Consider the following 115,343-nt stretch of genomic DNA (forward strand, 5'->3'; position numbering starts at 1 on the left):
GGCTGTTCCCTGCTCCAGGACGCCCGCCAGCTCGGCCATAAGATCGAAGTCCAGGTGAGCTGCGGCGAACTGCGGGTCCGGGGCCAGCCGGAGCTCGGAACCCGCCAGAAAATAAAGGCCGGCTTCAAGCACGGCTTTAGAAAAGGTCTCATGAGACCGCTTATCAAAGCTGATATCCGACTCGCGCAGCGTTGCTTCCGCCAACTCCGGATCGAGTTCCGGGTAGATCAGCCCCAGCCTGGCGATCGTTTCGGCACGGGTGGCACCGTTGGCAGCGGCAGCCCGAGCAATGTCTCCGTATGCGGCCATGAACTCTTCTGCCATCGCTTTGGCCTCAGACTGCCGCATTTCCAGGCGCTTCTGCCGGGATTCAGCCGCAAGGTTGCCGCCAACCTTGCTCACAATCTGACGGACCCGTTCCCGGGTGACGCCGTAATCCTGCCCGATGGCATCCAGGGTTTCGCCATGAATATAGCGGGAGACCATAAGTGCATTACGTTCTTCCGGTGTCAGCTTGGGAACCGCGGCGGAAGCTGTCTGGGTCATTTCTTCTCCTCATAGGTGTTCAAAGACCGGGCAAAAGAGCTGGGCTGCCTGCTCACGCCGCCAACGCCATGGATGAACGGCGGATGTCGGCGGCAGCATCCTCACGCACCTGCTGCGTGAGACGCAGTACCTCCTCAGGGGTTAGCAGCGCCTCGCGGGTGCGACGGGCGAGAACCGCCAGCCGGTCCGCGGCTGTGTTGTGCGGGTCGCCATCGTGCCCGCGCACCCAACTGAAGGTGACGGCAGTGAACCGGGTGTAGTGGAGGATGCGGGAAACTTCCTCGCGGCAGAAGCGGTTGGACGACGGTGGTTCAAACCCCGGCTCGGTCAACATTCGCAGGGCCAGCTGGCTGTCCGAACGGATCGTAACGTCGGAGCTTCCCTGCAGTGAGGCCGCATAGGCGCCCCGGGCGGCCTGCAATCCATAGCGGATGGAGCGCAGTTCGCCTTCGAGGATGTTTGTTCCCTCGGAGGCCTTCTGCCCCAGGACCAATCGGGAGTCGGAGCCAAAATCGATTACCCAGCCATGCCCGAGCCAAGCGGAGTGTTTGCCGCGGGAAGAATCCGTGGTGATGGTGCACCGGGCGTGGAAGGACTGGATAGACAGCCGGATCGCCTCATCCAGGGCGACAATGGCCGCCGCGGGAGGAAAGCTGCAACTGGCGGTGACGCCGGTTGTCCGCAGGCCCTCGGCTGCGCTCTCGTCATCGCAGTACACGAGCTCTTCGGAACTGTCCTGGTGACGCACGACGGCGGCGCGAACGTCAGCGAAGAGGTTGCCTTTGCCCGGCCCGGCCGCAGCCGGCTCCATTGAACCGGATTCCGCGGCCAGCAGCCGCGAGCCCTCAGTCTTCGTTACGGCCCAGAAAAAGCGGCCGTGTTTCGGGCTGACCCGCACTGAGACTCCGCTGCGCAGCGTCAGCAGCTGCTTAGCTGACGCCAAACGGCGGGCGGGTGGTGCCGGTACGGGAAAGGACAAGGCCGCCTCCTGGCGTCGTGGTGGACCATGGAACCTCGTGTGCATCGAGACACATGGGGGTGATGGAAACGACACTAGGGTGCGGCACTGACATTCCCGCAATCAGAGCAACTATGCATTTTTTGTAACTCTTAAACATTTTTGCAACTGCTAAGAATTTTTTGTAACTCGACAAAAAGGCGGAATTGTGCATCGCGAACATGTCCATGCCAAAGCATGATTCACCCGCGGGTGGGCAGTATAGTCGGTTAGGCGCGCCGGGGGAGGCGCCGAAGACACACTGAGGAAGTGCAATGGCGTTATCCAACCGGGAGTTCATCGGACGAACCCTGGAAATCCTGTCCAAGGCTCTGGAACCCTATATCGATCGGGCGATGGCGGAACTATCGCCGGGGATCGACTGGCCGATGCTGCTGGCCCGCAAGGATGAACTGGCGGGCAGGGGACTCAAGACCTACAAGGCCAGCGACGTGCAGACGCAGCTGCGCGTCCTGACCGAACGGCTGGGCAACCTCGGCTACCCGTTTGCTCTTCCGCCCGAAGCCGGCGCCTATGCCAGCGAACTGCGCCAGGTCCGCAACCTCTGGGCGCACAATGAACCCTTCACCGACGACGATGTCGTCCGCGCCATTGACACGGCGGTCCGGCTTCTGCGCTGGATGCGGCTCGACAAGCAGGTAGCCGAGGCCACCGAGCTGCTGCAGGGCTTCCGCTCCAGGCCGCCCGCGGGAACACGTCCGCAGGAAAAACCGGCCACAGCCACGACCGATGCTCCGGAGCCACAGCAGGAAGCAGCCGAGGTACCCCTGCCAACTCCGGTCCCTCAACCGGCGATCCCCGCTCCGAACCCGGCACCTGAGGAACCTAAGGAACCCGAGGAATCCTTCGAGGCCTCCGCCGAGGTCGCCATCACGCTCGAGACCGCCTCCGAGCTCAGCTACGCCATGTCCTACAACGGCAGCCAGGTCATCGACCGGCTCGTCGTCACCAACCCCGGGGCTGAACTGCGCGGCGCGGTGCTCACCCTCCGCGTCAGCGCGGAAGCCGGCGTCGTCTCCCGGACCAGCGAGCATTTCCTTGACATTCCCGCCGGTGCCTCCGTCACGCTGTCCAACCCCAACCTCCAAGTCGACCCGGCGACCATGCTCCAGGTTGAAGACCGGCAGCAGGGAACGGTCCTGGCCGAGCTGCGGGTGGAAAACGACGTCGTGGCGTCCGCCAGCCAGGACATCGAACTGCTGGGCGCCCAGCATTGGAAACTGCGCCGCGGACTGCTGGCCATGGAATCACTGGCCGCTTTCGTGCAGCCCAATCACCCGGAAATAGCCACGCTCTGTGCGGAGGCCTCGGACCTGCTCAAACAGGACACCGGCAACGGCGCCCTCAACGGCTACCAGTCCGGACCCGAACGCGCCGACGCCATCGCCTGGGCGATCTTCCGGGCCGTGCAGAAACGGCAAATCCGCTACAGCGAACCCGCCCCCGCCTGGGGCCAGCACGCCCAGCGGATCCGCACTCCCGAGCAGGTGCTCAACGGCAAGTTCGGCACCTGCATGGACACCACCGTCATCCTCGCGGCCGCCCTGGAGTTCGCCGGCCTGCAGGCCAACCTGTGGCTGATGAGCGGGCACATTTTCCTCGGCTACTGGCGCGATGAACGCAACTTCCAAACCCCGGCTTTGGAGGAAGCGTCCCTGCTGGTCAACGCCGTGGACATGGGCGACATCCGGCTCCTCGAATCCACCCTCGCCACCGATTCCGCAACGCATACAGCTCAGGAGGTGCACGACGCCGCCTACGTCAAGTACCTGACCGGAGAGATGGAGGACGTTTGCGGCGTCGTCGACATTTACGGAGCCCGCAGTGCCGGAATCCGTCCCATTCCCGCACGGATCAAGACCGCCGACGGAAAGATCGAGGTGCACGAATACACCCCGGCTGCCCGCACCGCCCCCGTCGCCGCCCCGGCAACCGGCCGACGCTCCGCTGAACGCACCGCTACCAAGGGCGTGCCGCCGCGGATCAGCCAGTGGAAAAACTCCCTGCTGGATTTGAGCCTGCGCAACCGCCTGATCAACTTCACCACCACCGCCCGGTTCCCGCTTGCGGTTCCGGAGGGCCGGCTCGGCGAGTTTGAAGACATGATCAGCGCCGGCACCCGGATCAGGCTGACAGCGTCCGACGCCGTCGCCGCCATGCAGCGCGAACGCGGCATCCGTTACGGCCGCGACCTGCCGCAGGAACAGCTCGCCGAACTCCTGGTCAAGCACCGCGCCGTGTTCGCCGACGTCACCGAAGCCGGCTACCAGAGCCGGATGCGGAACCTCGCCTACAAGGCACGCACGCTTGTGGAGGAAACCGGCGCCAACAACCTCTACCTCGCCCTCGGATCTCTGGTCTGGAGCTTGGACGGCAAGGAGCTCCGCTCACCGCTGGTCCTGGTTCCGGTCCTTCTGTCGCCGACGTCGAAACAGGGGCCCTACGAACTGGTCCTGGATGAGGCCGGCGGCTCCACCCCGAACTACTGCCTGCTGGAGAAGTTGCGTATGGAGCACGGGCTGGACATACCCGAGCTTGCCGAACCGGAGGAAGACGACTCCGGCATCGACCTGGACGCAGCCCTCGGTGCCGTCCGCGCAGCCATCCAGAAGAAGGGACTGCCCTTCCGGGTGGAACCGACGGTTGACCTCTCCATCCTCCAGTTCGCCAAGTTCCGGCTCTGGAAAGACCTGGACGAGCACTGGGAAGAACTCTCGCAGAACCCGCTGGTCAAACACCTGATCCACACCCCCACCGAGCCCTTCCCGGAATCGGTCACCGCGGACACGGAGCAGAACCTCGACGAACTCGCCGCCCGGGTTCCCATCCCGGCGGACTCGTCCCAGCTGCACGCCATCGCGGAAGCCGTCGCCGGCAAAACCTTCGTCCTCGAAGGACCTCCTGGCACCGGAAAATCTCAGACCATCACCAACCTGCTGACCCGCGCCGTCGCCGACGGAAAGCGCGTGCTGTTCGTCGCCGAGAAGCGTGCTGCCCTGGAAGTCGTGCAGAAGCGGCTCAATGACGTCGGCATGGGCGTCTTCGCTCTGGACCTGCATGACAAGGGCAGCAAACCGGTGGCAGTGCGCGAGCAAATCAAGCGCGCCTTGGACCACACGGCAGATCCCGACCGGCAGGGCCTGGAGGCAGCGGTCAGTGAGCTGACCAAGGCACGGCGGGGATTGGTCCGCTACGCCTCGCGGCTGCACGAGGAAAACGACGCCGAGCTCTCCTTCTACACGGCGCGGACCAAGGAGCTTGCCGTCGGCGCGGAAAGTCAGCCGCTGGCCATCCCCGCCTCCTTCGTGGAAAAGACCAGCCTGGACCAGCTCCAGCAGCTGCGCAGTGTGCTGGCCGAGCTCCCTGACGTTGCAGATCCTGCTGCGCCGGGCAAAAACACGCCGTGGGGTTTCATCAATGAGGCACTGGACCCCACAAGAGTCCAGAAGGTCATGCAGTCTGCCCGCGCGTTCCAAAGCGCACTGGACTGCTGCGCTCCCGATGCCGAGCTCATGAAGGTGCTGATGGCAGCACGCACCCCGGAGGACCTGGCCAAGGTGCATGGGATCCTGCAGGCAGGAAACTTGGACCTGGAACTGCTGGACGAGGTCGGTACGAAACACTGGAGGTCCGCTGTAGGAGGGTTGGACGGACAGGTCACCGCGTTCCTCAGCGCGGCCCATCCCGGCCTGGACAAGGTGGCGCCGGAGGCCATCGACCTGCCCCTGGCCGACATCCATGCTCAGGCCGTGGCAGCCGCAGAATCGGGATTCTTCGGACGGAAGAAACGCCTCACCGCCGTCCTCAACCAGCTCACGGACGTCATCCGTCCGGACACAGTGGTCAAACCAAAGGAAGTCCCGGCACTGACCGAGGCGTTGCTGCAGGTTCAGACCGCTGCCCGCGGGCTGGCCGAGGAAGCGGGCTCGGTGCCCGGTGTCGATCTGCCGGACTCTTGGAACCCGCTGACGGAAGCCGGCCAGCAGATGCTGAAGAACTCCGTGCAATGGTTGGCCTGGGCGGCGTCCCTCGTTTCCGTTCCAAAAGCGGCGAAGAAGAAGACCTTTGTGGCTGCCCTCCGGGAGTATGTCGAGAGCCGCCCGTCCGCTACGTCCGCGGTGCGGACTGCCGTGGGTGAGCTGGCCTTGGCCGCTCCGGAACTGCTGAAGACCGCCGGCGTCAGTGCGGCACAGCTGGAACAGTGGTTGGACGGGCAAACCCTGCTGGAGCGTTGGAACCAGACCGGCGGCCGGCGGGACCTTGGACGCGACGGGCTGCCCTCGCTGCGCCGCTGGATCGACTTCCTCGGGGCGCTGGAACCCCTCGCTGCCGCTGGCCTGTCTGCGGCACGCAAGGAGCTCAAATCCGGAACAATCGCGGCCGACGACGCCGTCACCGCGTTCGAGCGCGGCCTCGCCCTCGCGGCCCAGAAGGAGCGCTCCGCGGCCACCGGCCTGGAGACTTTCGAGCCGCGCAGCCACGAAAAAATGATCGACCGCTTCATCACCCGCTCCGCGGCTATCCGCGAACAGCTCAAGGTAGCGGTACCGGCCGAGGTACTCGCGCAGCGCAGCTTCAACCCGCGGTCCGAATCCGGGCAAATGGGCAAGCTCCAGCGCCAGTTGAGCTCCAAACGGGGGATGAAGGTCCGCCCGCTGATGGAAAACTTCGGCGAGCTGATTACCCGGATAACGCCGTGTGTGCTGGTCAGCCCGGACTCCGTTGCCAGGTTCTTCCCGGCCCGCAGTGACCTCTTTGACCTGGTGGTCTTTGACGAAGCGTCACAGATTCGGGTGGCCGACGCCGTGGGTGCCATGGGCCGCGGACGCTCCGTCGTCGTCGTCGGCGACAGCAAGCAGATGCCGCCCACCTCCTTTGCCGAAGCCAGCCTGGACAAAGACGACGACGAGGACGTCACCGGAGACGCGGTGGCTGACGAGGAGTCGATCCTCTCCGAATGCGTGGTGGCCCGGGTGCCGCGGCAGTGGCTGACCTGGCACTACCGCAGCCAGGACGAATCGCTAATCGCGTTCAGCAACCAGCAGTACTACGACAGCAAGCTCTCCTCTTTCCCCGCACCGGTGCACGGGGATGCCAGCGCGGAGGCCGACGGCTACGGAGTGAACTTCATCCGGGTGGACGGACATTTCAACCGCTCCGGCAAGGGCAAGCTGCTGCGCACCAATCCGGTGGAGGCCGAGGCCGTGGTGGCGGAAATCCGCAGCCGGTTCCGTGCCTCGCCCAAGGTGTATCCGTCCGTGGGTGTGGTGACCTTCAACCTGCAACAGCGCGCGTACATCGAAGCGCTGCTGCGTGATTCCGACGATCCGCGGATTGCCGAGGCACTGGACGCTCCGGACGGGCTCTTCGTGAAGAACCTCGAAAACGTCCAGGGTGACGAGCGGGACAGCATCCTGTTCTCCACCGGTTTCTCCAAGAATGAGAAGGGCTACCTGCCGCTGAACTTCGGGCCGCTGAACCGCAGCGGCGGTGAACGCCGGCTGAACGTGGCCGTGACCCGTGCCCGCCGGCAGGTGGTGGTGTTCTCCAGCTTCGATCCGTCCGACCTGCGCGCCGAGGAGACCTCGTCGCTTGGAATCAAGCATCTGCGCAGCTATCTGGATCTGGCCGCGCAGGGCACCGGGGCGCTGCCGTCCGACGGGCGGCGCAAGCCGGCCGTGGACCGGCACCGCGAACAGATTGCCGACGCGCTGCGGGAACGGGGGCTGGTGGTCGCCACCGATGTCGGGCTCTCGGACTTCAAGGTGGACCTGAGCATTGCACTGCCGGAGGATCCGCAGCGGCCGCTGATGGCGGTGCTGCTCGATACTCCGGTGTGGGCGTCACGCGGGACCGTGGGGGACCGGGACGGACTGCCCACCGACGTGCTGTCACGGATGCTGCGCTGGCCGTCGGTGCAGCGGGTGTGGCTGCCGGAATGGCTGACGGATTCAGCCGCGGTGGGGGACCGGTTGGAGAAGGAAATCCGGCGGGAGGATTTGCTGGCGGAGCTAGAGGTCGTGGAGCCTGAGCCGGTGGCGGTTTTCAAGACGGCTGCTTCGAAGCAGGGTCGGGGGAGTGGCTCGGACGGTGGCAGCTCGCAGCCGGCTGAGCCGGCTCAGGTGCGTCGAGCGCCGGCGGTATCGCCGGTCCCGGCGCCGGTTGCAGTGCCGTCGAACGCGTTGCCCTACATTCCATGGTCGGTCCGGTGGACGGGCGGGATCGAATACCTGGACAAGTTGGCGTCCTCTTCCCGGGTTCGTGACACGGTCCGGCAGGTCTTGGACAAGATCGTGGAGGCGGAAGGTCCAATCCACACGGCCCGGCTGGCGAAGCTGGTCTGCGCCGAGTTCGACCTGAACAAGGTCAGCGGCTCGCGGGCGGCCTCGGTGGTGAAACTGGTTGACCGCAAGAAGTTTCACGTCGATCGTGACGGGTTCGTCTGGCCGACCTCGCTCGATCCCGCAACCTGGCTGGGCTACCGGGAGAACGACGAGTCGGAGGTCCGCAAGATTGAACACGTCAGTCTTGTGGAGATTGGCAATGCCATGGTCGATCTGTGCCGCGATGCCGCCGGTCTGGAGCCGGAGGAACTGAAGAAGCAGACCATCCGGGTGTTCGGCGGCAAGCGGGTCACCGCCGGTATTGGCCAGCGGCTTGAGGCTGCCCTGAGCACGGCGCTGGATGCTGGGAAGCTAGGTTTGGGCGGGAACGGTCTGGTTCTTACAAATGGTACTGAACAGCCCGCAGACTAGCGTTCCATCCACATGCAGAAATGAGCCGGAGAACTTCAGAAGTCCTTGCGATGCCGTGGAAAGGAAAGGGTTCTGTTTGCGGGCAAGGAACGAGTTGAAGGGTTGTTATAGTTAGCATCAGTCTTCGCATCTCTCAGATTCGAATTTCTGCTAACGGACTTCAGTCTGGGCCCAGACAGACTTATATAGGGCAGCGGTTACAAAAGCAGGTAGCGAGATAGGCGGGGGACTTCTCATGCAAATAAATGGCAGCACCGATGAACGCATCATATCGATGGCTCAAAAGGGCAACAGCGTGAGGGACATTGCCGACGCCGTCGATGTGAGCCGTGGGGCGGTGGGCTTTTTCCTTGATAATCTCGGGTCCCAGCGACGGAATGTTCTTGGGTTCGATGCTTATGAGCAGGAGTTGCGACAAAAGGGATATCACCCGAGTGTCGTTGTTGCGATGCTGGGTCCCCGCCAGTCGAACATCGGCAACCACAACGGCCGCGCACCCGCAATACCGCCCGCTGCTGTCTTGGCTAGAGCAGCGCACAAACCCAGTACACCTCATCCTGAAACTCCGGTAGGAACTAGTCTCGACACGAACACACTGACGTCCTACCGAAACATTATGCGGCTGACGCATGAAGGCCATGGCATACGCCAGATCGTGTCCGACCTCGGGGTATCGGTTGCCGACGTCAGTGCTGCCCACCGCGCAGAGGCGCTAGGTTTGCTCGATGCTGGGGCAACGGAATCGACTCCGGTAACGGACACCGACGTGCCGCCAAATCCCCCACGTCCTGTGGTCCCCGCCCCGTTGCCCGTGGCATTCGCTGACAACGCCGGCGTCACGGATCCTCCTCAGACCGTTGCTCCTGCTGTCCCTCCGGTCCTGCCCATGCGTTTGGAAACCAGCCTGGCAGGAAACGATAACGAGTCCGGGACAAGCGCTCCTGAACATGCACCACTTGGCGACGCTCGTCCCCGCCTTAATTCCCCGCAAAGCGCGGACGCCCTTGCAGCGGCTGGGAAGTCCATTGAAGAAATTCAGCGCCAGCTCAACAAGCCGCGGGGCATAATAGAAACCCATTTCTCGGAGCTTGGCTTTCGGTATAGGCGCCAGTCGCTGCCAAGTTCGATCAGGGTTCTACACCGACGCGGTTGGCATGCAAGCGTCATCGCTGCTGCCCTGCATACGACCGTCGGAATGGTGGCCTCGATGACGCAGCAGCGCCCCACCTCTCATGTTTCCGGGACACCGGCTGCTTCGATCCCTGAAATTAAGCCGCCGGTTGGGTTAGGCCGGCAAAGTCAGCCTCAATCACCATCCGTGAACCTCCCCATCCAGGGCCAGTCCAAATCCGCCGAGGGCCGGCCATCCATTCGTGAGCAAGCCTGGAAATTAATGCGGCAGGGACGGACAAACAGAGAAATCATGACACGGCTCGGTCTCGATTACAGCGACGTCTACCATCATCGCCAAAAATTCAATTCACAACCGGCCGGAACGGTGTCTGCACGCGAGTCGGGTATGCCAGTACGACAAGTCTTAAAATCAACACAAGGCACAGAAACTTTCAGAGCCGCCGTGCCACGAGCAGGAGTGTCGTCCCAAGAGAAGCAGCAGCTCGTCCCAAAGCCGGCGCCGCCGAGCCTCCCCAGCGCAAAGAAGGCGGAGACATCAATCCCTGTCCGTCAACCCGATATCCAACATGGCGAACGATTAGATGCCAACCAAGCCCGTCACGAATGGATTCGGCAGCTTGGTGGGATCGGAACGATGACTCGGTGGGAAATTGCGCAAAAGACCTTAACTGATATGGAAGAGGTCGGTGCAGTACTTCGGCAAGCCGGACTCTACGTGCCGCCGTCCAACGCAGTGCGCAGCGAGTTGACCATGATCGTCCAGCTGGCGGATGAAGGAAGATCTTTTGACGAAGTTATTGCACTACTGGGCCTACCGAAAGCCCGAGTGCACAAAATGCTTAGGGAGGCTCTCATCTCCAATTTTCCGGGTAAAGACTCAATCCGCGTCATGCTCGGTCGGTAATAAGGCGAAGACCGAGGACTCTCGTGTGGTGCATCCGTTTCTAGGTCACCCCTGCTAGTCCGGTTAAGGCCCCGATAGTTCAAATTTGTAGCCTGCAACATGTCAAACCATGCTGTTTAATCATTAAGGAATATCTGTGTACGAACTGCGCGAATACCAGAGTAAGGCTGTGAGCGAGGTGCTCACATGCATTGCGGCAGCGCACGTGGACTACGAGCAGAACTTGGCGCAGACTGCCATCGCTTTGGTTGCTCCAACCGGTGCGGGTAAGACTGTCATGGCCGGCGCTGTCATCGACACCCTACTCACGGGCGAAGACAGAGAACATATTATTTTATGGGTAACCGATAATCCGTCACTTAACCGACAAAGCGCCAATTCAATTAGGGCTTCGACCTCGGGACAGTTTCCCATCACTGTCCTTTCGGGGAACGGTGAGGATCCGGAAACTGGCAAACCCTTTGATCAGAACTCATTTGACCAGGGTGTCCTTTACATGATCAACACTCAGGCTGCTTCTTCTTCAGCCGGCCTGAGTGTTACGCAGCGCGGGGGGAGACGGACTGGCCGGACTTTCACAATTCAGGAAACTATTGCCAACACCATCAACAAATATGGCAGCCGCTTCATAATCATGATCGATGAGGCCCACCGTGGGGTCGAGCGAGTCGAAACCACAGAGACTGTCATCGGGAGCTTCATTCGAGACGCCCCAGTAGTCCTGGGCATATCAGCCACAGAGCGCCGGTTCACCGAGTGGATGGCACGGATCGACAGGCATCTGAAGAGGGTGGTTGTCCCGCTAACAGACGTTCGCGCAGCCGGAATTATCAAATCGAACCTGATTGTCAGCGACACCGTGGATGGAAAGCATGCACACATGACGTTGCTGCGCAACGCGGTGCGTCAAACACTGACGTTTGACGAAAGCTGGGAGCGCTACTGTTCTTCCCAGGGGCTGCGGCGCATATATCCGCTTCTGGTCGTGCAGGTAGAGGATTCTGGCTCTGATCCCGAAACCCAGACACTGTTCCAGTTTGAGCTCGAACAAATGATCCGCACAGTCATGGAAGAATGGCCGGAGCTTAGTGACCAGGCATTCGTGCACACGTTCGCCGAGCGGAAACCCTTGGTAATTGAGGGGTTACGTGGCGGCAGTCGCGTCGTGCAATACATGCTGCCGGACCATATCGACAGGAATGACACGGTCCGGGTCGTCTTCGCTAAAACTGCAATCTCAACCGGCTGGGACTGTCCCCGTGCAGAGGTGCTGGTGTCTTTCCGGAGCGCCAAGGATGAAAGCTACATCACACAGCTCATCGGGCGGATGATCCGCCAACCGCTGGGAGTCCGTGTTGAAGACGACGAGTCACTGAACTCCACTTATTGCACGCTTCCTAACTTTGATCAGCAAGCTGTACGACGTATCACCAAAAGACTGATTGATGAAGATGGAATCGCTCTTGATGTTGTAAACGCAGTGCCGATCACCTACCGCCGATCTGACCTTCCTGATGCGGTATTTGAGGCCCTTAAACTTGTTCCAAGTTACGTTGTTCCGACTGGAGCCACAGCATCCAAGGTTTCACTTCTGCGTAGATTTGCCTTCGCGTTGGAGCGCGATGCGCTGGATAAATCTGCCCCGGATCACGTTAAGGATGAAATTATCCGGCAGTTGGACGCTATCCGCGAGCTGCGTGCCAGACAGTTCATACGCGCTATGAATTGGGTCCGACAACTCGAAGGTCAGCAGGGGTCCATCACCATCCTTCAGACCACCATTCCAATGGACGATGACTCGGAAGCAGTGGACCTCAGTGAAGATGTAGTTCAAATTGACGATGCCGATGCCACGTCGAACCTGCTCGCCGACTCCGCCATTTCTTCAGACGTTCACTCTTTGTATCACTCGCACCTCCAACGCTCTGCGTCTATCCCTGTGGGAGACGCCAACAGAATTCTGAAGGCCTTCGACTACCCGCAGCTGGATACCGTCGGCGTTCTCGAGGACGTAGCAGAGCGGCTTCTGTTCGCGTGGAAGCAAGCCTACGAAGACGAGCTCGAAGCAAGGGTCTATGAGGTGGACGAGAAGTACAACGTTTACCGGGAGGTAACTGGCCGCGTCAACGATCCCATACTGAATTACGCGTCGGTAGTTCCAACAGTGATTCAAGAAAACATTGGTGCTGACCTGATGGAGGCGGGGCAGAAATTCCTCGGTGACGGGGATCCCGTTCTTATACGTAGGTGGGTTCTCGACCAGAAGGATTATTGGCACCATCGGCACTTGTATACCGCGGATGAAAAGCCGGGGCAGTACCTAACCAGACTGAGTTCTGTGCGCCAGATGATCTTAAGGGGTGAACTCGGTCGAGCCGGCATTACCGGCTGGTACAACAATCCCAAACGTGGCGCCAGAGCCATTACTGTCCCGTGGACGACCCCGCAGGGGGAGTGGGGCGAGATGCACCCCGACTTTGTGTTCCTCAGCGAAGACGACGGCGAGGTCGCCATAGGTCTGGCAGACGCTGTCACCGGTAGCGCCGACGAGATACTGCAGAAGCTCCGCTGGTGGCTATGGTATGCCGATCGTCACTACCCAGAACTCGGCTTCGTCCGGCTGGTGATTCAGGGAAGGGATTCTGGAAATGAGGTCCTGCATATTGACCTTATGGATGATGATGTGCGGGAGGTCCTGCGCAGGGAGCTAGCGCGAGATAACTCCGCGATTGAGGCGCTTTTCCGCGCTCACGGCGGTATCTACACCTTGTAAGGAACGTTCGTCCGGTTGGAGCTCGGAAATGGGTGCATCAGAAATGTCGCTCCCACCGGATAGGCTCATCGATGGATGCACCTCGAGGGGAGGCTGCACACGACGTGAGGGCTGGCCGGCGCATTGCTGAACATTCATGGGGGAGAGTCAGAGTCTCTGGCGGAAGGTCTTTACGAGCTACTGCATACCAAGGAACTAGCAGAGCGGATCACTACGCAGCCGGGCCTGCAGGCGGCATTTGAAACGGTGTCGGATGATCTCTCACCGAATGTTCTGGCCACCTACATTGCCAGCCAGGCGCGGCAAGCCCTGGCCGCGGCTGCGCCAGCAAACCGGGTGGCGCTGGCCAACAGCATCCTGAGCGATCTGCAGGGCGCGGCCCTGATCCAGGCCGGCCCGCAGCAGTTGACCTCGCTTTTCTCGCCCGAGGGGATGGCTGCCCGCCAGGTTTTCCGGCCGTCTACGTCTTTCAGCCGAGCGGCTTTGCTGACGAACGGCAAGGATGATCCCAGTCTTGCCTCCGAGCTTAACGCCGAGCTGGCATCCGCTGACCGGGTGGACATGCTGTGCGCCTTTATCCGCTGGAGCGGGCTGCGGTTGCTGGGCAAGTCCCTGGAAAGGCTCAGGGAGCGCGGAGTTCCGCTGCGGGTGCTCACCACCACCTACATGGGTGCCACCGAGCGGCGTGCCATTGATGAACTGGTCCGCACCTACGGCGCAGAAGTGCGCATCAACTACGAAACACAGGCCACCCGCCTCCATGCCAAGGCCTGGCTGTTCCGCCGGAATACCGGTTTCGATACGGCGTACGTCGGCAGCTCAAACCTCAGCCTCCCGGCCCTGCTCGAAGGTCTGGAATGGAACGTGAAGCTTTCCGCCGTGGGAACTCCCGAGCTGCTGCAGAAGTTCGAAGTGACCTTTGACAGCTACTGGGAGCAGCCGGAGTTCCAGCCTTACGACCCGGACCGCGACGGCGACAAACTCGACGCTGCCCTCGCCCGAAATGGTGGTAAAAAGACCTCCATTCCGCAGGGTTCCACCGGCCTGGAAGTTAAGCCGCACCCGTACCAGCAGGGCATGCTCGAGGAACTGGAGGCGGCCCGGGAGGTCCACGGCTACGACCGAAATCTGCTGGTCGCCGCCACCGGCACCGGAAAGACAGTCATCGCCGCCCTGGATTACAAACGGTTCTGCGACGCAGCCGGACGCAAGCTGACATTGCTGTTCGTAGCGCACCGGCAGGAAATACTGGCCCAGTCACAGTCCACGTACCGCAACGTGATGCAGGACGGCAACTTCGGCGAGCTCTTCGTCGGCAAGCACAAACCGTCCGAATGGAAACAAGTGTTTGCCAGCGTGCAGTCTCTTGCTGCCAAGGGCCTGGAATCGCTCGCACCCAACCATTTCGACGTCGTCGTCATTGACGAGTTCCACCACGCCGAAGCACCGACTTATCGCCGGATTATGGAATGGTTTAAGCCGAAAGATCTGCTCGGGCTCACAGCCACGCCGGAACGGGGAGACGGCGTCAACGTCGCTGATCAGTTCTTTGAAGGCCGGGTGGCCAGCGAACTCCGGCTGTGGGATGCACTGGAAGCCAACCTGCTGGTTCCGTTTCACTACTTTGGAGTGGCAGACGACGTCGACCTCACCCAACTGGAATGGAAGCGCGGCAACTACGACATCGCCCAGCTGAGCAATGTCTATACCGGCAATGATGCACGGGCGGCGAAGATCATCGCTGAAACCCGGCGCACGGTCACCAGCGTTGAGGACATGAGGGCGCTGGGATTCTGCGTTTCCGTAGAGCACGCCAAATACATGGCCGACGTCTTCAACAAGGCAGGGATCCCCTCCACAGTGGTGTCGGGGGAAACCCCGGAAGAGGAACGCAAAGCGGCACTGAGCGGGCTGCGGAAGGGGGAGTTGAACTGCATCTTCGCCGTGGACGTCTTCAACGAGGGCCTTGACCTGCCCGAAGTCGACACCATTCTGATGCTCCGGCCCACTCAAAGCTCCACCATCTTTCTGCAGCAGTTGGGCCGCGGCCTTCGCCGGGCCAAAGACAAAGCCGTGCTCACCGTCCTGGACTTCATCGGTCAGCAGCGGCGCGAGTTCCGGTTTGACAACAAACTGCACGCCATCACCGGACTTCGGCGAAAGGGACTGAAAGAAGCAGTGGAGAAGGGATTCCCCTTCCTGCCCTCGGGGTCCCAAATCGTGCTGGACCGGGTGTCCCAGCAGATCATCACGGACAGCCTCCGACACCAGTTGCGGAGCAATCGGCCGCAGCTGATCGCCGACATACGTTTCCATAAGGAAAATAACCTGGCCAACTTCCTGCAGAAGTCCGGCAGCGAACTGGAAGACGTCTACCGAAAAACCGGGGAATCCTGGACTTCCTTGATTCGTGCTGCGGGATTGGCCGAAGCCGGGTCCGGTCCGGCGCCTCTGCTGGGCGGGGACGAACAGCGGTCGGTCGCGGAGGAGACCCTGCTGCTGCGCCGCATGACCACGCTCCTCTGTGTCGATGATCCCGAACGCGCCAAGGCGTACACCCTGCTGGTGTCCGCTGCTGCTCCGCGGTACGAGGAGTTGGGATTCCGTGAGCAGACACTTGCCCGGATGTTGTTTTTTGCGCTGTGGCCCGAGGGCGGGAACTTCACCTCGTACGACGCAGGCTTTGATTTCCTGCGGAGCTTCCCGGCCGTCTGTGCCGAGATCCGCCAGCTGGTTGCTCTCGGTGTCGAACGGACGCGTTATTCGCCCAAGGGGCTAGGCCGTGGGCTGGCGCATGTGCCCCTGTACTCGCACGCGACCTACAGGAGGGAAGAAGTGCTGGCTGCGCTGGGCTACTTGGCGCTGGATGGGCGGAAGGCCCGGCACCGGGAAGGTGTGGCTTGGTGTGAGGACACCCGAACCGACGCGTTCTTCGTGACGGTGGAGAAGGACGCCAAAGACCGGGCGGCCAGCATTATGTACAAGGACTATGCGATGAGCCCGGATGTGTTCCATTGGGAATCCCAGAACAGCACCTCCCCGACGAGCCCGGTGGGCCAGCGTTATCTGGACCATAAGGCTGCCGGTACGCAGATCCTGCTGTTCACGCGTGCGCGTGAAAACGATGAGTCGGGTCTGACGATGCCGTACGTTTGCCTGGGGCAACTGGACTACATGAACCACAGCGGGTCAAAGCCGATTGCGATCACCTGGAAACTGCAGCGGTCGATGCCGGCTGACGTATACACAGAGGCCAGTGCGGCGGTTCGTTAAAGCCCATTACTGTGCAGATGAGGTAACGCGGGCTTCAATGCATAGGCCGGTGGATCCCTGTTCAGTCCAGGGCCGGAATGAGGGACGGGATCCGCCATGCAAAATAATGTTCTCGTTAGGATGGAAATCGTGTGATTGCTAAATTCCTTCCACTAGCAGTGTCCGTTACTGAGTTATTTGTCGGGAATGCGCGGTCGACCAATGGCCAGCTTTGATGAACTGAACCACAGTCTATTTTAGGGAGAAGATAGAACCTCTCCGACATAATCCAGAGAGGCACACCCTTGTTCTCCTTTTACTCCAAGAAGGCTGTCGAGTATGGGAGCGGTAGGTGCCTGATTGTCGGGAGGCCGACGGTCTTGTGTTCATCTGTCTTATCCAAGCTTTTATAACGGGCACCCCGTATCCGCGCGTCCCTTACGGTTGGTCAGCGAAGTCCACTAAGGTAATCAACAGGCAGCCCTGGCAGCGTAGGAAAACCACTAATATCGCTCAGAAGCCACAGCAGCCTGACAATCGGGAGAGTAATGCAGGTCTTGTACGTCATGAATTCTGGTCTTCAACCTTGCCACTCAGATGGGCATCCACACGCGGTAGTTTGGGATTAGGAGTCAGCACATGCGTGAAAACTTGTCGACACTTGCTGCGGTCCTACGCAGATTTTTGGAGCGTGAACTCCCCTCCCTCGGGCCAGATTGGTGGAACCAGGGTGTCCTTGCGAAACTGACGTATCAACAACGCGCGTTGGTTGATGAGAACGGTTGGTCAAGCTTGACGGAGCTCGACGCGGCCGCCGTCCTCCGCGTCGCTGACCAGAATTGGGACCTGTTCCGACGAAAAAACTTGGTCAAATGGGACGACCGTAACTGGTTGAAGGAAGCCTCCAGCGTTCGAAACCGCTGGGCCCATGATGCCCCCGGGCGCGAGCCAAGCCCCCATCTTGCATACCGGGACCTCGACACGTTGTCCCTCCTCGCCCATGCTCTTGATCCAGGAAGTCCTGAGGCCGAGCAACTGGCCGAGGCTCGGTCGACAGCATTGGCTGGGCTCGCCCCTGCGTCACGTTCCCTGGCCTTCAGTGGCACAGCTGCTCCGATAACAATCGCTCCTTCAGGGCTGGTGCCAGGAACCATGGTTCGGGTGAAGGCGCGACCGGAACTGACGGGCGCGATCATGCACGTCGATGACTCGGGATCCCAGCTCAGATTGAAGGTGTTCCACGGGCAGATGACCCAGATCTACTTTGAATCGCAAGTTGAAATCGTCGAGACAAAGTCGGCTGAGCACCTCGGGGCCGATGAACTTAAAACACGGATTACTGCCGCACACGTTCTCCATCCTTCTGTGAACAGGCTTTACTCGCTCAACACTGGCCGCATCGAATACGAGCCCTATCAATACCGACCCGTCATGAAGATGATTGCTGCCGATCGTCCGCGCCTTCTGATCGCAGACGACGTCGGGGTTGGTAAGACGATCGAAGCGGGCCTGATCATCAAGGAACTGCAAGCACGCCAGCAACTCGACTCGATTTTGGTCATCTGCCCCAAGCCGCTGGTCGTGGAAAACAAGTGGCGAAACGAGATGAAGCGGTTCGACGAGGACTTCGCGCACCTTGACGCCTCGATGTTGCGTCATTGCATCGATGAGGTCCGGGCTGAGGGGCGTTGGCCCACACGGTACCGGAAGGCCATACTCCCCTACTCGTTGCTCAACGAGAAACTCCTCCTCGGCGACGATACGGGGCGCAGGCCCCGGCCAGGCCTGACCTCACTCCTGCCTCCGGTCAAGTTCGACCTAGTCATCGTTGACGAGGCGCATCACGTTCGGAATAGCGAGACGTGGGGCCACCGCGTCGTCAAACATCTGCTAGATTCCGCAGAAGCGGCCGTGCTCATCTCTGCGACGCCGATCCAGACAGGCAGCGAAGATCTCCGTACCCTCCTGCGCCTACTACGGCCCGACACGTTCGTAGACAACCAGACATTTGACCTGATGCGCGAGCCGAACGCGTACCTCGCCAACGTCGAGAGCGCGGTCAGGTTGGCGGGGGACACTTGGCAGACCACAGCGCTGGAAGCCCTCACGGAGGCGCTTCAGACATCTTGGGGTAGCCGCGTCCTGCGCGCAGACCCTCGAACGCAGGAAATCCGAGACCTTCTCGGCCAAAACCACGTAACGGACCATGACCGCGTCAAGGCCCTGCGACTAGCGCAGTCAATGAATACGTTTTCCGGTCTCATCAACCGCACGCGCCGCCGAGACATCGGCTCCTTCACGACACGCAAGTCTGAAACCTTCGAGGTCGACTTCACACCGGATCAGGCAGAATTGTATGGGGAATTACTTGACCTTGCCGGCCGCATCGCAACCAGCAAAGGGCATGGCCAGTCCCTCGACTTCGTGCTTTCGACCCTGCAGCGGCAGGCTGCGAGTTGTCTTAATGGATTGGCACCCTTTATCGAGGATCTCCTCCAGCGCAAGCTTACCCACGAGGAGCTGAGCGAGGCCGACGTCGAGGCGGACGAGTTAGACGCATCCCTTTTGGAGTCATTCGTGGCCGAGATTAGAGAGATTGCCACCAGCGCCGCGGCACTGACGGAGGACCCAAAGCTTGAGCGGCTCATGAGCTACGTTGATGAGAAACAACAGTTGTCCAACAACAAACTTTTGGTCTTCAGCACGTTCCGACACACCCTCCGCTATCTCCACTCCCGTCTGGTGTCGGCAGGCGCCCGGGTCGGGCTCGTACATGGCGGAATTTCCGACGATGATCGACGCGATCTTCGGGCTCGATTCGCGAAGGATAAGCGCGAGCCGGATGCCATTGACGTCCTGCTGTCATCCGAGGTCGGCACTGAAGGGCTGGACTACCAATTCTGTGACGCGCTGGTGAACTACGATCTTCCGTGGAACCCGATGCGTATTGAGCAGCGGATTGGCCGCATTGATCGCCGGGGGCAGCAGAGCGAGTCCGTCTCAATCAAAAACCTAATCGTCAGTGGCACCGTCGATGCAGCCATCTTCGAGCGATGCCTCATGCGGATTGGTGTCTTCCAGCGGGCCCTCGGTGGCAGCGAAGCGATCCTTGGCGAGCTGACAAGGGAGATTCGGAAGATTGGCGAAGACCTTACGCTCACAGAGCCGGAGCGGGAGGTCCGGCTGCAGCAGCTCGCGGACAATAGGATCGGCCGGATTCAGGAGCAGGAGCAGCTTGAGGAGCGAGAGAGTGCCCTCTTCGGCCTCCCGTTGAAAAAGCTCGATGCCGAGGGCGTCGAGCAGGCGGCCAGCCCATGGCTCGCACCCAGCCAATTGGCCCGCCTAGTACAGCGCTACCTACTTGACTGCGGTTACGAACGAGCAGACTCATTGTTCGAGCGCCCTGTCGCACTGATCCGGCCAAGCAAGGACGTCCGCTCAACCCTTTACGCCGACGCCCAAGCGACCGCACCCGAAAGCGGTTCGCTGTGGCAGCGCTGGTTGAGTCGCGGGACAGGGCAATCACGAAGGCTCACCTTCGATCCAGGCTTGGCCGACAGCAACGACGTCGAACTCCTCTCGCCAGTCCATGAGTTGGTACGTGCGGCCGCAAAACACCAAGAGGGTTTTTCGGCCGAAGCTAAGGTGGCTTTGCAGGTCCAATCAAAGACCGTTCCTGCAGGTCTCTATCCACTTGCCGTCCACGCCTGGACCTATCTGGGTTCCCGCGACGACTTCGAGGTGGCTGTGGCAACGACCGATTCGGCGCTCTCCGAGGAGATGAGTCGCCTTCTAATCGAGGCGTCTGACTCGTCAGCATCAGTTGAATCGCATGCCGCCGGCGAGGTCGATGAGCGGCATTACATGGCGTGGACGGATTCCAGGACCGCGCACATCGATCGGACCCGGGGGCACGTCGAGAACCAACTGGCATCGCTCACTACGACCCACCATGCCCGAGTCCAACTCCTCGAGGACCAGATTGGCAAGGCGTCCCACGAGAACATACGTCGTATGCGTGAATCAGAACTACGCTCGCTCGAGGATGATTATGGAACACGCATCAAGAAGCTTAAAATGACCATCCAACGCAGTGACGTCACGACTACACTCCTTTGCTCAGGAATTGTCGAGGTCGTTGGTGGCGACTGAAATCACGTTCGATAGCATCGCGGCTTCCGGACGCGCGATTGTGGAGGCGCACAAAGGGAAGAAAGGTTTCGACGAGGGCATCCGCCGACTGCTGTCGGAGTTGTACCCAGACAACGCGCACTTCATTTACGAACTGCTTCAAAATGCTGAGGATGCAAGGGCAACCGTCGTCGAATTCGAGTTGCACGACAGCGATCTTGAGGTGCGCCACAACGGGGCACGAGTATTCTCGCTCAAAGACATTGACTCGATCACGAATATTGGCGACTCCACGAAGCAGGACGACCCTACGCAAATTGGCAAGTTCGGGGTGGGATTCAAGGCTGTCTACTCTTACACAAGTCGCCCCGAAATTAGGTCGGGAACGCACGCTTTCGCCATTGAGGAACTTTTTATAAATGAACGTATTGCTGGCGAAGCTCGGATGGGTTGGACCAGTTTCCGGTTTCCGTTCAACCGACAGGAGAAGCCAGCACGCGTTGCCGTCGAGGAAATCAGTCGTGGGCTCGTAGAGCTTGACGAGAAAACTCTGCTCTTCCTTAACTACATCGGCACTGTAACGTACACGCTTCCTGATGGAACCCTTGGAATCATCGAACGGCGGGATCTCGACGGCCAAGCCATCACCATCGAAAAGTCGGAAGGTGACGTTATCGTCGAGTCCCACTGGTTGCGCCTTATCGGCCCAGCAAGTATCGAACACGACGGCTCCCATCCACTCTCGGTAGCAGCGGCATTCCGCCTCAAGATGAGCGAGCAGGTAAAGCCGAAGCGTGGAAAGCAGAAGGATGGGGGGAATGCTCCCGCCGACCTAACGCGATCCATCGTTCCCCTCGATCAAGGCGACGTATCAATCTACTTTCCGGCCATAAAGGAGTCCTCCGGCTTCAAGTTCCACATTCATGCCCCCTTTGCCTCGACCGTGGCCCGAGACAGCGTCCGCGCTGACCCGGGCAACGTTCAGCTCATCGAGGATATCGGAGCGTTGATCGTCGATGCGCTACCCCGGTTGCGTGATGAGGGCCTCATCGATGACAACTTCCTTGCGACCCTTCCCAACCACGACGATCCCATTGCCTATCCGTACAGCCTTCTCCGGAACGCAACCACGCACGCATTTAATGAACTCGAGATTACTCCGATGCGCGGTGGTGGGTACGCACCTGCAAGATCTATGGTGTCCAGTCCTGGTGAGTTTAGGAACTGGCTGGCGGAGGGTGACCTGCCCTTCCTGTTAGGGATGGCTGGGATCGAAGGTGGGGAGGCTCCGCACTGGATACGCGACCGTGACGGCCGGCCCGGCCGGTTCCTTGCAGGGCTCGACACAATCGAGTTTGCTTGGCCCGAATTAGGGGCTGCCCTACGCGAATGCCGCGACGTCGGCGATGCTGATAGTTCCCACCTGCGGGGATGGGTCGACTGGCTCGCGGCTAAAAGCGACAGTTCGATTGTCAACCTCTACCAATTGCTCGGCCGAGGATACTCCACCCAACTGATGCACTTCCACGGCGTCCTGCCGTTGATCCCCCTTGTCCGCATTGCCCGCCGCGGAAAGAACGAGCATGTTAGGGGTCCTGAAACGCACCTCCCTTCCAACGCGAAGGATAAAAGCCAGAATCGCGTTCGAGCTGAAGTGGCATATTTCGATGATGATGAGGACCAAACGCGCGCGGCCAACCTGCAGGTGTTCTATCGCGCCGCCGGAGTGCGTCGCTGGGACGAAACGGCGCGGATTGAGGCCCGCCTCAAGCCGTACAGGGTGCGGAACCGGCCAATGCCGGAAGGGGGGCAGGTTAAGAAGCACCTCGACGACGTCGGAGCCTTCACCCAGTACGCTCTAACTCACCGCGAATCTGCCCGGCGCCTCTTTAGGGACGTGCCGTTCCTCGTCTCGCCTCTGCCCGGTGGGCCACTGACCTGGATTTCCCCGGGCGAGAGCTACCTCGACCTTCCTTACAGAACGACGGGCCTCTCGTCCCTATACCCGTCGGTTCTGTATGACGAAGATGGAGACTTCTACGAAGAGCCATACCCGGTGGCAGGCTATTACCTCGAAATCGACGGGTTCGAGGATTTTCTTGGACTCGTGGGTTCGATCGTAGGAATCAAGATCACGGATAGTAACGTGTTCAACAACCCGCTACTAAAAAGAGAATGGTGGAAGAACTACCGCCACAGCGTGCACACCGAAATGGTCGATTGGGACATCGAAAACCTCGACAAAATCATCGCTTCAGGCGACCCTAACCTGATTCGCACTCTCTGGAGTGCCGTCGTAGATGCGCGAGCCGACAAAGCCACAGCGATCTACCGAGCGAATAAAAGTGCACGCAGCTACAGCTTTTATTCCCGGCTGGTACAAAAGCTCAAGTCTAAAGCTTGGGTTCTTGATGGGAATGGGGACCTACGACGTCCCAGCGAGGTGACGATCGATGGCCTTCCTGACGACTGGGAGCGTCCCAGCGCGAGTTCCCTCGTGCACAAGCTCGATTTTGGGGCAGAACTGGCCGAACGCCACCAGAAGGCTGAGGGCGTCAGTGACTTCCTCCGGGAAGAAGGCCTCGACGGCGGCATCGACCTCCTGCGTGAAGCCAAAAATGCAGGTATCCCGTTCACTGCAATCCTTGACTTCATTTCTGAGCAGGCATTAGTCCATCGATTTCCTGAGTCGGCCTCCGGCGACCCTGGCCGGCGCTCGACTGTAGCCGCGCAGGACGCACTTACTGCTCCGGTTTACCAGAGCGAGCTGCGGCTGCGGAGCGTCATTGATGGGCAGGGCCAGGCCGGTGGCGAGTCCAGAGGTTATCTGCAAGGGCAGTACACCAGTGATGTGGGCGAGATGTTCTGCCAAGCGTGCCAGAAACCGCTCCCGTTCAAAGTAGGAGGCCGGTGGTACTTCGAATCGGTCCGCTTCATAAACGGCCGCAAGCAGGCGCATGCGGCCAACGCCATGGCCCTGTGTCCACTCTGCGCGGCTCTCTACAAGCACACGCGTGAAACAAGCAATGAAGCCCTTCTCGCGGTGTTGTCGCATATTGAGGTCAAGGAGGGCCAGGGTCTCGTGGAGATTCCCCTGATTCTGAACGGCAAGCGAATCAAGATTCAGTTCACCGGAAAGCACGCGATAGATCTTCAATCGGCGCTACGCGTGGCTGGCGATGAGCGCGCAACAACCGCCACCGTTAGTAACTAAGGGGGCAAGTTCACTACTACAGATGTGCCCGTACCCGGATCGCTTGCCGATGAGGATTCGGTGAGATGCGGTCTACAAGCTCTGGTCATGGGGGAAGGGCCTCGAGTCTGATAACCCTCTGCCACCGTCCGCAGTCGCCCTCAACTATGAGCGGGCTGACTTTTCATGCCTGACGCGGTGATTGATGCCGCAGTGGACGAGCTGGGGCGGCAACTGGAGAGGTAAGGACTTGATCCATGTCGAGCTGCGACTCAAATGCGCAGGGCTCCCCGGCAGCTGTCTTGTTCTCCAGCGGAGAGTGGCAGTGGAAAAAAACTTGCGATGTGGTGAAAAAGCCGGTGGGCGGCAGGCCTTTCAGCTTCCGGGCTGAGGTCCATTGACCCGTCTGTCGGCCTCAAACACCAGGAACCCAGCTCTCAGCCCGCCCCAAAGCCAGCTCCAGATCCCGACCGCCGGCACCGGAAATAAGCTTCTGGTCGCCGACCACCATCAGCAGGCAGCGCGCCCGGGACAGACCGACGTAGAGCTGCTCGGGCGCCCGGGCGAGGTCCTTGAACCCGTTCACGCACAGGATCACCACCGACCGTTCCAGCCCCTTGAAGCCCAAGACGTGCCCGTAGAACTCCTCGTCGTCGTCGTGAAAGGCCTGCCAGTACTCGGGAATGAGTTTGGACTCAAAGGCTTCCTGATGCACGGGATGCCGTTCCTTGGTGGTGAGCAGCGCGATCTGGTTCCGCGCCCAGCCCTCCTCGATCAACACGTCCACGCAGTCACTCGCAACGTCCAGGGCATCCTCGGTGGCGCAGTCGATCACCCGTACCGGCAGTCCGTCGCCGCCGCGGGGTAGAAAGTGCTCGCCGGAGAACCCCCGGAAGGTGTGGGCGATGCGCTTGGTGTTCCGCAGGTTCTCGTCAATATGCAGCGTCACCAGGTTCGCCGTCTGGTCGATGCTGGTTCCGGCGGCGCCGGCGTCCCACCGGCCGTAGACGTTCTGCCGTTCGTCCATGAAGGCGAACACTCCGCCGTCGTCGGGCTTCTTCAGGCAGGCCAGCAGCCCCTCCCACCACAAGGGGGCGAAGTCCTGGGCCTCGTCGACGACGACGGCATCCAGCTTGGTCTGCACGTCCAGGGAGGCTGCGAGTTCCTTGAGTAGGCGGGGCATGCCCTGATCGAAGTACTCCTGCCCGGCGCCGTCGGGGACGCCCAGGGATTTGGCATACTCGTGGAACTCGCCGACGAAGACCGGCTTGGCCTGCCGCCAAGTGGAGACCTCGCGGCGCAGATGCTCGGCCAGTCCCTTGTTGTAGCAGAACAGGCCGACACGCTGGCCGTCCTTGGCCAGGCGCCGGGCCTTCTCGACGGCAAGCCAAGTCTTGCCGCTGCCGGCACCGCCGACAAACCGGGCCCGTGGGATGGCGCGGGTGGAATCGAGCAGAACCTTCTGCCGCTCCGTGAGCTGGTCCTGCCGGGCCTCGAGCTCATCGGCGTCGCCGGCGGGGGAAGAATCAGGGTCGAAGTCTCCGGAAAGGTGGGGGAGGATCCGTTCCAGGAACTTGCCTGCAAGCGCACTGCCGCCTTGGGCCTCGTGTTCGATGGCGTGGCGGATCAGCGCGGCGCAGTTGTGCATCCCGGTCTGGTCGATGATGAGGCCGCGGGGGATGCCCGCCATCTGCCAGTCCGCCGGTACGCGTGTGTAGGGTAGGCACGCCATATAGGCGAAGCGGCTGGTCAGCGGCGATCCCAGCCGGTCCTTGAGCCAGTCCTTGAAGGCGTGCTGGGCGCCCTGGGCCTGAGCGATGGGGCTGCGCAGCTTACGTTTGCCGGTGCTGTCGGACTGGTACCACTGGCCGTTGTCCACCGACACGAGTCCGCCCTTGACCTCGATGGCGGCGAGTCCGACGCCGGGCCACAGGACCAGGATATCGATCTCGTGTTCGGCCCGGCCATGCCGCACCTGCACCGAGTGCGCCAGAACGACCTCGTCGGGCAGCTGGGCGCGCAGGGCGTCCCACAGTGCCTTTTCGGCCAGCTGGCCGTCCTCAAAGTCTGGCGCGTCCGGTATGCAGTGCACGATTCCCCCTTATCGTGCCGGCGGCAATGCCGGCTCCTGCCCGTCAGGGTACTCGATCTTTGGAGCACCGGCCCTACTGCGACGTTAACCGCAGCAGGGAAGCCCATCAAACCGTGAAGCATCAAACTTGGACCAACAGTGAAAACTGGTTCACACAGTTGCAGTGGCGAAAACATCCTGTTATGGTTTTTCTATAGCCAAGCTGCAATCGAAAATGGGGGAGAAAATGAATATCGGAAGCCGGTCGATACACCTTGTCGACATCGAGAATCAGATGGGTGGAGCAGTAAGCTCGGCAGCCATCTCGAAATTCTTTGAACACTATTGCGAAACAGTCGGCATAGGCGAACAGGATCACGTTGTGGTGGGTGTGTCGAGCAGTCAAGCTCTCATGGAGCTCCCACTCTCTCTGATGGGCGCTTATCGATTCGTCTTCATGCCAGGGACGGATGGTGCCGATAAGGCACTCCAGGATGTCATGTTGAATGAGTGTCTTCCGGAACGTTTTTCTACGATTATTTGCGCCAGCGGCGATGGCGGTTTTGTCCCAGCGATTTCGGCCCTGACGGCTGAAAAAGCTCATGTCATCGTTGCTGCGCCTCTTAATTCGATTGCTAAGACGATGCGCATGGCGGCACACCAAACCATTGAACTCTCTATTGATTATCTCGAACAGGACGTTGCCTAATTGGAAACCGCACCAAACCAGGAATTGATTAATCTCAGCGGCATAGCGCGTATCACGGGGTTGAAGATGCCTACCATCAGTAACTGGCGAAAACGCGACAATACCTTTCCCAAGCCTGTGAGCGGAAGCGACCTTCGGCCACTGTTTGCGCTGCAGGAAGTCAAGGCGTGGATCAAGAAGACCGGCAAAAACGTTGAATTTAGTGATCGTAATTATGCCCTTCGGCTGACTGATATGTTGCGCGGGCGATACCACATTCGCGATATTCCCGGTGTCTTGATCCCCGCCCTTGCATTGAGCCATTGGGCTCGTGACGCCCAGCCGGATTACCTGAAGGAGCTAAGCAACGAGGGGGGGCTTCAGAGGTTGGTTTCGGAGTGCACATCATCCTGGCCTCAAAAGACTTCGCTTCTAAGTGACGCCATTACATCTTGGTTTGACCTCTACGTCCGAACCTCAGATGGAGTTTTTTGGGCTAACTTGCTGGATGAAGTTTCCCAAGTTGATGACTTGGCTGCAGTCGCCCGTGATGTGACGGCTCTTGCGGTCAGGGATCCCCAAGCGGGCTACGGTGAGCATTTCGCTACGCCTGATTTCTCTGAGTTCCTGTTGTCCCTCCTGCCGACTGGGGTTCAGTCTTATGCAGACTTTGGATCTGGCGGGGGGCAGAACCTCCTGTGCGCAGCCGAGCGTGACAGTGGCTTGGAACTTCACGGAGTTGAAATCAGTAGCTCAATAAACCGGTACGCCGCTTGTCTCCTATACCTTCACGGTGTTGAGGCTCATCTCCAGACAGCAAACCTTTTTGATTGGGCACCCATCAAACAATTTGATCAGATTACGATGCATGCCCCGTTTGGTATCAGGCTCCGTGCAGAGGAAGTCGAGAATCTGGTCTGGCCGTTCGGCAAACCGCCGTTGTCTAAGGGAGACACTGCATGGCTTCAGCTCGCATATCAAGCGCTCCGGGAGGGAGGGACCGCTGCGGTAGCGGTAGCGCCCGGCGTTCTTTTCAGGGGCGGTACTGAGAAGGCCATCATGCAGCGGATGGTGGCACAAGGAGCAGTGGAAGCTGTAATCAGCCTTCCCTCTAACACCCAACTCAATACCGGGATTCCCGTCAGTATTATTCTCCTTAAAAGGGGCAAAGAGAGCGCGCCTAGAGAGGTGCTTATGGTCGATGTATCAGAATCGGTGCCGGAAAAGGAGGCGTTGGGAAAGCGTAACTTTACCGAGGTATTCCGCGAGGCTGCGGCCGCCGTAGAAACGTGGCGAAAAAGCTCCGAGGGGACAAGCAACGTATCTGTCTCCGTTCCGATCGCTGATCTAATGGCTCCGGATGCCAATCTGATGCCCCAGCGTTGGGTAACCTCAATGACCGAAATGACAGCAGAGGCTGTCGAGGAGGACATCAGTTCGATCTATGCTGCGGCGAAGGAGTTGGGAAGTGCTGCCGAGAAGTGGCCAACACTTCCGGACATGTATTCCATCCGATATGTAGCGGATGAGTTTCCTCTGAGGCCCTTGCCGGAGCTGGGACTTGAAGTACTTCGGGGAGACTATGTCACGAATAAAGCAGGAACTGATGTGGAAACCAGCGCGACGATGCAAGTGATGACGCCGAAATCGATCCGAACCGGGATAGCGGAAAACCTTGCGGTCAATGGCGGGCGGCGGGTTAAATCTCGCACTAAAACTCAAAAGGGTGACGTTCTGGTCACTACCGTTGGTTCTCGGATCGAAGCAATGGTTTGTCCGGTGCCCGGACTCGCTGTAGACCGAAATGTCAACATTGTGCGGGGATTGGGTAACGTGTGGGACGCAGATTTCGTCGCTCAACAATTGATGGCCCATCATAACCAAGCAATGCGAACGGGCACCGTAGTCGCGCGGGTTGACGTTAGGCAGCTCCTCTTGCCGCAGCTCCCTATAGAACGTCAACACGAGGTTGCGCAGATCATCCGCGAAGTCTCAGCCTTCACCGCGATCGCGCGCCGAGCAGCTGACAAAGCTGACGCCTACCTTGCCAGCCTGCGGGATGCAATTTCCACGGGCAGGATTCGCATCGATACACCCTGAGGAAAAGCTCCAGGACTAACCTCGCTGGCCACTGGACTGAGTGACGAATTGGCAGTGGGAGGCAGGTGCTCGGTTGGGCTCATTTCGCCGAGCACCTGAGTGTTGGACGAGAGGACTCATCGTCGATGTTCTACGCTATCCGTTCCAGTGATCGGGAGACTTTAGCCAGGGCACCACTCTAGAATTTGGTTATAGTTTGTCGATCCAGGTGTCTTCGTCGCGATTATCCCATGACGAACCCGTGTCCGGTCCCTTACTATTCTTTCGGTCATTGATTCGCTTCAATACCCTGCGGACTTCCCGTGCTTGAAGCTCACGAATGTTGGCGACGGAGCGGACGGTGCAGGACTCAATGATCTCTTGTCGTTCTTCCATGGACATGATGCGGGCATTTGCAAAGGCCTCACGGATGGAATCGACCTGCTGATCAGTAATCAGCGGTTCTTCGTGGCGCACCTCCGAAACGCCGTCCAAGTCGAAAAGACCTGGTTCATTCTCTTGCATATAGATTCCTAAGAGTTTGAAACATGTTGTACGGGATGCAGATTGGTTACTCAACTTCGGCTCAGTAATACTCGCGGATGTATCCAAGCGCTTTTTCGAAGACGTCATTGTCTCGTATCTTGAACTGAACATACAGCGTTTTGCGCAGCGCCTGGCGAACCTCCTGGTCCCCACGAAGGGTGGACTGCCAGCCATCGAACCGCACCGCTCGGACTACTTCATCGATCCGATTGACGATGTTCTCGACAATGATCGGTGTCTTGTCCGTTTTCAGAGCCTCGAAGAGCTCGGTCAGAGCTGCCCGACCCTGTTCTTCCCGGGGCACCTCATCCATAGTCTTCTCGGCTGCGACGGTGTCTCGGGCTAACTCCAAAAGCTGGCGGAGGAAATCCAAGCTGGATTGCTGGATGTCGGCATATTTATCCCGAAGCTCGTTGAGGCGCTTGCCGAGTTCAACAAAGACGGGGTTATTGAGGTGGCGGGCGATGCGGGCAGTAATCTGTTTCTCTATGTCTTCCCGCGAGATGTCCTTGCGCTTGCCCTGCATCAGATCTTCGATGGTTTGGGCATCCAGAACGATTGTCTCGGTGCCTTGAGGGATCTCGACCTGAACATGCTCATTGATGAGATCGATGGTCTTTGCGCCTAGCGCGTGCCAGACGAGGCGCCCGGTAATGTCAGACGGCCGCACGGACTCGTATACGTCTGTCAGCCAACGGTAGTCGTCACGATACGGGGCCAGCATAGGGTCGGGGCTGAGGGCCTCCCATAGCTGGGAAACGATGCTGTACGCAAGTCCAAACCCGTCCTTAGCCGCGTCGTCGGCGATGGAGGACTGCGCCTGCACCAGGCCCTCGTAACCACCGACGGTTCGGTCAACGCCTGGAAAGAAAGCAAGTGCATCGAGTAGAGCTGGCTCGAGCTGTTTCTTCAGCTCCTCGATATTGGAGACTACCTGCTTCACTGACTTCTCATCGAAGGCCAGCGACTTGGCCACGTCATCGAAGATACCGAGGTAGTCGACAATCAGACCGTGAGTTTTCTTCGGGGGGTAGACACGGTTGGTTCGGGTGATCGCCTGCAGCAGCGTGTGTTCCTTGAGCGGCTTGTCGAGGTACTGGCAGAAAAGAATAGGTGCGTCAAAACCGGTCAGCAGCTTGGCGGTGACAATTATGATTTTCAGCGGGTCGGCTGGGTCATTGAACCGTGCGACGGTCTGAGCGAGCTCTTCCGCGCCTGGTGTCCACTTCGCCCAATTTGGCGAGTCCCCACGGGACTTCGACATCACGATGGTCGAGGTCTCTGGTCCAAGGAGCTCATCCAGCTCTTCCTTGTACGCAACGCAGGAGGATTTGTCGTAAACGACAACCTGAGCTTTGAACCCCTCGGGCTCGACCTTCGCCCGGAAATGAGTTGCGATGTCAGCGGCAACCTTTGCGATGCGCGACGGACTCTTGATGAGCACCTCGATAGACGCCGCCTTCTTTGACAGCGTCGTCTTGTCGGCTTCCGAGAGGTTCCGCTCAATAGCGAGCTCCTCGAACGCGGTGTCGATCGACTCCTGATCAATATGGATTTCTGACAAGCGTGGCTCGAAGTGCAACGGAAGGGTAGCGCCGTCGCGGATCGAATCCTGGAAAGAATAGCGCGACAGGTAGCCACCGTCGTCCTCGGTCGACCCGAACCACATAAAGGTGTTGCGATCGCGCTTGTTGATCGGTGTCCCGGTGAGGCCGAACAGGAACGCGTTAGGCAAGGCCTCACGCATTTTCTGCCCATAGTCACCTTCCTGCGACCGGTGGGCCTCATCCACCATCGCAATGATGTTGTCCCGGGCATCCAGCACGCCGGGTGCCTCACCGAACTTGTGAATCGTCGTGATGATGATCTTGCGGGCGCCCTGACTGAGCAGGGTCTGCAGTTGGGACCGCGAGTCAGTCGAGATCAGCCCAGGGACGTCAGAGGCGTTAAACGTACCGGTGATCTGAGTGTCGAGGTCGATGCGGTCGACGACGATCAGAATGGTGGGGTTCGTCAGCGCTGCCATGGCGCGCAGCTTCAGGGCGGTGAATACCATGAGCAGCGACTTGCCGGAGCCTTGGAAGTGCCAGATGAGGCCCTGTTTGATCTTGCCGCGGAGCACGCGCTTGACGATCAGATTGGTCGCCTGGAACTGCTGGAAGCGTGCGATGATTTTGATCTTGCGGTGTTTCTTGTCTGTCGCATAGATGGTGAAAAACCGCAGGAAGTCCAGCACAGCGGCCGGATTCAGGACGCCCTCAACTGCTTCCTCTACGGCGCGGAGGCCGATCTTGGCCGGAGCGTCTTCGTCCGTGCTTTCTTCGCGCCAAGGGCCCCACAACTCAACAGGCATGCCGACGGTACCGTACCGGAAATCCTTGCCCTCAGTTGCGAAGGAAAAGACGTTGGGGACGAAGAATTGCGGGACACTTTTCTCATAGTCGTCGTGCACCTGGGCAGCTCCGTCGATCCAGGTGTAGGCCGGACGCGTTGCTGACTTTGCCTCGCCCACGACAAGCGGGAAGCCGTTACACCACAGGACGAGGTCGAACCGCTTCTCAACCCGGCCCTGTCTAAACGTGACTTCGGTGGAGACTGTCCACTGGTTCGACGAGTCATCAGCGAGGTGATCGAAGTCAATCAAGCGGACCGTTGTGTGCTCCCCATTGGGACCGAACGGCATGGACTTCTGCCCCGTTAGCCAAGACATGAACTCCTCGTTGGCCACCACGGGGTGCGGGCTTGTTCGTGCAGCTATCAAGATCGCACGGAGATTGTAGATGACCTCGTCGGCTTTGTCCGGGTCCGCCGCGATCTCGGGGTTCAATCGAATGAGTGCGGCCTTCACCACACCTTCCAACAGGACCTCGTCGGCACGGCGCGGAAGCTCATTGCCCGGGATAAACGGGACGTTAATGGATTGCACCAAGTCGCGGATAAAGTCGCGGACAGAGTTAGCCTCGTTGAATTGCGCCATCATTTGCCTCCAAAGATCTCTGCGAGGAGTATCCCCCTTAGTACTCTAAACGCTCCAGCATCTGCCTCCGTCGAATCCAACGCGCTATCAAAGAGTGATAGCTCCTTCAAAAGGGCCCGCTGATCCTCCAAAGTAACGACCGGAAAGGGTAAGCGGCCGAGTGAAGTGCGATTGATTTTGACCATGCTAGTAGCACTCCCTGCCGCAGAGCGGCGCATGTGTGCCCGGCCGTGTGAACTACTGATTACAGCCGCAGCGAACTTCGGGAGGACCTGAGATTTGAGATTTAGACGCATCATAGTATCGGGAAAGGAAACATCTTCCCTTTCCTCTGAGTAAATACCAACTCGGCCGACTGCATCTACAGTATTAGCGCGGGAAACGAGCAGATCGCCTCGCCGGAGCGTCGCGGCCCGTATTTTATCTGTGTCTGGGACGTTTTTTAGATGTCCCGGGCGATAGCCGTCAGGACCCAGTGCAGCCAGAGAAAGAACATAGCGTCCGGTCGCTTCATCGACGGGCGCAGCGGAGTAACCACTCTGTGGGGACTCAGACCACACATCACTGAAGTTAACTTTCTTAGCTTCCACTAGATCGGAGACCCGTCCGTCCAGCCAGACTTGTCGTCCACAAGCTATAGCTTGGCGTTGATCTGCTTGCGCTCTTGCCATGGTCTCGACAGCCCATAGGAGGTCGGCGATGCGCCTTTGCTCCTCTAGGGGAGGGAGGTCGAACTCGAACGTCGACAGGTCCCGCCAGTTAGTGCGTGGTGATAGGGATCCAGCTGATGTGCCTAGAGCGTGGTCGAAGAATCTATCGGACTGAACGAGGAACGGCAGGAATTCGGGGAGTAGTTGTAACTCGTCAGCCTCGAAGGTAAGAATATCCCCGGAGCAGACGGCATCGAACTCTGCGTAAGCAACCTTGCGCTGGTAAGCCCGCCGTTTCCCGAAGAGCGTCTGTCTAGGCGTCACCCGTCGCGTGAATGTGGTTCCATCTTCCAGCGATCCCCATCGATTGACTTTGAGCTCCCCGCCGTCGAGGTGTTCCATAGCGATTACCCGATCGATCCCAGCGGACTCCGGATCACGAACATTGACATTAGCGTTGCGAACCACGTCACCAAAGGCGACGTGCTTCCATGCCGATCTATCGAGGTTGAGACTCATTCCGACACCTTCGATCGCAGCAAAGCAAGGACAGCAGCGACCGTATGCTCCGACGCTTCGGCCGCCTCTCGCCACCCAGCGAGCGCACTGGCGGAATCGATCTGATTGCCCGCGTGCGCTGCCCCGGCGGCTGACACATATTGGGGAATGGCAAGGGTGAAGTTATTGTCGGCGATCTGGTCGAGCGTGGCCACAGCAGCGAAATGGTCGATGTTTGAGAAACCCCGATATGCGTCGAGAATCTTCCTCTGGTGGCCCTCACGAAGGAAGGACTGCGCCTGCTCACGGGCGACCTCTTTGAGCGCGTTGATGAACAACACCTTACCTGAATGCTCGGCAGGCTTGCTGGCGCGCAACGTGATGACGACGGCCTCCATCGGACTGTTGTAGAAAAGCCCAGCGCCGAGGCCGAGAACGCACTCGATTAGGTCCGATTTCACCAGCGCTTCTCGCAAGGCTGCCTCTTCACGGCGGAACAATACTCCGTGGGGAAAGAGGACGGCGGCCCGCCCTGATACTGGATCAAGGCTCTTGGCGATGTGCTGGAAGAAGGCGTAGTCCGCGCGCCCCTGAGGCGGGAGACCCCATATGTTGCGACCGTAGGGGTCGTTTCTAAATGCTTCGCGGTTCCAGGTCTTGATCGAGTAAGGCGGGTTGGCCAGCACGACATCGAAGGTCTGGAGCTGACCTTGGGAATTGTGAAATGCTGGCCGAGAGAGAGTGTCACCGTGAGCAATGTGGCCGTCGGTGACACCGTGGAGGAATAGGTTCATACGTGCGATGGCAGAGGTGCCGTAATTGAGTTCCTGGCCATAGAGGTGCAGGTTGCGCCATTCTTTGCCCTGCCGTTTCAGTTCGGCGGCTGTAGAGATCAGCATGCCGCCAGTGCCACACGTGGGGTCGTATACCGACTCTCCGGGCTGGGGCTGCAGCATTAGCGTCATCAGATGCACCAAAGTGCGGTTGGTGTAGAACTCCTGAGCAGTATGTCCGGAATCGTCTGCGAATTTCTTGATGAGATATTCGTAGCCGTTGCCGAGTTCGTCCTCCGGAAGGTTCTTGATCGACAGTGTTTTCGTCGAGAAGTGATCGATCAAATCAGCAAGGGTTGAATCGGGCAGCAGGTTCTTATTACCCCAATCGCCATCGCCGAACACGCCAGGCAACGTGTCGGGGTTCGCGGACTCGATGGTGCGCATTGCTTTGAGCAGAGCGGAACCGATGTCGGTGGTGACAGCGCGCATGTCATCCCAGTGGCAGCCAGCAGGGATAACGAACCGGTGGTTCTCCGGCAAATCGGCAAGTTCCACATCGCCGTAAATCGACATAGCAGCGGCGCGCTCTTCATCGTAGACGTCCGAGATCCTCTTCAGGAAGATCAGCGGAAAGATGTACTGCTTGTAGTCTCCAGCGTCTATGAGACCGCGTAGAATTATCGCTGCACCCCAAAGATAAGTTTCGAGCGCTCGTTGGGTGATCCGGTTCGTCATGCGGTGGTCTCCTGGTGCTCGCCGAGTCCCCACTTGATCAGCTCCGCGTCCAGCGCGGCGCGGGTCTCAGCGGCATGTGCGTTGGCGGTTTCGATACCCATCAGGGCGTCCGGCAGAGTCAGCGAGTCATCGGTAGCGGCCGGGGCGACGTAGAGCGGGATACTAAGGTTACCGCCGTTGCCCTCGATTTCCTCCACGCCAACAACCCGGGCCATACCATCAACGTCGTCGTACTCCTGGTAAGCGCGCAGCAGCCGCGCGGTATGTTCGGGCTCCAACGTGTTTTGGTTGCGGCCGCGTTTGAAGAGTTGCTCGCCGTTGACGAATAACACCTTACCTGGGCGGACCTCGGCTTTGCCGAGGGAGAGGATGACAACGCACGCAGCGAGACCGGTGCCGTAGAAGAGGGCGGGCGCAAGGCCAATGACGGCATCTATGACCCCGGACTTCAATATGTGAGCACGGATCTTGGCCTCAGCACCCTGACGAAACAGTGCGCCCTGCGGCAGAACAACCGCCACTCGTCCGGTCTTCGGTCGGGCCGAGATAAGCATGTGCTGGACCCAAGCCCAGTCAGCGTATCCCTTGGGAGGCACACCCCCAAGGCTGTTGCGACCCCACTTGTCAGATCCCCATTCGCTTTCACCCCAGTTCTTTAGGGAAAACGGTGGGTTCGCGACCACGCAGTCGAACTGTGCCAGCCGGTTGCCGGTGTAGAAGCCAGGGCTGCGCAGAGTGTCCTCTCGTTGGATTTTGAAGTCCTCAACTCCGTGGAGTAATAGGTTCATCCGTGCGATGGCTGACGTGGCGAGTACCTTCTCTTGGCCATACAGTTTGCCCCACAGTGTCTTAGGGTTGCCGCCGCAGGACTTCACGTGCTCAATGACCTCAATGAGCATGCCGCCTGTGCCGCACGCCGGGTCATAAACGCTCTCGCCTTCGGCAGGGTCCAAGATGTTGACAAGCAGGTTCACTACTGAGCGCGGGGTGTAGTATTCCCCGGCCTTTTTGTTGGATTGATCAGCAAAGCGCTTGATTAGGTACTCGTAAGCATTGCCGAAAATGTCCGGAGCAACAGCAGCGTTAGATAAATTCTTAGTGGAGAAATGTTCAATCAGTGCTGCGATTTTTTCGTCGGGTAGCTTGTCCTTATTGGTCCAATTGGCATTGCCAAAGATACCGTAAAGCGTATCAGGATTGGCTTTTTCGATCTTGCGGAACGCACTCTGCAACGCAGCACCGATGTTCTCTGTGTATCCGCGCACGTCACTCCACAGGCTGCCTTCGGGAATGGCAAACCGGTGATTCTCGGCAAACGCAGCAAACTCGTGGTCGCCATCCGATTCCTCGAGCGCCTGCGCGAACTCCTCCAAATAAACGTCGCTGATTCGTTTGAAGAACATCAGTGGGAAGATATACGCCTTGAAGTCCGCTTGATCGATCGACCCGCGCAGCAGGTCTGCCGCTGTGGCGAGGTAGCTCTCCAGCTCGGCTAAGGTCAGGGGCCGGCTTGGCTGGACCAAGTTCAGTGCGTATTGACGTATCTCTGTTTCTGTCACTTCGTGCTTTCAAAGAAGAGTGCGTATAAAGAGGACGATCCCTCGTGAGGCGCTGGTCGTGAGATGGATCTGATTGACTATTGACGTGGTAGTAATATCCGGGCGGCTTTGGGGCAGTTGTAGAGGATCAGTGACTTTGCGCCAACACGTGAGGGGTGGCGCCTCTGTAGGATCCAGCGTCTGCCTGGCGTCCCAGACTTGGTCGCCGAACCTGCCGCAGAGTTGCAGTAGACACAAGGATCCGGTGTCGCTTCGAGGCTGGCAAACGGATTGGTCTCCAAATGCGACGCAGGAAGGGGCTCGCCCACACTATCTGCCCACGATACTTCCCCCTTGACAAGTACGGTCCTCTATGAAGGATAGCAGTAGCTCGGTCCTACCAGCCTGAGCGGCGGTCACGGCCGATACAAGGGCAACAATCATGTCTGCTTTGCCACGCCTTATAGCGGTACTCGCAGCGCAGGTAGGGTATTAGCCCTTAACATCTCCCACGGTCTAGGTCTATTTCCTGGTTCTGCCAAGCTCCATACGCCAGACCTGTCGATTGGACCTTCCACTCGACGCGGCCGTTCGAATTCCGCCCGGACACGATAGCTGACGCCGCCGAAGGGGAGGCAAAAACTTGGTCGCGGGAGAAGACTGCCGAGTCACCATCAGGGGTCGGGACCAAGGTGCCGTCTTGGACCAGCTTTTCGCGCAGCCGCCCGTAACCGTCCTCTACCCCGATCCACGAGGACCTTGCGAGCGATGCCCTTAGCACCGTGAACTCGCCGTCGACTTCCTGAGCGGTCGCGACAATGCCATGTCGTGCAATGCGCATCTCGAACAGAGGGGAGACCAACGACTGAACCGGAGGCACAGGATCGGCAGGATTTGAAGATGCAGTGGTGAGCGTTGTGGTGCGGAACAGATTGACCCCGAGCACTGGCAGTGCGATCTTGACTTGGGCGATGAAGTACTCCATGTCCGAAATGTCCGCCTCCGGCAGAGGCAAAGGCACCGGGGCAGTGCCATTCGTAAGACGGGCACGGTTGGCCTGCTGCGCGAGCGTGATTAGGCGAGACTCAAGGTATCGGGCGTGCGCTTTAGTCAGGTTGGCATCCTTGCTCGTGAGAACGATGGCACGCTCCCAAAAATCTTTACCGCCCTGTTCTTCCGGCCGGGAATGCTGATAAAGCCGCCTGCTGACGTCGTCCCCTTCCCCGATGTAGGCCAGAGAACCGCCCATGCTGTCAGGATCATCACCAAGCAAGATATAGATCCCGGTCCGGCTGGCCTCCGGCCGTTTTAGGAGCGCCCCAAGATCCGACCGTGGAGCAGCGACAACATGCCCCGTCCAATTCATGATTTCGGCGGTCAGTAACCCGCCCGGGGTGCCGTCAGCGAGAAACAGGCGGACGGATTTTCCGATACTCATGACAAACCCTCCAACTCTGAGGTCTTCGATAGCTTGTAGTCGACATCAGGTTCTTTGAGTGCCACAGTTTGTATCCCTTGCTTTTGGTTAGTTGAAATGTGCGGGCTGCCAGCGAGGCATTGCATTAGGTCGACTCTGCGGTCACTGCACGGGGCCTGAGATTCAGTGCACGAACCTCGCTGTTGTCCGGGATCAATCCCAGCAAGTCATCCTGCCGTGCCTGACCCAAGGCAAGACGGTAGGTTGCGAGACCCGATAACATCTGCTTGGTCCTTGTCACATCCCGGCTCAGCGGGTGGTCGAGCAAACGCCGCTCAATCTTGTTGGCACCCGGGTGGATCCAGTGCGGAGAGAATTCTGTGGCAGGACTGCCGGGTGCCTCTGGCACCGACTCGGCCGCAGCCTCGAAAACGGCGGCCCAGGGACTAGCTGCAGCGGAGGTGAAAACTGCGCCGCCATGCTCCTGGGCGACATTCTTCCTGACTGCGTGGCCGAGGTAGCGGTGTACTCTCCCTTCCCGCTGTTCAAAATCCACCGGATTGGACGGCACATTCCAATGCATCACTGAGTGAGACCACCAATGGAAATCAATCCCTTCCTGGCCGACCGAAGTGGACGCCAGAACAAACGGCCAGAAGGGACTGTTGAATGACCGCCGGACTTCGGGCATGCGGGCCGAGTCGCCGTCCTCGGAGCGTGAATTGCTGTACCGAACTGCGAAGCGAACCCCCATCCGGAGATCCTCATGCGAGCCATCCGGATACTTCGCCTGCATGGGTGCGGGGCGCAGAGTGAGGGCGCCCTGAATGTCGTTCGCCAGCAGCATGAGCTGGGCACTGGTCAGTTCACCGGGAGGCTGCTGGCTCCGCAGCTGGAACACGTATTCGTCCAGCAGCGACTGCAGATTTCCGGCCTCGCAATACCGCAGCACCCTTTGCCATGGTTCACCCTCCGGATACAGCTGTCCCAAGAGTTCTGCCACATCAAGACGGTTGAAGAGCGAGCGGAGGCCCGAAACGCCGATCAAGGCAGCCTGGAAGATATCGCTTTGCTCCATGCCGGCCGGAGCTATCCGCTGAAGTGAGCGGTACAGGCAGTTGGCGGGAGAATTTGCCGCCAAATCAGCAACCTCAGGATCCCATCCCAGGAAGCCCGCAGTCGCGATGTCGAGCATGCGTTCAATGTGCTGGAGGTAGGCGGTGTCTTCCCGTCCGCCGTCGTCGTTTTTGCTGGACTCAGCAGCGTCCTCTGCGCCGGAGAACCGCACGATGACGTCGGCTGTGTCTCGGAATCCCTGCGCGGCCGCACCCGCCCAGCGGTCAGGCAGGGCACCCGGAACACTGAAATACGAAGCCCAGGAGCCCAGCCGTCCCGGGTCTCCAACCGCCGGACCGGTGATTGTCTGACCTGTCGCGGCGGCGTATTCCCTGAGCTCCTCGCCCGTCACTCGGCCGCCGGACGACCGTGCGGCGGATAAGGGATCGCCCGCGGCGCTGAGAGCAACGTGGGGTACAAACAATGCCAGCGTCGACATTCGCTGCGGCTCCCCGTCCTTAACCGCGTACCGGAACCTGCCGCGGAATCTCCGCCGGGCCTCTGGAGAGTTCTCACCGTGTTCGGACCCTTCGAGAATTTCCCGCTCCGCCTCATAGGAGAGCAGCGTGGTGAGCGCTGTGGGAGCAGCGTTCCACGAGGTGAAAACCAGCTGTTTGGTCACGGCCGAGTGCCCGGTGTAGGGCCCGGATGGTTCCACATATGGCAACGACGGCGGAATCCACAGCAGTTGCCACCAGCCCTCGCCGACAGTGTGATCCCGGACAGCACGGAACTTTGCGCTGTCGGTGTCCAGAGGTTTGTAGCGGCGGTATTTGTCAGCGTCTATGGTCGCCAAGCTGGACAACAGCGGCCGCAGAGTTTCGCTGTGCTGTGCGGTCTCACGGCCGATTTTGTAGCCGCTGAGGAAATGAGCGAAATAGGGGATGGATTTCCAGTACTCCAGCACGTTGCCCGATCCTGTTGCCCGTGAGACTTTGGCGAGGGAGCGGTAGCTCGTAAGGTCTCCGGGCTTCACTTTGGTCGGCGCCATGTTGATGACCTCAAGCATGTCGTCCCCGCCCAGCTGGGGCCTCTCGGTCCGCGACATGAACCGAAGCAGTGATTCTTCGATGCGGTCAGTCACGTCCTCTTCGACGGATTGGCCGGTCAGCTGCCGGCGCCGCGTTTCGAAGTCGGCAGTCAGAGCGCTCAAGTAGCCTTCTTCGCCGCGGCTCAGGAAATCCAGCAGCTGAAGGAAGTCCGAGGAATGGTCATCCCCGTCGACGTCTCCCGCAGTGGTGTGTGCCTTGTAAGGCGTGGCGGAGAGCAAAAGCAGCTTCGCGCCCTCGTACTCGAGGAATTGCCGGGCCAGTTCATTGGCCTCGTCGATCTGTTCATCGACCGCCGGCGGGCGGAGCAGATCCCGAAAGCGCTGAAACTCGTCCAGAATGATCAGATCCGGTTCCAGACAGTTCAAACCGGCCCGCGCCAAGTCAGAGCGCAAACCGCCAATGATGCCGTTCATGGTTTTCCGCTGATCGTCCCAATCAGCTGTGTCATTGGACAGCTCGCGTTTCAGCGCCTGCAGATTTCCGCTTTGCGTGGCGAGGTCGGAAAACTCATTTGCTATGCGGGGAACGAAGCCGTCAGGATTTCTTACCTTGGTGCGTCGCAGGTGCCACTCAAACGATTCCGCCCCAGCGGTCGCGCGGAGCAGTTCCACTGCATGGTCACGGTTCTCCGCCGTGATGACATCGAGTTGTTCCAGGAGTGCGAAGAGGACGGCCCGTTCCGGAATCTGTCCGGTGGCATGGGTGACTTTGAACGAGGTGCCCGGCGTCAGTGAGATGAAGTTGACCCGTTTGTTCATGCCTTCGGCTGGCTCACCCTGCAGCAGATCCAGTTGTCCGGGGAGCAGAGTCAGCCGTCCGGATTCGATAATGTCCGGCTGGCCGGTGACGTTCAGGCGAGCCAAGTTCTGTTTGGCCAGATCAGCATTGGAACAGACGTAGACGACGTCGATGCGTTCGACGCCCGAGTCGGGCTGGTCCAGTTCAGCGATGACCTTGGCAATGACCCCGCGGGCAACCATGCTCTTCCCCAGACCGGTTTCGTCCGCAACCAGGAAGCGATCTGCCGGCTGGGTGTCGTGGTAAAGCCGGTTGAAAACATGGTCCACGGTGCGGCGTTGAAAGCCCCGCAGGCTGTTCAATGCTGGCAGCGGGTCAAAGGCCATGAGGAGTTTCTTTCATTTGCAGGGCTTCGGTGGCGGCGGACCAGAGGGCGTGAAGCTGGAGAACGTCGTCGCTTTCCCCGTTCAGCTTTACCAGGCGTTGAATCACCGGTTCTAGCTCGCTGAAGATTTCCGAGGCGTTGGGATTTTCCAGTGCGGTGACCAGGGTTTCGAAGAGCCCGGCCGATGCACCCGCCTCATACCCCGCACCGAAACGCCACGGCAGCCCGGCAGAGCCTGCGCCGGGTGGGGTATCTTCCGGCGACAGGAACAGAAGCAGAAATTGCCGCAGCTTGTCGGGATTGTCCAGCTGCCGGGCAACGATCTCGTCCAGGCGGCCGTCTGGATCGGTGCGCAGAACCCCCTGCACAACGGCCGTTGCCGTCAGCTCGGACTCCGGGTCGGTGAGGCTTAGGACGAGATACGGGGTCACATCCGCCAGCGGTACGTTCCGGTAACGCAAACTGCTGTCCCCCGGTTGGGATGGTCCGCCGACCTCGAAGACCGGTGTGCGAAGGGTCACCAACCGCACGGTGGCCTTGAGCTGTGTTGGGGGCGTCCAATCGTGCTCCAGCGTTACCGCATACATTCCGGAAGTGTCAGGGCACTGTTCCGGGACGGCATCAAGGAGGAAGATTCCGGCTGCTGCCTGCCGCAGTGCCTGGTCCAGTTCGTAGCGCATCTTTTCATCCTCGCTGCGTTGCTGGCCGCCGGTGCCCGAATAATCGGTGAAGGGAACGTCTTCCAGGCTCTTCAGGATCGTGTCCACGCCGATCTTGGACTTGAAGCCCTGCATCTCAACGAGGAATTCGATGTTTTTGTTGAACCCCGCGTCGGTGGCATTGCTGGAACCAAGAAGCACATGGGTCTGGAATCCGTAGTCGCAGAAATAGGCCTTGGCATGTAGTCCGGTGGGGTCGTCCCCTGAGGTGGAAGCGCCGTCGTCGCCCGTCTCAGGGGTGATGGTGTCGTCGAAGGAGCGGAAGCAGAACCGCTTGTTGGAAATGGTGTTGGGAGCAATGAGGTCCAGCTGGTCTGCACGGGAAAAGACCTGGGTCTTGTCAGTGCGGGTGGTGTCAACAAGGCGCCCGAGCAGGGTGTCATCCAGAAAAGGGGAGATGACCAGCTTTTTGTAACCGATGGTTTTTGCGGCGGCAGTGTCGGGATTCAGCCCGGCGGCAGTCTGCGGATTGCGGAGGTAGCTGACCAAGGACTCGGGTTCGGGGTCGGTTTGAACGCCGAGGGGCCGGAAGGCCAGCGAGGAAATGTGCTCCGGAAGCTCCCACTCAACAGTGGCGATGCGGTCGGCAAGGCTATGGATTCGGTTGACCCGTGATTGTTCCAGCGGCACTGATGCCAGGGGGCAAAGTGCTGTCAGGAATTCCTGCAAGGGAGTGTTGCCGGGTTGGATGGTGTCCGTGGGTGCACCGTCCAGACGGACCAGGAGGTCCCAGCTGGTGTCCGGGGTGAGGTTGCGGCTGCCGCACAGGAACCGGTAACGGCGCTCGCCATCGCCGTCGTTTTCAAACTCCAGTACCCAAACCTTCGGATGAAAAAGTCCGCCGCCCCTCACACTGACTTGGTGAACCATCGGTTCCAGCAACGCCAGCAAATCCGATGCACCCTGCGGAACCCGGATATTGCCCGCCTGACAGAAGATATCGACGCGGTGGGAGACCTTTCGGAGTGCGGTAAGCACCGCCACCGGATTGGTGAACTGCTCCCCGGACCCGGCCACAAAGCTCAGCGGCACCGACAGGGCGCTGGTCATGTCCAGAGTGAACGTAGTGCCCACAGCGTGAACCAGCCGGAACCCGGCTGGCGGGCGCAGCTGCTGGGTGAGGGCTTGCCTGTTGCCGGCATCAAGCACGTGTAAGCTCCTGTCCGCTGGTCAGCCCGTCATGGATGTCCCGAATGGTTCGTCGGACCTGAGTCCAGCGGTACGTAAGGGCGGCGACGCCACGCTCCGGCGGTGCCCAGGCACGGAGCCGCTGGCCGTTGCGGAAGCGCGAGTTGGCTTTCTTCATGAGGCGTTCCCTGTCTTCGACAGCGCGGCGCAGCTTGGGGTTGTCCGCGATGGGAGTCGAAAAAGTTTGAGCTGCTGCGGCCATGGTTCGGGCGAAGTCCACGGTGCTGCTGCGGATGGCGGGGTTGGCGGCCCGAATTCTGTCGAGGAAGGCGTCAGCGTTCCAGCTTGCGAGCAGATGTTTTTTGGCATCCCGCTCTGTTTCCCATTCTTGGAGCAGTTCATTGGTTGCCTCGGTGGTGATGCCGCTGTCCGGCAGGTTCTTGGCAGCCAGTTCAGCAAGCAAATGCTGGTAGAGGATGTTGGCGCCATTGTGCACAAAGGAAAAGAGTTCAGCGTCCCGGACCCACTGGAGGGTCCGTGCATCTGCTGTGTGGGATATCGGGTCCTGCCAGGGGCCGATGGTGTTCTGGGCCAGCGGCGCTTGGGACATCACCAAATGCGCGAGCAGGGTTCCGCGACAGGATGCGAGCAGTCGTTCCTGTAGCCACGATGCTTCGGCATGCGTTAGCGCCAGGCCGTTCTCTTCGGTGTAGGGGAAGCCTTCGGGTGGCTGGGGGAGGGACGGTGCCCAGATCGTTGCGGTTTTGGCGTTCTCGTTGCTGCTGGAATTGGCCCGGGCAGAGCACATGGCCTCAGCTATGCCCGCGCGGTCGATATCGGGATGCACGATTTCGTAACGGCGAAGTGCGGACCAATAGGCCGCCGAGGGAAGCTGGCGTACCTTGTTGCCGGCCGAGCTGCCGATGAATCCGGTCGTCGAGATTTCTCCAAGCCTGTCGATCAGAGCTCGCTCGGACTTCTCAGCCCTGGACTTCAGAACGTCCGGTTGGGATGTTCCGGCTGCGGCGGTCAGATAGGCCCAGGGAACGAGCAGAAGGTAGCGGGCTCCGGCGTGCAGTACGGAGGTCCCGGGGAAGAGGCTGTTGCTGATGACATCCCGTATTTGGCCGATTCCCAGATCATCGATGGTTTCGGGTGTGGAGAAGAGTCTGACGAGTTCCCGCATGCGGTTGTTCTCGTCGGTGTTGGCATCAAGCCAGGAAATATGTGAGGTCATCGTCAGGCCGGGTGAGCACTTTCAGGGTATGGCACGCTGAATTACGGGATTTACAGGTTACCTTCACGCTGCTTAGTACGTTTGCATTCGCTTGATATTTGGGGAGTTACTTTTCGTAGGCGTTGGGCTTGCGACTGTGCGTGCTCCGGGTCGGCCGGTTGGCCGATCTGTCGGTGATACCAACTACAGCCGCCGTGCATCCTGAGTGCTGTGTGAACTGAAAGGCGCGAAGCGAACAAGCCGTGGTCAGTCTTGCATGCTGGCGAGGTGCTCGCGCAGCCCGGGGTAGCTGCTGTTCTCGGCGAGCACCTTCTCGAAGTCCTTCCTTGCCATCGAACGCTTGCCGTCGCGGAGGTGGGTCAGGCCACGCTCAACCAGGGCGCGCTGCCGCAGCTCCGGCGGCCGGGACCGGATCCGCAGAGCTTCCTTGAACGACTCCCGGGCAGCATCAAAATAGCCCAGCTCCCGGAACGCCATGCCGCGCTGGATCAGGAGGAAGGTTGCCGCTTCGTCCACGTTGCTGAGACCCTCGGTCAGGTCGACGACGTCGTCCCACCGCCCCTGTTTCGCGTACAACTCCGCCAGCGAGACAGCCGCGACGGTGCCCGGTTCGACCTGCTCAACGACATCGACGGCGGCGGAAATGTTGTCTGCTGCCTGAAGCAGTTCCCCCAGCAGCAGGCCGATGAGATTCCGGGTTGGGGGCAGCTGGACGGTGACACCGTCCGCAACGGCCAGGGTGAACGATGCGTCGGGAAGATATTTCTGAACGAACTCATCTCGGGCGGGGTCATAGCCGGTGCTGAACAGCCAGGACATCAGTTCCAGACCACGTTGAATGTCGCCGGCGGGAACAGAGACCAGGGTTGCCTCCAAGAGAGAGGCCAACGGACGTGCCGGCGGGTAGTCGGCGCCGATGCTGGCCAGCGATGCGTAGTCCGGGGACCCTAAGACGGCTTTGTAGAGTTCCTTTTCCCACTTGGGCGCGAAGAGGCCGGGCGTTGGGGGCTGCGGAGCTGGAATCGGTTTCGAAGCGGGTCGAGTCGCCGCGGGCGTGGTGCGGCGTGAACTCTTGGATCGGTGCGACGGTTGGGGGCGCCGCGAACTGTTCCCCGAGGATAGGGTTTCCGTGTGGTAAATGCCGGTGCCGGGGAGGCCCACGGTCCGCGTCACGCGTCCGGAACTGTTGGCCGAGATCCGCGCTCCCTTGACGCCGGCGCTGATTCCGATGGTCTTGGGAGTCACCGTCAACCGGATTCCCGGTGCGATCTTAAATGATTTTCGTACCCTGAACCCCATGTCAGCTCCCAATACTGAGTAGTTTCCGCTGTGCGGCACGGCCGCCTATTAGTCTAGGTAGCCGCGGGCGGTTCCATGAGTGCCGGCCGACCGGAAGGATATTCGCGATGACGAAAAGCCCGCCGTTGGTGGGCTCGAGTCGCCGATTCGGAGCAGCGGGCTCCATCTGCAAGGATGTTTATAAGGCTACTTACAAAGGAGAATCCCATGCGCGACGAAATGCAGGAACACCCCTCTGAAGAGAACGCCCCCTCCACACCTCGGACCACCCCGCTGATGAACATCCCGGCGGCCGACATCGTCAACGGCGGAGCATCGGCAGCCCGGCCGGGGGACGTGGACCCTGTTGAGGTGGCCATCCTCGCCGAAGCCGAGGATCCCGGAACCGCCAACCTGCGGCTGCAGGAACTGGCCACCGACCACCCGATTGCTCGCCCCGCCGTCGCCGCCAATCCGGCCGCCGGACACGAACTGCTCACCTGGCTGCGCGCACTGGAGGACCCGGCGGTCAACGAAGCACTCCGGCGGCGTGCACAGGCCGGACCGTACACAGACTGAACCGCGAGCTGACCGAACTGGAACACTAGTTCCAGGAAAGACCCTCGTTCCAAGAACCAAGGAGAACCGCATGCTTTCCCCAACCGCCACCGGCAAGGCTGCGTCCTACGGCGTGCACTCCGAGGTCGGCAAACTCCGCAAGGTCCTGGTCTGCGCGCCGGGTTTGGCCCACGAACGCCTCACGCCCACCAACCGTGAGGACCTGCTGTTCGATGACGTGATGTGGGTGGAGAACGCCCAGCGCGACCACGCCGACTTCGTCACCCAGATGACCAGCCGCGGCGTCGACGTCGTCGAACTCCACGACCTACTCGGGCAGACCATGGACATCCCGGAGGCTCGGACCTGGCTGCTGGACCGCAAGATCATCGCCAACCGCGTCGGCCTGGGACTGGTGGCCGGCACCCGCGCCTACCTCGATTCACTGACCGGAGCGGAACTGGCTCGGATCCTCATCGGCGGGCTCACGACGTCGGACCTTCCCGATGACTACCTCTCCGGCTACGTCGGTCTGGTCCGGGAATCCACCGGCCGTCCGGAGTACCTGCTGCCGCCGCTGCCGAACACCCTCTACACCCGGGACACCACCTGCTGGATCGGCGGCGGTCTGACCCTGAACCCGCTGTACTGGCCGGCACGGCACGACGAGACCCTGCTGATGCAGGCCATCTACCGGTTCCATCCGGACTACACCGGCTCGAAGATCTGGTGGGGTGACGCGGAAAAGGACTGGAGCCAGGCCTACCTGGAGGGCGGCGACGTGATGCCCGTGGGCAACGGCACCGTGCTGCTGGGCATGGGGGAGCGGACCTCCCGGCAGGCCATCACCCAGCTCGCGCAGGCCCTGTTCAAGGACGAAGCCGCGGAACGGATTGTCGTCGCCGGCATGCCGAAGCTGCGCGCCGCCATGCACCTGGACACCGTGTTCACCTTCGCCGACCGGGACCTGGCCACCATCCATCCGGCGATCGTGGACGGCATCCACCCCTTCACCATTCATCCCTCGGACAAACCCCTGGGCCTGGAAGTGCGCGACGAGCGGGACCGCCGCTTCACGGACGTGGTCGCCGAAGCCATGGGCTACAAGCAACTGCGCCTGGTGGAGACCGCCGGGGACTACCACGCCACCGAACGCCAGCAGTGGGACAGCGCGAACAATGCCGTCGCCCTGGGGCCGGGTGTGGTGTTCACCTACGACCGCAATACCCAGACCAATGCGGCGCTGCGGAACGCCGGCGTCGAGGTGATCCCGATTGTGGGTGCCGAGCTGGGCCGCGGCCGCGGCGGCGGGCACTGCATGACCTGCCCGATCATCCGGGACGGGATCGACTAAGGGCACGACGACGGCGGGATGCGGCGGCTTGGTGACCGCGCCAACACCCGACACCACCTTGGACGGGGTCCACGCCTTTCCCCTGCGCGGACCCTTCGGCAACCGCCTCGAGGTGCTGGCCGCCGATTCGGAGCCCGGCGTCTCCTTCTGAGAGAATAATGGTAAGGCTGCTGACGAAAGAGGATCCCCTGCAGGAAGCGGTGTGCCCCTCCACTGTTGTCTACCCGGTATTGCCTTAGCAGCCGCCACACCCGATTGGAAAAGAACCATGTCTAATCCGCCTGCTCCGGGGGAGAAGGCTCCAGCGGCCAAGCTCTCCCTGCTGACCCTCACCACTGTGGTGATTGGGTCCATGGTCGGGGCCGGGGTGTTTTCCCTGCCCCAGCGCTTCGCCGAGGAAACCGGGGTGTGGGGTGCGCTGGTCGCCTGGCTGATTGCCGGTTCCGGCATGCTGATGCTGGCCTTTGTGTTCCAGCGGCTGTCCATGCGCAAGCCGGAACTTGATGCGGGGATCTTTGCCTACGCCAAGGCCGGCTTCGGAAACTACGTGGGGTTCTTCTCCGCAGCGGGTTACTGGGCCAGTGCCTGCGTGGGAAACGTCACCTACTGGGTGCTCACCATGTCCACGCTGGGAGTCTTGTTTCCGCAGTTGGGCGCAGGGGACACCCTCCTCGCCGTCGTGCTCTCCTCGGCCGGGCTGTGGGGATTCTTCTTCCTGATCAGGCGCGGCATCAGGGAAGCCACGGCCATCAACCGGATCGTCACGATCGCCAAGGTTGTGCCCATCCTGGTCTTCGTGCTGTTTGCTGTCTTCCTGTTCGACCCCGCCGTCTTCGCGGGAAACCTTACCGGGGCGGACTACACGGGGCCGCTGTTCGAACAGGTCAGCAACACGATGCTGGTGACTGTATTCGTTTTCCTCGGTGTTGAAGGTGCCAGCGTGTATTCGCGCCATGCCCGACGGCGGGAGGACGTTGGCAGGGCGACCATCCTCGGCTTTCTGAGCGTCTTTGCCATCTTTGCCTCGGTCACGATCGTTTCCTACGGCGTCCTGCCGATGGAACAGCTCGCCGAGCTGCGCCAACCATCCATGGCGGGCGTCCTGGAATCGGGAGTGGGGACCTGGGGGCTGGTGTTCGTCAGCGCAGGCCTGATCATTTCGGTGATGGGGGCCTACCTGGCCTGGAGCCTGATGGCAGCGGAGGTCCTGTACGTGGCCGCCACGGAGAAGGACATGCCACGGTTCCTGTCCCGGGTCAGTGATGACGATGTCCCGGTTAACGCCCTGCTGCTGAGCACCCTGCTCAGCCAGCTGGTTATGGTTATCACCTACTTCTCCGAGGACGCCTTCGACTTCGCCCTGGACATGACCGCGGTCCTGACGTTGTTTTCCCTCCTTTTCGCGGCCCTCTACGCCCTCAAGCTCGGCTGGAGCGGGGAAACGTATGAAGGAGCCCCGAGCCGCATCCGGCGGGGCGACCTGACCATTGCCGTCATTGCCACCGTTTACTCGGTGTTCCTGGTCTACGCCGCCGGGCTGCCTCTGGTGCTGCTTTCGATGATCTTCTACGCCCCCGCCACCGTCCTGTTCGTGATCGCCCGCCGTGAACAAGGGCAGCGCGTCTTCCGGGGAGGGGAGCTGTTCCTTTTCCTCATTACATTGGCAGGAGCCGTTGCAGGTGTGCTCGCCCTGACCCGGGGCTGGATAGAGCTCTGAGCACAGGACCCGCCGCGTCCTGCGGTATGGACTCGGAGGTGGACCGGCTGCGTAAGGTCCTGGTCTGCGCCCGTGCCTGGTCCGTGAACGGCTCACGCCCCGCGCCCACCTGTACGGGCTAATGGCCGGCGGACGGCAGATAGGGAGAGCTGCCCGAAACCATTCCCGCGTATAGGCCCTCGCACGGGTAGGCCGCCCGTAGCAGCGGCACCGCCTGCTCACCGGATTCGCGGCTGGCCGGTTCCATGCGCTCACATCGGCATCAAGTAGTGGCGGAAGTACACAATTAAGCGGGTATTTTTTGCCATTCCCAGCCCCGTGACCCCCCTTCTAGACTCCGGTTACGCACATTCACACTCGCAACTGTTGGGCAATCACCGTAAACCTCAGCACAGACGGCTTAGGGCTATTACGGCGTTTGCGCTTCCTTCGTTTCGGCACGGCACCACTGAGGCCGGCGCGCTCTTACCCTGCATACGGTGATGCCTCAAATCACTCGGCACCGCCGCAAATTGAGGAGCTTGTATGTTCAGATTAAAACGCCGCACGGCGCGCCGGTACGGATTGGTGGCCTTTTTGGGGCTATTCGCCGTGACCGGTTTTCTTCCCTCGGCGGTGGGTGCCGACGACGTCGCACCGCTGCAGGCTGATCCTTCCTATACGGTCCAGCCGCCCCCTTTCACGGATATCGCGGGGGATCCGTTTGAAGCGGACATCCTGTTTATTGCCGCCAACGGCATCACCACTGGTTTTCCGGACGGCACATATCGGCCGCTGGCGCCTGTTGCCCGTGATGCGATGGCCGCTTTCATTTACCGGCTGGCGGGGCAACCGTATTTCGAGGCACCGGCCACCTCGCCGTTTACCGATATCACGCCGCAAACAGCGTTCTACAAGGAAATTACGTGGCTTGCCTCGACCCGCATCACCACCGGCTACCCGGACGGCACCTTTCGCCCGCTGACCCCGGTTGCCAGGGACATGATGGCGGCGTTCATGCACCGCTACAGCGGCACCTACTGCAGCATTGAGGCGGCACGGGATTTCCCGGCGCCCACTACGCCGCCGTTCACCGATGTGCCGGTGGACCTGCAGTTCGCCACGGACATTGCCTGGATGAAGGAGGCGGGGATCTCCACCGGTTGGCCGGACGGCACCTATCGGCCGTTCCTTCCGGTGGCACGGAATGCGATGGCTGCCTTCATGGAACGGCTGGACAGGTACAACGGCAGCCAGGGCGGCTGTAATCCGCCGGTCCCGGCGGGCAATCCGTGGCTGGGCAGCGACGAGGACGCCCTCACCCGGGCCTATTGGGCCACCGCCGCGATGAACCTGGAGCAGAAGGTCGGATACCTGGTCCAGTCTGGCGGCACCGGAGTCCCCGAATTCGGTCTGCCACCGATCCGGGGCAAGGACGGCTGCTGCGGCCTGGCCCTGGAGACCGGTCCGTCCACCGCATTGCCGGTTGGCGTGGGTCTGGCCTCCACCTTCGATCCCACTCTGGCCCGCGCCTACGGCGCGGTAGGCGGAGAGGAAGCCCGCGCCGTCGGCTTCAATTCGATTGCCGGGCCCACCATGGACTTGGTCAACACCCCCTTCAACGGACGCATGTGGGAGGACCTGGGCGAAGACCCCATGTTGAGCGGAGACACAGCGGCGTCACAGGTGATCGGCGAACAGGGGCCCGACATCATAGCCCTGCCCAAGCACTACAACCTGAACAACTTTGAATCCCGCCGGGGCGACGTCAATGTGCTCATTGACGAGCGGCCGCTTCTGGAGACCTACAGCCGTAACTGGGAAAACGTTGTGGTGAACGGAAACGCGGGGTCCGTCATGTGCGCGTTCAACCAGGTGAACTCCGAGTACTCGTGCGGCAATGACCTGCTGTTGAACCAGATCCTCAAGGGCAGGCTGGGGTTCCAAGGTTTTGTCAGCTCGGACTTCAACGCGGCCCATGCGTTCTCCGACTACGCGAACGGGCTGGACGTTGCCGGTCCCGGGACCGAGTTCTCCGGGCCAGCCCTGACCGCAGCCGTCGAGGCCGGCGAGGTTTCCGAACTGCGGGTCACCGACGCCGCGCGCCGCGTGGCCTACGCCATGTTCGAGAACGGCATCATCGACAACCCGCCGGTGAACTCCTTTGTGAATCCGCAGCCAACGGACGTTGCAATTCCGGACAACATGCTGGCAGCCCATGATGCGATCGCTGAGGAGGTGGCCGAAAATGCCATTGTCCTGCTGAAGAACAGCGGTGATGCTCTTCCGCTGGTCAACGCCGACACCTCCTCGGTGGCTGTCATCGGGTCCGATGCAGACTGGTATATCGACGGCGGCGGCTCGGGCGCGGTCCAGAACCCGGCGCAGCTGACCACCATCCTGGACGGCATCACCGCCCGGGCCACGGGTGCCACCGTCACCCAGTCTCCGGGAACTGACCCGGTGTCGCTGGCGGATACGGTTCCCGGACCGTTCCCGATGCCGAGCGACGTGCTCACGAACGTCAATGCCGAGTACCGGCTGGGCGTGGACAATTTCATCGGAGAAACCACACTGGCTCGTTCCGAGCGTCAGGTAAACCTGCGGACCGGCATTTCCGCGGACGTCATTAACACATCGCAGGTCCCCGGGATCGGCGGCCAGCTGGCTACGCAACCCATGTCGGCGGTCTGGACCGGAACGATCGTGCCGCCGTCCACGGGAACCTACACGCTCACCCTTACCCACCTGGGCACCGCACGGCTCTACGTCAACGGAACAGAGGTCATCAACGAACCCGCGGATACCTTGTTGACGGATGAGGTAACGGTGGACCTGACGGCCGGAACCAGTGTCCCGGTGCGGGTGGAATACACCACTGACGCGCCGAACCAGTTCAACGGCGGGCTCAATGACCAGCCGGGCGCCATCGCCCGGCTGGGTTGGACTCCGCCCGAGGGCGTGGTGGCACCGAGCATCACCGCCGCTGCGCAGGCGGCGGCGGCGGCCGACGTTGCCGTTGTGGTGGCCCGGGACTACACCGGAGAGGGAGCGGACCGCGGTTCGCTGGTGCTGCCGCAGAACCAGGATGCCCTGATCAGCGCGGTAGTGGCAGCCAACCCGAACACCGTCGTCGTGCTGGCCACCAGCGGACCGGTGACCATGCCCTGGATCGGCGACGTGCCTGCGGTCCTGGAAGCCTGGTACGCCGGGCAGGCCCAGGGACGGGCCGTCGCCTCGGTGCTCTACGGAGACGTGAATCCGTCCGGGAAGCTTCCGGTCACGTTCCCGGTCAGTGATGAGCAGGCCACCACTGTGGGGCCGTCAAACCCGTTCGACATCTTTGACGTGGTGAGCCCCACGGTGGAGTACACCAACGGCGTGTTTGTCGGGTACAAGAATTATGTGACCCAGGGTGCGGTTCCGCTGTTCCCCTTTGGCCACGGGCTCTCCTACACATCGTTCGGCTACCGCAACCTCTCCACGCCCGCCGTGGTGGATGCGGACGATCCGAGCGGGAACGTGTCGGTGCAGATATCGAACCTGGGTACCCGAACCGGTCAGGAAACCGTGCAGGTATACGTCGGCAATCTTCCCGGTGAGGAACCGACGCCGGCCCGACAGCTGGCAGGGTACGGCAGCATCACCCTCCCGCCCGGCGGGGTGGGAACGGTAAACATCGAACTGGATCCGCGGTCGCTCCAGTACTGGGACGACGAAGCAGATGACTTCGTCACCCCCACCGGGCCCGTGGCCATTTACGTGGGCCGCTCCGTCTCGGACACCCGCCTCATTGGGCAGGTGACCGTGCAGTAGTAGGCACAATGCAGTAGCAGGCAGCAAATGAGGTGGAGCCCGGGGAATCTCGCGGGCTCCACCCATGTCCGGGATGGCCAATATGGAGTCGCCCGAAAGCGCGGACGGGATGCTAGCCGCGGCAGCCACCGCCTAGGACTCCACAATCTCCCGCAGCGCGTCGATGATCCGCGTGGCCCGCACGTCATCACCGGCTTCCATCCAGTTGGTCAGAAACGCAAAGCTCAGCCCCAGCGAAGGTTCGGCAAATGCCACCTGCCCGCCCGCGCCGTCGTGCCCGAATCCGTCGGGGGAAACGTAGCGCCGCGCCGCCGAATCAAGCTGGAACCCGGCGCCCCACCGCGGCCACGGCGCAGCGGCGGCAAACACGGGGGAGCCTTCGCTGCGCACGTCCACAGCCCGCTTGAGGACGCCGGGATCCAGCCGGCGGGTGGCGGCGGTGTCATGGACAACCGAGGACCACGCCGCTGACAACCCGTGAGCCGTGGCAACCGCGCCGGCCCCGGGCAACTGAGCCGCCCGGACGTCGGAGCGGTTGAAGCCCGCATCGTCACCCACCAGTTCCTGCGGGAAGGCACTGCCCAGGGTCAGGGCCCGGGCCGGCCAGTCCGGAACGCCCGGCTGCCGTGCCGCCTGCTGGGACCGGACCATTTCCTGCAGGGTTGCGCCTGCTTCAAGATGGGCAATGTCGCCCTGCTGATCCTCCGGCACGCCGAGCTGCAGCCGCGCCATCAACGGATCAGCCAGGGTTTCGTGCATGAACTCTCCGGGAGTTTGCCCGGTGGTCCGGCGGATGATTTCCCCGGACAGCCACCCGTGCGTGAGGGCATGGTATCCGTAGCCCGTTCCCGGTTCCCACAGGGGTTCCTGCTCAGCGAGCAGCCGGGTCATTTCCTCCCAGTTCAGCGCCTGCGCCAGATCAACGGATTCACGCGGCGCAGACACCCCCGCGCGGTGGGCCAGCACATCTCCCACGGTCACCGTGTTTTTGCCGTGCACGCCAAACTCCGGCCAGAGGTCAGCCAGCGGCAGGTCGTAGTCCAGCCGCCCGGATTCAACCAGCCGTGCCGCAAGGACGGCCATGATGCCCTTGGTGCAGGAAAAAATCACGGTGGACGTGTCGCTGGTCCAGGGAACCGAGCTGCGCGCGTCTGCCATCCCGCCCCACAGATCGACCACCAGTTCTCCCTGGTGATGCACCGCCAGGGCTGCACCCATACGGGGCCTTCCGCGGAAGGCGGCAGCGAAGGCATCCCGGACCGGCAGGAAACGCGTCTCGAAGGTGCCGTGGATGCCTGACGGGTCGCCGCTCATGCGTGAATCCCGGCCGGCGCGAGGCACAGGCTGCCGTCCGGTGCCCATTCCAGGGGGAGGGGATCCGAAATGCCGCTGATGAACGTACCCTCGGCGTCGACGTTTTCAAAAGCGAGCAGCACCCACTGACCCTCACGGTTGCGCACTGCGCGTCCGGCGTAGAACTCCTCGCTTGTCAGGCGGGTGGCGGAGGAAATGTCCAGGGGATGTTCCAGCCGATCCGTGGCCAGGGGCAGCGCCCAGATGCCGCCCTGCACTCCCTCGGCTTCGCGCTCACCGGCAAGGTGGGCCGTGTCGCAGGAGAACAGGAGCACATGCCGGTCCTCGATGGTCACCAGCTGAAGCACCTCGAGGTGGGCAAAGCCAGCGCCGGGTTCGCTCAGCGGAGGCTGGACGGTCCAGTTCCGCAGGTCGGCAGACGTGGCGTGCCCGACGACGCCGCGGTCCCGCCCGGTGCCGACCACTGCCCGGGCGGTTACCAGCATGTGCCAGAGCCCTGCCGAGTCACGGTGGATCCACGGGTCCCGCCAGGCTTCCTCATGCCAGGTGCCGTCGCCGAGGGTTTCATACCAGCGGGGATCGGCGGGAACGTGCAGCGCGGATTTGGACCAGGTGAACAGATCGGGGGAGGAGGCATGGCCGATGCTTTCCACATTCGTGATCCGCTCCGGATGCAGGAACCGGGTGCCGGTGTAGAACATGTGCCAGGCGCCGTCGTCGTCCTGAACCACGCTGCCGGTCCACGTGGCACTGGAATCGAAGTCCGCGGCCCCGCCCGGCTCAAGGACCACTCCGTGGTCGACCCACGTTGAAAGATCATCCGAGGTGGCAAGGCCGATCCGTGCGTTCCGGTGGCGAAGGCCAGGGTCTGCCAGTGACCGGGGCGCATGCAGATAGTAGAGGTGGTGCGTCTCGCCGTCGTCGGCATGCCAGAAATCCCAGACCCAGTGGTCGGTGAGGGCAAAGCTCATGGTGCGTGGTCCTTAATCGGAGACTGGAGGCGTTGCGGAGTCAGCCCTTGACGGCGCCCTGCAGCAGGGCGCGGACAAACTGGCGCTGGAAGATGAGGAACACGATGATGGCCGGCGTGATGATCAGCAGTGCTCCCGCGTTCAGGAGCGGGATGCTCAGGGAGTACTGTCCCTGGAAGAAGGTGAGCGCTCCCGCCACAGTGCGGTCAAGCGGGTCGGCGATGAGCACCACGGGGAGCAGGAACTGGTTCCAGGTCCAGAGGAACAGGAGAATCGCCAGAGCCGAGAGTGCAGGCAGCGCGAGGGGAAGCTGGATCTGCCGGAACTCCTGGAAGACCGATGCGCCGTCCACCCGGGCGGCTTCGGACAACTCGCGGGGAACGTTGATGAAGTGGGCACGCATCCAGAACACGCTGAAGGGCATGAAGAGCCCCAGCAGCGGGAAGATCACGGCCCATTGGGTGTTGAGGGTCCCCATGGCCTGGGACTGGTAATACAGCGGGATGATCAGGGCTTCAAACGGGATAGTCAGTCCGGCGATGAAGATGATCAGGACCGCCCGGCCGCCCTTCGGGGCGAGCGCGCCGAGGGCATAGCCGGCGAGGGTGGCGATGAGCATCGACGCGGGCACCACGCCCAGAACGATGAATGCGCTGGACGTCATCAGCCGCCAGACGTTGCCCACCTCAAAGGCCGTAACGAAGTTGCCCCACTGCGGGTCGGTGGGCCAGACAATGCCGGTGGGATTCCGGTCCGCCGGCTGCAGCGCCGCGGACAGCATACTGATCAGGGGCAGGAGAGTCAGAATAAGAGCTGCCGCCAGCAGCAGCCGGCCGAGCAGGAGTTCACTGCGGCTGGTACGCATCAGTCGTTCACCTTCGAAAGTCGCTGAATGGGAAGTACTACCAGCAGGACGAGGACCATCAGCACAATTCCAAAGGCCGACGCCAAGCCAACATCACTTTGGGTGAAGCCAATGCGGAAAATGGAAATGCCCGGGACGAGGGTGGTGCGGCCGGGGCCGCCCTGCGTGGAGGTGTAGATAATGTCGAAGCTGCTCAGGGCGGCAATGATGGTCAGAGTCGCCAGGACCGCAATTTCCTGCCGCAGTCCCGGCAGCGTGACAGTGAAGAATTCCCGCCACCAGCCGGCGCCGTCGAGCCTTACTGCCTCATAAAGGGAGGCCTCAATCTTGCCGATGCCGGTCAGCAGCAGCACAGTGCACAGGCCGGTGAGGACCCAGGAACCAATGAGCCCGACGGCGGGGAGGGCAGTTCCGTAGTCCGCCAGCCACGACCGGGTGATCCCGCCGAGCCCGACGGCGCTGAGGATCTGGTTGACCGTGCCTGTCTGCGCGTACATCCAGGACCAGGCGATACCCGCCGCAGCGAGGGGCACAATCTGCGGCAGGAACAGGATGGTCTGTGCCGCCGAAGACATAAGTCCCTGGCGCATGGACCGGATCAGGCTGGCCAGGATCAGCCCGACGCCGATGGGGATGAGCGTGAAGAACACGATCAGGGTGATGGCGTTGAGGATCGAACCGAGCAGAACGGGATCCGTCAGAACCTTCGCATAATTCTTGATCCCCACGAAGGTGGATGCTCCGACCCCGTTCCAGTCGTAGAAAGAGTACTGCAGGCCCATTGCCAGCGGAATAAGGACAAAACCGGCATAGACGGCGATGGCCGGTAGGAGCATCAGCCAGGCGACATAACCCGCGCGGCCCAGGGACCGCCGTTTGCCCTGTCGCCGCTTGCCCCGGCTGCGGGTAGCCACAGCCGGCCCTGTCGACGTCGACCCCGGGGCGGGGGGTTCGTGCTGCCCGGAACGTCGGCGGACAGGACCGGCGGTGGCTTTTTGCATCAGCCGTTCACTTCGCTTTCGTAGAACGCCTGCACGCGGTTGACGAAGTCTTCGCCGGTGATTTTGCCGGTCACCAGCAGCTGGGACTCCGGGATGATCGATCCGGCATAAATGCCGGACGTTGTATTGGACATGAAGTCCACCTGTCCGTTTTCCTCACCGATCTGCGCCGCCATGTCCAGGGCGGAAGCGATCAGGGAACCTTCCTCCACGGTGGGCTGTTCCAGCGACGGGTCTCCGCCCGGGGAGGCGCCCGTGACGTCGGAGATGATCTGGCGCGCGGCCGGGTCGGTGTGGATCCAGTTCAGGAAGTACGTGGTGGTGTCCAGGTCATCCGAGCCGGCGGCAACGGAGAATGAGTTGGCGGCACCCATGGCCACGTGGTCGCCTCCCTCTTCCAGCGGCGGGACCAGGAAGAACGCGACGTCGTCGCCCAGCGCCTTCTGGTAATTCGCTGCTTCCCAGTTGCCGTTGAAGGTAAACAGACCCTCACCGTCCGAGAAGCGGCTGACGAACGTGAAGTAATCAATGGCGTTGATGTCCGAGGGGAAATACCCCTTGTCAGCCCAGGTGCGGATGACTTCGGCACCCTGGATGTTCCCTTCCGTGGCATAGGAGCTGCCGGGTTCGTTGAACATCCAGGAGAGGAATTCATCCTTGTCCGCGTACTGGTTCATGGCCGCCTGAATGGCGAAGTTCACCACGCCGTCCTTGTCCCCGGCCATGATGGGCTGCACTCCGGCGTCCTTGGCCGTGGCCAGGTCTTCCTCAAGCTCGTCCCAGGTCTGCGGGGGCGCGTCGATGCCCAAATCCTCGGCAATGGCAGTGTTCATGAAAATGCCGGTGACGCTGTAGCCAAGACCCACCTGATACAGCGGTCCGGAACCGCGGGTTCCCTCCTCATTCATCCGCAGCGGAGACAGCTGGGTCTCCGGCCAGGCATCCCATCCGTAAGCTTCGGCATACGGATCCAGGTTGGCCAGCAGGCCGTCACCGGCGGTGTCGCCGATGGTGGGCAGCCGGATCAGGTCCGGCGGATTGTCTCCGGCCAGCAGCTTGGGGGCGTTGGCAGTCAGGTTTTGGAAAGTGTCGCGCGTAATTTCAAACGTGACATTGGGGTGCTGCTTGGTGAATTCCTCCGCCAAAACATCCGTCACCGGAAAGCCTGTCTCATCGGCGATGGTGATGGTGACGTCCTCTGACGTGAGTTCGGTGTTCACCTCCGCGCTGGTGACCTCGGAGGACGCGGCGTTGTCGTCTCCGCCGCTGCCCGGAGCACATCCGGCGAGGGCAAGGCCGGCGGCGGCGAGAAAGGAAACCGCGGCAATTGGTTGACGGCGCCGTGGGCGCCGCAGTGATGAATCCATTTCTTGACTCCTTTGTCGATGATGCGCTTTGTCAGATCACTTTGGCGCAGTGTGCTAAATCCATTCAGCACATAGCCTGACCCTAATCCGGCAATACCGCAAGTGAATTTGCCAAGTCGTTATCGGCAGTTAGCATCGAGCAGGAGGAATTATGGCCACCAGCAAGCGTGTGACCCTTGCCGACGTCGCACGTCGGGCAGGTTTGTCGTCCTCCGCGGCGTCCATGATTCTTAACGGCCGTCCGGATACCCGGCTGTCGAAAGACGCCCATGACCGGGTGAATCTAGCCGCGGCAGAGCTTGGTTATCGGCCGAATGTGGCGGCGCGGGCTTTGCGGGTGGATAAGACACAAACCATTGGCTTCGTCTCGGACACGGTGGCCACCACCCGATTTGCGAGCGGCCTGATCAAGGGGGCCCTCGCCGCAGCGGAGCAGGCAGGCCACGTCATTCTGGTGGCCGAAACCGGCGGAGACCATGCGCGTGAAACCGAAGCCATTGCCGCGCTCCTGGATCGACAGGTTGACGGCATAGTTTTTGCCGCGACCCGGGCGCGTGAACTGTTTATCCCGGCCCTGCAGGAAAACGTTCCGGTGGTACTGCTCAACGCCATCAACGAGCACTTTCCGGCGTCGGTCCTGCCCGACGAAGAACGCGGTGGCCGGGCAGCCGTGTCCCTGCTGGCAGACGCCGGGCACAAAGAGGGCATATTCCTTATTGGGCACAACGAGGTGAAAGAGCGGAATGTGTTCCGGTCCACCACGGTGGCACGGCGGCTGGGCGGCATACGGTCCGAAATGAAGGACCGGGGATTGTCCTTTGAAAGGGAAGAATCCATCTGGGACTGGGAGCCGCAGAATGGCTACGCCTGCGTGCATAAACTCCTGAACGAAATGCCCCCGCCCCGGGCATTGATCTGCTTGAATGACCCGCTGGCATTCGGTGCCTATCAGGCGTTGACGGAGAAGGGTCTCCGGGTGCCGGAGGATGTTTCTATTGTTTCCTTCGACAATGACGAAATTGCCTCGTACCTTCGCCCGGGGCTGACCACCATCGGACTTCCTCATGAGGAAATGGGCCGGCTCGCCGTTGAACTGCTTTTGGATGGCGCCAAAGGCGGCGAGCACCTCGTGGACATGCCGGTCATCATCCGGTCCTCGATCAAACAGGCATAACCCGAACAAGACCGCGGTGCCTGCGCGCCGCATCAACCCGACCAGGCCGACAGCAATAGAGCTCGAAACGCGCGTTCCGCTGGATGATCGAAGCGGTTCAGAGGCAGGGCGTCCGCGGATAGAGTCCACAACGCGAGCTGAGAAGCGGTTCGCAGCAACCTGAGGGCAGACCGCAGCGGTCAAGCGCCCGGGAGATGACGGCACGCTGCGTCGATGAAGGCCCTGCCGAGCAGGAATCGGTGTGGCCGCCCGCCTCCCGACGGGCGTGCTCCGGAGGAAGACTGGGTATGAGAACAAATCTGTTAGAGGGTGTTCGGGTCCTAGACCTGACCAACGTGCTGTCCGGGCCGTTTGCCGGTTACCAGTTGGCGCTGATGGGCGCTGACGTCCTGAAAGTCGAGGCGCACACCGGAGGAGACCTGGCGCGGAAGCTGGGGGCATCCGCCGACTTAAGCGCCCGCCACCTGGGCATCTCCTTTCTTGCCCAAAACAGTTCCAAGCGCTCGCTGACCCTGAATCTCAAGTCCGAGCGCGGCAAGGACATCTTCCGCCAACTCGTTGAAACCCATGACGTGGTGTTGGAGAACTTCCGCCCCGGTGTGATGGACCGGCTGGGATTCGGCTGGGACGCCCTGCGGGAAATCAATCCGGGAATTGTCTACTGCGCCATCTCCGGATTCGGACAAAGCGGACCGCTGCGTGACCGGCCGGCCTATGACCAGATCATTCAGGGGATGTCCGGGCTGATGTCCGTTACGGGGAACACCGAGACGGCACCGCTGCGCGTGGGCGCCCCCATTGCAGACACCGTGGGCGGATTCGCCGCAGCCTTCGCCATCGCCTCGGCCCTGGTCCGCCGCGGCCGCACCGGCGAAGGCGCCTTCCTGGACGTGTCCATGCTGGAAGCAACCCTGACCGCCATGGGCTGGGTGGCCTCGGACTATCTGGTGGGCGGCAGCGAGCCGGTGCCGATGGGCAACGAAAACCGGACGGCCGCGCCGTCGGGCACCTTCTCCACCGCCGACGGCGACTTCAACATCGCTGCCAACAAACAGGAACAGTTCGAAGAACTGTGCCGCATCCTCGGCCGCCCCGACCTCGCCGGCGACCCCCGGTTCGCGGAACGGGAGGCCCGCAAAACCAACCGCCTGGCGCTGAAGGCGGAAATCGAGTCGGTCCTGACCACCCGCCCCAGCGCGCACTGGGACAAGGAATTCGCCGCTGCCGGCATTCCGGGAGCTCCCGTGATGGACGTGGCCGCCGTCCTGGACTCCCCGCAGATTGTCGAACGCGGCCTGGTGTCCACCCTCAGGATTGACGCGGCGGCCGGCATCACCGGCACCGGAGTGGGGCCCGACGGCGATATCCGGCTGCTCGGCGCCCCCACGCACGTCGACGGCGCCGCGGTCACCCCCGATACTCCGCCGCCGCTGCTGGGTGAACACACCGAAACGGTGTTGACCGGCCTCGGCTACAGCGCCGAGGACATCGCGGCCATGCGCGCAGAAGGGGTCATCTGATGGAGCGCTCGGACTGGTGGAAGACCTCCATCTCGGACATCTCACCCGGGGTGATCCGCTATCACGGATACCCGGTGGAACAACTGATCGCAGCTCCCGAGGTCGGCATGGCCACCATGGCCTGGCTGCTGACCCGCGGCGAGCTGCCCAGTGTTCCGCAGGCGCGGCTGCTGGAACGGGCACTGGTGGCCGGTGTGGACCACGGACCGCAGGCACCGTCCATCGCCATTGCCCGCATGGCCATGACCTGCGGGGTGGGGATCAACAACGCCATGGCATCCGCCACCAACGTCCTCGGCGATGTGCACGGCGGCGCCGGCCAGGAGCTGATGGAGATCTTCGCAACGATCCTTCAGGACCCCCGGCCGCTGCCGGAGACCGTCGCCGCTGAAATTGCCCGGCTACGGGCGGAAAACAAATATGTTCCCGGATTTGGCCACCGCTTCCACCCGGTTGATCCGCGCCGGGAACCGCTGGTGGCCGCCGTGACGCAGGCCCGGGAGGACGGGGTGGTGGAGGGCAGGGTGCTGGAGGCCGCCCTGGAGATTGAACGGCAGATCAACGAAGGCCGCCAACGCCCGATTCCCATGAATATCGACGGCGCCACTGCCATTATCTACGCCGAACTGGGCTTTGCGCCGGTCCTGGGGCGGGGACTGTTTATCCTCTCCCGCTCCATCGGAGCGTTGGCCCACGCCTGGGAGGAGTCGAACTCCGGAGCGCGGAACAAGGGGCCGGAGCACCGGACGATCCTACCGGATTACGTGGGACCCGCCCCGCGCGACGTCCCCTGAACCCTGACCTCCCGGTCACTGACGAAAGACTCCGCCATGACGAGCACTTCCACCGCAGCCCCTCCGGCAACTGGCCTCCTCCAGGTTTCCACCGGCCCCGTGCGTTACGTGGACATCACAGGCGTGGAGGGTGTGGAGTTTCTGCCGTTGAGCCTGAAAATCCTGGTGGAGAATATGCTGCGGCACGGCGCCGGACCGGAGATGGTGGACGCCCTGGTCCAGGCGGCTGCAGGGATGACGGAAACGGCGCTGGAGATTCCCTTCCATCCTGCACGGGTGGTCATGCAGGACATGGCCGGAGCCCCCGTGATCCATGACCTGGTGACCCTGCGGGCGGCTGTCGCCGCCCACGGCGGGAACCCGTCCCGGATCAAGCCGCTCATTCCGGCCGAGCTGGTGGTGGACCACTCAGTGATCGTGGACAGTTCCGGCAGCCGCGACGCCTTCCGCCGCAATGCCTACCACGAGTTTGAACGTAATGAGGAACGCTTTCGCTTTCTCCGCTGGGCCCAGGATGCCTTCGAAGGTTTGCGGGTGGTCCCGCCGGGCCGCGGAATCATCCACCAGGTCAACATCGAGCACCTCACGCGCGGGGTCATGACGGCCGAAGCCGACGGGGAACTGATCGCCTATCCGGATTCCTGCATTGGCACCGACAGCCACACCACGATGGTCAACGGGCTGGGCGTCCTGGGCTGGGGAGTAGGCGGCATCGAGGCAGTGTCCGCACTGCTGGGCCACCCGCTGTCTATGCTCGTTCCGCCGGTGGTGGGAGTGGAGTTCACCGGTAAGCTGCCGGCCGGAACCACCGCAACGGACCTCGTCCTGAGGATAACCGAACTGCTGCGCGGGCACGGCGTGGTGGGCAAGATCGTGGAGTTCCACGGACCGGGCATGGTCGGGGTGCCGGTGGCGGACCGGGCAACCATAGCCAACATGTCCCCGGAGTTCGGCTCCACGGCGGCCCTATTCCCGATGGACGCCGCCACTCTGGACTACTACCGGCTGACGGGCCGTCCCGAGGAGCAGGTGGAACTGATTGAGGCCTATGCCCGGGCCCAGGGGATGTTCAGCGACGGCGGCCGCTCTCCGGCACGGTACAGCGAATCCCTGCAGCTGGACCTCTCGGAGGTGGTGCCCTCGATCGCCGGACCGTACCGGCCGCAGGACCGGATTCCGCTGAACCGCGCCCACACCACCTTCCGGCAGGACCTGGCAATCCTGCTGGAGAAGGACAGAGACAACGGCCGCCCGGCCGGTGACACCGGGCTGGACGTGGCGCTTGGCGAGGCCACTGTCAGGCTGCAGCACGGGGCGCTGGCCATTGCCGCCATCACCAGCTGCACCAACACCTCCAATCCGCATGTGATGATGACCGCCGCACTCCTGGCCCGCAACGCCGTCGCACGCGGACTGAGCGTGCCGCCGTGGGTAAAGACGTCCCTTGCCCCGGGCTCGCAGGTGGTGACCCGCTATCTGGAACAGGCGGGGCTGATGCCTGATCTGGAAAAGCTGGGCTTTCACGTAGTGGGCTACGGCTGTACCACCTGCATGGGCAACTCCGGGCCTCTGGCTGAACCGGTCTCCGCTGCGGCAAAGGACGTGGTCCTGACCTCCGTATTGTCAGGAAACCGGAACTTCGAGGGCCGGATCAGTCCCGACGTCCGCATGAACTACCTGGCCTCCCCGCCCCTGGTGATTGGCTACGCGCTCGCCGGGACCATGGACGTTGACCTGCTTCGGGACCCGCTGGGCCGGGAAGCGGACGGCTCTGCCGTTTACCTGCAGGACCTCTGGCCCGCACCCGGGGAGGTGGAACAGGAGCTCTCCCGGGCAGTCACCCGTTCCCTGTACCAGGAGACCTATGCCCAGGCCTTCGCCGGGACACCGCAGTGGGAGGCCCTGGATGTCCCGACTGCTTCAGCCTATGAATTCGGCGAGTCCACCTACATGCGCCGATCCCCTTTCTTGGACGGGGCCGGCACGGAACCGGCACCCATAACCGACCTGGCCGGAGCACGGGTGCTGCTGAAACTGGGGGACTCGGTCACCACGGACCACATCAGTCCGGTGGGACAGATCCGGGCCGACAGCCCGGCGGGCCAGTACCTGCTGGCGCAGGGCATTTCCCGGCGGGACTTCAATACGTACGGTTCCCGGCGCGGTAACCATGAGGTCATGGTGCGCGGCACCTTCGCCAACGTGCGGCTGCGGAACGAGCTGGCGAACGGACGCGACGGCGGCTACACCCGCACCCTGCCCGACGGCGCGGAGATGACGGTCTTCGACGCCGCGGAGCACTACCGGAACCGGAACGTCCCGCTCCTGATCCTGGCAGGACGCGAATACGGCAGCGGCTCGGCCCGCGACTACGCCGCCAAAGGCACCTATCTGCTGGGGGTCAGGGCAGTGCTCGCCGAGTCCTTTGAACGCATCCACCGCTCCAACCTTGTGGGGATGGGCGTCATTCCCCTGCAGTTCCGGCCGGGGAACAGCGCTTCCACCCTGGGCCTGGACGGCAGCGAGGAATACAGCGTGTCCGGTCTGGCCGGGTTCACCGACGGCGGATGGCCGCGCACTGTGCGCATCGACGCCCGGCGGGCCGACGGCGCGTGTGTGGCGTTCAACGTCGACGTCCGCGTGGACACGCCCGTAGAAGCCGAGTACATCCGCCACGGCGGAATCCTGCCCTTTGCCCTCAGGGCAGGACTGCGGGAGGAACCCGGAACAGCCGGTGCCGCCCGCTGATCCGCCCACCACAGCAAGGAATGACAAACATGACCACCCCCATAAGCAACCAGGAATTCCAGGCGTACACCGAGGGTCGCCTCCCGGCACCCGAAAAGGTTGCCGACGGGGTGTGGACGCTGCCGCAGCGTAACCACCCGGGGCACATGCCCTTCACGCTGTCCTATCTCGTGGAAGATGCCGAGGGCGGGGTCCATGTGGTGGACCCGGGATGGGACCTGGAGGATAACGCGGAGATCCTCGAAGCGGCACTCGCCCGGATCGGAGCCGGGAAGCCGGCACCAGTCTCCGCGCTTCTCACCCACCTGCATCCGGACCACACGGGACTGGCCCGGACCCTGCGCGAGCGTCACGGAACCCGGGTGGTCTTGCACCGCCGGGAGCACAAGGCGCAGCAGATGTACGCCCAGTGGGTAGCCGATGAGAGCCGGATCCGGGAGGATTTGGACGCCTGGGCCGTGCCGGCCGAACGCTACGGCGAGGTCCTGGGCTATGCAGCGGGCAGCGCGCGCGTGGTGGTGTCCGCGGACCAGCTGGTGGACGACGGCGACCTGCTGCAGGTGCCCGGCCGCCGGCTGCGGGTGCTGCACAGTCCGGGACATACCCCCGGGCATCTGTGCCTCGTGGACGAGGACCAGCGGCTGCTCTTTTCCGGGGATCACTTGCTGCCGCGGTTGACGCCCGGCATCGGCGCCGCCGGCGGTTTCCCGGAAAACCCGCTGGAGCTGTACCTGGAAAGCCTGCGCCGGCTGAGCGCCTACGATGACTGCCAGAACCTGTCCGGCCACCAGTACCGCTACCGCGGCATCGCGGACCGGGCACACGCCATCGCCTGGCGCCACCTGCACCGGACCGCCGAGGTGGAGCAGGTCCTGACGGATGACGCCGGCGCCACGGTGTGGCAGACCGCAGAGCGGCTCAGCTGGGGGCGGGGATGGGAGGCGCTGACCCGCCATTACCTGGTCTCGGCCCTGCGCCAGACCGCCATGCACACTGCCCTGGTCCGCTCAGGCAGACACCACAACGCATTCGGGTCCTGGCAGCCAATGGCTCCCAGGACCCGAACGGCCTGAACTGCAGCTAGGCGCGGGCAACCACTGGCATGGTTAGCTCGCCGATCTCGGGGATGGTCAGCACTACTGTCTCCCCGGGCAGGATCTGGCCCACGCCTTCCGGAGTTCCGGTGGCGATCACGTCACCGGGCTGGAGGGTCATGACCTCGGAATACACCTCAATGAGCTTGGCGATCCCATAGATGAGGTAGGAGGTATTGGAACGCTGGCGTTCCTCGCCGTCCACCGTCAGCCAGAAATCGAGGTTCTCCGGGTCAGGCACGTCATCCGCGGTGACAATGTACGGGCCAAGCGGAGTGAAGGTGTCAAACGACTTCCGGAAGGACCGGTCCTCCTCGCCGCGCAGGGTGATGTCCAGCAGCGGGGTGTAGCCGAAGACGTAGTCCAGGGCATCTTCCGCCGAAACCCGGCTGGCAGTCTTGCCGATGATGACGCCAATTTCGGCCTCGTGGTCAAACCGCCGGTCTTCCCACGGGAGCTCGATGGCGCCGTCCGGGCCGACGATGGAGGTCACTGCCTTCAGGAAGCCTTTCCGGACTTCGGCGGTGAGGATCTTGCGGTCGGCGTAAACACCGTTCTCGCCCCCCATTTCCTGCTGGTGCTTGTGATAGTTCACCGGGGCGGCAAACAGGTTGCGCGGCCTCGGCTGCGGGGCACGCAGCGTGACCTGGTCCTCCGGTGTTCCGCCGCCTGCGGCCACGCGCTCGGCCGCCGCGGACTTCAGTGCCGTCCAGTCCGAGATCAGGGCATTCATTCGGTCATCCGCCGGTGTGTGCTCGGAAACCAGATCCGTCAGGTCCACCACCGTGCCGTCCCCGGCCAGAGCGCCGAGCCGTTGGTCGTCGAAGACACAGACGCGCATCAGTTGGCCCCCTGCTCACGCCAGAGACCGAGTGCCGTGATGGCCGGGCGGTCGGTGTAGGAGAAAAGCACGGCGTCCTCGCCGGACGGGTTGTGGTGGGAGTGCTCGTACCAGAGCGGCACGGCCAGGGTGTCGCCCTTGGTCCATTCAATCTTCCGGCCATCCACGATCGAGTACCCGCTGCCGCTGACCACGTGGTAGACGGTGCTGTGCGTGTGCCGGTGGGAGCGGGTGTCCACGCCGGGGCGGATGAGCTGCAGGTAGGCGGAGATGGTGGTCATCACCGGGCCGCCGGTGGTGGGGTTCTTGTACTCGACAATGATGTCGTCGTAGGGGTCGGCCTCGCCGTCGCGCAGGTATTCCAGAGCCTCCAGGGCGTCTGCCAGCTTGTAGACGAGCGGCTGCTGCAACTGGTGGGGGGTGCCGTAGGTCTTGGCCAGCATGCCCTCCACATAGGCGGCGGGCATGGCCTTCTCCACCGGCTGCTCATCGCCGGACTCGTCAATGATGTACTGGTTCAGCCGGCTGATCAGCGGTGAATCCAGGCCGTCTAGCCAGATCATGGGACCGTCGCCCTCGTGGCCGTGCTCATGCCAGTGCAGGGAAGGGGTGAGCAGGAAATCTCCCACCTCCATGGGGACCCGCTGGCCGTTCACCACGGTGTAGGCACCTTCGCCTTCGACAATGAACCGCAGAGCGGAAGGGGTATGACGGTGCGGCGGCGCCACTTCGCCGGGCATGACCAGCTGCAGCGCGGCCCAGAGCGAGTCCGTTGCGCCGGTGCGCTGGTCCGGGCGCGACCCCGGGTTGCGGAAGCCCAGCACGCGGCGCAGTGCGTCTTCGAGGGGAACCACCTGGCCGGCCTTGACCATGAGTTCACGGGCCTGCTCGTAGCGCCAGATGTGCGGCACCAAGTTTGTCTTGGCCTCAGGCCCGATGCCGCCCATCAGCTTCCATAGCGGCGAATAGTTGTTCTCAGCCAACTCGGCGTAGAACGCCTCATCGGCGGTGACTGTCTCAGTCGTCATCACGGCTCCATTCTGCAGGACAGATTTTAATTCCGCTTACTAGAATGTGGCAGTCATCACCTCGCGTCAAGGCTTCTCTCGCTGGGTGAGAATACGGCCGGGCAGCGGCAAGGGCTGGAGGCGCTCGTTAGTGCCCGGTTTTGGGTGCCTAGGCGAACCCGCCGGCAACCCGGACGGAGTTGGGGGCCTGCGTATGCCGCGCCTGCACCGAGGACATGATGGTGTGGCGGAACCATTCCATGTCAGCGGCCGGCAGTTCCCGCCGGAGCGTGTACAGCGCCACCTGGGTCACTGGAACGTCGAACGGCAGCCGGAAAGCGCGGACATCATGGCGCCGGATGAGCCTGCTGGCCACGCCCGTGGGTGCATAGGAGATCAGTTCTCCGCCCTCCAGCAGGTCCGGAAGCGAGCTGAAGGTGGGAATGACCACTGACACCCGCCGGTTGATGCCCAGTTCCCGCACCCGCACATCCAGGGCCGTGTGCCCGGTGGAGATGGCAACGGCCACATGTTCCTCATCCTCATAGGCACCCAGTGCAGGTTCCTCCGAAATGCGCGGATGGTCCGCTGCACACAGCCCCACATATTCCTGGTTGAACAACAGGTCCCGGCGGATGTCGGACTCATCCAGCCGGGTGGTGCAGATGGCGGCATCCGCCGCACCGGTTCGCAGATCATGCAGCACCGTGGCCAGGTTGAGGGCTTCCACCTCGAGGGTCACTCCCGGCGCCTGGGTGCGCACGGAGCGCAGGATGGACGGCAGTAGCCCGCTCACGCCGACGTCCGTCATACGCAGCCGGAAGCGGCGGGTGGAGGTATCCGGCTGAAAGTCCCCGGGGGCCTCCATGATGTCATCCAGTGACTCCAGCAGGCGCCGCAGTTTGGGGTAGAGCTCATCCGCCAGCAGCGTGGGTTCGAGGTGGTGTCCCTTCCGCTGAAAAAGTGCGTCGCCGAAATGGGACCGCAGTTTGCGGAGGGTGTAACTCACCGAGGGCTGGCTGATGAACAACCGTTCGGAAGCGTGGGTGACGCTGCCCGTTTCGTAGACGAGCACGAAGACGCGGAGCATGCCGAGGTCGTAGTTGGCCATCACCCGACTATAAAGACCGTCTATGTCACTATCAAGTATTCATTGTTTGAATTTATTTGGCGCTCTCCTAGGGTGATATGAGACACATCTACTGATCTCAAAGGGAGCGACATGGCGGCGACAAACCGCGAAGCGACATACGAGCTGTTGCGGCGGAGGGGAATGACCAAGGTCTTCGGCAACCCCGGATCAAACGAGCTCCAGTTCCTCAAGGACTTTCCCGAGGACTTCCACTACATCCTCGGGCTCCATGAGGGAGCCGTGATGGCCATGGCCGACGGTTACGCCCAGGCATCCGGCGAAATTCCGCTGGTCAGCCTGCATTCCGCGGCCGGCACCGGCACGTCCATGGGCGTACTGGCCAATACCGTGCAGTCCAAGTCCCCTGTGGTGGTGCTCTCCGGACAGCAGCTGCGGGACATGGTGGGCCAAGAGATCATGGTGAGCAGTGCCCATGCGGCCCAGCTGCCCCAGCCGTTGACCAAGTTCAGTGCCGAGCCTCTCTCAGCGAACGACGTCGTCCGGACCATGGCGCAGGCCATCCACCTTGCCGGACTGCACCCCAAAGGACCGGCACACGTTTCGATCCCGCATGACGACTGGGACCGGCCCGTCGATGAGAACACCGACCTCACCATCTCCCGAACGGTGCAGGACGCCACCTCCCTGGCGCCCGGCCAGCTGCAGGAGCTCACCGATCTGCTGGACCGGGCCGTGTCCCCGGTGCTGGTGCTTGGCCCCGAGGTGGATGCCACTCACGCCAACGAGGCTGCGGTGGCCCTGTCCGAGCGGCTGGGAGCTCCGGCCTGGATTGCCCCCTCGCCGGCGCGCTGCCCGTTTCCCACGAACCACCCGAATTTTGCCGGTCTCCTGCCCGCCAACGTCGCGGACATCTCCAGCCTGCTCTCCCAGCATGACCTGGTTCTGGTGGTGGGAGCACCTGTTTTCCGGTACCACCATGACAAACCCGGACGTTACCTGGGCGAGGGCACCCGGCTTATCCATGTGTCCCAAGATCCGGAAGAGATTGCCCGGGCACCGTTCGGCGATGCCTACCTGGCGCCCGTCGCTGACACGCTTTCCGCTTTGGCCGAAGCGGTGCAGGTCCGCTCCGATACCACCGTGCCGGCGCGGAGCATCCCGGCTCCGGGCACCGACCAGCCCGGCCGCATGCACCCGGACACGGTGTTCCGGGCCATCCAGGAGATCGGGCCCGACGACGTCATCCATGTTGTCGAATCCACCTCCACGGCGGAGTCCTTCTGGTCCCATGTGGAACTGAGCACCCAGGGCTCCTTCTACTCTGCGGCCGCCGGCGGTCTGGGTTTCGGACTGCCGGCCGCAGTGGGAATCCAGCTGGCACAGCCCGGGCGTCGTGTGGTTGCCGAGATCGGCGACGGATCGGCGAACTTCGGGATCACCGGGCTCTGGTCGGCGGCCCGACACCAGCTGCCGGTGGTTTTTGTGATCTTCCGGAACGAGACATACGGAGCCCTTGTCAACTTCGGGCGGCGCCTCGACACCCTGGGCACCCCCCCCTTTGACCTTCCGGGAATCGATTTCGTAGCCATCGCAAAGGGCTACGGGGTACGGGCTGAATCCGCGACCAATGAGGCCGAGCTTCGCGCCGCACTGACCCGGGCGTTCAACGCCCAGGAGCCGGTGCTGATCGAAGCTTTCACTTACTTCGAATAGGCAAAACAATGAAGATTACTATCGAAAACCTCCAGCTGCGGTACGGCAAGTTCACCGCGATTGATGACATGAATGTCGAAATCGGAGACCGCGAATCCGTGGTGCTACTCGGCAAATCCGGCTGCGGAAAAACCAGCACCATGCGCTGCATCGCCGGGCTGGAACAGCCCACCGCAGGCCGGATCACCATTGGCGACACGGTCGTCTTCGATGCTGAAGCGGGGATCAACCTGCCGCCCAACAAACGCAACGTGGGCATGGTGTTCCAGTCCTATGCTGTCTGGCCGCACATGACTGTCTTCGAGAATGTGGCCTACTCGCTGAAAATCCAGGGCATCGGCAAGACGGAGATCAAACAGCGGGTCCATGAGGTCCTGGAGCTGGTGGGCCTGGAGGACTTTGCCTCCCGCGGTGCCAGCATGCTCTCGGGCGGGCAGATGCAGCGCGTTGCCCTGGCCCGCAGCCTAGTGATGCGCCCGGACGTGCTGCTCCTGGATGAACCGCTGTCCAACCTGGATGCGCGGCTGCGCGACCGCCTGCGCATTGAACTGCGGGAGATTCAGCTGCAGCTGGGACTAACCACCGTCTACGTCACCCATGACCAGCAGGAAGCCTTCGCCCTGGCAGACCGGATTGCCCTGATGCAGGACGGGATCATCGTTCAGATGGAGGACCCCACCTCCATGTACCTGGAGCCGGCGAGCGCTTCGATAGCCCACTTCCTTGGTGTCTCCAATGTGCACCCCGTGAATCCGGCTGCGGACGGGATGTGGACCATTTCCGGCTCGAACCTCGTCCTGGCATCAGCCACGGAGGTGCGCCAGACGGGAGAAGACCTGCGGGCCTGTTTCCGCAGCGAGGATCTGCTGCTCTCCCGCGACGGCGTTCCGGGGGCCAACAGCTGGCGCGGCACCGTAAAGGTTTCCAGCTTCCAGGGAAGCAGCATCCGCTACGCGGTGGATGTGGGTGCCGGTGTTACCGAACTCGACGTCCTTGCGCCGCTCGGTGCCCGCGAGCGGTTCCAGCCCGGAGAGGAAGTCTGGGTGACGATCAATGCGGGTGCCGTGCAGGTCCTGCCCCAGAGCCCCGCCCCCCAGGAGCTTCGCGCGGCGGTGGCAGCATGACCTCCACACTTCCTTCAAGAAAGTCCGAAACGCCAGGGTCCCTGCCCGGCACAGACACATCGAAGCGAGCCCGGACCCGGCCGCCGGCCCCCTCCCGGATCCGGCGCGGCCTCGTCGCTATCAAGAACCTCCGCCGGGAGGTCCCCAGCGGAATCCTCGGGGTCCTGCTGTTCTTCCTGATCATCCTGCCCATCATCTTTATTGTCATTGCTGCATTCTCCACAGCGGTGCCGCGGCCGGGAAACGCCCAGGTGGGCTCTTTCACCTGGGTGAACTTCGGAATCCTGGGGACGCCTGAGGGCATCCAGAGCATCATCAACTCCTTGATCATTGGCGCGGGAGCCGGTGTGCTGTCCCTCCTGATTGGAGCCCTGCTCGCGTTTATCGCTGCACGGACGGATGCCCCCTGGAAGCGGTTTATCTACATCACCGGAATAGCCCCGATGTTCCTGCCGGCGCTCGTGGGTGCTTTGGCCTGGTCCATCCTGGCCAGCCCCACCGCCGGCCACCTGAACCTCTTCCTGGAAGCTATCGGGATCGGTGGATCGCTGAACATCTATTCCTACGGCGGCATTATCTTTGTCCTGGGCCTGTACTACGCGCCGTATGCCTTTATGCTCACCTACAGCTCGTTTTCCATGATGAACGCTGACCTGGAAGAAGCAGCCTCCGTCCACGGTGCCAGCCTCGGACGCCTGTTCCGGACCGTCACACTGCCGTTGTCCATCCCCGCCCTGGCCGGTGCCGCCATCCTTTGCTTTACCCTGGCGATGGAGAACTTTCCGGTTAACGCCATCCTGGGAAACCCGGCCGGCATCGAAACGCTCCCCACCTACATTTACCGTCTGATGGCCGGTGACTCACGGCCGAATGCGGCTGCAGGCATAGCGATCGCCCTGACGGTGGCCGTGGTGGCAGTCACCTGGCTGCAGCAGCGGGTGGTCAACCGCAAGCGCTTCACGACCCTCACCGGCAAGGGCAACCGCCCGCGCACCATTCCGCTGCGCTGGCTGCGCTGGGTCGCGACCGGTTTCGCCACGGCCTACTTCGCCCTTGCCGTGGTTCTCCCCGTGGGTGCCCTGGTTTTCACGGCCATGGGGGAGAAGGTCTACATCAATCGGTTCACTGATCTTTTTGCCGGGTTCTCCGCTGACCGCTTGATCCAGGCAGTGGGCCAGGCGGACTTCCAACAGTCCACCTGGAACTCCATCCTGATGGCACTGGCTGCCGCTGCGGCGGGCACCCTCATTGCGTTCATGGCCTCCTACGTCCGCTTCCGGACCACTTCCAAGGCCGGTCAGCTGCTGGAACAGGTTTCCATGCTTCCGCTGGCTATCCCGCAGGTGGTGCTCGGCATGGGCATTCTCTGGGGATGGCTGACCCTGCCGTTCCCGGTCTTCGGCACGCTGCTGCTGCTGGTCATAGCGACCGTTGCCGTCAATATGCCCCAGGGCTACCGCAGCATTTCCTCTTCCATGTTGCAGATGGACGGGGACCTGGAACACAGTGCCGTGATGCTTGGCGCGGGACGCCTTCGGGCCATCCGCGACATCACCCTCCCGCTGATGCGCACCGGTATGGTTTCCACACTTCTCCTGCTGCTGATGCTGGGCCTTCGGGAGATGAGCGCGATCCTCTTCGTGTACACCTCGGATACCCGCGTGCTCTCCATCCTGGTGTTCCACAGCTTCGAAAACGGCAGCATCAGCTATTCCGCCGCCATCAGCTTGGTGTTCGTCCTGCTGATTGCCATCGTGGCGGTTGCCACCCAGGTGATTGGTATGCGCGAAAAGAAATTCAAGGAACCCAGCAACTGACTTTTCAGCCGGGAGAGCATAGGCGCTGCCCCGGTCCCCCCACAACAATGAAAGGCACTCACATGAAGAAGCGCACTGGCAGTGTGGCCTCGCTTGCCGCCCTGATGCTGGCCCTGACCGCATGTTCCACTGCCACCGCCACCTCCGTGGTCAAGGAGGGCGCCGAGGTGGACACCAGCAACGGCAGCCTCACGATCAACGGGGAGGAAATCGCCGATCAGGAGACCTACGAAGCGGCGAAGGGGCAGACCCTTACGGTCTACACCGGCTATCAGGAAGCCAACCAGCACGTCCTCAACGAAGCTTTCACCGAGGACACCGGGATCAAGGTCCAGTATGTCCGTGACGTGACCAATAAGCTCTCCGAACGGGTCCTGTCCGAGGCAGGAGCCGGTCAGCTGGGCGCCGATGTGCTGATCACCTCCGATTACAAAGTGGCCAACGGATTCGACGAGGCCGGGATCTGGGACACCTTCATTCCGGCTGCCGTTGAGGACATGCCCGAGGTGCAGCACAACGACGGCAAGTTTGTCACCTTCGCCAACGTGCCGGTGACCTTCGCCTACAACACCAACAACGTTGCAGAAGAGGACGCACCCACCTCCTGGATGGACCTGCTCGATCCGGCCAACGCGGGCAAGATCGGCATCGTGCAGGGAAGCGCCGGCGGATCCTCCATCGCCCTGAACCGGTTCATCCAGGAAGAAGTGGATCCGGACTACTGGACCAAGATGGCGGCTCTCAAGCCGACCGTCTACGACAGCGGCGGACAGCGCCAGGAAGCCCTGGCCCGCGGCGAGCTCAACGTGGCCACGGCCGGCACCTCCGCAGTGAACGTTGCGGTCACGGAGGACGGCGCCCCGATCCAATTCGTGGTGCCGGAGGAGGGCATAGTCCTGTTCAGCTTCTTTGCCGGCAAGACGGCGGACACCAAGAATCCGGAGGCCGCCGAGGTCTACCTTAACTACGCGCTGTCAGAGCGCGGACAATCGGTGATCCAGCAGGTGGGCGACTACTCGGTCCGGACCGACGTTGAACCGCCCGTGGCGGCAGGCCGCTCACTGCCGGCGCTGGACTCGGACCTGGTCTGGCTGATGCCGGCCGAGGACGAGCTGAAATACGCCTCGGATGATGCAGCACTCTGGCGCAGCGCCTTCGGCCGCTAACGGCTAACCGCCAGCCGCCGGCTCATTAGCCGCTGGTTCATTAGCGGCCGGCGCGCTAACCACCGGCCGCCGGAACCAGGGCCCGTCAGCAGGGTCCACCGGGAAAGCTTCCCGGCACTTTGAATAACCAGGCAGAGCCCGGCGCGGAATCCGTGCCGGGCTCTCGCCGTCGTTCCCGCCGACATTCCATCCGCAGCCACCGGCCCGCCCTCCGTGCCCGGGGCACCAAACCCTCAATGGAGATCCCATGGCAACCCCCGCTTCCGGCCCTGCCCGGCAAGGACATCCGTTTGCCGCCCTCCGCCACCGCGGCTTCGCCCTGTTCTTCAGCGGTGCTTTGGTCTCCAATACCGGGACGTGGCTGGGCAACCTGACCGTTCCCTACGTGCTTTATCAAAACACCGGCAGCGCAGTCTGGGTTGGCTTTGCCGCAGCAGCGCAGTTCGGTCCGGCGCTGCTGCTCTCTCCGCTGGGAGGACTCCTGGCCGATTCCTTGGACCGGCGGCTGCTCCTGCTGTGGACCCAGGTGGCTATGGGCGGTGTGGCCGTAGCCATGTGGATGCAGTGGGCCTCCGGGCTGCATTCTCCCGTCCTGCTGATCGGCCTGCTGACACTCTTCGGCATCTTCAACGGTCTCAACAACCCGGCCTGGCAGTCACTGGTCAATGACCTGGTGCCCCGGCGGGACGTGCTCTCAGCCGTGACCTTGAATTCCCTGCAGTTCAACCTGGCCCGTGCCGTGGGACCAGCCCTGGCCGGAGTGCTGCTGGCGACGATGGGCGCGACCTGGGCCTTCTTTTTCAATGCTGTCTCGTTTGCGGTGGTGGTGGTAACCCTGCTCTTTGTTCGCCCCTGCCGGACAGTGGTCAAACCAGCACACCGCCAGGGGTTCGCAGCGCAGTGGCGTCAGGCCGGGTCTCATCTGGCATCCAGCCGGCCGCTGCTGCTGGCCGTGGCTTTGTGCTGCTTGGCGGGGATGCTCAGCAACCCCATTTTCAGTTTGACCGTGGTGTTCGCCGAGACGGTTTACTTCACGGATACCGTGGGTCTGGGGCTGTTGACCGCGGCCTTGGGCGCCGGGTCGGTGGTGTATGCCCTGACCGGTTTGCTGGCCGGAGGCCGCCGGCCTGACTTCGCCCGGCGCGCGGTCCTGGGGATCACCGGGCTGGGGATCGGCCACATGCTGCTGAGTGTGCTGCCCGGCCTGGGATGGGGGCTGGCCTCCGCCGTCCTGATCGGAGCAGCCTTCCTCGCCGTCATGTCCACCCTCAACTCAGTGATCCAGCTACTGGCCCCGGACCGGCTCAGGGGGCGCATCCTTGCGGTGCGGCATATGGCCTTCTCCACGTCCGTGGCCGCCGGCTCTCTCGCCGCGGGTTACCTCACCGACGCGGTGGGAGTGCAGACAACCTGCCTGCTGATCGGCGTCGTGCTTCTGCTCGCCGGGGCGGCGCTGCTGTGCCTGCCGCGCGTAACCGCGCTCCTGGACCGGGCGGCGGCAGGCGAGAAAGAAAGTCCGGGCCCGAATTCCATCCGGTGATACATCCGGTTCCACCGTGCCGCTGGCTTCGCTTCACTGGTTCCAACCCGACTTTAGGAGTAACCATGGCAGATTTTATTGAGTCATCGGCATTCGGCCTCACCGAGGACCAGCTGATGATCCGCAAGGCCATCGATGACCTGTGTGCCCCGTTCGACAACGAGTACTGGCGCAAGCACGACGCCGAGCACACCTACCCGGAAGAGTTCGTCGACGCACTCTACGATGCCGGGTGGATGAGCATGCTCATTCCGGAGGAATACGGCGGAGGCGGCGCCGACATCCGCGACGCGGCCGTAGTGCTTGAGCAGATCGAACGCAACGGTGGCCACGCCGGCGCTGCCCGTGCCGGTATGTACACCATGGGCGCCATCCTCCGCCACGGCTCAGAGGAGCAGAAAGCCGAGTTCCTCCCGAAGATTGCCTCCGGGGAACTGCGCCTGCAGTCCTTCGGAGTGACGGAACCGGACGCGGGCAGCGATACCACCCGCATCAAGACCTTCGCCGTACGTGACGGCGACGACTACGTGGTGAACGGGAACAAGATGTTCATCTCCCGGGTCCAGCACTCGGACCTGCTGCTGCTGCTGACCCGCACAGCCAAGCGCGAGGACGGGGCCAAGCCGACGGACGGCTTCACCGTGCTGCTGGTGGACCTGCGCACGGCCATCGCAAACGGCCAGATTGTTGCCACCCCCATCAAGACCATGGTCAACCATGAGACCAATGAACTGGCCATCCGTGACCTTCGGGTGCCGGTGGCCAACCGCATCGGCGAGGAGGGTAAAGGCTTCCGCGTCATCCTCTCCGGCATGAACTCCGAGCGGGTCATCGTCACCAGCGAATACATCGGTGCCGGTTTCTACCTGCTGGACCGTGCGGTGCAGTACGCAAACGAACGCGAGGTCTTTGGCCGCAAGATCGGCCAGAACCAGGCCCTGCAGGTGCCGCTGGCCCGCGCCTACGCCCAGCTGCAGGCAGCCTCGCTGATGCGCTGGCGGGCCGCAGAAATGTACGCGGCGGGTGAGAACCCGCGTTTCGAAGTCAACGGTGCCAAGCTCCTGGCTTCCGAAGCGCTGTGGGCCGCCGCCGACGCCGCTTTCGATACCTTCGGCGGATACGCCGCAGCCGAGGAATACGGCATTGAACGCAAGTGGCGCGAAGCGCGGTTGCCGCGCACCGCTCCCATTAGCAACAACCTGGTGCTGGCGGGTATCGCTCACGGCACCCTCGGCCTGCCCAAGTCGTTCTAACGCCTTGGCCGTGTACACAGCGGAGATGGGCGCCACTGAGGTCCTCGCGTCCTATGCCGTAACGGGCTCCGGCGCCGCGGCGGACCACAGTGCGGAGGTCGCCAGGGCGCTGATCGACACCGTTGCGGTGGCGCTGGGCAGCACCGGGTCCGACGGCGAGAAGATCCTGCGCGACTGGGCCCGGACCCAGTCGCCGTCGGGACCGGCCACGGTGTGGACTTCAGGGGAGCGGACTTCGACCTCCAACGCGGCACTGGTCAACGGAACCGTGGCGCACCTGTTGGATTTCGATGACATCTCCCCGTCCATGCCGCTGCACCCCAGTGCGGTGCTGATGCCGGCACTGGTGGCTGCCGCAGAGGCGTGGGGCGGCCAGGCCGCGGAACCGGAACACTTCACCGGCGCTTACGACGTCGGCGCTGCAGCGTTCCGCGCTCTGGCGGACCTGCTGCCCCAGCACGTCCACTACGCCCGTGGCTGGCACAGCACGTCCACCATCGGCAGGCTCGCCGCCGTCGCCGCCCTGGCCAGGCTGGGCGGACTGGATGTGGGCACTACCCGGCACGCGCTGGGTCTGGTGTCTTCGCTGGCGGCCGGCTCGCGGCCAAACTTCGGGTCCATGACCAAACCGCTGCACGCCGGTGCGGCGGCGCGCGATGCGGTGATGGCGGTGGAACTGGCCCGTGCGGGGTTCACCGCGAACCCGGAAGAACTGGAGGCACCCAACGGGTTCCTGGAACGCTACGGCGATCCGCTGTTGGCACCGATCGGATCCGCATCACAGACCCTGGACGAGCGTCTGGAGTATTGGACCGACGCATGGATCCAGGACTGGGGGCTCAAACGCTACGCCAGCTGCTACGGAACCCACCGCGGCATCGACGCCATGCTGGAACTCCGGCGCCGGCATCCGCAGGACCCGCCAACGTCCGTGAAAGCCACGCTGCACCGCCGCGGCACCCGGCCGCTGCGCCGGACCGCCCCGACGTCGGGCACGGAGGCGAAGTTCAGCCTGGAATACGTGCTCGCCGTCGCGTACCTGCGCGGCCGGGTCACATTGGATGACTTCACCGAGCAGGCCTTCGCCGACGCACAGGTCCAGTCCATGATGAGCCGGGTCAGCGTAGGCGAGAGCGACACTCCGCCAGTGGGCCCGGAAGAATACGCCACCGGATTCACCGTGGTGGAAGCGTCCTTTGCGGACGGATCCAGCGAGGCGGCACGCGTGGAAATCACCCACGGCCAGTATGCCGACCCCCTGACGGACGCCGAGCTGCGCGAGAAAAGCGTGGAGTGCGTCCTGGCCGGCGGATACCCCGCCCATCTGGCAGACCAAATCATCGAGGCGGTCCAGGGAGCTCCTGGTCCAGCCTTCACACTCCTCATTCCCGGAAGGAACACATGAGCAAGGGCATGCCCACCCTGGTAATCCAAGAGGAAGGCATGCGCGAAGGCATGCAGATCGAAAGCCGCGACATTCCTGTTGCCGCCAAGATCCGCCTGTTGGACGCATTGTCCCGGACCGGGCTGAAACACATTATTGTGGGCTCGTTCGTGAGCCCAAAATGGACACCGCAGATGGCCGAAGTGGAGGCCGTCATTGACGGGTTCACCCCGGCGGAAGGCGTGGAGTACACGGCCATCGTGCTCAACCGGAAAGGTGCCGAGCGGCGGGCGGCTTACGCCCACAAGCTCAGCCTCCCGGATCCCTCACTGGGGCGCATCAAAGTCCATCTCTGCGACGTCTTTGTCCGGCGCAACACCAACCGCAGCCAGCAGGACGAAATCGACGCCCTGGAAAGCGCCGTGGCCGCGGCCCGCGACGCCGGCATCACGCACGCGGAGATCTCCGTCAACGCAGCCTGGGGCTCGAACTGGCTGGGCGAATTCACTGAAGATGAGCGGATGCGCCTGCTGCAGCTGCAGTACGACGCCTGGACCTCCGCCGGCATCCCGGTCACCCGCATCCAGATCGGCGACCCGATGAGCTGGAACACCCCGGCGGCCGTGCGGTCCATGATGCGCCGCGTGGTCCGGACCTTCCCCGAGGTCCGCAACTACCACCTTCACCTGCACGACGCGCGGGGGATGGCGATGCTGTCGGCCTACGTGGCGATGGAGGAACTCGACGAGCGGCACACCCTGCTCATTGACACCGCCATCGGCGGCATGGGCGGCTGCCCCTACTGCGGCAACGGCCGGGCCACCCGAATGATCCCCACGGAGGACTTTGTGCACCTGCTCGAATCCGAAGGGATCGAAACCGGAATCAACCTGCCCCTGCTGATCGAGGCAGGCAAGATCGCCGAAGAAGTGGTGGGGCATCCGCTGTGGTCCAAGGTGACTGCCGCAGGCCCGCGGCCCACCGGGGCTGACGTCTATCCGATGGACATGCCGTTCATCGAAACCTTCGAAGAAGCCCAGCATTTCCGGCTGGGGCCATCCGTCTACCAGGGGGCGCTTTCACCCTGGCGCGAGCCGGTGCAGTCCCCGGCCCGGGAGAATTACGACGCGCGGCTCGCCGCAGGAAAGGAACCGGCGCTATGAGCACCCAGGGATCCCTCGAGGGAATCCGGATCATCGAAATCGGCACCAGCGTGGCAGTGCCCTACGGCTGCCAGATCCTGGCCGATTTCGGAGCCGAGGTCATCAAGGTGGAACGCCTGGGCGGCGGCGACGACGCCCGCACCTGGGCGCCGCTCAGCGGAGGCATCTCCATCACGTTCCTGTCCCTGAACCGGAACAAAAAGTCCGTCGTCCTGAATTACAAGGACCCGTCGGGTGCGGAACTGCTTGAAGAGCTGCTGGAATCCGCCGACGTCCTGGTCCAGAACCTGCGTCCGGGCGCGCTGGCGGCAGCCGGATTCTCCTGGGAACGGATCCGGGAAATCAATCCGCGCCTGGTCTACGTGGAAATGACCGGGTACGGACGCACCGGCCCCCGCAGCCAGCAGCCTGCCTATGACGCCATGCTGCAGGCCTACGCCGGCGTGGTGGCCATGACCGGCTCCGACGACGGCCCACCGGCCCGGGTGCCGCTGTCCATGATGGACATGGGTACCGGCATGTGGCTGGCACTGGGCGTTTTCGACGCCCTCCGCCGCCGCGAACAGACCGGTGAGGGAACCCACGTGGAGGTCTCGCTGCTGCAGACCGCCCTGGCCTGGGTCAACACCCCGCTGATGAGCGTCGCCGCCGGCGGGGCCGTCCCCGAACGGCTCGGCTCGGGGTTCCGCGGCAACGTCCCCAACGGCGCCTTCCCGGCGTCGGACGGCTACGTGTTCCTCTCCGTGGGCAACAACGAGAGTTTTTACCGGCTGCTGGACGCCCTTGAGGCCCCGCATCTGCGGGATGAACCGGGGTTCGAGGACAACCTGGCCCGCGTGAAGAACCGGCACGTGGTCAATGAACGGCTCAGCGAAGCCACCGCGAAGTTTCCCATGGATGACCTGCTGCAGCGCCTGGACCGGGCCAAGGTTCCGCACTCGGCGGTCAACACCCTGGACCGGGTCCTGGCCGACCCCCAGGTGGCTGCCCTCGGCCAGCTTGAGGACGTGCAGCATCCGGTCCTGGGCGACGTCACCGTAGTGAACACCCCGGTCACCTTCAACGGCGAGTACCTGGCCCAGCGCAGCACACCGCCCGAACTCGGCTCGGACACCGCCGAGGTGCTCACGGCCCTGGGGCTCACCAGCGAGCAGATCGACGGCCTGCTGGCCGCCGGCGTGATCGAGACCGGCACCGACCGCACCGCCGCCACAGAAGGAGCAAACGCATGAGCGACGGACTGATCACCGGAAGCCCCGAGGAAGTCCTCTACGAGGTCCGGGACTCGGTAGCCTGGATCACCATCAACCGCCCGGAACGGCGCAACGCCATCAGCCGGCACACCGTGCAGCTCCTGGTCCAGGCCTTTGTGGAGGCCGAGGCGGATCCGGATGTCTGGGCCGTGGTCATCACCGGCACCGGTGACAAGGCGTTCTGCGCCGGCGGGGACATGAAGGAAATGGACAGCGTTGCCCGCGCCGGACGGCAGGTGCACACCCCCATGACCGGCGAGTACCGTGCGCTGCTGGAAGTGATGCTGGAGACCTACAAACCCGTGATAGCCGCCATCAACGGCCATGCCCTGGCCGGCGGCTGCGAAATAGCCCTGGCCTGCGACATCCGGATTGCGGTGGAAGGAGCCACCATTGGCCTCACCGAGGCCAAGCGCGGCATGGGCGCCAACTTCGGCTCCGTGGTGCTGCCACGGCTGATTCCCCGCGCCCTTGCCATGGACATGCTCTACACCGCCCGGATGGTGCCGGTGGAGGAAGCCCGGCAGATCGGGTTGGTCAACAACGTGGTGCCGCGCGAGGAGTTCGACGCCGCGGTGAAGGACTACGTGGCCGGCATTGTCGCCAACTCCCCGGTGTCCCTGCGCCGCTACAAGGAAATGGCCACCAAGAGCTGGGGGCTGCCCGTCAGCTCGGCGCTGCGCCTGAACGTGGGCCCGAACCCGTACACCAGCGAGGACCGTGCAGAGGGGGTACGCGCGTTCCTGGAGAAGCGCGCCCCGCAGTGGAAGAACAGGTAGGGAACGGCATGGGTGTCCTGGACGCTGAGACATGGACCGGCAAGGTTCATTTGGACGGAGCCTGGGTAACAGGCGGCGGGGCGCCGCTGCAGGTGCGTGAAGCCGCCAGCGGCGACGTTATCGCCGAGCTGGGAACCGCGTCCGTCGGGCAGGTGGAGGAAGCTGCGCGCACGGCGGCCCGGGCCCAGCGGGACTGGGCCGTGCTGCCGCCGGCGGCCCGCGCAGCAGTGCTCCGCCGTGCCAGTGACCTGTTTTCCAAGCATGCGGACGACATCACCCCGTGGATTGTCCGGGAGAGCGGGGGGACCTGGGCCAAGGCCGCCACCGAGGTACTTGCTGCGGTTGCTGAATGCGGCGAGGCGTCGGCGCTGCCCACCCATCCCCACGGGGACACTTTGGCCACCAACAAGGAGCGGTGGTCCCTGTCGCGGCGGCTGCCGGCCGGGGTGGTCTCCGTGATTGCTCCGTTCAACTATCCGCTGACCCTGGCGATCCGCTCCGTGGCGCCGGCGCTCGCCCTCGGCAATGCGGTGCTGCTGAAACCGGACCCGCGCACATCGGTGTGCGGCGGCGTCGTCCTCCAGCGGATTTTCGAAGAAGCCGGGCTGCCGGCCGGTGTGCTGCAGGTGCTCCCCGGAGGATCGGAGATCGGTGCGGCTGTGGTGAACGCGCCGGAAGTCCGCATTATCTCCTTCACCGGTTCGACGGCGGCCGGCCTCAAGGTGGGGGAAGCAGCGGCGCAGCAGATGAAGCGGGCGCACCTGGAGCTGGGCGGCAACAATGCGGTCATGGTACTGCCGGGGGCGGACGTGGCGGCTGCTGCCGCGGCAGGAGCGTTTGCGTCCTTCCTCCATCAGGGCCAAATCTGCCAGGCCGCCGGCCGGCATCTGGTGCACGAGTCCCAAGCGGAGCAGTACATCTCGGAACTGGCGAGGATCGCGGCCTCCCTGGTGGTGGGTGACCCGTACCGGCAGGAGGGCGTGCAGATTGGACCGGTCATCGACGAACGCCAGCTGACCGCCATCGGGGCACTGGTGGACAAAGCCGTGGCGGCGGGCGCCGAGGTGCGCGCTGGAGGACGTGCAGAGGGCCGCTGTTACCTGCCCACAGTGCTGACCGGCCTGGATCAGCGGATGCCCGTGTGGCAGGACGAGATCTTTGGGCCTGTGGCTCCGGTGCTGTCCTACAGGACCGTGGATGAAGCAGTGGACCTGGTCAATTCGAGCCCGTACGGCCTGTCCGTGGCAGTGCTCGGCGATGTTGGCACGGCAATGACGGTGGCTGACCGCATCCGCAGCGGCATTGTGCACATCAACGAACAAACCGTGGGGGACGAAGCCATGGCCCCGTTCGGCGGCATGGGTGCTTCCGGCAACGGCGCCCGTTTTGGAGGCCCGGAAGCAAACTATGAAGCGTTCACGGAGACACAATGGGTCACAGTACGGCCAACCATTGAGACTTACGCCGTGCCGTCCGGACGGGCACCGCTCAACGGATAGAATCGCCGGGTGGCGGGTCGAACTGGCCCCGTCAACGGGATAGACGGAGTTTTTATGGCAGGCAGTGCAACGGCGGACCAGAACGAGGAAGCCAAACGGTCGGTTCTGGGGAGGGCCTTCGAGATCCTGGACTGCTTTGAGGGTGGACAGGAAATGACGGTCTCCGGGATCTGCGAACAGACCGGACTCCCGCCCGCCACGGTTCACCGCATGCTGGCCGCACTGGTGGAGTGGGAGGGAGTGGAACGCCTTGCCCGCGGACGCTACCGGCTGGGAGCCCGCATCTGGCGGTTGGGAGTCAGCGCTCCCCAGGTCCGCCGTCTGCGTGAACTTGCCCAGCCGTATCTGGTCAACCTGCACATGGCCACCCGCGGCACCGTGTACCTGGGGGTCCGGGACGGCCAGGACGCAGTCTTCGGCGACCGGATTACCCGGGTCAAGCCCACAGCGGCCTCATCCTTCGTGACCCGGCGGATGCCGCTGCAGAGTACTGCAGGCGGCCGGGTGCTCCTGGCCTACAGCGACGACGCCTGGCAGCAGGTGCGGCGGAACGCAGCGCTGGCGGCAGGCGCCTGCGCGACGCCACTATCCGACGACGACGGCGACGCACAGTCCGGGGACGGCCTTACCCGGTATCCGGGCGGCCTGGCTGCCCTGGAGCGGGAACTGGCAGCCATCAGGGCGCAGGGCTACGGAGTCATTCGGGATGACGGGCTGCCCGGCCGGACCTCCGTGGCAGCGCCTGTGTTCGGCGAACTGGGCACGGCGGTGGCCAGCCTGACCGTTTCCTTCCCTGAAACGCGGATCCCGGAGCCGCGCACCATCCTTCCCCATGTGCTGGGGACTGCCCGCGCCATCAGTGCCGACCTGTCTCGGCATTCCCTGCCAGCATCTGCCGCTGGTCCGGCGGAATCTGCGCCCTGAGTTTTTAAGCGACACCTCGCAGAACCGCGTTCTGCAGGATGAGATCCAGCTAAGGTCGGACGTATGACAGTCAAGCGTGACAACGACGAGCCGACCTATCCGATCGGTTCCGTTGACAAGGCCCTGCGCCTGGTGGTGCTGGTTTCCGAGCACCCGTCGGGGATCCGGATTGGCGAGGTCGCTGCCGTTCTTGGAGTGGCGCCGTCCACCGCCCACCGGCTGCTGCAAATGCTGGTGCACCGCGGGTTCGCCCGTCAGGACCCGCAAACCAGGGCCTACTATCCCGGGGAGACCCTGGACCGCCTCTCGGATCAGCGCGAGCGGGTGCGGCAGCTGGCCCGGCCCATCCTCGCCGGCCTGGTGCAGGAATTCGGTGAGACCGTGCACCTGAGCATGCTGGACGGATGGTCCGCCCTGACCATCGCATCGGCGGAAAGCCCGCATCTGCTGCGGGTAGGTAACCGGGAGGGCCATGCCCAGCCTGCAGTCCGCAGCGGCATGGGCCGGGTGCTGCTTTCCAGTACCGACACGCCTGTTCCTACTCCTGTCCTCGAGTCTGCCGGAGTTGACCGTGAGCGCTTCGAGGCGCACCTGGCGGAAGTTGAGGCGAACGGCTACGTGCTCCAGCACGGAGAAGTGGAGCATGGGGTGAGTGCGCTTGCCGTCCCCGTGCACGGCCGGGACGGAGAATCTGTGGACTACGCGATCGGGATCACCTATCCCACCGGGCGCATCGGGGATGAAGCGGTGCCGCATGTGGTGGAGGTATTAAAGACGGCAGCGGTGCAGCTCGGGAACGAACTGCACCGCTGACGCGGCTGCGGCGGGTTGCCGCTTAGGGGGTTTAGGCCGGGTAACTGCGCTCCTGCGGTGCCCGGTCCAGCGGCATGAACATCCAGTCCAGGTTCGAATAATCCTTCGGGTCATGGTTCTGGAACGCGTAGTTGCGCACGTTCCGGGCTACTCCCTCGATGTGGAAGAGCTCGCCGGCGGCCCGTGCCAGTCGCTGGATGTTGCCCGCGTGCAACAGGCGGCGGTCCTGATATGCCGCGAAGGCCCGCTCGACGTCGTCCGTGCGGGTGAGTTCCTCTGAAATCGCGAGGGCGTCATCGATCGACTGAGCGCCGCCCTGGGCCAGATACTGCAGCATCGGATGGGCGGCGTCGCCCAGCAGTGCCACATGCCCGTCCACCCAGACGCCTGCCGGCTCACGGTCGTACATGGGCCAGCGGATATCGCGGCTAAGGTACTGCCCGGCGTTCTTCACGGCGTCACAGCAGGCGGCGAACCGCGCGTCCAGCTCTTCCGGAGTTCCCCAATTATCGTGATCGGGCGAATAGGCGTCCGATTTGAAGACCGCCACATTGTTGTACAGCTTCCCGCCGCGCAGGGGGTACTGGATCAGGTGCATATTGGGGCCCAGCCAGCACAGTACCGCGGGGGAAGACGTGACGTCCTCTCCCACTGCCTCAATGGGCACAGTCCCTCGGTAGGCCACGTACTTGGAGGGCACCAGGGTGTCGTCGATGATCGCTCCGCGCAGGTTGGACCGCACGCCGTCGGCGCCAATCACGGCGTCGGCGATGTACTGTGCGCCGGCGAGGGTCTTCACCAGGACTGTTCCGTCAGCCTGATTCGTGGCGCTGAGCACCTCTGCGTTGGTCTCCAGCCTGACCAATCCGCTCTCCTGGCAGGCTTCCAGCAATGCTGTATGAAGATCCGCCCGGTGCGTGACGATGTACGGGTATCCGTAGTGCTCCTGAAACTCCTCACCCAGATCGATGGTTGCGATGGTCTGGCCGGTGACGGCATCGATGTAGATTTTCCGCTCCGGGACAACGGCATCCTTCTTCACCTTGTCCAGTACGCCCAGCCGGTCAAGGGCTGACAAGGCGTTGGGTGCAAGCTGGATGCCGGCACCAACCTCGGCGAATTGGGGTGCGCGTTCCAGGACGAGGACGTCCTTCCCGCCGCGGGCGAGGCCAGCGGCGGCGGCGAGACCGCCGATTCCTCCGCCTACCACCAGGGTCTGGACCTTCGTTGGCTCCTGCGTCATGTCTTACTCTCCTCCGGCGCCCAATCCGCGGCACCCAAGCGGGACCACGATTCTGGAACGGTATTCTGTAGGGCGGAACTGCATTCGTTCCACCAGAATAGGGATAGGTGCCTTGCGCGTCAATGGTGGGGGCACCGCGCTATCAGTCAGTGAGAGGACGAGTGCCCAGGTCTCTGCTCCGCCCCTAGGCTGACGGTGATCAGACTTAGTGTTGCCCGCGGGATGGGCACCCGAAGCACCCGCACATGAAGGAGCCGTAATGAGAATCGTTGTCCTGGTCAAGGAAGTGCCTGACACTTACGGGGAGCGCAAGCTGTCTCTGGAGACCGGATTGGCCGACCGTGCGGCCAGCGACGCCGTCATGGACGAGATCGGTGAGCGAGCCCTCGAAACGGCCCTGGCTCATGCGGACAGCAGCCCGGGGACCGAAGTCATCCTGCTGACCATGGGTCCGGCGTCTGCCCAGGCGACGATTCGCAAGGGCCTCGCCGCGGGTGCCGGATCCGCAGTGCATGTGGCCGACGAGACCCTCCTGGGTGCGGACCTGGGCCTGACCTCGGAGGTGCTTGCAGCTGCGATTCAGAGAATCGGTGCTGATCTGGTTATCACGGGAAATCAATCCACTGACGGCTCCGGCGGTGTCATGGCAGCCATGCTGGCCGAACGGCTCGGCCTGCCCCAGCTGACGTTCCTGTCCTCCGTGGAACTTTCCGAAACCGAGGTCTCCGGTACCCGGATGACGGACGCCGGGGTGGCCCGGGTTTCAGCGGATTTGCCTGCAGCCATCTCCGTGACCGAAGCAATGCCTCCCTGCCGGTTTCCCAACTTCAAGGGGATCATGGCCGCCAAGAAGAAGCCGGTCGAAGTGCTCACTGCCTCCGACCTGGGTGTTGATGCTGAGCGCCTGGATGTTCCCCGATCCATCCTCACCCAGGTGGCCGCACGCCCTGCAAGGGGCACAGGCGTGAAGATCGTGGACGAAGGCGACGGCGGGCGGCTGCTGGCGGAGTACCTAATCGACAACAAACTGGCCTGAGGGGCACCATCATGACTGAATTTGCAACTGACTCCATCCTCGTGCTGCTGGACACCCTTCCCGGTGGAACTCTGGCAAAGAGTGCAGCGGCGCTCCTGGGTGCCGCGGACGGCATCGGTACACCCGTGGCCTTGCTGGCAGGCACGCCGGCTGAACTGGCGGAGGCTGCCGAGGCGGCTGCCGGCTTTGGCGCCGCACAGGTTCTGATGGCGGACACCTCCGCCGGCGCAGACGAAGTGACCGTTCCCGTCGTGGACGCACTGGAGGCCGCCGCACACCTCGTGAGGCCCGATGCCGTGCTGATCTCCAACTCGGTGGAGGGGCGGGACGTGGCTGGCCGGTACGCGGTGCGGGCCGGGACCGGGTTGGCCGTTGACGCCGTGGGCGTCTCGAGGGACGCCGAGGGCGTTGTGGCGCAGCACTCCGTGTACGGCGGTGAATACCTGGCCGCGTCTGCTCTGACCTTTGGAACTCCTGTGGTGACGATCCGCCAGGGGGCGGTGGAGGCCCGGGCCGCAGGACGTCCGCTGCAGCGGCAGGAGTTGGACTTCACCCTCCGCGGATCGCGTGCCGGCCGTGTGCAGTCGTTCGACCCGGCCGAGGTTCACACCTCCCGTCCGGAGCTGCGCGGAGCTGCCAAAGTGGTGTCAGGTGGCCGCGGTCTGGGATCGGCAGAACAGTTCGCGCTTGTCGAGGAGTTGGCCGACACCCTCGGGGCAGCAGTGGGGGCATCCCGGGCCGCCGTCGACGCCGGTTACGTACCCTACTCGCAGCAGGTGGGCCAGACGGGCGTGTCCGTTTCTCCCCAGCTCTATGTGGCGCTGGGGATTTCCGGCGCCATCCAGCACAAGGCTGGTATGCAGACCGCCAAGACCATTGTGGCCGTGAATCAGGACGCCGATGCGCCCATCTTCGAAGTGGCGGATTTTGGCGTGGTGGGTGATCTGTTCGCCGTGATTCCGCAGGCAATCAAGGAGCTGCAGGCGAAGAAGGCGGCCTCCTAGTGAATACCGCCGCCAAAGTTCAGCGCCGGGGGCTGCCCCGGCGGCCGGGAGGAGAATCCTGGCCCGACGTGGACGGGGTTGCGGCTGTGGGCGCGGCCCCGGCGAGGAAGCCCGATGCGCCGGCCATGGACGCTGTCGAACTGCCTGCACATCAGCCGCCCGCCGCAGCCCCGGCGGGCAGCCATCAGTCCCCTCCGAGCGCCGGACCGGTGACTGCCACCTCCGCTCCATTACGCCGCGGATTGCCCCGCAGCCCGGACGGCAAGCCGTGGCCTGCGGTCTCACCTGCGGCCTCAACGGTTACTGCCGCAACGGAGACGGAAGTGCCTGCCGCAGAATCCGCCGTCGAAGGTGCGCAATCACAGACTCTCAAAGGGCCGGGGGATGTGAGGACCGAAACCCAGCGGATACGGCAGGGGTTGCCCCGGATGGCCGGTGCCGGCTCCTGGCCGCTGGCGTCCGAAGTCAGTGTGCAGAAAGCAACTCTGTCCGCGCAGTCTGCTGCCGACCCGGCGCCTGTACCGGACGCGTCCGCGCACTCGGCCGCCCCCACCGGCCTGGATGCTCCTTCGATGGAGTCTGTGGAGAAGTCTTCGGTCGAGCCGATGGCGGAGTCCTCGCCGACCTCCAGCTCCGGGCCGGCGGATTCGGCAGTTCGCACTTCGGCGACGCCCGCGGAGCGCGGTTCTTCCACAGCACAGGGGATGCCTCGGCTGCCGAAACGGTGGGTCAGGCTTGGGCTGGCCGCTGCCGCGCTGGTGGTTTTTGCTGCCGCTGCCGTGGGAATCTCGCGCTGGTTCCTTGGCAGTGACAGGGGAGTGTCCTTCCTCGAGGCGTATCCGGGGGAGTATCACTTGCCGGAGGGTGCCCCCGTCGGTCTGCCTGCCTGGCTGGGGTGGCAGCACTTTATGAACGTGTTCCTCATGGTGCTGATAATCCGCTCCGGCCTGCTGATCCGGAAGGAAAAGCGGCCCGCCGCATACTGGACCCCGAAGGGACGAAACGGAGCGAAGGTCAGCCTGACGGTATGGTTCCACCAGTCCCTGGACCTGCTGTGGCTGGTGAATGGCGCCGTCTTCATCGTCCTGCTTTTCGCGACGGGCCAATGGATGCGCGTTATCCCCACATCCTGGGAAGTGTTCCCCAATGCTGCCTCGGCCGGTCTGCAGTACATGTCTTTGGACTGGCCTACGGACAACGGGTGGGTGAATTACAACTCCCTGCAGCAGCTGGCGTACTTTGCCACCATCTTTATTGCTGCGCCGCTCGCTGCGGCTACCGGCTTCCGGATGTCCGGGCTGTGGCCCAAGACGGCACCGAGGATGAGCCGGTGGTTCCCCATCGAAGCGGCGCGAAAAGTCCACTTCCCGGTAATGCTCTACTTTGTGGCCTTCATTGCCGTGCACGTCATCCTGGTTTTCGCCACAGGTGCACTGCGTAACCTCAACCATATGTACGCCGCGCAGGGTTCCACCGATCCCGCGGTGTATGCCTCCAACTGGGCCGGCTTTTGGTTGTTCGTCCTGTCGCTTGCCGTTATTGGTGCGGCGGTGGCGGCAAGCAGGCCGTTCATCCTGGCGCCGGCGGCGTCGCTGTTCGGCAAGGTCAGCTCCCGGTAAGAGGTGGGCGGCCAGCTGATTCGTTTAGCCGGCCGCCCGCTCCCGGTGCACTGTTCCTAGTGCTGCCCGTACACGTTCTGGTACCGGTTATACAGGGAGTCGATCTGCGCCTGCCCAATCGGCAGCGGCGCCCCGAGCTGCCGGGAAATGTGCACGGTCCGTGCCACTTCCTCACACAGCACCGCAGCCTTCACTGCAGCACGCGCATCGCGGCCCACCGTGAACGGGCCGTGGTTCTGCATGAGCACGGCGGGGGAGCGGGAGCCGGACAGGGTCTGCACAATGCCCTGCCCGATCGAATCATCGCCGATGAGCGCAAACGGCCCCACCGGAATTTCCCCGCCGAACTCGTCCGCCATCATGGTCAGCACGCAGGGAATGGCTTCTCCGCGGGCGGCCCACGCGGTGGCGTAGGTGGAATGGGTGTGCACCACGCCGCCGATGTGTTCCATGTGCCGGTACACGTAGGCGTGCGCGGCGGTGTCCGACGACGGCGCGAAGTCCCCTTCCACCAGCGTCCCGAACAAGTCGGTGACCACCATGTTTTCGGCGGTCAGGTCCGCGTAGGCCACGCCGGAGGGCTTGATCACCATCAGGTCCGCCCCGGGAACGCGGGCAGACACGTTGCCGGCCGTCCACACCACCAGCTCGCTGGCGGTCAGCTCCCCGTGCAGGGCCGCCACCTCCGCCTTGAGCCGGTCGACGTCGTCCCGCAGGTGTGCGGGAATGCCGGCTGCGGCACCGGCCGCGGAATCGGGAGTGGAAACGTGCTGGGTCATGACGAAACTCCAATCGGGGAGGTGGTGCGGCCGGCAACGGCGGCGCGGCGCATGGCTTTGAGCCGGTGCATTACGTTGTTGCCGCCGCGGCCAAAGTAGTCATGCAGCGTCCGGTATTCCTCGAACAGCTGCTGGTAGGCCCGGGCGTTCTCCGGGTCCGGGAGGTAGGCGTTGCGTTGCACGTTGCCCATGGCTTCGGCGGCGGTGCGGATGTCCGGATAGGCTCCGGCCGCCACGGCCGCGTGGATGGCCGAGCCCAGTGCCGGTCCCTGCTCCGAGGCGATCACGGAGATGGGCATGTTCAGCACGTCGCAGTAAATCTGCATCAGCAGGCGGTTCTTCAACAGGCCGCCGGCGACAGTCAGTTCGCGGACCGGAACGCCGCTGTCCCGGAAGGCTTCCACGATCACGCGGGTGCCGAAAGCGGTGGCTTCCAGCAGGGCCCGGTACATGTCCTCCGGCTTGGTGGCCAGGGTCTGGCCCACAAAGACGCCGGAGAGTTCATGGTCCACCAGCACTGACCGGTTGCCGCTGTGCCAGTCCAGGGCCAGCAGCCCGTGCTCGCCGATGGCCTGCCGGGACGCCACCTCGGTCAGGTACTGGTGCACGTCCAGACCGCGTTCCGCGGCGGCGGAGACGTAGGCCGGCGGAACGCAGGTGCGCACAAACCAGCCGAAGATGTCACCCACGCCGCTCTGCCCGGCCTCAAAGCCCCAGAGCCCGTCCACAATGCCGCCGTCCACGGCCCCGCACATGCCCGGCACGTCGGCCGGACCCTCGGCGCTCATCACATGGCAGGTGGAGGTGCCCATGATGGCCACCATCTGGCCTGGTTCCACGGCCTTCGCGGCCGGGGCGGTGACGTGGGCGTCCACGTTGCCCACCGCCACGGCAATGCCCTCGGGCAGTCCCGTCCAGGCCGCAGCCTGCGCCGAGAGGGTTCCGGCCGAATCGCCGAGCTGCCCGATCCGGTGTTCCAGCTTGTCAGTCACAAACCCGGCAAAGTCCGGGTTCAGGGCGGCCAGGAAGTCTGCGGAAGGGTAGCGGCCGTCCTGGTAGATGCCCTTGTAGCCGGCGGTGCAGGCGTTGCGCACGTAGCTGCCGGTCAGCTGCCAGACAATCCAGTCAGCGGCCTCCACCCAGTGCTCCATGGCGGCATAGACTTCCGGATCCTCTTCCAGGACCTGCAGACCCTTGGCGAATTCCCATTCGGAGGAAATCAGCCCGCCGTAGCGGGAGAGCCAGGGCTCGCCCCGCTCGGTCGCGAGTTCATTGATGCGGTCCGCCTGCGCCTGGGCGGCGTGGTGGCGCCACAGTTTTACATAGGCGTGCGGACGGTTGGCGAAGCGGGGCTGCTCACACAGCGGCACGCCGTCGGCCGTCACCGGCACCATGGTGCAGGCCGTGAAGTCGGTGGCCAGCCCCACCACCCGGGCAGGATCGATGCCGGCTTTGCGCACGGCCTCGGGGACCGCGTGCTGCAGCACCTGTACGTAGTCGCGCGGCACCTGCAGGGCCCACTCCGGCGGCAGCTGCGGGCCGCCGTCGGGCAGTGCGTCGGTGAGAACGGCGTGCGGATAGGGATAGGCGGCGTCGGCGAGCTCGGTGCCGTCGGACACCCGGACCACCACGGCCCGGCCGGAGAGGGTGCCGTAGTCGACACCGATGACATAGCTGTCTGCAAGATTCATGGTTTGTCCTGGACATGAGAAGGATAGGGATAAAACGCGGGCCCGCCCCCTGCCTCAGCAGGGGACAGGCCCGGACGTGCAGGAAAAGGGATCAGGCGCGCTTGAAGTTCTTCAGCCCGTCGATGCCTACGGCGAGGACAATCACAATGCCCTTGACCACCAGCTGGTAGAAGAACGGAACGTTCATCAGCACCAGCCCGTTGCTGAGCACGCCGATGATCAGGGCACCGATGAGGGTGCCCACAATCCGGCCGCGGCCGCCGGCCAGGGCGGTGCCGCCGAGGACGACGGCGGCAATGGCGTCCAGTTCGTAGCCTTCGCCGGCCTTGGGCTGGCCGGATTCCACGCGGGCGGCGAAGATGACGCCGGCCAGGCCGGCGCAGGCGCCCATGATCAGGTAGACGCGGACCAGGGTCCACTTGACCTTGATGCCGGCCAGGCGGGCGGCTTCGGCGTTGCCGCCGATGGCGTAAATGTGCCGGCCGAAGGTGGTGCGCTCCAGGACAAACCAGAGGACGGCGTAGACCGCGATCATCAGGACCACCGGCGTCGGAATCCCGGCAATGCCGCCGTTGCCCAGGGCGCGGAAGCCGAGGTCGCTGGCGATCAGCGGCTGCGCGTCGGTGAGCGAGTAGGAGAACCCGCGGATGTAGGTCAGGGCGCCGAGGGTGATGATGAATGCGGGCAGGCCTAGGTAGGCAATCAGGCTGCCGTTGATCAGGCCGGTGGCAGCGCCCACCACAATGCCGCCGAGGACGGCGACGATGGCGGGGGCGCCGGCGGTCCAGAGCAGGATGGAGCTGACGCCGGTCAGGGCGACGACGGAACCCACCGACAGGTCAATGCCGCCGGTGAGGATCACCAGGGTCATGCCGGCAGCGAGGATGGCGTTGATGGAGACGGCGCGGGCCACGTTGAGGCCGTTGTCCACGCTGAGGAAGTTCGGCGCGAACATGCTCATCATCACCACGAGGATGACCAGCACGGCCAGGATGCCGTACCGGTCCCAGAGCCAGGGCAGGTCCGGGCCTTTCTTGGCGGCGGGAGCGGAGGAGGACGGGTTTTTTGTAAGTGTGGACATGTTACTTTTCCCCCAGGAGCTGGGATTCGGCGGATCCTTCGGTGGCAACGCCGGTGGCGTACATCATGACGGATTGTTCGGTTGCTTCTGCACGGCTGAATTCCTTCACCAGCTGGCCGTCGCGCACGGCGAAGACGCGGTCGCTGATGCCCAGTGCCTCGGGCAGGTCGGAGGAAATCACCAGCACCGCCACGCCCCGGGCAACCAGGTCATTGATGATGCGGTAGATCTCCTGCTTGGCGCCGATATCGACGCCGCGGGTGGGTTCATCGAGGATGAGCACCTTCGGTTCGAGCATCAGCCAGCGCGAAAGCACCACCTTTTGCTGGTTGCCGCCGGAGAGGCCGCGTACCAGCTGGTCGATGGAGGTGCTGCGCACGCGCAGGGAGGCAACTTCACCCTTGACGGCGTCGCGGAGGCTGCGCCGTTTGATGAGGCCGGCGGAACTGAACTTCCCGAAGGTGCTCATGGCGGCGTTGTCGCGGATAGACATGTCAAGGAACAGGGCCTGTTCCTTGCGGCTTTCCGGCAGCAGGCCAATCCGGTGGGCGATGGCGTCGCCGGGGCTGCTGATCTGCACCTCGTTGCCGTCGATGCTGACGGTGCCGCCGGTCTTGGCGTCGGCGCCAAAGATCATCCGGGCCAGTTCGGTGCGGCCGGCACCGACCAGGCCCACCAGGCCCACGACTTCGCCGGCACGGATGTCCAGATCCACGGGGCCAATGCCCTTGCCGTTGGTCAGTCCGCGGACGGACAGGACGGTGGCGCCCGGCTCCCGGTCCTCGTGGACGTAGAGATTGTCGACGTCGCGGCCCACCATCCGGTTCACGATGTCTTCGGGGGTGGCTTCGCTGCGGCCGGTGGTGGAGACCCAGCGGCCGTCGCGCAGCACGGTGATCCGGTCCGAGAGTTTCCAGACTTCTTCCATCCGGTGGCTGATGTAGGCCAGGGCCATGCCGCGGCCGCGCATGTCCTCCACCAGTTCGAAGAGCCGTTCCGCTTCGGCCTGGGAGAGGGAGGCGGTGGGTTCGTCCAGGACCAGGATCTTGGCGTTTTCGGCGACGGCGCGGGCAATTTCCACCATCTGCTGCATGCCTACGGAGAGGCGGCCGATGGGCAGGTCTACCGGAATGTCGGCGCCGATCCGGTCCAGTTTCTCCCGGGCCGAGCGGCGCAGTTCCCTGCGGTTGAGGATGCCGCCGCGGTTCGGCTCGCTGCCCAGGGACAGGTTCTCCGCCACGGTCATGTCCGGAACGGTGTTCAGTTCCTGATGGATGATGGCGATGCCCTTGGCCAGGGCGTCGCGGGGGTTGGCGATGGAGATCTGCTCGCCGTTGAGCTCAATCGTGCCTGCATCCGGGGTGTACACGCCGGACAGGATTTTCATGAGGGTGGACTTGCCGGCCCCGTTTTCCCCCATCAGCGCGTGAACTTCGCCCGCATGCAGTTCCAGGTGAACGTCTTCGAGGGCTACGGCGCCGCCGAATTTCTTGCTGACTCCGCTCATGCGCAGTAATGGATTAGTCATTGCATTGCAGCCTTTGTGTGGTGCGGTGGGGAACGACGGCGGCCGGTGACGGCCGCCGTCGTCGTTGATACTGCCGGGCCTTGTTACTTCCAGCCCTTGTAGGACGAGAGGTTCGCGGCGTCAACCAAAGAGCTGGGCACCAGCACGGTGTCCTCTTCTAGGGTTTCGCCGGCGCGCAGTTTCACGGCCATTTCCAGCGCGGTGGAGCCGAGCAGGTTCGGGTCCTGGGCGGCGGTGCCCTTGAACATGGAGGTTCCCTTGCCCATTTCAGCCACGGCCTCGGGGGAGCCGTCCACGCCGGTGATGATCAGGTCCGTTTTGCCGGCCTGCTGGGCGGCCAGGTTGGCGCCCAGCGCGGTGGGGTCATTGACGCCGAAGATGCCCGCGATGTTCGGGGACGCGGTGAGCATATCGGTGGTCAGGGTCAGGGCCTTCTCGCGGCCGTTGTCACCGTTCTGCTGTCCGACCACCTTGACGTCCGGCGCGGCGGCCAGGGCTTCCTCGCAGCCGGTGACGCGGTCCTGGATGGAGGTGGTGGGGGTGCCGTCCACAATCAGGATTTCGCCCTTGCCGCCGATCTGCTCGATCAGGCTTTCGCAGGCCAGCCGGCCTGCCTGCACGTTGTCCGTGGTGACGGTGGCTTCAGCGTTCTTGGCTCCCACGTCCACGGCGACGACGGTGATGCCGGCGTCGCGGGCACGCTGGACGGCGGGCCCAACGCCCTCGGAATCCACCGCGTTGATCAGCAGTACATCGATACCCTGCTGGATGAAGGCATCGATCTGGTCATTCTGCGCGGCAAGGTCCTGGCGCCCGTCCTGTGCGGAGAAGGTTGCGCCCAGATCCTTGGCGGCTGCCTCCACGCCGTTCTTCATCGAGTTGAAGAACGGATTGCCCAGGTCCTGAACCATCAGGCCCACTGCCTTGACCTCGGTGCTCTGCTCGCCGCCGGCCGAGGCGTTCATGTCCTCGGTGCAGGCGGAGAGGGAGAGGGCGCTCAGTGCCAAGGCTCCGAGCAGTGCGGCGCTCTTGAGTGCCTTCATGTAGATACTCCTTTGTAGTCTCTTCTGACGCGTCCGGACGGCGGGCGTAATCCGGCTCCGCAGCGTCCGCTTCTTCGCGGAGACCAGGGCCGAGGGAGTGACGCACGACATTCGGACAACGTTGTCCCGTCATGTTATACATGTGAGACAACGTTGTCTAAACCACACACTTCAGCAACAGCCACGTCACGCAACAAGGGGGTCACATGAACGCCGACAGCCATCACCAGGGGCGCCGACCCACTATGACGGACGTGGCGCAGCGCGCCGGAGTCAGCCTGAAAACCGTGTCCCGGGTGGTCAACGGCGTGCAGAGCGTGGATGCACAGATGGCCAGCCGCGTGCAGGAGGCCGCCGAGGAGCTGGGCTACCGGCCCAATTTCGCTGCAGCGGTGCTGCGCTCGGGCTCCAGTACCGCCACCATCGGGCTGCTCATCAAGGACCTGCGCAACGAGTTTTACGCCACCATCGCCGCAGCGGTGGCTGACGTTGCCCGGGCCAACGGCTTTCAGCTGATCACCTCCTACTCCGGAGAAAACGCCGACGACGAGCTCGAGGCGGTGCAGGACCTGTGCCGCCGCCGGGTGGACGGGCTGCTGATTGTGCCCACCTCCGGAGACCACGCCGGCCTGCAAAAGGAAATGGACCTGGGCACGCCCATGGTCTTCCTGGACCGCCGCCCCGAAGGGCTGGACGCGGACGCGGTGGTGCTGGACAACTTTGCCGGCGCCCGCGCCGGCGCCGGGCTGCTCCTGGACGAGGGGCACACCCGGATCGGGATCCTGATCGACACCCTGAAGATGCCCACCATGGGCCAACGGCTCGACGGCGTCCGCCAGGCCTATGCGGACCGCGGACTGCCCTTCGACGAGTCCCAGGTGGTCCACAACGTGGCCACACCGGAAAAGGCCGCGCGGCGGATGGACGCCATCCTGGCGGAGGAACAGCCGCCCACCGCCTTCTTCTGCGGCAACAACCGCTCGGGGGTGGGAGCACTGCGCGCGCTCTGGGCCCACCGCCGCGCCGAACCCCTGGTCTGCTTTGACGACTTCCACCTCTCCGACCTCATGCCGCGGCCGCTGACGGTGATCAGCTACGACAACTACGCCCTGGGCGCGCTGGGAGCCGAACTGCTCTTCCGCCGGATCCGCGGCGAGGACTTTGACCCTGAAACCGTAGTGCTCCCCACGCAGCTGAGCCGCCGCGGCACCAGCACCGACTGTCCGCCTGACCCGGGCACCGCAAGCCAGCCAACCGAAGGAATCCAGTGACTGCCCCGATCTTTCTGCCCAGCAACCAGCCCGCGGACAGGTTCTACCGCGGCGGCGAAAAAATCCGTGCCTTCCGCGGCACCGCCGCATCCGGTGAACGGGTTCCCGAGGACTGGGTAGGGTCCACCACCACCCTCTTCGGCGAACCCGTGCTGGGCCTGAGCGAAGTTTCGACGGGCCGGCTGCTCCGGGACGAAATCAGTGCCGACCCCGCCTCCTGGCTGGGCCCGGAGCACCTGGCCCGCTACGGCGCGGACACCATGGTGCTGGTCAAACTGCTCGACGCCGGGCAGCGGCTGCCGGTGCACCTGCACCCCGAGCAGGATTTCGCCGCCGAACACCTGGGCCGCAGGCACGGCAAGGCCGAAGCCTGGTACATCCTGGAGGGCGGCTCGGTGCACCTGGGCTTCAACCGGGCGGTCAGCGCGGAGGAACTGCGCAGCTGGGTGGACTGCCAGGAGGTGGAAGCCATGCTGGCCGCCATGCACCGCGTGGACGTCCGCCCCGGTGACAGCGTGTACGTGCCGCCGGGCTGCCCGCACGCGATCGGCAGCGGGATTTTCCTCGTGGAGGTCCAGGAGCCGGAGGACCTCTCCATCCTGCTGGAGTGGAAGGACTTCGCGATCGAGGGCACCACCCAGGGCCATCTGGGCCTGGGCTTCGACACGGCACTGCAGGCTACGGACACTCGCGCGCTCAGTACGGCGGACCTCGACGCGCTGGTGGTGCGCGGCGGCACCGGCGACTCCACCCTGGCGGCCGCCGCCGGTCCATATTTCCGGGCCGAGCGCACCGACGTCGCCGGCACTGCCGTCCTGGACCCCGGGTTCAGCGTCCTGGTGGTGCTGGACGGCGCCGGAACCCTGACCACGGCTGACGGCGCCTGGCCGCTTGCCGCCGGCGACACCGTACTGCTGCCGTTTTCCGCCGGCGAACTGCAGGTGGCGGGCACCCTGTCGCTGATGCGCTGCCGGCCGCCGCGGGCCTGAACTGCACCTGCCCGCTTTTCGCCGTCATCCTTCCGCTTTCCCTGAAAGGTCCAAGCCATGCCCCTGGTCGCCGGAGTGGACAGCTCCACGCAGTCCTGCAAAATTGTCATCCGTGACGCCGAAAGCGGAGCCGTGCTGCGCCGAGGCACCGCCCGGCATGCCCCCGGCACCGAAGTGGATCCGGAGTCCTGGTGGACCGCGCTGCAGGCAGTCGTCACTGCGGCCGGCGGCATCGAGGACGTGGCCGCCATTGCCGTATCCGGCCAGCAGCACGGCATGGTGTGCCTGGATGCGGACGGCGCCGTGGTCCGCCCGGCCCTGCTCTGGAATGACGTCCGCTCCGCCGCCGCGGCCCGGGCCATGATCGACGACGCCGCAGCCTCCGGTGGGCTGGACGGCGCGGAGTACTGGGCCCGGGCCACCGGGACCGTGCCGGTGGCGTCCATTACTGCCGCCAAGCTGCGCTGGCTGGCGGAGAACGAGCCCGAAAATGCGGCCCGCACCGCCGCCGTCTGCCTGCCCCATGACTGGTTGAGCTGGCGGCTGGCCGGCTACGGCCCGGGCTCCGGCGCCGCCGGTCTTGCCGCTTTGTGCACCGACCGCTCCGATGCATCCGGCACCGGTTACTGGTCTCCGGCCACCGGGAAGTACCTGCCGGAAGTGCTGGAGCAAACCCTCGGCCACGTTCCGGTGCTGCCCCGGGTGCTGGGACCGCTGGAAGCGGAACTGCGCACGCCGGCCGGGCAGCTGATCGGTGCCGGCAGCGGGGACAACGCCGGTGCTGCGCTGGGCGTGGGCGCGGAAGTGGGCGACGTCGTCGTCTCCGTAGGCACCTCCGGAACGGTTTTTGCGGTATCAGCCGCACCGACGTCGGATCCCACCGGCCTGGTTGCGGGCTTCGCCGACGCCACCGGCCACTACCTGCCGCTGGTGTGCACCCTGAACGGATCCCGGGTGCTGGACGCCACTGCGGCCCTGCTGAACGTGGACCTGCCTGCGCTGACTGAACTGGCGCAGGCCGCCGGCGACGGAGCCGGCGGCCTGACCATGGTGCCCTACTTCGAGGGTGAACGCACACCCAATCTGCCCGACGCCACCGGATCCCTGCACGGCATGACGCTGCAGAACTTCACCCCGGAAAACCTGGCCCGCGCGGCCGTGGAAGCCATCGCCTGCTCGCTGGCTGACGGTCTGGCCGCCCTGACCGCCGTCGGGACCGACGTCCGCCGGGTCATCCTCGTGGGCGGTGCCGCCCGGTCAGCCGCGCTGCAGCACGCAGTATCGGCGGTCTTCGGGCTGCCCGTGACGGTTCCCGAACCCGACGAATATGTGGCCAACGGCGCCGCCAAGCAGGCCGCCGGAGTGCTGGCGGGCAGCTGGCCGCAGTGGGCACAGTCCGGCACCAGCACTGTGGAAGCCGCTCCGGCGCCTGAGATCCTGCAGCGGTACCGGGCGGCCGCGGCCACCGTCCGGTGACGCTGCAGGCCTGAGCTGGCTCCGAGGCCACGGATAGGATTGACGCATGAGCTCAGAGGAAGTCGCATGCGTCATCTGTGGGCGTCCCGGGGTACTCACCTGGACGATCGACGGCGCGGCCGGTGCCGGCGTCGTCGATTTGTGTGTTGTGCACAGCAAGCCACTCACGGACGCCTTGGCCGCAGCGGCAGCAAAGCCGCGGAGCGAAGAAGCATCCGGGCAGAAGGCGCCGGAGCTGCCGCGGCGGGTGGCCCGGCGCGCGTCCTTTGAACCCCTGGACTGGGCCCCGCCGGCCGGCAGTTGAAACCGTCTGCCGGGACGCTGCTGCGTCCCGGCCGTACGGCGCTTAGCCGGCGGCTGTGCCGGGTTCCCTAATCAGCCACTGATCCGCGTCGGTGCGGGGGACGTAATAGAAGCCGCCCTTCCTGCTGGCTGCGTTGGGCGGTGCGTCCTTGTGATAGTTCACCACGACGTCGTTGTCGGCGAGCTCGCGAAGCCAATCAGCGAGCAGCCGATCTTCTTCCGGACTCAGTTTTCCGCCGCTCTTCTGCTTGGCGATGGCGCGGAAGCGGTCCATGACGGCGGTGGTCTTGTGCTCGTCCGCGATCTCCCAGGGCAGGACATCCTTGTACGTTGCCCGTTCCTTGGTGAAGCCGGCGCGGTCCAGGGCCCTCCAGACTGCAGCCTCAGTGACTCCGTACTGTTCGGCGATATCGATCAGGCGCAGGCCCTGTTTGCGGAGCTGGCGAAGGGTGGTGCTGTCGGGGAGCTTGCGTTCTGCGGGCAATGAATTTCCTTTGTTTCAGTGAACGTTGTTGCAAGATCTAAGTTAAACCTTCGGGGGCTTGAAGGTCAAGTCGTAGATTTGACCGTATCGCCGTGTTGCTCCCCGGACGGAGGTTATCCCCGCAGGGTTTCCCGGGCCGCAGCAAGGACGTTGTCCAGATGGATGCCGCGAAGATGCAGAATTTCGCTGCCCGAGCCGGACTCCCCGAACCGGTCGATGGAAACCACCCGGCCGCCGCTGCCGGCCCACCGGTACCAGGCGTCTCCGCGTCCGGCTTCGACCGTCACCCGGGCTGTCAGCCGGGCCGGGAGGACATGTTCGCGGTAGTCCGGGTCCTGCTCGCTGAACCATTCAACGCAGGGCATGGACACAACGCGCGAAGAAATGCCTTCGCCTTCGAGGACCTGCGCGGCCTCGACGGCGAGGGAGACTTCGCTGCCCGTGGCGATGAACGCCAGATCCTCCCCGCCGCCGTTCTGCCAGCGAACATATCCGCCCCGGCCGGCGCCGTCGTCGGCCGCCAGCGCGAACGGCAGAACGGGAAGCTTCTGCCGGCTCAGGGCAAGTGCCACCGGCCGGTCCGCAGACGCGAGCATGCGTCTCCACACGGCGAGCACTTCCACGGAGTCTGCGGGCCGGACCACATCCAGCCCGGGGACGGCCCGCAGCGAGGCGAGCTGTTCCACGGGCTGGTGCGTCGGCCCGTCTTCGCCCACCGCCACGGAGTCATGGGAGAAAACGTAAATCACCCCCAGCCCCATCAGCGCCGCGAGGCGAATGCTGGGACGCATGTAGTCGCTGAACACGAGGTAGGTGGAGCCAAAGGGCCGCCACGGTCCGTGCAGGGCAATGCCGCTCAGAGCCGCCGCCATGGCATGTTCCCGAACACCGAAGCGGATGAACTCACCGGACGGGTTCTGCGCGGAGAACGGTTCGCCGGGAACGGCCACGCTGGTGGAACCGCTCAGATCCGCCGAACCGCCCCAGAGAGCTGCAGTGGACCGCAGAGCCTGGAGAACCTCACCGTTGGTGGTGCGGGTGGCGATGAGGTCGCCTTGATTCCCCGCTGAAACTCCTGACAGCGCCGATGCATCGACTTCACCGGCGCGGAACCTGGTCCACCGCTCGGCGTCACCCGGGTGCTCCGCCGCCCACTGACCGTAGGCGCGTTCCCACTCGGAATACTGGTGGGCTCCGCGGTGGGTGGCCTTGCGGGTGTGCCGCAGTAACTCGTCGTCGACCAGGTCCTTGAGTCCGGCGTCGGGGGCATACCCCAGTGCTTTCTTCACCTCCGCCACTTCCTCGGCTCCGAACCCGCCGGAGTGGGCGGCAGGCGTGCCGCCAAACTTGCGGGAGGGAGCACCGATAACCGTCTTCACGGCAACAAAGGTGGGCCGGCCGGTCCTCTCGGCGGCCTGTCGAAGCACGGCTTCAACGGTGTCGAGATCGGTGATGTCGTCAATTTCGAGAACCCGCCAGTTGTACGACGCGTAGCGGGCGCGGACATCTTCGGAGAACGTTTCGCTCGTGGGGGAGTCGATGGTCACGCCGTTGTCATCCCAGATCATCACCAGGTTGTCCAGGCCCAGGGTGCCGGCGAGGCTCGAGGCTTCGGCCGATATGCCCTCCTGCAGGCAGCCGTCACCGGCAAGCGTCCAAACGGTGTGGTCCAGAAGGTCGGAACCGGGAGTGAAGACCGCCTGTTCATGGCGTGCGGCCGCTGCCATGCCGACGGCGGAGGCCACACCCTGCCCCAGCGGCCCGGTGCTCATTTCGACGCCGGGAGTGTGGTGAACCTCCGGGTGCCCCGGAGTCTTCGATCCCAGGGAACGACCGGCGGCCAGATCGGCCAGCGTCAGCCCGTAGCCCGTAAAGAAAAGCTGGATGTACAGCAGGAGGCTCGCATGTCCTGCGGACAGGACAAAGCGGTCCCTGGCAGGCCAGTCCGGGTGTGCGGGACAGTGGCGCAGGACCCTGGAGAACAAGACATAGGACAACGGCGCCATCGCCATGGCGGTTCCGGCGTGCCCGTGCCCCTTTTCCTGCACCAAGTGAGCGGGAATGGCCCGGGCAGCTGCGACCGCCCTCTGATCCAGGGAAAAATCGGACCCGGACTGTTCAGGCAAGCGGTTCTCAGTCACACCGTCACTGTGGCGCCGCAGCCGGACATAAGTCAACGGGGCGCGGATCCCCCGGGTTTTTTGGGGGCGAAGGCCCACTTGTCCTGAGTTCCATGGACAACGCTTCGTCACGATGGCACGGTGAAGAACGATGCATGGATCAGGACCTCCCAGTTTCCTAAGGATTCACCGTGGCCATGAACCTCGAAAATTCACTGTTTTCCATCAACCTCAAGGCGCCCGCAGCCGACTGGCGGGACGCGATTCGCCTGGCGGGCGATGGACTTGTTGCGGCCGGAGTCACCACCGGGGACTACACCGACCAGATGATCGCAGCAGTTGAAGAACACGGTCCGTACATCGTCATTGCTCCCGGTATAGCCCTTGCCCACGCGCGGCCCTCCGAAGCTGTCCTGAAGGGCGGGCTGAGCTGGGTAAGTCTCAAGGATCCGGTCAACTTCGGCCACGCGAAGAATGACCCGGTGACCCTGGTGATTGGCCTGGCCGCCACGGACCACACCGCACACATTGAAGTTCTCAAGGCGCTCGCCGGGGTCCTTGCCAACAAGGAACTCCGCGGCAGGCTGGAAGCGGCGACCACGGAAACGGAAGTGCGGGACCTGCTGAAAAGTTTGGACACCAACTAATCGCTCTCGATGGAAAGGCACCCCATGAAAATAGTTGCCGTTTGCGGCATGGGCATTGGAACCTCGGTGCTGTTGAAGATGAACGCGGAACAGGTCCTGAGGGACCTCGGCGTGGAAGGCGACGTCGAAGCAGCCGACATCGGTGTTGCCAGGGGCGCAGCCCAGTCCGCGGACATCGTCCTGACGAGTGATGAGCTCGCAGGGGAGATCGGCGAGGTCCCGGCCAAAGTGATCATTATCGACAACTTCGTCGACATGGACGAAATCAAAGAGAAACTCTCAGCAGCCATCGAATAGCCGCGTTCCCTGCCACCTAAAAGGCGTTTGCTGCCACCCCAAAAAAAGGAGTGCCTACGATGGACTGGCTTGTCGTCATTTTGAATTTCATCGGGCAACAAATTCTCAACGTACCGGCCTACCTCATTGGCATCATCACCGCTATCGGCCTGATCGCACTGCGCCGCAACTCCGGCCAGGTGGTGGGTGGGGCGCTGAAGGCCGCCCTGGGCTTCCTGATCCTCGGTGCGGGAGCAACGGTGGTGACGAACTCCCTGGATCCCCTCGGAACGCTCATCCTCGCGGTAACCGGTGCGCAGGGTGTGATTCCCACCAACGAGGTCATCACGGCTATTGCCCAGGAGGACTTCGGTGCCCAGAGCGCCTATGTCCTGACGCTTGGTTTTTTGGTGATGCTGTTGCTTGCCCGGTTCACGCCGCTGAAGTACGTCTTCCTCACGGGACACCACATGGTTTTTATGGCCACCATGCTCACCGTGGTGCTGTCGGTCGGTCTGGGCGAAGACCTGAGCTGGCTGGTGGTGATCATCGGAGCGGTTCTCCTGGGCGTTGTCATGGTGGTGATGCCGGCCTTTGTCCATCCCTGGACCAAAAAAGTTACCGGTAATGACACCATCGCCATCGGACACTTCGGAACTCTCGGATACATTGCGGCCGGTGCCGCAGGCCAGGCGGTGGGCCGCCGCAGCAAATCGACCGAGGACATCAAATTCCCGCAGGGCCTACGTTTCCTCCGGGATTCCATGGTGGCAACCGCTCTGTCCATGGTCCTGATCTACCTCGTCTTTTCCATTTGGGGTTTGATAGCTCTTCCCCGTGACGAGGCACTGGCCATCTTTGACGTTGCCGATGCCGGGGCGTTCATCATGGCCGGTTTTGGTTTGGCACTTCAGTTCGGCGTGGGCGTGGCCATCATTCTTTACGGTGTGCGCACCGTTTTGGGGGAGCTGGTTCCAGCGTTCCAGGGAATCGCCAATAAAGTTGTTCCCGGTGCCAAGGCGGCCCTGGACATCCCCATCGTTTTTCCCTTCGGTCAGAACGCTGTACTGATCGGGTTCCTCAGTTCATTCGCGGGCGGTCTGGTTGCCCTCGGGCTCCTGGCTGTTTGGCTCAACCCGGTCTTTGGGCTCGCCCTGATTCTTCCCGGCATGGTGCCCCACTTCTTCACCGGAGGCGGCGCCGGCGTTTACGGCAACGCCACCGGCGGACGCCGAGGTGCGATGGCCGGCGGCTTCATCAACGGGGTCATCATCACGATCCTGCCCGCAATCCTGCTCCAGGTGCTCGGCGAATTCGGTTTCGCGAACAGCACCTTCGGCGATGCGGACTTCGGCTGGTTCGGAACCATCATTGGGCTCAGCCTCCGGACCGGGACTGCAGGCGGAATTGTTCTCACCGTCCTGATCGCGTTGGTGCTCGTGGTCGCTGCGAGCATCTACCAACGCAAGGTCGTGGATGCGGGCTGGGTTCCCGGGGCCAAACGCGACAAATGGCTTGAGGAAGAAAAGGCAGCCGAGAAAGCACGTGCCGATGCCGCCAAAGCTGCCGCCAAGGATGCTGCCGACAAAGAGAAGGACGTGTAAACAAGGCAGTACTGCGCTCCATAAAGACAGGCAGAAGAAATATCAGCAATAAGCGGCCGTTGGCTATGCGGAATCCGAACAGGATCTGCGTAGCCAACGGCCGCTTTGGTGCGTGGTGCCACTCCCGGCTTGGACCCGCTGCCGCACCCGCTTGAGGACGCCGCAACACAGGCGAAATGAATAAGGTGCTGCACGCCCGTCATGCTTACGCTGGCCTTTCCGGACGTGAGGAGCACCAGCCATGAAACGCAGAATTCCCCAGTACAAAGAACTCCGAGACCTGGTCCAGTTCAAACCCTTTGATCTGGACCGGCGGCGGGCACGGCTGGCGAAAGCCACCAATGTCTGGGAACTGCGCGACATCGCGAAGCGGCGGATTCCCGCGGCAGCCTTCGACTACGTGGACGGCGGCTCGTTCGGCGAGCACGCCCTGAACCGCAACCGCGCCGCGTTCGATGACGTCGAATTTGTTCCGCACGTGCTGCGCGACGTCACCGGCGTGGACCTGCGCACCAAGATCGCCGGCACGGAGTCGGCGCTGCCCGTGGGCATCGGGCCCACCGGCCTGACCCGGCTCATGCACACTGAAGGCGAGATCGGAGGAGCCCAGGCCGCGGCCGCGTTCGGCATTCCGTTTTCACTGTCCACCATGGGCACGGCCTCGATCGAGGAGCTCGCCGCTGAAGTGCCCGACGCCGCCAAATGGTTCCAGCTCTACCTCTGGAAGGACCGCGGCCGGTCCCGGGAACTGGTGAACCGTGCCGCCGCCGCAGGCTACGGCGCGCTGATCGTCACGGTGGACACCCCCGTGGCTGGCGCCCGGCTGCGGGACACCCGCAACGGCATGACCATGCCGCCCACCCTCACGCCCAAGACCGTCCTGGACGCGTCCTACCGGCCCGAGTGGTGGTTCAACTTCCTCACCACCAAACCGCTGGGTTTCGCGAACTTCGAGGGCGAGCGGGTCTCCCTGGCAGAGACCGTCAACACCATGTTTGAGCCCTCCCTGAACTTCGAAGATCTGGGATGGCTGCGCGAGACCTGGCCCGGAAAACTGATCGTCAAGGGCATCCAGTCACCACAGGACGCGGTGGAATCCTTCGCCCGCGGCGCCGACGCCATTGTGGTGTCCAACCACGGCGGCCGGCAGTTGGACCGGGCCCCGGTGCCGCTGCGGATCCTGCCCGAGATCCGCTCCGCCGTCGGGCCCGACGCCGAAATCATTCTGGACTCGGGCATCATGTCCGGCGGCGACATCGTGGCCGCGATCGCCGCCGGGGCTGACTTCACGCTGATCGGCCGGGCCTATCTCTACGGGCTGATGGCCGGCGGCCGGCAGGGCGCCGAACGGACGCTGGAGCTGCTGCGCACCGAAATGACAGTGGTGATGCAGCTGCTCGGGGTCACCAGTTTGGCCGAGCTGACGCCGGAGCATGTGCGCCGGGTCTAGGCGCCTTATTCCTTGACCGCCCCTTCGAGCATGCCCTTGATGAAGTGCCGCTGCAGGATGAAGTAGAGCACCACCACGGGCAGCGCCACCAGCACGGCACCGGCTGCCAGCAGGGCGGTGCCCTGCGTGTACTGGCCCTGGAAAAACGCCAGGCCCAGCGGAGCCGTGCGGAACGCGCCGGTGGGGGACATGACCAGGGGAATCAGGAATTCGTTCCAGGTCCACATGAACACCAGCACCACCATGGTGGTGATTGCCGGGCGGCCCATGGGCATCAGGATGGACCACAAAATGCGTCCCGGGGAGGCGCCGTCCATCCGCGCCGCGTCCACGATCGCCGGGCTGACGCCGCGGAAATAGGTGCGCATCCAGTACGTCCCGAAGGCCACCGACTGCGCCACCTGCGGCATGGCCACCGCCCACACCGTATCCGTCAGGCCCAGGGCCCGCAGGTCGAAGAAGAGTGGAACCACTATGGCTTCGGCCGGCACCATGATGCCCAGCAGGAACAGGTAGAACAGGGCCTGGCTGCCGCGGAACGTCATGGTGCCGAAGGCGTAACCGGCCAGCACCGAGAGCACCACGGTCAGGGACACCACAATCACAGCCACCAGGACCGAGGTCCCCATGTACTGCCCGAAGCGGCCCTCTTCCCAGGCCGCCAGGAAGTTGCCGGGATGAAAGGCTCCGTCCCGGCCCGCCGCGGCATCCCGGGGGCCGAAGGCCTCCGCCAGGATGGTCAGCATGGGCGCCAGGACCAGCAGGGAAAAGACAATCAAAACGGCATAGTTGAGGAAGCGTTCAGTGCTGCTGACCTTCACGGGTTCCGCTCTCCGATCCGGTTCACAACCGCGGTAATGGCAAAAATCAGGACGGTCAGGGTGACGCCCACGGCGGCTGCGGATCCCACCTCGCCCAGCTCAAAGGCCCGCCGGTACACCTCATAGCTGGGCACCGTGGTGGAACTGCCCGGTCCGCCGCTGGTGGTCACGTAAATCAGGTCAAAGGTCTTGAGCGAGGCCACAATGGTCAGGGTCAGGGCCACGGTGATCTCGGCCCGCACCGACGGCACGATGATGGCGAAAAACTCCCGCATCGCTCCGGCGCCGTCCAGCCGGGCGGACTCAAACTGCTCCACCGGAATGCGCGCCATTCCCGCCAGCAGCAGCACCGTCACCAAACCGGTGGACACCCAGGTCCCAATGAGCCCGACGGCGGGAAGCGAGAAGGTGTAGTCGCCCAGCCAGGGGCGGGTCAGGGCCTCCAGCCCCACAAACCGCAGAAAGGTGTTCAGGGTGCCGTCGGGAGCGTAAATCTGCCGCCACGCCACGGCCACCACCACCATGGCAATGACCTGGGGCAGGAACACGATGGTGCGGAACACGGACAAACCGTGCACCTTTGCCCGGGTCAGGACCGCCGCGAGCACCAGGCCCAGGCAGACGGGCAGAACGGCGTAGAAGAAGATGAACACCAGTGCGTGGCCAAAGGCGGAGCGCAGCCGGTCGTCGGAGAAAATGTCCGTGTAATTCTCCAGGCCCACAAAGGTGGCCAGCGTCAGTCCGTCCCAGTCGAACAGGGACAGATGCGCCGCCCGGCCCAGCGGATAGAGCATGAACGCCGCGTAGACGAGGAACGCGGGCAGGATAAACAGGTACGGCACGTACCAGCGCCCGCCGCGGCCGGTGCGGGACTTGCCGCCCCGGCCGGCCGCCGCCGTCGTACTCTCAGCCCGCGTTAGTGAAGTCGGCATAATCCGTTTCCAGGGCCTGGGTGAATTCCTGCGGGGAAACCCTGCCGTCCAGCACGCCCTGAAGCGCCTCACCCATGGTGTCCGCCATGGTGGGGGTGGCGTAGTCCAGATAGGGGAGCAGCGCGCCGTCGGCGCTGACGGACCCGAACTCGGAGTAAACGTCCTGCAGCACGCCCGACTCCGGGGCGTACTTCTGCGTGTCAACGACGGGCAGGTTGCCCGTTTCGGCCAGGATGGCCATGGCCTCGTCGCTGGTGATGAAGTTGATGTATGCCGCGGCAAGGTCCGGGTTTTCGGATTCGCTGGTGACCGTGAACGGCAGCCCGGTGCCGCCGGTGGTCTTGGGCGCTTCACCGGCGGCATCGGCGGGGACAAAGAATCCGACGTCATCGCCCATGGCGTCCTGCAGGTCCGCGGCCAGCCACGAACCTCCCATGAGGAACACGCCGTCACCGGCGGCGAGTGACTGCCACGCGGCGTCGTAGTCGGTGCCGTTCACGCCGTCGTTGAAATATCCCTTGGACTGCCAGTCGGCCAGTTTCTGCGCCGCGGCCTCGTTTTCCGGCGTGGTCCAGGACGCGCCTGCGTTGCCGAAGCCCAGCTTCTGCACGTCCTCCGTGGACACCATGGATCCCTGCACCGGTCCGAACACGTGCAGCGCCGGCCACTTCTCAATGTTGCCCAGCAGCATCGGCGTCTCGCCGGCGTCCTTGGCGGTTTCCATCGCCGCTTCAAAACCCGCCCAGTCCTCGGGCACGTCCAGGCCCAGCTCGGCCAGTTTGGACTTGCTGTAGAAAACGCCCACCACTTCGCCCACCTGCGGCAGCCCGTACAGGCTGCCGCTGCCGAAGGTCTTGCCGTCCTCGCTGTACTTCGAATACTGCAGCACGCTCGCCGGGTAGCGGTCCTCCCAGCCGTATAACCCGGCCCAGGGATCAAGCGGCAGCAGCTGCCCGGCGGCCACAAAGGCACCCATGGCGTTGCGGCCGTTGTTGGCCTCGACCACGTCCGGGGCGTCGTCACCGCTGAGCGCCAGCCGCAGCGTGGTGGCCAGATCGTCGAAGGACTGCGAATTCCGTTCAATGGTGATGTTGGGGTACTTGGCCATGAACGCCTCGTTGAGCTGGGTCATCTGCTCGTTCTGGCCGCCGCGCACCTCCTGGTCCCAGACCGTGAGGGTCTGCTCGCCCATGGCCGAGACATCGGTCTGGATGGTGGCGCTGGGGTCGCGTTCCTCGGGGGCGTCACTGCCCGATCTGGGAGTGCAGGCGGTGAGGGACAGGGCGGCGGCGGACAGGGCGGCAGTAAGCCCCATGCCCAGTCGGCGACGGCGGGAAGTAGTCATGGAATCTTCCTTACTGGACAGGCGGCTAAAGATGAGCCGGGATGCGGTGTTCATGAAAAGGCCTCCACCTCGGTGAGCAGGCCAAAGGTTGCCTCCGCGCGGCGGACGGCGTTTTGGGCTTTGTCGGTCAGGACCTCATCGAGGAAGCCGTAACGGCGGACGACGTCGGCGGCCTCCTCGCCGCGGGAAGCGCTGGCTTTGGCGGCTTTCCACCAGTCCACGATGTCGCCCCAGCCGGGCGCGGCAAGGGAACCGCCGAAGTGCTGCACGGCCAGGGCCGAACACAGCGAAGCGAAGAGCAGCCGCTGGCGCAGCGGCCACTGGTCCAGGGTGCCCACCACCATGGCGGCAGCGAACACGTCACCGGCACCGGTGGGATCCAGGGCGTTGACGCGCAGGCCCGGCACGGAGGCGGTTTCACCGGTGGAGGCATCGGAGGCAATGGCCCCGGCGGCGCCCTTGGTGACGACGGCGAGCGGAACCTGGTCGGAGAGCTTCCCCAGGGCATCCTCTGCGGAGTCCGTGCGGGTGTACGCCATGGCCTCAATGTCATTGGGCAGGAAGGCATGGCACAGGTGCAGATCCGCGAGCACGGCCGGGTCCCACGCCCCCGAGGGATCCCAGCCCACGTCCGCGAAGACCAGGGTTTCGCCCGTGCCGTAGTCCTTCCACCAGGGCTCCTGCCCGTCCGGCCGGACCAGTTCGCCAAAGACGGCGCGGGCGGGCGGGGGAACACCGATCAGCTCCCGCTGCGTCACGGGGATGGGATGGCCGTGGGTCACCATGCTCCGGTCGCCCTGCCAGGAGAGTGACACAGTGACGGCGGAGTGCCAGCCGCGGAACGTGCGGGAACGGCCGAGGTTGATCTTTTCCTGCTCGGCAAGCAGTGTCCAGGCCCACGCACCGTAGGCGTCGTCACCGAATCCTGCAGCCAAACCGGTGTCCAGTCCCAGCCGGGAGGCGGCCACGGCAAGGTTGGCAATGCCGCCGGGGAGCGAGCCCATGCCGTCTGCCCACACCTCGGTTCCGGGCCTGGGGGCGGCGGGGAGTCCGGTAAAGACGATGTCGAAGAACAAGGACCCGGTGAGGAACAGGTCCAGTTGCGCTTCGGAGCTGCCGGCAGTTGTCACCCGGTTCCTCTTCCTTGTCCTTGTCCGCAGTCCTGCGCCGGCATCTGTGGCGGCTGGGCTGCAGGAGGATGCTGTGACTGATGTTGCATTGCCCTTGGGACGCTAACACGCACAATTGTGCAGAACAAGCACGAATAAAGTGCTTGAAGCTGGCTGATTTTGACTGTTAGGGTCACTTGCATGCTCACTGACAGCAGGCGGTCCGCCATTCTGCACCGGGTGCGGGAGGCCGGAAGCGCTTCGGTGGCGGACCTTGCCCGGCTGGTGGACGCCAGTGAATCCACCATCCGGCGGGACCTGAACACTCTTCACGGGCAGGGCCTGCTGCGCCGGGTCCGCGGCGGAGGCACCGGCGTCGAGCACCCCGGCGCAGAAGCCATCCCGGAACCCGACGCGGTGCCCTTCGCTGAGGTGGCTGCGCATTCGTCCTCCACCAAACAGCGGATCGCCGTCCGCGCCGCGCAGCTGGTGGGCGACGGCGACGTCGTCGTCCTGGACATTGGAACCACCACCGCCCTGATCGCCCGCGAACTCCGCGGCCGCCCGGTCACCGTGATCACCGCCAGCGTTGCCGTTCTGGATGAACTGCGCGGCGATCCGGCCACCGAACTGATCCTGCTCGGCGGAGTGCTGCGCCGTTCCTACCATTCGCTGGTGGGAACACTGACCGAGGAAGCGCTGCACCGGCTGCGCGCCACCATCTGCTTCCTGGGCACGTCCGGAGTGCAGCCGGACGGCACCGTCATGGACACCACCGGCACGGAGGTGCCGGTCAAACGGGCCATTCTCGGTACGGCTCCGCATGTTGTGCTGGTGGCTGATGAAACCAAATTCCCCGGGACCGGCGTCCTGCCGGTCTGTGCCGCGGCAGCCGTCTCCACGGTGGTCACTGCGGCTTCCTCCCACCAGCCCACCCTGGACGTGTTCCGGCGGGCAGGAAGTGACGTCATCACCGTATGAAACTGACCCTGATTGGCGGCGGAGGCTTCCGCGTGCCGCAGATTTTCGAAGCCCTCGCTGCCGAGGATGCCGCGGCCCGCGTCAGCGAGCTGTGCCTTTATGACACGGCGCCTGATCGGCTGGAGGTCATGCGTGCAGTCCTGGCGCAGCTGGCCGGAAACACCCCTCGTCCGCCCCGGATCACTGTGGAAACCGACCTGGATGCCGCACTGCGCGGAGCGGCCTTCATCTTTTCTGCGATGCGGGTGGGCGGCGCTGCCGGTCGCATTACGGACGAGCGGGTGGCCCTGGACCTGGGCGTTCTGGGCCAGGAAACGGTGGGCCCCGGCGGGCTGGCGTATGCCCTGCGCACCCTGCCCGCCGCCCGGAGGCTGGCCGAACGCGCCGCGGTGCTGGCCCCGGACGCCTGGGTCATCAACTTCACCAATCCCGCGGGCATGGTCACCGAGGCCATGCGGGCATCCCTGGGGGACCGGGTGATCGGCATCTGCGATACTCCGATCGGGCTGATGCGCCGCGCCGTGCACGCCGTGGGGTCCACCCCCGATGCGGTGGACTTTGACTACGTGGGCCTGAACCATCTTGGCTGGCTGCGCCGGATCTCGGTGGCGGGCGAGGACCTGCTCCCGGCCCTGCTGGCTAATGACGCGGCGCTGGGACAGATGGAAGAGGCCCGGCTGATGGGCTTGGACTGGGTGCGCGCCCTGGGCGCGGTGCCCAACGAGTACCTCTATTACTACTACTTCCAGCGTGAAGCCACCGAGCGCATCCGCACCTCCGCCGAAACCCGCGGCGAGTTCCTGGAACGGCAGCAGGCAGGTTTTTACCGGCAGGCACATCTGCACCCTGACAGTGCCCTGGAACTGTGGGAGCGCACCAAGCATGAACGGGAGGCCAGCTACATGGCCGAAAGCCGCCCGGAGGAGGAGCGCAACGGCCGGCAGGAGAGCGACGTCGACGGCGGCGGATACCAGGGCGTGGCCCTGGACCTCATGGGCGGACTGACCAACGGCCGGGCGGCAACCATGATCCTGAACGTCGCCAACCGGGGCACCGTGGCGGAACTGCCGGACGACGCCGTGATCGAGGTGGTGTGCGACGTGGACGCGGCAGGGGTTGCGGCACGCAAAGTGGCGCCGGTCCGGGGAGACATGCTCGGACTGCTTCAGCAGGTCAAGGCCGCGGAACAGCTGACCCTTTCCGCCTCACTGCACCGCGATCCCGTGCTCGCCTGGCGGGCGCTCGCCGCACACCCGCTGGTGGATTCGGTCACCGTGGCCCGCAAACTGCTGGACACGTACCGGCAGGCCATACCGGGGGTGGCTGCAGCGTTTGACTGAGGTGGCGCAACGCAGGCGGTGGCCTCTGGCCTAGAATCGAGTGATGTCTCAAACCCAGCAGATCCCTGCCACCGGCGTGTCCACCGTGGCCCGCATCGTCACCGAAACCACGGCACCTGCCGTACTGGTGGGGATTCTTCTGCTTCTGCAGCCCCTGCTCAGCCCCGGCGTCACCTGGCTGCAGGGCATCGTGGCCGCGGGATTCACCGTTGGCCTGCCCTTTCTCGGGATTCTCTGGCTGAAGCGGCGCGGTGCCGTGACCGACCATCATGTGGGAGTGCGTTCCCAGCGGGCACCGATCCTGGCCGCGTCCGCGGTGTCCATCGGCATCGGTGCGCTGGTCCTGGTTCTGCTAAACGCCCCGGCAGTGCTCTTCGGCGAAATCGGCGGAGTGTTTATCGGGCTGATGCTGTGCATGGCGGCAAATCTGGTGTGGAAGCTGTCCGTCCACTCCGCTGTGGCCGCCTATGTTGGCCTAACGCTGTTGGCGCCCATCCCGGTCTTCGGACCCGCGCTGGCCCTGATGCTGGCATCGGCAACGGGGTGGTCCCGGGTGAAGCTCGGGGACCACACGCCCACGCAGGTGCTCGCGGGGCATCTGGCCGGCTGCGTGGCCTTCGCCGCCGCGCTTCTGCTGCCCTGACAGTAACTTTTCCGGTTGTGGAACATCGGTTTTGGGATAAAGTCCTAACATCCAGTCTCTTCACAGGCGCGCATCACCGTGTGAAACAACGATGGGGAATTAATGGCAGTGCGTTTTAGGAAGTCCGACGGCGGGGAACGGACGGCCTCGAAAGCAGCGGTCGCGGCCCTGAACCTGGGCGGACACGTAACGTTCGATGAATTGCTGGAAGTGGTCACGGAAGCCCACGGAAAGCCGATTGAACTGCGCGACATTGACCATTCAATCATTCCCGCCGTCACGGGGCTCTGGATTGAAAAGGACAAAAAGTCCATCATCCTGCTGCCCGCCGGCGACAACCGGCTGCACCGCACCCACGCCGCGTGCCACGAGTTTGGGCACATTCTCCTGCGCCACCAGGGGTGCGGCGGGGTGGAGACGGCCATGCCGTCCGTCTTCCAGCACGTTGGCAGCCGCAAGGGCATCAAGCGGATGCTGGCCCGGTCCCTGGACTGGAACGAGACCGAGCGGGCCGCCGAGCACGTTGCCTACCTTCTGTCGCTGGCGCTGCTGCCCAACGGAAGCGAAAGCCCCAGCGACTTTGAGCGGACGTTCATGTGACGCTCCTGCAAATCCTTCCGATCATCGTTCTCTGGGTGATGGTCGCAATCCGGCTGCTGGGCCTGTGTTTCGGCTGGCGCCCGGGCATCCTGCCAGCGGTTTTCCTGGTGGCACTGGGCGCAACCCTGAACATCGACCCGGTGTACCTGGCGGTGGACCGGCTCCTGGGCGGCTGGAACCTGCTCAACCTCATGGTCCACCTGCTCATGGGACTGGGCATGACGGAGCTGAGCCGGCTGCTGCTGCGGGTTACCGGCCGTTCGAACCACGTGAAAGTGCTCATCAGCGTGGGGATTGTCCTTGCCTTGGCGCAGATCGTGCTCCTGGTTGTCTCGGATACCGAAGGATCTGCGGCCAGTTTCACGGACACCTTCGGTGACATCCCGACCGTGGCTTTATACCAGGCCAGCTTCTTTGCCTGGTTTGGCATCATCACCGGGTACACAGGCGTGGAAACCCTGCGCCGCAACCGGCGGGGAGAGTCACGGCCCTTCCGGATCGGTTTCGACATTCTCTGTGCCGGGTGCATGGCCGGCGTCCTGGCGGCCGGCACCAAAATGATCCAGATCGGCCTGGAGATCGGCGGCGGCGACAGATACAACAATGGACTGATCACCGGATACCACGTTCTGCTCGCTCTCATGACCGTGGGATTTGCGGTGGGCTTCATCCTTCCGTCCTACGAACGCATTCGGCAAACCTTCCGGGCACGGACCGACTGCGAAAGGGACCTTGCCGCGCTGCGGCCCATTATGGGTCGTCTGGTGCAGACACCTGAAGGCCGCCGGTCCATGGGAGCCGCCAACATTGTCCTCGACGCCCGCGCGTCCAAGGCCCAGCTGTACCGCTGGTTCATTTTCATAGGCGATATCCGGGTCTTGGATCCCGGGCTGCTGTCGCCGCAGGAAATCCGAGTCATTGATGAGATAGGCAGAAGAATTGAGCACAACAGT

The 115,343-nt window shown here is 63.3% G+C and carries 80 protein-coding genes (3 of these 80 only partly in view); 47 read left to right on the forward strand and 33 right to left on the reverse strand.

The window, feature by feature from the left end:
* Together KG104_RS03335 and KG104_RS03340 are read right to left on the reverse strand one after the other, a co-directional pair.
* Positions 1 to 546, reverse strand: partial view of a sigma factor-like helix-turn-helix DNA-binding protein gene (locus KG104_RS03335; protein ID WP_207347254.1) — the beginning only. The gene continues 726 nt to the left of window position 1, outside the view; the window shows 546 of its 1,272 coding nt (coding positions 1-546); the start codon lies at positions 544 to 546; its stop codon lies beyond the left edge, outside the window.
* A 52-nt stretch (positions 547 to 598) separates the two neighbouring features.
* On the reverse strand, positions 599 to 1,525 hold the full coding sequence (locus tag KG104_RS03340) for a ribonuclease HI (protein WP_207347255.1): 927 nt from the start codon (positions 1,523 to 1,525) through the stop codon (positions 599 to 601).
* A gap of 293 nt (positions 1,526 to 1,818) precedes the next feature.
* Here KG104_RS03340 and KG104_RS03345 point away from each other — a divergent pair, with 293 nt between their 5' ends.
* The 6 genes from KG104_RS03345 to KG104_RS03370 all read left to right on the forward strand — a co-directional run bounded on the left by KG104_RS03345 (position 1,819) and on the right by KG104_RS03370 (position 23,727).
* Entirely contained in the window at positions 1,819 to 8,319 is a 6,501-nt protein-coding gene (locus tag KG104_RS03345; RefSeq protein ID WP_207347256.1) for a DUF3320 domain-containing protein, read from the forward strand.
* A 235-nt stretch (positions 8,320 to 8,554) separates the two neighbouring features.
* On the forward strand, positions 8,555 to 10,357 hold the full coding sequence (locus KG104_RS03350) for a hypothetical protein (protein ID WP_207347257.1): 1,803 nt from the start codon (positions 8,555 to 8,557) through the stop codon (positions 10,355 to 10,357).
* Positions 10,358 to 10,493: 136 nt separating this feature from the next.
* The gene (locus KG104_RS03355) at positions 10,494 to 13,130 is read left to right on the forward strand and encodes a DEAD/DEAH box helicase (RefSeq protein ID WP_207347258.1); all 2,637 of its coding nucleotides are present in this window, start codon (positions 10,494 to 10,496) and stop codon (positions 13,128 to 13,130) included.
* A 156-nt stretch (positions 13,131 to 13,286) separates the two neighbouring features.
* Positions 13,287 to 16,403 carry a DEAD/DEAH box helicase gene (locus KG104_RS03360; protein WP_273545217.1) on the forward strand — a complete coding sequence of 1,039 codons (3,117 nt, stop codon included), beginning with the start codon at positions 13,287 to 13,289 and terminating at the stop codon, positions 16,401 to 16,403.
* Between the two features lie 618 nt (positions 16,404 to 17,021).
* A complete protein-coding gene (locus tag KG104_RS03365) occupies positions 17,022 to 20,534 on the forward strand; it encodes a DEAD/DEAH box helicase (RefSeq protein ID WP_207347260.1) in 3,513 nt (1,170 codons plus the stop codon).
* Positions 20,524 to 23,727: a sacsin N-terminal ATP-binding-like domain-containing protein gene (locus KG104_RS03370; RefSeq protein WP_207347261.1), complete on the forward strand. Its 3,204-nt coding sequence runs from the start codon at positions 20,524 to 20,526 to the stop codon at positions 23,725 to 23,727. Before KG104_RS03365 ends, KG104_RS03370 begins: the two co-directional genes overlap by 11 nt.
* A 394-nt stretch (positions 23,728 to 24,121) precedes the next feature.
* Here KG104_RS03370 and KG104_RS03375 read toward each other — a convergent pair whose 3' ends face one another.
* Positions 24,122 to 25,798 (reverse strand): nuclease-related domain-containing DEAD/DEAH box helicase, encoded by a 1,677-nt coding sequence (locus KG104_RS03375; protein ID WP_207347262.1) that lies wholly within the window; start codon positions 25,796 to 25,798, stop codon positions 24,122 to 24,124.
* A 163-nt stretch (positions 25,799 to 25,961) separates the two neighbouring features.
* Here KG104_RS03375 and KG104_RS03380 point away from each other — a divergent pair, with 163 nt between their 5' ends.
* Together KG104_RS03380 and KG104_RS03385 are read left to right on the forward strand one after the other, a co-directional pair.
* Complete coding sequence (locus KG104_RS03380) at positions 25,962 to 26,486, forward strand: PIN domain-containing protein (RefSeq protein ID WP_207347263.1); 525 nt, start codon at positions 25,962 to 25,964, stop codon at positions 26,484 to 26,486.
* Positions 26,487 to 28,565 carry an N-6 DNA methylase gene (locus KG104_RS03385; protein WP_207347264.1) on the forward strand — a complete coding sequence of 693 codons (2,079 nt, stop codon included), beginning with the start codon at positions 26,487 to 26,489 and terminating at the stop codon, positions 28,563 to 28,565.
* Between the two features lie 189 nt (positions 28,566 to 28,754).
* On the opposite strand, the gene KG104_RS03390 is transcribed toward KG104_RS03385, so the two are convergent.
* The 10 genes from KG104_RS03390 to KG104_RS03435 form a co-directional block, all read right to left on the reverse strand.
* Positions 28,755 to 29,069 (reverse strand): hypothetical protein, encoded by a 315-nt coding sequence (locus KG104_RS03390; protein WP_207347265.1) that lies wholly within the window; start codon positions 29,067 to 29,069, stop codon positions 28,755 to 28,757.
* 61 nt (positions 29,070 to 29,130) lie between these two features.
* The gene (locus tag KG104_RS03395) at positions 29,131 to 32,070 is read right to left on the reverse strand and encodes a type I restriction endonuclease subunit R (protein WP_237686973.1); all 2,940 of its coding nucleotides are present in this window, start codon (positions 32,068 to 32,070) and stop codon (positions 29,131 to 29,133) included.
* A complete protein-coding gene (locus tag KG104_RS03400) occupies positions 32,067 to 33,236 on the reverse strand; it encodes a restriction endonuclease subunit S (RefSeq protein ID WP_207347266.1) in 1,170 nt (389 codons plus the stop codon). Before KG104_RS03400 ends, KG104_RS03395 begins: the two co-directional genes overlap by 4 nt.
* On the reverse strand, positions 33,233 to 34,726 hold the full coding sequence (locus KG104_RS03405) for a type I restriction-modification system subunit M (RefSeq protein WP_207347267.1): 1,494 nt from the start codon (positions 34,724 to 34,726) through the stop codon (positions 33,233 to 33,235). Before KG104_RS03405 ends, KG104_RS03400 begins: the two co-directional genes overlap by 4 nt.
* On the reverse strand, positions 34,723 to 36,285 hold the full coding sequence (locus tag KG104_RS03410; RefSeq protein ID WP_237688655.1) for a type I restriction-modification system subunit M: 1,563 nt from the start codon (positions 36,283 to 36,285) through the stop codon (positions 34,723 to 34,725). Before KG104_RS03410 ends, KG104_RS03405 begins: the two co-directional genes overlap by 4 nt.
* Before the next feature lie 478 nt (positions 36,286 to 36,763).
* The gene (locus tag KG104_RS03415) at positions 36,764 to 37,702 is read right to left on the reverse strand and encodes a GIY-YIG nuclease family protein (protein WP_207347268.1); all 939 of its coding nucleotides are present in this window, start codon (positions 37,700 to 37,702) and stop codon (positions 36,764 to 36,766) included.
* Positions 37,703 to 37,826: 124 nt separating this feature from the next.
* Positions 37,827 to 40,973, reverse strand: coding sequence for a helicase-related protein (locus KG104_RS03420; RefSeq protein WP_207347269.1), 3,147 nt, complete (start codon positions 40,971 to 40,973; stop codon positions 37,827 to 37,829).
* Complete coding sequence (locus KG104_RS03425) at positions 40,963 to 42,840, reverse strand: phospholipase D family protein (protein WP_207347270.1); 1,878 nt, start codon at positions 42,838 to 42,840, stop codon at positions 40,963 to 40,965. Before KG104_RS03425 ends, KG104_RS03420 begins: the two co-directional genes overlap by 11 nt.
* Positions 42,833 to 44,056, reverse strand: a complete 1,224-nt coding sequence (locus KG104_RS03430; protein ID WP_207347271.1) for a DUF6361 family protein — start codon at positions 44,054 to 44,056, stop codon at positions 42,833 to 42,835. The genes KG104_RS03425 and KG104_RS03430 overlap by 8 nt, the downstream gene beginning before the upstream one ends.
* A gap of 246 nt (positions 44,057 to 44,302) precedes the next feature.
* Positions 44,303 to 45,355 (reverse strand): DUF4236 domain-containing protein, encoded by a 1,053-nt coding sequence (locus KG104_RS03435; RefSeq protein WP_207347272.1) that lies wholly within the window; start codon positions 45,353 to 45,355, stop codon positions 44,303 to 44,305.
* 207 nt (positions 45,356 to 45,562) lie between these two features.
* Between KG104_RS03435 and KG104_RS03440 the strand changes: the two genes are divergently transcribed.
* From KG104_RS03440 to KG104_RS03455, 4 genes are all read left to right on the forward strand, one after another.
* A complete protein-coding gene (locus KG104_RS03440) occupies positions 45,563 to 45,913 on the forward strand; it encodes a variant leucine-rich repeat-containing protein (RefSeq protein WP_207347273.1) in 351 nt (116 codons plus the stop codon).
* A 70-nt stretch (positions 45,914 to 45,983) separates the two neighbouring features.
* Positions 45,984 to 47,246 (forward strand): arginine deiminase, encoded by a 1,263-nt coding sequence (locus tag KG104_RS03445; protein WP_207347274.1) that lies wholly within the window; start codon positions 45,984 to 45,986, stop codon positions 47,244 to 47,246.
* Between the two features lie 268 nt (positions 47,247 to 47,514).
* The gene (locus tag KG104_RS03450) at positions 47,515 to 48,963 is read left to right on the forward strand and encodes a basic amino acid/polyamine antiporter (protein WP_207347275.1); all 1,449 of its coding nucleotides are present in this window, start codon (positions 47,515 to 47,517) and stop codon (positions 48,961 to 48,963) included.
* Positions 48,964 to 49,488: 525 nt separating this feature from the next.
* A complete protein-coding gene (locus tag KG104_RS03455) occupies positions 49,489 to 52,758 on the forward strand; it encodes a glycoside hydrolase family 3 C-terminal domain-containing protein (protein ID WP_207347276.1) in 3,270 nt (1,089 codons plus the stop codon).
* A 132-nt stretch (positions 52,759 to 52,890) separates the two neighbouring features.
* Here the strand turns inward: KG104_RS03455 and KG104_RS03460 are convergent, their stop codons facing one another.
* From KG104_RS03460 to KG104_RS03480, 5 genes are all read right to left on the reverse strand, one after another.
* Positions 52,891 to 54,072 carry a serine hydrolase domain-containing protein gene (locus KG104_RS03460; protein WP_207347277.1) on the reverse strand — a complete coding sequence of 394 codons (1,182 nt, stop codon included), beginning with the start codon at positions 54,070 to 54,072 and terminating at the stop codon, positions 52,891 to 52,893.
* Positions 54,069 to 55,043 (reverse strand): glycoside hydrolase family protein, encoded by a 975-nt coding sequence (locus KG104_RS03465; protein WP_207347278.1) that lies wholly within the window; start codon positions 55,041 to 55,043, stop codon positions 54,069 to 54,071. Before KG104_RS03465 ends, KG104_RS03460 begins: the two co-directional genes overlap by 4 nt.
* A 40-nt stretch (positions 55,044 to 55,083) precedes the next feature.
* Positions 55,084 to 55,908, reverse strand: coding sequence for a carbohydrate ABC transporter permease (locus KG104_RS03470; protein WP_104054978.1), 825 nt, complete (start codon positions 55,906 to 55,908; stop codon positions 55,084 to 55,086).
* Positions 55,908 to 56,822 (reverse strand): carbohydrate ABC transporter permease, encoded by a 915-nt coding sequence (locus KG104_RS03475; protein ID WP_237688657.1) that lies wholly within the window; start codon positions 56,820 to 56,822, stop codon positions 55,908 to 55,910. The genes KG104_RS03470 and KG104_RS03475 overlap by 1 nt, the downstream gene beginning before the upstream one ends.
* Before the next feature lie 86 nt (positions 56,823 to 56,908).
* Positions 56,909 to 58,276 carry an ABC transporter substrate-binding protein gene (locus KG104_RS03480; protein ID WP_207347280.1) on the reverse strand — a complete coding sequence of 456 codons (1,368 nt, stop codon included), beginning with the start codon at positions 58,274 to 58,276 and terminating at the stop codon, positions 56,909 to 56,911.
* A 151-nt stretch (positions 58,277 to 58,427) separates the two neighbouring features.
* On the opposite strand from KG104_RS03480, the gene KG104_RS03485 reads away from it, so the two are divergent.
* The 5 genes from KG104_RS03485 (at position 58,428) to KG104_RS03505 (ending at position 65,585) form a co-directional block, all read left to right on the forward strand.
* A complete protein-coding gene (locus KG104_RS03485) occupies positions 58,428 to 59,450 on the forward strand; it encodes a LacI family DNA-binding transcriptional regulator (protein ID WP_207347281.1) in 1,023 nt (340 codons plus the stop codon).
* Between the two features lie 287 nt (positions 59,451 to 59,737).
* On the forward strand, positions 59,738 to 60,970 hold the full coding sequence (locus KG104_RS03490; RefSeq protein ID WP_207347282.1) for a CaiB/BaiF CoA transferase family protein: 1,233 nt from the start codon (positions 59,738 to 59,740) through the stop codon (positions 60,968 to 60,970).
* Entirely contained in the window at positions 60,970 to 61,764 is a 795-nt protein-coding gene (locus KG104_RS03495) for a citryl-CoA lyase (protein WP_207347283.1), read from the forward strand. Before KG104_RS03490 ends, KG104_RS03495 begins: the two co-directional genes overlap by 1 nt.
* Before the next feature lie 36 nt (positions 61,765 to 61,800).
* Positions 61,801 to 64,512: an aconitate hydratase AcnA gene (acnA, locus tag KG104_RS03500; protein WP_207347284.1), complete on the forward strand. Its 2,712-nt coding sequence runs from the start codon at positions 61,801 to 61,803 to the stop codon at positions 64,510 to 64,512.
* A 29-nt stretch (positions 64,513 to 64,541) separates the two neighbouring features.
* Entirely contained in the window at positions 64,542 to 65,585 is a 1,044-nt protein-coding gene (locus KG104_RS03505) for an MBL fold metallo-hydrolase (protein WP_207347285.1), read from the forward strand.
* A 7-nt stretch (positions 65,586 to 65,592) separates the two neighbouring features.
* Here the strand turns inward: KG104_RS03505 and KG104_RS03510 are convergent, their stop codons facing one another.
* From KG104_RS03510 to KG104_RS03520, 3 genes are all read right to left on the reverse strand, one after another.
* Positions 65,593 to 66,447 carry a fumarylacetoacetate hydrolase family protein gene (locus tag KG104_RS03510; RefSeq protein ID WP_207347286.1) on the reverse strand — a complete coding sequence of 285 codons (855 nt, stop codon included), beginning with the start codon at positions 66,445 to 66,447 and terminating at the stop codon, positions 65,593 to 65,595.
* Positions 66,447 to 67,475 carry a cupin domain-containing protein gene (locus KG104_RS03515; protein ID WP_207347287.1) on the reverse strand — a complete coding sequence of 343 codons (1,029 nt, stop codon included), beginning with the start codon at positions 67,473 to 67,475 and terminating at the stop codon, positions 66,447 to 66,449. The genes KG104_RS03510 and KG104_RS03515 overlap by 1 nt, the downstream gene beginning before the upstream one ends.
* Before the next feature lie 148 nt (positions 67,476 to 67,623).
* Complete coding sequence (locus KG104_RS03520) at positions 67,624 to 68,565, reverse strand: LysR family transcriptional regulator (RefSeq protein ID WP_207347288.1); 942 nt, start codon at positions 68,563 to 68,565, stop codon at positions 67,624 to 67,626.
* A 111-nt stretch (positions 68,566 to 68,676) separates the two neighbouring features.
* On the opposite strand from KG104_RS03520, the gene mdlC reads away from it, so the two are divergent.
* From mdlC to KG104_RS03585, 13 genes are all read left to right on the forward strand, one after another.
* Positions 68,677 to 70,260, forward strand: a complete 1,584-nt coding sequence (mdlC, locus tag KG104_RS03525; RefSeq protein WP_207347289.1) for a benzoylformate decarboxylase — start codon at positions 68,677 to 68,679, stop codon at positions 70,258 to 70,260.
* 8 nt (positions 70,261 to 70,268) lie between these two features.
* Positions 70,269 to 71,384 (forward strand): ABC transporter ATP-binding protein, encoded by a 1,116-nt coding sequence (locus KG104_RS03530; protein WP_207347290.1) that lies wholly within the window; start codon positions 70,269 to 70,271, stop codon positions 71,382 to 71,384.
* On the forward strand, positions 71,381 to 73,201 hold the full coding sequence (locus KG104_RS03535) for an ABC transporter permease (RefSeq protein WP_207347291.1): 1,821 nt from the start codon (positions 71,381 to 71,383) through the stop codon (positions 73,199 to 73,201). The genes KG104_RS03530 and KG104_RS03535 overlap by 4 nt, the downstream gene beginning before the upstream one ends.
* A gap of 62 nt (positions 73,202 to 73,263) precedes the next feature.
* Positions 73,264 to 74,367 carry an ABC transporter substrate-binding protein gene (locus KG104_RS03540; RefSeq protein WP_237686974.1) on the forward strand — a complete coding sequence of 368 codons (1,104 nt, stop codon included), beginning with the start codon at positions 73,264 to 73,266 and terminating at the stop codon, positions 74,365 to 74,367.
* A 247-nt stretch (positions 74,368 to 74,614) separates the two neighbouring features.
* Positions 74,615 to 75,907 carry an MFS transporter gene (locus KG104_RS03545; RefSeq protein WP_207347292.1) on the forward strand — a complete coding sequence of 431 codons (1,293 nt, stop codon included), beginning with the start codon at positions 74,615 to 74,617 and terminating at the stop codon, positions 75,905 to 75,907.
* A 65-nt stretch (positions 75,908 to 75,972) separates the two neighbouring features.
* The gene (locus KG104_RS03550) at positions 75,973 to 77,160 is read left to right on the forward strand and encodes an acyl-CoA dehydrogenase family protein (RefSeq protein WP_207347293.1); all 1,188 of its coding nucleotides are present in this window, start codon (positions 75,973 to 75,975) and stop codon (positions 77,158 to 77,160) included.
* A 25-nt stretch (positions 77,161 to 77,185) separates the two neighbouring features.
* On the forward strand, positions 77,186 to 78,565 hold the full coding sequence (locus KG104_RS03555) for an MmgE/PrpD family protein (protein WP_207347294.1): 1,380 nt from the start codon (positions 77,186 to 77,188) through the stop codon (positions 78,563 to 78,565).
* Positions 78,562 to 79,707 carry a beta/alpha barrel domain-containing protein gene (locus tag KG104_RS03560; RefSeq protein WP_207347295.1) on the forward strand — a complete coding sequence of 382 codons (1,146 nt, stop codon included), beginning with the start codon at positions 78,562 to 78,564 and terminating at the stop codon, positions 79,705 to 79,707. Before KG104_RS03555 ends, KG104_RS03560 begins: the two co-directional genes overlap by 4 nt.
* Positions 79,704 to 80,939 (forward strand): CaiB/BaiF CoA transferase family protein, encoded by a 1,236-nt coding sequence (locus KG104_RS03565; RefSeq protein WP_207347296.1) that lies wholly within the window; start codon positions 79,704 to 79,706, stop codon positions 80,937 to 80,939. The genes KG104_RS03560 and KG104_RS03565 overlap by 4 nt, the downstream gene beginning before the upstream one ends.
* Positions 80,936 to 81,739 carry an enoyl-CoA hydratase/isomerase family protein gene (locus tag KG104_RS03570; RefSeq protein WP_207347297.1) on the forward strand — a complete coding sequence of 268 codons (804 nt, stop codon included), beginning with the start codon at positions 80,936 to 80,938 and terminating at the stop codon, positions 81,737 to 81,739. Before KG104_RS03565 ends, KG104_RS03570 begins: the two co-directional genes overlap by 4 nt.
* Positions 81,724 to 83,238, forward strand: a complete 1,515-nt coding sequence (locus KG104_RS03575) for an aldehyde dehydrogenase family protein (RefSeq protein ID WP_307858985.1) — start codon at positions 81,724 to 81,726, stop codon at positions 83,236 to 83,238. The genes KG104_RS03570 and KG104_RS03575 overlap by 16 nt, the downstream gene beginning before the upstream one ends.
* Before the next feature lie 54 nt (positions 83,239 to 83,292).
* Positions 83,293 to 84,162: an IclR family transcriptional regulator gene (locus tag KG104_RS03580; RefSeq protein ID WP_207347298.1), complete on the forward strand. Its 870-nt coding sequence runs from the start codon at positions 83,293 to 83,295 to the stop codon at positions 84,160 to 84,162.
* A gap of 63 nt (positions 84,163 to 84,225) precedes the next feature.
* Positions 84,226 to 84,975, forward strand: coding sequence for an IclR family transcriptional regulator (locus tag KG104_RS03585; protein ID WP_207347299.1), 750 nt, complete (start codon positions 84,226 to 84,228; stop codon positions 84,973 to 84,975).
* 31 nt (positions 84,976 to 85,006) lie between these two features.
* Here the strand turns inward: KG104_RS03585 and KG104_RS03590 are convergent, their stop codons facing one another.
* The gene (locus tag KG104_RS03590) at positions 85,007 to 86,218 is read right to left on the reverse strand and encodes an FAD-dependent monooxygenase (RefSeq protein WP_207347300.1); all 1,212 of its coding nucleotides are present in this window, start codon (positions 86,216 to 86,218) and stop codon (positions 85,007 to 85,009) included.
* A 259-nt stretch (positions 86,219 to 86,477) separates the two neighbouring features.
* On the opposite strand from KG104_RS03590, the gene KG104_RS03595 reads away from it, so the two are divergent.
* From KG104_RS03595 to KG104_RS03605, 3 genes are read left to right on the forward strand one after another with little or no spacing between them, the layout of a single operon-like run.
* Entirely contained in the window at positions 86,478 to 87,254 is a 777-nt protein-coding gene (locus KG104_RS03595; RefSeq protein WP_207347301.1) for an electron transfer flavoprotein subunit beta/FixA family protein, read from the forward strand.
* Positions 87,255 to 87,265: 11 nt separating this feature from the next.
* Positions 87,266 to 88,258: an electron transfer flavoprotein subunit alpha/FixB family protein gene (locus tag KG104_RS03600; protein WP_207347302.1), complete on the forward strand. Its 993-nt coding sequence runs from the start codon at positions 87,266 to 87,268 to the stop codon at positions 88,256 to 88,258.
* Positions 88,258 to 89,877 carry a cytochrome b/b6 domain-containing protein gene (locus KG104_RS03605; RefSeq protein WP_207347303.1) on the forward strand — a complete coding sequence of 540 codons (1,620 nt, stop codon included), beginning with the start codon at positions 88,258 to 88,260 and terminating at the stop codon, positions 89,875 to 89,877. The genes KG104_RS03600 and KG104_RS03605 overlap by 1 nt, the downstream gene beginning before the upstream one ends.
* Before the next feature lie 56 nt (positions 89,878 to 89,933).
* On the opposite strand, the gene KG104_RS03610 is transcribed toward KG104_RS03605, so the two are convergent.
* The 5 genes from KG104_RS03610 to KG104_RS03630 all read right to left on the reverse strand — a co-directional run bounded on the left by KG104_RS03610 (position 89,934) and on the right by KG104_RS03630 (position 95,999).
* Complete coding sequence (locus KG104_RS03610) at positions 89,934 to 90,656, reverse strand: L-ribulose-5-phosphate 4-epimerase (RefSeq protein ID WP_207347304.1); 723 nt, start codon at positions 90,654 to 90,656, stop codon at positions 89,934 to 89,936.
* The gene (gene araB, locus KG104_RS03615) at positions 90,653 to 92,347 is read right to left on the reverse strand and encodes a ribulokinase (protein ID WP_207347305.1); all 1,695 of its coding nucleotides are present in this window, start codon (positions 92,345 to 92,347) and stop codon (positions 90,653 to 90,655) included. The genes KG104_RS03610 and araB overlap by 4 nt, the downstream gene beginning before the upstream one ends.
* Positions 92,348 to 92,438: 91 nt before the next feature.
* Positions 92,439 to 93,428: an ABC transporter permease subunit gene (locus KG104_RS03620; protein WP_104054984.1), complete on the reverse strand. Its 990-nt coding sequence runs from the start codon at positions 93,426 to 93,428 to the stop codon at positions 92,439 to 92,441.
* A 1-nt stretch (position 93,429) separates the two neighbouring features.
* Entirely contained in the window at positions 93,430 to 94,956 is a 1,527-nt protein-coding gene (locus KG104_RS03625) for a sugar ABC transporter ATP-binding protein (RefSeq protein ID WP_104054985.1), read from the reverse strand.
* Between the two features lie 83 nt (positions 94,957 to 95,039).
* Positions 95,040 to 95,999: an ABC transporter substrate-binding protein gene (locus KG104_RS03630; RefSeq protein ID WP_207347306.1), complete on the reverse strand. Its 960-nt coding sequence runs from the start codon at positions 95,997 to 95,999 to the stop codon at positions 95,040 to 95,042.
* Positions 96,000 to 96,205: 206 nt separating this feature from the next.
* Here KG104_RS03630 and KG104_RS03635 point away from each other — a divergent pair, with 206 nt between their 5' ends.
* From KG104_RS03635 to KG104_RS03650, 4 genes are read left to right on the forward strand one after another with little or no spacing between them, the layout of a single operon-like run.
* Positions 96,206 to 97,270, forward strand: coding sequence for a LacI family DNA-binding transcriptional regulator (locus tag KG104_RS03635; protein WP_207347307.1), 1,065 nt, complete (start codon positions 96,206 to 96,208; stop codon positions 97,268 to 97,270).
* A complete protein-coding gene (locus KG104_RS03640) occupies positions 97,267 to 98,259 on the forward strand; it encodes a class I mannose-6-phosphate isomerase (RefSeq protein ID WP_207347308.1) in 993 nt (330 codons plus the stop codon). Before KG104_RS03635 ends, KG104_RS03640 begins: the two co-directional genes overlap by 4 nt.
* Before the next feature lie 57 nt (positions 98,260 to 98,316).
* Positions 98,317 to 99,735 carry a xylulokinase gene (locus tag KG104_RS03645; RefSeq protein WP_207347309.1) on the forward strand — a complete coding sequence of 473 codons (1,419 nt, stop codon included), beginning with the start codon at positions 98,317 to 98,319 and terminating at the stop codon, positions 99,733 to 99,735.
* A 46-nt stretch (positions 99,736 to 99,781) separates the two neighbouring features.
* Positions 99,782 to 100,039, forward strand: coding sequence for a hypothetical protein (locus tag KG104_RS03650; protein ID WP_104054990.1), 258 nt, complete (start codon positions 99,782 to 99,784; stop codon positions 100,037 to 100,039).
* Between the two features lie 42 nt (positions 100,040 to 100,081).
* Here the strand turns inward: KG104_RS03650 and KG104_RS03655 are convergent, their stop codons facing one another.
* Together KG104_RS03655 and KG104_RS03660 are read right to left on the reverse strand one after the other, a co-directional pair.
* Positions 100,082 to 100,522, reverse strand: coding sequence for an aldo-keto reductase family protein (locus KG104_RS03655; protein ID WP_104054991.1), 441 nt, complete (start codon positions 100,520 to 100,522; stop codon positions 100,082 to 100,084).
* Between the two features lie 113 nt (positions 100,523 to 100,635).
* Positions 100,636 to 102,663, reverse strand: coding sequence for a transketolase family protein (locus KG104_RS03660; protein ID WP_237688658.1), 2,028 nt, complete (start codon positions 102,661 to 102,663; stop codon positions 100,636 to 100,638).
* A gap of 176 nt (positions 102,664 to 102,839) precedes the next feature.
* On the opposite strand from KG104_RS03660, the gene KG104_RS03665 reads away from it, so the two are divergent.
* The 4 genes from KG104_RS03665 (at position 102,840) to KG104_RS03680 (ending at position 106,619) form a co-directional block, all read left to right on the forward strand.
* Positions 102,840 to 103,289: a PTS sugar transporter subunit IIA gene (locus tag KG104_RS03665; RefSeq protein ID WP_207347310.1), complete on the forward strand. Its 450-nt coding sequence runs from the start codon at positions 102,840 to 102,842 to the stop codon at positions 103,287 to 103,289.
* A 24-nt stretch (positions 103,290 to 103,313) separates the two neighbouring features.
* Positions 103,314 to 103,586: a PTS sugar transporter subunit IIB gene (locus KG104_RS03670; protein ID WP_104054993.1), complete on the forward strand. Its 273-nt coding sequence runs from the start codon at positions 103,314 to 103,316 to the stop codon at positions 103,584 to 103,586.
* A 59-nt stretch (positions 103,587 to 103,645) separates the two neighbouring features.
* Positions 103,646 to 105,169 (forward strand): PTS ascorbate transporter subunit IIC, encoded by a 1,524-nt coding sequence (locus tag KG104_RS03675; protein ID WP_104054994.1) that lies wholly within the window; start codon positions 103,646 to 103,648, stop codon positions 105,167 to 105,169.
* 241 nt (positions 105,170 to 105,410) lie between these two features.
* Positions 105,411 to 106,619 carry an alpha-hydroxy acid oxidase gene (locus KG104_RS03680; RefSeq protein ID WP_207347311.1) on the forward strand — a complete coding sequence of 403 codons (1,209 nt, stop codon included), beginning with the start codon at positions 105,411 to 105,413 and terminating at the stop codon, positions 106,617 to 106,619.
* Between the two features lie 5 nt (positions 106,620 to 106,624).
* On the opposite strand, the gene KG104_RS03685 is transcribed toward KG104_RS03680, so the two are convergent.
* From KG104_RS03685 to KG104_RS03700, 4 genes are read right to left on the reverse strand one after another with little or no spacing between them, the layout of a single operon-like run.
* Positions 106,625 to 107,440 carry a carbohydrate ABC transporter permease gene (locus KG104_RS03685; RefSeq protein WP_207347312.1) on the reverse strand — a complete coding sequence of 272 codons (816 nt, stop codon included), beginning with the start codon at positions 107,438 to 107,440 and terminating at the stop codon, positions 106,625 to 106,627.
* Positions 107,437 to 108,372, reverse strand: a complete 936-nt coding sequence (locus tag KG104_RS03690; protein ID WP_207347313.1) for a carbohydrate ABC transporter permease — start codon at positions 108,370 to 108,372, stop codon at positions 107,437 to 107,439. Before KG104_RS03690 ends, KG104_RS03685 begins: the two co-directional genes overlap by 4 nt.
* On the reverse strand, positions 108,347 to 109,717 hold the full coding sequence (locus KG104_RS03695) for an ABC transporter substrate-binding protein (protein ID WP_207347314.1): 1,371 nt from the start codon (positions 109,715 to 109,717) through the stop codon (positions 108,347 to 108,349). The genes KG104_RS03690 and KG104_RS03695 overlap by 26 nt, the downstream gene beginning before the upstream one ends.
* A 50-nt stretch (positions 109,718 to 109,767) precedes the next feature.
* On the reverse strand, positions 109,768 to 110,847 hold the full coding sequence (locus KG104_RS03700) for a PfkB family carbohydrate kinase (protein ID WP_104054999.1): 1,080 nt from the start codon (positions 110,845 to 110,847) through the stop codon (positions 109,768 to 109,770).
* 180 nt (positions 110,848 to 111,027) lie between these two features.
* Between KG104_RS03700 and KG104_RS03705 the strand changes: the two genes are divergently transcribed.
* Entirely contained in the window at positions 111,028 to 111,807 is a 780-nt protein-coding gene (locus KG104_RS03705; protein WP_207347315.1) for a DeoR/GlpR family DNA-binding transcription regulator, read from the forward strand.
* Positions 111,804 to 113,147, forward strand: coding sequence for a family 4 glycosyl hydrolase (locus tag KG104_RS03710; RefSeq protein WP_207347316.1), 1,344 nt, complete (start codon positions 111,804 to 111,806; stop codon positions 113,145 to 113,147). The genes KG104_RS03705 and KG104_RS03710 overlap by 4 nt, the downstream gene beginning before the upstream one ends.
* A 43-nt stretch (positions 113,148 to 113,190) precedes the next feature.
* Positions 113,191 to 113,790, forward strand: a complete 600-nt coding sequence (locus KG104_RS03715) for a phosphatase PAP2 family protein (RefSeq protein WP_207347317.1) — start codon at positions 113,191 to 113,193, stop codon at positions 113,788 to 113,790.
* A gap of 102 nt (positions 113,791 to 113,892) precedes the next feature.
* The gene (locus KG104_RS03720; protein ID WP_104055003.1) at positions 113,893 to 114,390 is read left to right on the forward strand and encodes a hypothetical protein; all 498 of its coding nucleotides are present in this window, start codon (positions 113,893 to 113,895) and stop codon (positions 114,388 to 114,390) included.
* A protein-coding gene (locus KG104_RS03725; RefSeq protein ID WP_207347318.1) for a hypothetical protein crosses the window boundary here: on the forward strand, positions 114,387 to 115,343 show its 5' portion. 36 nt of this gene lie beyond the right edge of the window; the window shows 957 of its 993 coding nt (coding positions 1-957); it begins with the start codon at positions 114,387 to 114,389; its stop codon lies beyond the right edge, outside the window. The genes KG104_RS03720 and KG104_RS03725 overlap by 4 nt, the downstream gene beginning before the upstream one ends.
* Positions 115,330 to 115,343, forward strand: the 5' portion of a protein-coding gene (locus KG104_RS03730) for a hypothetical protein (RefSeq protein WP_207347319.1). The gene runs 568 nt beyond the window's last position; only the first 14 of its 582 coding nucleotides appear in the window; the start codon lies at positions 115,330 to 115,332; the stop codon falls past the right edge of the window. Before KG104_RS03725 ends, KG104_RS03730 begins: the two co-directional genes overlap by 50 nt.

This window comes from Arthrobacter sunyaminii (assembly GCF_018866305.1).
GTDB classification, from domain to species: domain Bacteria; phylum Actinomycetota; class Actinomycetes; order Actinomycetales; family Micrococcaceae; genus Arthrobacter_B; species Arthrobacter_B sunyaminii.

Coding starts and splice junctions, on each gene's coding strand:
- KG104_RS03680 (WP_207347311.1), top strand. CDS start 105,411: ATGAAACGCAGAATTCCCCAGTACAAAGAACTCCGAGACCTGGTCCAG.
- KG104_RS03580 (WP_207347298.1), top strand. CDS start 83,293: ATGGCAGGCAGTGCAACGGCGGACCAGAACGAGGAAGCCAAACGGTCG.
- KG104_RS03610 (WP_207347304.1), bottom strand. CDS start 90,656: ATGACCCAGCACGTTTCCACTCCCGATTCCGCGGCCGGTGCCGCAGCC.
- KG104_RS03650 (WP_104054990.1), top strand. CDS start 99,782: ATGAGCTCAGAGGAAGTCGCATGCGTCATCTGTGGGCGTCCCGGGGTA.
- KG104_RS03600 (WP_207347302.1), top strand. CDS start 87,266: ATGACTGAATTTGCAACTGACTCCATCCTCGTGCTGCTGGACACCCTT.
- KG104_RS03530 (WP_207347290.1), top strand. CDS start 70,269: ATGAAGATTACTATCGAAAACCTCCAGCTGCGGTACGGCAAGTTCACC.
- KG104_RS03665 (WP_207347310.1), top strand. CDS start 102,840: ATGAACCTCGAAAATTCACTGTTTTCCATCAACCTCAAGGCGCCCGCA.
- KG104_RS03635 (WP_207347307.1), top strand. CDS start 96,206: ATGAACGCCGACAGCCATCACCAGGGGCGCCGACCCACTATGACGGAC.
- KG104_RS03345 (WP_207347256.1), top strand. CDS start 1,819: ATGGCGTTATCCAACCGGGAGTTCATCGGACGAACCCTGGAAATCCTG.
- KG104_RS03675 (WP_104054994.1), top strand. CDS start 103,646: ATGGACTGGCTTGTCGTCATTTTGAATTTCATCGGGCAACAAATTCTC.
- KG104_RS03550 (WP_207347293.1), top strand. CDS start 75,973: ATGGCAGATTTTATTGAGTCATCGGCATTCGGCCTCACCGAGGACCAG.
- KG104_RS03350 (WP_207347257.1), top strand. CDS start 8,555: ATGCAAATAAATGGCAGCACCGATGAACGCATCATATCGATGGCTCAA.
- KG104_RS03540 (WP_237686974.1), top strand. CDS start 73,264: ATGAAGAAGCGCACTGGCAGTGTGGCCTCGCTTGCCGCCCTGATGCTG.
- KG104_RS03490 (WP_207347282.1), top strand. CDS start 59,738: ATGAGAACAAATCTGTTAGAGGGTGTTCGGGTCCTAGACCTGACCAAC.
- KG104_RS03430 (WP_207347271.1), bottom strand. CDS start 44,056: ATGACCTCACATATTTCCTGGCTTGATGCCAACACCGACGAGAACAAC.
- KG104_RS03645 (WP_207347309.1), top strand. CDS start 98,317: ATGCCCCTGGTCGCCGGAGTGGACAGCTCCACGCAGTCCTGCAAAATT.
- KG104_RS03595 (WP_207347301.1), top strand. CDS start 86,478: ATGAGAATCGTTGTCCTGGTCAAGGAAGTGCCTGACACTTACGGGGAG.
- KG104_RS03620 (WP_104054984.1), bottom strand. CDS start 93,428: ATGTCCACACTTACAAAAAACCCGTCCTCCTCCGCTCCCGCCGCCAAG.
- KG104_RS03715 (WP_207347317.1), top strand. CDS start 113,191: ATGTCTCAAACCCAGCAGATCCCTGCCACCGGCGTGTCCACCGTGGCC.
- KG104_RS03625 (WP_104054985.1), bottom strand. CDS start 94,956: ATGACTAATCCATTACTGCGCATGAGCGGAGTCAGCAAGAAATTCGGC.
- KG104_RS03720 (WP_104055003.1), top strand. CDS start 113,893: ATGGCAGTGCGTTTTAGGAAGTCCGACGGCGGGGAACGGACGGCCTCG.
- KG104_RS03455 (WP_207347276.1), top strand. CDS start 49,489: ATGTTCAGATTAAAACGCCGCACGGCGCGCCGGTACGGATTGGTGGCC.
- KG104_RS03590 (WP_207347300.1), bottom strand. CDS start 86,218: ATGACGCAGGAGCCAACGAAGGTCCAGACCCTGGTGGTAGGCGGAGGA.
- KG104_RS03450 (WP_207347275.1), top strand. CDS start 47,515: ATGTCTAATCCGCCTGCTCCGGGGGAGAAGGCTCCAGCGGCCAAGCTC.
- KG104_RS03710 (WP_207347316.1), top strand. CDS start 111,804: ATGAAACTGACCCTGATTGGCGGCGGAGGCTTCCGCGTGCCGCAGATT.
- KG104_RS03690 (WP_207347313.1), bottom strand. CDS start 108,372: ATGCCGACTTCACTAACGCGGGCTGAGAGTACGACGGCGGCGGCCGGC.
- KG104_RS03365 (WP_207347260.1), top strand. CDS start 17,022: ATGCGTGAAAACTTGTCGACACTTGCTGCGGTCCTACGCAGATTTTTG.
- KG104_RS03400 (WP_207347266.1), bottom strand. CDS start 33,236: ATGAGTCTCAACCTCGATAGATCGGCATGGAAGCACGTCGCCTTTGGT.
- KG104_RS03440 (WP_207347273.1), top strand. CDS start 45,563: ATGCGCGACGAAATGCAGGAACACCCCTCTGAAGAGAACGCCCCCTCC.
- KG104_RS03470 (WP_104054978.1), bottom strand. CDS start 55,908: ATGCGTACCAGCCGCAGTGAACTCCTGCTCGGCCGGCTGCTGCTGGCG.
- KG104_RS03560 (WP_207347295.1), top strand. CDS start 78,562: ATGAGCAAGGGCATGCCCACCCTGGTAATCCAAGAGGAAGGCATGCGC.
- KG104_RS03670 (WP_104054993.1), top strand. CDS start 103,314: ATGAAAATAGTTGCCGTTTGCGGCATGGGCATTGGAACCTCGGTGCTG.
- KG104_RS03510 (WP_207347286.1), bottom strand. CDS start 66,447: ATGCGCGTCTGTGTCTTCGACGACCAACGGCTCGGCGCTCTGGCCGGG.
- KG104_RS03515 (WP_207347287.1), bottom strand. CDS start 67,475: ATGACGACTGAGACAGTCACCGCCGATGAGGCGTTCTACGCCGAGTTG.
- KG104_RS03565 (WP_207347296.1), top strand. CDS start 79,704: ATGAGCACCCAGGGATCCCTCGAGGGAATCCGGATCATCGAAATCGGC.
- KG104_RS03460 (WP_207347277.1), bottom strand. CDS start 54,072: ATGAGCGGCGACCCGTCAGGCATCCACGGCACCTTCGAGACGCGTTTC.
- KG104_RS03630 (WP_207347306.1), bottom strand. CDS start 95,999: ATGAAGGCACTCAAGAGCGCCGCACTGCTCGGAGCCTTGGCACTGAGC.
- KG104_RS03390 (WP_207347265.1), bottom strand. CDS start 29,069: ATGCAAGAGAATGAACCAGGTCTTTTCGACTTGGACGGCGTTTCGGAG.
- KG104_RS03405 (WP_207347267.1), bottom strand. CDS start 34,726: ATGACGAACCGGATCACCCAACGAGCGCTCGAAACTTATCTTTGGGGT.
- KG104_RS03415 (WP_207347268.1), bottom strand. CDS start 37,702: ATGAGTATCGGAAAATCCGTCCGCCTGTTTCTCGCTGACGGCACCCCG.
- KG104_RS03695 (WP_207347314.1), bottom strand. CDS start 109,717: ATGACTACTTCCCGCCGTCGCCGACTGGGCATGGGGCTTACTGCCGCC.
- KG104_RS03585 (WP_207347299.1), top strand. CDS start 84,226: ATGACAGTCAAGCGTGACAACGACGAGCCGACCTATCCGATCGGTTCC.
- KG104_RS03480 (WP_207347280.1), bottom strand. CDS start 58,276: ATGGATTCATCACTGCGGCGCCCACGGCGCCGTCAACCAATTGCCGCG.
- KG104_RS03545 (WP_207347292.1), top strand. CDS start 74,615: ATGGCAACCCCCGCTTCCGGCCCTGCCCGGCAAGGACATCCGTTTGCC.
- araB (WP_207347305.1), bottom strand. CDS start 92,347: ATGAATCTTGCAGACAGCTATGTCATCGGTGTCGACTACGGCACCCTC.
- KG104_RS03495 (WP_207347283.1), top strand. CDS start 60,970: ATGGAGCGCTCGGACTGGTGGAAGACCTCCATCTCGGACATCTCACCC.
- KG104_RS03555 (WP_207347294.1), top strand. CDS start 77,186: ATGGGCGCCACTGAGGTCCTCGCGTCCTATGCCGTAACGGGCTCCGGC.
- KG104_RS03485 (WP_207347281.1), top strand. CDS start 58,428: ATGGCCACCAGCAAGCGTGTGACCCTTGCCGACGTCGCACGTCGGGCA.
- KG104_RS03435 (WP_207347272.1), bottom strand. CDS start 45,355: ATGGGGTTCAGGGTACGAAAATCATTTAAGATCGCACCGGGAATCCGG.
- acnA (WP_207347284.1), top strand. CDS start 61,801: ATGACGAGCACTTCCACCGCAGCCCCTCCGGCAACTGGCCTCCTCCAG.
- mdlC (WP_207347289.1), top strand. CDS start 68,677: ATGGCGGCGACAAACCGCGAAGCGACATACGAGCTGTTGCGGCGGAGG.
- KG104_RS03420 (WP_207347269.1), bottom strand. CDS start 40,973: ATGGCCTTTGACCCGCTGCCAGCATTGAACAGCCTGCGGGGCTTTCAA.
- KG104_RS03395 (WP_237686973.1), bottom strand. CDS start 32,070: ATGATGGCGCAATTCAACGAGGCTAACTCTGTCCGCGACTTTATCCGC.
- KG104_RS03505 (WP_207347285.1), top strand. CDS start 64,542: ATGACCACCCCCATAAGCAACCAGGAATTCCAGGCGTACACCGAGGGT.
- KG104_RS03705 (WP_207347315.1), top strand. CDS start 111,028: ATGCTCACTGACAGCAGGCGGTCCGCCATTCTGCACCGGGTGCGGGAG.
- KG104_RS03520 (WP_207347288.1), bottom strand. CDS start 68,565: ATGGCCAACTACGACCTCGGCATGCTCCGCGTCTTCGTGCTCGTCTAC.
- KG104_RS03465 (WP_207347278.1), bottom strand. CDS start 55,043: ATGAGCTTTGCCCTCACCGACCACTGGGTCTGGGATTTCTGGCATGCC.
- KG104_RS03535 (WP_207347291.1), top strand. CDS start 71,381: ATGACCTCCACACTTCCTTCAAGAAAGTCCGAAACGCCAGGGTCCCTG.
- KG104_RS03445 (WP_207347274.1), top strand. CDS start 45,984: ATGCTTTCCCCAACCGCCACCGGCAAGGCTGCGTCCTACGGCGTGCAC.
- KG104_RS03570 (WP_207347297.1), top strand. CDS start 80,936: ATGAGCGACGGACTGATCACCGGAAGCCCCGAGGAAGTCCTCTACGAG.